This window comes from Wolbachia endosymbiont of Dipetalonema caudispina (assembly GCF_013365495.1).
In the GTDB taxonomy this organism is placed as follows: domain Bacteria; phylum Pseudomonadota; class Alphaproteobacteria; order Rickettsiales; family Anaplasmataceae; genus Wolbachia.
Genome location: NZ_CP046580.1, coordinates 173,015 through 288,357, shown reverse-complemented (window position 1 = coordinate 288,357; position 115,343 = coordinate 173,015). Strand labels below are relative to the sequence as shown.

At 28.5% G+C, this 115,343-nt stretch carries 81 protein-coding genes and 3 tRNA genes (2 of these 84 running past the window's edge); 45 read left to right on the top strand and 39 right to left on the bottom strand.

Features of this window, described 5'->3' with window-relative positions; translation table 11 throughout:
- The 3 genes from mnmG to GOY14_RS01055 all read left to right on the top strand — a co-directional run.
- Positions 1-1,657, top strand: the 3' portion of a protein-coding gene (gene mnmG / locus GOY14_RS01065; RefSeq protein ID WP_175809442.1) for a tRNA uridine-5-carboxymethylaminomethyl(34) synthesis enzyme MnmG. The gene continues 266 nt to the left of window position 1, outside the view; 1,657 of the gene's 1,923 nt are visible here — the last part of the coding sequence; the start codon falls outside the window, past its left edge; it ends in the stop codon at positions 1,655-1,657.
- Positions 1,658-1,669: 12 nt separating this feature from the next.
- Positions 1,670-3,433, top strand: a complete 1,764-nt coding sequence (locus GOY14_RS01060) for an aminopeptidase P family protein (RefSeq protein ID WP_175809441.1) — start codon at positions 1,670-1,672, stop codon at positions 3,431-3,433.
- Between the two features lie 120 nt (positions 3,434-3,553).
- Positions 3,554-3,922, top strand: coding sequence for a hypothetical protein (locus GOY14_RS01055; RefSeq protein ID WP_175809439.1), 369 nt, complete (start codon positions 3,554-3,556; stop codon positions 3,920-3,922).
- A 12-nt stretch (positions 3,923-3,934) separates the two neighbouring features.
- Here GOY14_RS01055 and GOY14_RS01050 read toward each other — a convergent pair whose 3' ends face one another.
- The 13 genes from GOY14_RS01050 to ccmC all read right to left on the bottom strand — a co-directional run bounded on the left by GOY14_RS01050 (position 3,935) and on the right by ccmC (position 19,723).
- The gene (locus tag GOY14_RS01050) at positions 3,935-4,912 is read right to left on the bottom strand and encodes a beta-ketoacyl-ACP synthase III (protein WP_175809859.1); all 978 of its coding nucleotides are present in this window, start codon (positions 4,910-4,912) and stop codon (positions 3,935-3,937) included.
- Entirely contained in the window at positions 4,905-5,933 is a 1,029-nt protein-coding gene (gene plsX / locus GOY14_RS01045; RefSeq protein ID WP_175809437.1) for a phosphate acyltransferase PlsX, read from the bottom strand. Before plsX ends, GOY14_RS01050 begins: the two co-directional genes overlap by 8 nt.
- Positions 5,934-5,948: 15 nt before the next feature.
- Positions 5,949-6,131: a 50S ribosomal protein L32 gene (gene rpmF / locus GOY14_RS01040; RefSeq protein ID WP_175809858.1), complete on the bottom strand. Its 183-nt coding sequence runs from the start codon at positions 6,129-6,131 to the stop codon at positions 5,949-5,951.
- A 1,711-nt stretch (positions 6,132-7,842) separates the two neighbouring features.
- Positions 7,843-8,229 (bottom strand): cytochrome c maturation protein CcmE, encoded by a 387-nt coding sequence (ccmE, locus tag GOY14_RS01035; RefSeq protein ID WP_175809435.1) that lies wholly within the window; start codon positions 8,227-8,229, stop codon positions 7,843-7,845.
- Positions 8,222-8,350 carry a CcmD-like small membrane protein gene (locus tag GOY14_RS03375; protein ID WP_458694623.1) on the bottom strand — a complete coding sequence of 43 codons (129 nt, stop codon included), beginning with the start codon at positions 8,348-8,350 and terminating at the stop codon, positions 8,222-8,224. The genes ccmE and GOY14_RS03375 overlap by 8 nt, the downstream gene beginning before the upstream one ends.
- A complete protein-coding gene (locus GOY14_RS01030; RefSeq protein WP_175809433.1) occupies positions 8,347-9,138 on the bottom strand; it encodes a biotin--[acetyl-CoA-carboxylase] ligase in 792 nt (263 codons plus the stop codon). Before GOY14_RS01030 ends, GOY14_RS03375 begins: the two co-directional genes overlap by 4 nt.
- A 1-nt stretch (position 9,139) precedes the next feature.
- On the bottom strand, positions 9,140-10,534 hold the full coding sequence (locus tag GOY14_RS01025; RefSeq protein ID WP_175809432.1) for an NADH-quinone oxidoreductase subunit N: 1,395 nt from the start codon (positions 10,532-10,534) through the stop codon (positions 9,140-9,142).
- Entirely contained in the window at positions 10,531-11,982 is a 1,452-nt protein-coding gene (locus GOY14_RS01020; protein WP_175809431.1) for a complex I subunit 4 family protein, read from the bottom strand. The genes GOY14_RS01025 and GOY14_RS01020 overlap by 4 nt, the downstream gene beginning before the upstream one ends.
- A 2-nt stretch (positions 11,983-11,984) precedes the next feature.
- Entirely contained in the window at positions 11,985-13,847 is a 1,863-nt protein-coding gene (gene nuoL / locus GOY14_RS01015) for an NADH-quinone oxidoreductase subunit L (protein ID WP_175809430.1), read from the bottom strand.
- 3 nt (positions 13,848-13,850) lie between these two features.
- Positions 13,851-14,159: an NADH-quinone oxidoreductase subunit NuoK gene (gene nuoK, locus GOY14_RS01010; RefSeq protein WP_175809429.1), complete on the bottom strand. Its 309-nt coding sequence runs from the start codon at positions 14,157-14,159 to the stop codon at positions 13,851-13,853.
- Positions 14,150-14,737, bottom strand: a complete 588-nt coding sequence (locus tag GOY14_RS01005) for an NADH-quinone oxidoreductase subunit J (RefSeq protein ID WP_175809428.1) — start codon at positions 14,735-14,737, stop codon at positions 14,150-14,152. Before GOY14_RS01005 ends, nuoK begins: the two co-directional genes overlap by 10 nt.
- Positions 14,738-15,300: 563 nt before the next feature.
- Entirely contained in the window at positions 15,301-17,169 is a 1,869-nt protein-coding gene (locus tag GOY14_RS01000; RefSeq protein ID WP_175809427.1) for a WD0745 family porin, read from the bottom strand.
- A gap of 1,840 nt (positions 17,170-19,009) precedes the next feature.
- Positions 19,010-19,723, bottom strand: coding sequence for a heme ABC transporter permease CcmC (gene ccmC, locus GOY14_RS00995; protein ID WP_175809426.1), 714 nt, complete (start codon positions 19,721-19,723; stop codon positions 19,010-19,012).
- A 174-nt stretch (positions 19,724-19,897) separates the two neighbouring features.
- Here ccmC and GOY14_RS00990 point away from each other — a divergent pair, with 174 nt between their 5' ends.
- The 4 genes from GOY14_RS00990 to GOY14_RS00975 all read left to right on the top strand — a co-directional run bounded on the left by GOY14_RS00990 (position 19,898) and on the right by GOY14_RS00975 (position 23,571).
- Positions 19,898-20,734, top strand: a complete 837-nt coding sequence (locus tag GOY14_RS00990; protein ID WP_175809425.1) for a pyruvate, water dikinase regulatory protein — start codon at positions 19,898-19,900, stop codon at positions 20,732-20,734.
- A gap of 47 nt (positions 20,735-20,781) precedes the next feature.
- Positions 20,782-20,910, top strand: a complete 129-nt coding sequence (locus GOY14_RS00985) for a ribosomal protein bL36 (protein WP_175809424.1) — start codon at positions 20,782-20,784, stop codon at positions 20,908-20,910.
- A 474-nt stretch (positions 20,911-21,384) separates the two neighbouring features.
- On the top strand, positions 21,385-22,038 hold the full coding sequence (locus GOY14_RS00980) for a protocatechuate 3,4-dioxygenase (RefSeq protein WP_175809423.1): 654 nt from the start codon (positions 21,385-21,387) through the stop codon (positions 22,036-22,038).
- A gap of 69 nt (positions 22,039-22,107) precedes the next feature.
- The gene (locus tag GOY14_RS00975) at positions 22,108-23,571 is read left to right on the top strand and encodes a leucyl aminopeptidase (protein ID WP_175809422.1); all 1,464 of its coding nucleotides are present in this window, start codon (positions 22,108-22,110) and stop codon (positions 23,569-23,571) included.
- Positions 23,572-23,731: 160 nt separating this feature from the next.
- Here GOY14_RS00975 and rho read toward each other — a convergent pair whose 3' ends face one another.
- Together rho and GOY14_RS00965 are read right to left on the bottom strand one after the other, a co-directional pair.
- Positions 23,732-25,147, bottom strand: coding sequence for a transcription termination factor Rho (rho, locus tag GOY14_RS00970; RefSeq protein WP_175809420.1), 1,416 nt, complete (start codon positions 25,145-25,147; stop codon positions 23,732-23,734).
- Between the two features lie 185 nt (positions 25,148-25,332).
- On the bottom strand, positions 25,333-25,950 hold the full coding sequence (locus GOY14_RS00965; RefSeq protein WP_175809857.1) for a cell cycle transcriptional regulator TrcR: 618 nt from the start codon (positions 25,948-25,950) through the stop codon (positions 25,333-25,335).
- 249 nt (positions 25,951-26,199) lie between these two features.
- Between GOY14_RS00965 and GOY14_RS00960 the strand changes: the two genes are divergently transcribed.
- Entirely contained in the window at positions 26,200-28,008 is a 1,809-nt protein-coding gene (locus tag GOY14_RS00960; RefSeq protein WP_175809418.1) for a peptidylprolyl isomerase, read from the top strand.
- A gap of 782 nt (positions 28,009-28,790) precedes the next feature.
- Here the strand turns inward: GOY14_RS00960 and ubiA are convergent.
- From ubiA to acnA, 5 genes are all read right to left on the bottom strand, one after another.
- A complete protein-coding gene (gene ubiA, locus GOY14_RS00955) occupies positions 28,791-29,648 on the bottom strand; it encodes a 4-hydroxybenzoate octaprenyltransferase (RefSeq protein ID WP_175809417.1) in 858 nt (285 codons plus the stop codon).
- A gap of 3 nt (positions 29,649-29,651) precedes the next feature.
- Positions 29,652-30,005, bottom strand: coding sequence for a 30S ribosome-binding factor RbfA (rbfA, locus tag GOY14_RS00950; protein WP_175809415.1), 354 nt, complete (start codon positions 30,003-30,005; stop codon positions 29,652-29,654).
- Between the two features lie 2 nt (positions 30,006-30,007).
- A complete protein-coding gene (gene infB, locus GOY14_RS00945) occupies positions 30,008-32,347 on the bottom strand; it encodes a translation initiation factor IF-2 (protein WP_175809414.1) in 2,340 nt (779 codons plus the stop codon).
- A gap of 9 nt (positions 32,348-32,356) precedes the next feature.
- A complete protein-coding gene (gene nusA, locus GOY14_RS00940; RefSeq protein WP_175809412.1) occupies positions 32,357-33,925 on the bottom strand; it encodes a transcription termination factor NusA in 1,569 nt (522 codons plus the stop codon).
- Between the two features lie 1,918 nt (positions 33,926-35,843).
- Positions 35,844-38,453 carry an aconitate hydratase AcnA gene (acnA, locus tag GOY14_RS00935; protein WP_175809411.1) on the bottom strand — a complete coding sequence of 870 codons (2,610 nt, stop codon included), beginning with the start codon at positions 38,451-38,453 and terminating at the stop codon, positions 35,844-35,846.
- Positions 38,454-39,045: 592 nt separating this feature from the next.
- On the opposite strand from acnA, the gene GOY14_RS00930 reads away from it, so the two are divergent.
- Together GOY14_RS00930 and hemB are read left to right on the top strand one after the other, a co-directional pair.
- Positions 39,046-40,293: an IscS subfamily cysteine desulfurase gene (locus GOY14_RS00930; protein WP_175809409.1), complete on the top strand. Its 1,248-nt coding sequence runs from the start codon at positions 39,046-39,048 to the stop codon at positions 40,291-40,293.
- Positions 40,294-41,615: 1,322 nt separating this feature from the next.
- Positions 41,616-42,620, top strand: a complete 1,005-nt coding sequence (gene hemB, locus GOY14_RS00925) for a porphobilinogen synthase (RefSeq protein WP_175809856.1) — start codon at positions 41,616-41,618, stop codon at positions 42,618-42,620.
- Between the two features lie 653 nt (positions 42,621-43,273).
- Here the strand turns inward: hemB and dapA are convergent.
- The 3 genes from dapA to GOY14_RS00910 all read right to left on the bottom strand — a co-directional run bounded on the left by dapA (position 43,274) and on the right by GOY14_RS00910 (position 44,858).
- Positions 43,274-44,224, bottom strand: coding sequence for a 4-hydroxy-tetrahydrodipicolinate synthase (dapA, locus tag GOY14_RS00920; protein WP_175809855.1), 951 nt, complete (start codon positions 44,222-44,224; stop codon positions 43,274-43,276).
- A 15-nt stretch (positions 44,225-44,239) separates the two neighbouring features.
- A complete protein-coding gene (ssb, locus tag GOY14_RS00915) occupies positions 44,240-44,713 on the bottom strand; it encodes a single-stranded DNA-binding protein (RefSeq protein ID WP_175809408.1) in 474 nt (157 codons plus the stop codon).
- Positions 44,714-44,784: 71 nt separating this feature from the next.
- Positions 44,785-44,858 (bottom strand) — tRNA-Arg (locus GOY14_RS00910).
- Between the two features lie 1,696 nt (positions 44,859-46,554).
- Between GOY14_RS00910 and GOY14_RS00905 the strand changes: the two genes are divergently transcribed.
- A complete protein-coding gene (locus tag GOY14_RS00905; protein ID WP_175809406.1) occupies positions 46,555-47,283 on the top strand; it encodes a hypothetical protein in 729 nt (242 codons plus the stop codon).
- A gap of 391 nt (positions 47,284-47,674) precedes the next feature.
- On the opposite strand, the gene GOY14_RS00900 is transcribed toward GOY14_RS00905, so the two are convergent.
- Together GOY14_RS00900 and tsaD are read right to left on the bottom strand one after the other, a co-directional pair.
- Entirely contained in the window at positions 47,675-49,426 is a 1,752-nt protein-coding gene (locus tag GOY14_RS00900) for a type I secretion system permease/ATPase (RefSeq protein ID WP_175809404.1), read from the bottom strand.
- Between the two features lie 163 nt (positions 49,427-49,589).
- Positions 49,590-50,597 carry a tRNA (adenosine(37)-N6)-threonylcarbamoyltransferase complex transferase subunit TsaD gene (tsaD, locus tag GOY14_RS00895; protein ID WP_175809402.1) on the bottom strand — a complete coding sequence of 336 codons (1,008 nt, stop codon included), beginning with the start codon at positions 50,595-50,597 and terminating at the stop codon, positions 49,590-49,592.
- Positions 50,598-51,666: 1,069 nt separating this feature from the next.
- On the opposite strand from tsaD, the gene GOY14_RS00890 reads away from it, so the two are divergent.
- From GOY14_RS00890 to map, 14 genes are all read left to right on the top strand, one after another.
- The gene (locus tag GOY14_RS00890) at positions 51,667-52,575 is read left to right on the top strand and encodes a D-alanine--D-alanine ligase (RefSeq protein ID WP_175809400.1); all 909 of its coding nucleotides are present in this window, start codon (positions 51,667-51,669) and stop codon (positions 52,573-52,575) included.
- 1,042 nt (positions 52,576-53,617) lie between these two features.
- Positions 53,618-53,992: a 30S ribosomal protein S12 gene (rpsL, locus tag GOY14_RS00880; RefSeq protein WP_175809399.1), complete on the top strand. Its 375-nt coding sequence runs from the start codon at positions 53,618-53,620 to the stop codon at positions 53,990-53,992.
- Positions 53,993-53,998: 6 nt separating this feature from the next.
- Positions 53,999-54,478, top strand: a complete 480-nt coding sequence (gene rpsG, locus GOY14_RS00875) for a 30S ribosomal protein S7 (RefSeq protein WP_175809397.1) — start codon at positions 53,999-54,001, stop codon at positions 54,476-54,478.
- Between the two features lie 18 nt (positions 54,479-54,496).
- The gene (fusA, locus tag GOY14_RS00870) at positions 54,497-56,563 is read left to right on the top strand and encodes an elongation factor G (protein WP_175809396.1); all 2,067 of its coding nucleotides are present in this window, start codon (positions 54,497-54,499) and stop codon (positions 56,561-56,563) included.
- Between the two features lie 11 nt (positions 56,564-56,574).
- Positions 56,575-57,747 (top strand): elongation factor Tu, encoded by a 1,173-nt coding sequence (gene tuf / locus GOY14_RS00865; RefSeq protein WP_175809394.1) that lies wholly within the window; start codon positions 56,575-56,577, stop codon positions 57,745-57,747.
- Between the two features lie 19 nt (positions 57,748-57,766).
- Positions 57,767-57,839, top strand: a tRNA-Trp gene (locus tag GOY14_RS00860).
- Positions 57,840-57,861: 22 nt separating this feature from the next.
- A complete protein-coding gene (gene secE, locus GOY14_RS00855; protein WP_255419700.1) occupies positions 57,862-58,062 on the top strand; it encodes a preprotein translocase subunit SecE in 201 nt (66 codons plus the stop codon).
- Entirely contained in the window at positions 58,046-58,885 is an 840-nt protein-coding gene (gene nusG, locus GOY14_RS00850; protein ID WP_175809853.1) for a transcription termination/antitermination protein NusG, read from the top strand. The genes secE and nusG overlap by 17 nt, the downstream gene beginning before the upstream one ends.
- A gap of 2 nt (positions 58,886-58,887) precedes the next feature.
- The gene (locus GOY14_RS00845) at positions 58,888-59,328 is read left to right on the top strand and encodes an uL11 family ribosomal protein (RefSeq protein ID WP_175809392.1); all 441 of its coding nucleotides are present in this window, start codon (positions 58,888-58,890) and stop codon (positions 59,326-59,328) included.
- Between the two features lie 4 nt (positions 59,329-59,332).
- Entirely contained in the window at positions 59,333-59,995 is a 663-nt protein-coding gene (gene rplA / locus GOY14_RS00840) for a 50S ribosomal protein L1 (RefSeq protein WP_175809391.1), read from the top strand.
- Positions 59,996-60,002: 7 nt separating this feature from the next.
- Positions 60,003-60,524: a 50S ribosomal protein L10 gene (gene rplJ, locus GOY14_RS00835; protein ID WP_175809389.1), complete on the top strand. Its 522-nt coding sequence runs from the start codon at positions 60,003-60,005 to the stop codon at positions 60,522-60,524.
- Positions 60,525-60,548: 24 nt separating this feature from the next.
- Complete coding sequence (rplL, locus tag GOY14_RS00830; protein WP_175809387.1) at positions 60,549-60,950, top strand: 50S ribosomal protein L7/L12; 402 nt, start codon at positions 60,549-60,551, stop codon at positions 60,948-60,950.
- A gap of 64 nt (positions 60,951-61,014) precedes the next feature.
- Complete coding sequence (locus GOY14_RS00825) at positions 61,015-69,534, top strand: DNA-directed RNA polymerase subunit beta/beta' (protein WP_175809385.1); 8,520 nt, start codon at positions 61,015-61,017, stop codon at positions 69,532-69,534.
- A gap of 555 nt (positions 69,535-70,089) precedes the next feature.
- Positions 70,090-70,872, top strand: a complete 783-nt coding sequence (map, locus tag GOY14_RS00820) for a type I methionyl aminopeptidase (protein ID WP_175809383.1) — start codon at positions 70,090-70,092, stop codon at positions 70,870-70,872.
- Between the two features lie 1,942 nt (positions 70,873-72,814).
- Here map and GOY14_RS00815 read toward each other — a convergent pair.
- The 5 genes from GOY14_RS00815 to purE all read right to left on the bottom strand — a co-directional run bounded on the left by GOY14_RS00815 (position 72,815) and on the right by purE (position 78,461).
- Entirely contained in the window at positions 72,815-73,069 is a 255-nt protein-coding gene (locus GOY14_RS00815) for a cold-shock protein (RefSeq protein ID WP_175809381.1), read from the bottom strand.
- Positions 73,070-73,244: 175 nt separating this feature from the next.
- The gene (locus GOY14_RS00810) at positions 73,245-74,582 is read right to left on the bottom strand and encodes a TldD/PmbA family protein (RefSeq protein ID WP_175809379.1); all 1,338 of its coding nucleotides are present in this window, start codon (positions 74,580-74,582) and stop codon (positions 73,245-73,247) included.
- Positions 74,583-74,601: 19 nt separating this feature from the next.
- Complete coding sequence (atpG, locus tag GOY14_RS00805; protein ID WP_175809377.1) at positions 74,602-75,480, bottom strand: ATP synthase F1 subunit gamma; 879 nt, start codon at positions 75,478-75,480, stop codon at positions 74,602-74,604.
- 604 nt (positions 75,481-76,084) lie between these two features.
- Positions 76,085-77,962, bottom strand: a complete 1,878-nt coding sequence (mutL, locus tag GOY14_RS00800) for a DNA mismatch repair endonuclease MutL (RefSeq protein ID WP_175809375.1) — start codon at positions 77,960-77,962, stop codon at positions 76,085-76,087.
- A gap of 4 nt (positions 77,963-77,966) precedes the next feature.
- On the bottom strand, positions 77,967-78,461 hold the full coding sequence (purE, locus tag GOY14_RS00795) for a 5-(carboxyamino)imidazole ribonucleotide mutase (RefSeq protein WP_175809374.1): 495 nt from the start codon (positions 78,459-78,461) through the stop codon (positions 77,967-77,969).
- Between the two features lie 401 nt (positions 78,462-78,862).
- Here purE and GOY14_RS00790 point away from each other — a divergent pair, with 401 nt between their 5' ends.
- The 8 genes from GOY14_RS00790 (at position 78,863) to rpoD (ending at position 83,467) form a co-directional block, all read left to right on the top strand.
- Positions 78,863-79,144, top strand: a complete 282-nt coding sequence (locus tag GOY14_RS00790; protein WP_175809372.1) for a helix-turn-helix domain-containing protein — start codon at positions 78,863-78,865, stop codon at positions 79,142-79,144.
- Between the two features lie 62 nt (positions 79,145-79,206).
- Positions 79,207-79,584: a DNA-directed RNA polymerase subunit omega gene (rpoZ, locus tag GOY14_RS00785; RefSeq protein WP_175809370.1), complete on the top strand. Its 378-nt coding sequence runs from the start codon at positions 79,207-79,209 to the stop codon at positions 79,582-79,584.
- A gap of 37 nt (positions 79,585-79,621) precedes the next feature.
- Complete coding sequence (locus GOY14_RS00780) at positions 79,622-79,876, top strand: monovalent cation/H+ antiporter complex subunit F (RefSeq protein ID WP_175809368.1); 255 nt, start codon at positions 79,622-79,624, stop codon at positions 79,874-79,876.
- Complete coding sequence (gene mnhG / locus GOY14_RS00775; protein ID WP_175809366.1) at positions 79,873-80,160, top strand: monovalent cation/H(+) antiporter subunit G; 288 nt, start codon at positions 79,873-79,875, stop codon at positions 80,158-80,160. Before GOY14_RS00780 ends, mnhG begins: the two co-directional genes overlap by 4 nt.
- A gap of 1 nt (position 80,161) precedes the next feature.
- Positions 80,162-80,692, top strand: coding sequence for a DUF4040 domain-containing protein (locus GOY14_RS00770; protein WP_175809364.1), 531 nt, complete (start codon positions 80,162-80,164; stop codon positions 80,690-80,692).
- On the top strand, positions 80,685-81,113 hold the full coding sequence (locus GOY14_RS00765; protein WP_175809362.1) for a Na(+)/H(+) antiporter subunit B: 429 nt from the start codon (positions 80,685-80,687) through the stop codon (positions 81,111-81,113). The genes GOY14_RS00770 and GOY14_RS00765 overlap by 8 nt, the downstream gene beginning before the upstream one ends.
- A complete protein-coding gene (locus tag GOY14_RS00760; protein ID WP_175809361.1) occupies positions 81,100-81,429 on the top strand; it encodes a cation:proton antiporter subunit C in 330 nt (109 codons plus the stop codon). Before GOY14_RS00765 ends, GOY14_RS00760 begins: the two co-directional genes overlap by 14 nt.
- 115 nt (positions 81,430-81,544) lie before the next feature.
- Positions 81,545-83,467, top strand: coding sequence for an RNA polymerase sigma factor RpoD (rpoD, locus tag GOY14_RS00755; RefSeq protein ID WP_175809851.1), 1,923 nt, complete (start codon positions 81,545-81,547; stop codon positions 83,465-83,467).
- 1,218 nt (positions 83,468-84,685) lie between these two features.
- On the opposite strand, the gene GOY14_RS00750 is transcribed toward rpoD, so the two are convergent.
- Complete coding sequence (locus GOY14_RS00750; RefSeq protein WP_175809359.1) at positions 84,686-87,232, bottom strand: AsmA family protein; 2,547 nt, start codon at positions 87,230-87,232, stop codon at positions 84,686-84,688.
- A 2,241-nt stretch (positions 87,233-89,473) separates the two neighbouring features.
- Here GOY14_RS00750 and GOY14_RS00745 point away from each other — a divergent pair.
- Positions 89,474-89,546: transfer RNA gene (locus GOY14_RS00745), tRNA-His, on the top strand.
- A 126-nt stretch (positions 89,547-89,672) separates the two neighbouring features.
- Here the strand turns inward: GOY14_RS00745 and pth are convergent.
- The 4 genes from pth to pheS form a co-directional block, all read right to left on the bottom strand.
- Positions 89,673-90,260: an aminoacyl-tRNA hydrolase gene (gene pth, locus GOY14_RS00740; RefSeq protein ID WP_255419697.1), complete on the bottom strand. Its 588-nt coding sequence runs from the start codon at positions 90,258-90,260 to the stop codon at positions 89,673-89,675.
- A complete protein-coding gene (locus GOY14_RS00735; protein WP_175809355.1) occupies positions 90,223-90,834 on the bottom strand; it encodes a 50S ribosomal protein L25/general stress protein Ctc in 612 nt (203 codons plus the stop codon). Before GOY14_RS00735 ends, pth begins: the two co-directional genes overlap by 38 nt.
- 1,226 nt (positions 90,835-92,060) lie before the next feature.
- Positions 92,061-93,317, bottom strand: a complete 1,257-nt coding sequence (locus GOY14_RS00730; protein WP_175809353.1) for an NTP transferase domain-containing protein — start codon at positions 93,315-93,317, stop codon at positions 92,061-92,063.
- A gap of 1 nt (position 93,318) precedes the next feature.
- Positions 93,319-94,362 (bottom strand): phenylalanine--tRNA ligase subunit alpha, encoded by a 1,044-nt coding sequence (gene pheS, locus GOY14_RS00725; RefSeq protein ID WP_175809351.1) that lies wholly within the window; start codon positions 94,360-94,362, stop codon positions 93,319-93,321.
- Positions 94,363-95,511: 1,149 nt separating this feature from the next.
- Between pheS and GOY14_RS00720 the strand changes: the two genes are divergently transcribed.
- The 5 genes from GOY14_RS00720 to GOY14_RS00700 all read left to right on the top strand — a co-directional run bounded on the left by GOY14_RS00720 (position 95,512) and on the right by GOY14_RS00700 (position 100,176).
- Positions 95,512-96,111: a riboflavin synthase gene (locus GOY14_RS00720; RefSeq protein WP_175809349.1), complete on the top strand. Its 600-nt coding sequence runs from the start codon at positions 95,512-95,514 to the stop codon at positions 96,109-96,111.
- 53 nt (positions 96,112-96,164) lie between these two features.
- The gene (locus tag GOY14_RS00715) at positions 96,165-96,722 is read left to right on the top strand and encodes a CvpA family protein (RefSeq protein WP_175809347.1); all 558 of its coding nucleotides are present in this window, start codon (positions 96,165-96,167) and stop codon (positions 96,720-96,722) included.
- A gap of 171 nt (positions 96,723-96,893) precedes the next feature.
- Positions 96,894-97,361: an SsrA-binding protein SmpB gene (smpB, locus tag GOY14_RS00710; RefSeq protein ID WP_175809345.1), complete on the top strand. Its 468-nt coding sequence runs from the start codon at positions 96,894-96,896 to the stop codon at positions 97,359-97,361.
- Positions 97,352-98,146 (top strand): prolipoprotein diacylglyceryl transferase, encoded by a 795-nt coding sequence (gene lgt, locus GOY14_RS00705; RefSeq protein WP_175809343.1) that lies wholly within the window; start codon positions 97,352-97,354, stop codon positions 98,144-98,146. Before smpB ends, lgt begins: the two co-directional genes overlap by 10 nt.
- Before the next feature lie 1,241 nt (positions 98,147-99,387).
- The gene (locus tag GOY14_RS00700; protein ID WP_175809341.1) at positions 99,388-100,176 is read left to right on the top strand and encodes a TrbG/VirB9 family P-type conjugative transfer protein; all 789 of its coding nucleotides are present in this window, start codon (positions 99,388-99,390) and stop codon (positions 100,174-100,176) included.
- Positions 100,177-100,328: 152 nt separating this feature from the next.
- On the opposite strand, the gene GOY14_RS00695 is transcribed toward GOY14_RS00700, so the two are convergent.
- Positions 100,329-101,501, bottom strand: a complete 1,173-nt coding sequence (locus GOY14_RS00695; RefSeq protein WP_175809339.1) for an NADH-quinone oxidoreductase subunit D — start codon at positions 101,499-101,501, stop codon at positions 100,329-100,331.
- 1,435 nt (positions 101,502-102,936) lie between these two features.
- On the opposite strand from GOY14_RS00695, the gene icd reads away from it, so the two are divergent.
- A complete protein-coding gene (icd, locus tag GOY14_RS00690) occupies positions 102,937-104,367 on the top strand; it encodes an isocitrate dehydrogenase (protein WP_175809337.1) in 1,431 nt (476 codons plus the stop codon).
- A gap of 1,297 nt (positions 104,368-105,664) precedes the next feature.
- Positions 105,665-106,303: an endonuclease III gene (gene nth, locus GOY14_RS00685; protein WP_175809335.1), complete on the top strand. Its 639-nt coding sequence runs from the start codon at positions 105,665-105,667 to the stop codon at positions 106,301-106,303.
- Between the two features lie 318 nt (positions 106,304-106,621).
- Here the strand turns inward: nth and nuoF are convergent, their stop codons facing one another.
- Complete coding sequence (gene nuoF / locus GOY14_RS00680; protein WP_175809334.1) at positions 106,622-107,896, bottom strand: NADH-quinone oxidoreductase subunit NuoF; 1,275 nt, start codon at positions 107,894-107,896, stop codon at positions 106,622-106,624.
- 1,304 nt (positions 107,897-109,200) lie between these two features.
- On the bottom strand, positions 109,201-110,835 hold the full coding sequence (locus GOY14_RS00675) for a ribonuclease J (protein WP_175809332.1): 1,635 nt from the start codon (positions 110,833-110,835) through the stop codon (positions 109,201-109,203).
- Positions 110,836-111,069: 234 nt separating this feature from the next.
- On the opposite strand from GOY14_RS00675, the gene GOY14_RS00670 reads away from it, so the two are divergent.
- The 4 genes from GOY14_RS00670 to infC all read left to right on the top strand — a co-directional run bounded on the left by GOY14_RS00670 (position 111,070) and on the right by infC (position 114,853).
- Positions 111,070-111,867: an enoyl-ACP reductase FabI gene (locus GOY14_RS00670; RefSeq protein ID WP_175809330.1), complete on the top strand. Its 798-nt coding sequence runs from the start codon at positions 111,070-111,072 to the stop codon at positions 111,865-111,867.
- 75 nt (positions 111,868-111,942) lie between these two features.
- Entirely contained in the window at positions 111,943-112,425 is a 483-nt protein-coding gene (gene nuoI / locus GOY14_RS00665; protein WP_175809328.1) for an NADH-quinone oxidoreductase subunit NuoI, read from the top strand.
- Positions 112,426-112,430: 5 nt separating this feature from the next.
- Positions 112,431-114,332: a threonine--tRNA ligase gene (thrS, locus tag GOY14_RS00660; RefSeq protein ID WP_175809326.1), complete on the top strand. Its 1,902-nt coding sequence runs from the start codon at positions 112,431-112,433 to the stop codon at positions 114,330-114,332.
- 11 nt (positions 114,333-114,343) lie between these two features.
- A complete protein-coding gene (gene infC / locus GOY14_RS00655) occupies positions 114,344-114,853 on the top strand; it encodes a translation initiation factor IF-3 (protein ID WP_175809324.1) in 510 nt (169 codons plus the stop codon).
- Positions 114,854-114,991: 138 nt separating this feature from the next.
- On the opposite strand, the gene GOY14_RS00650 is transcribed toward infC, so the two are convergent.
- Positions 114,992-115,343 carry the 3' portion of an MFS transporter gene (locus tag GOY14_RS00650; protein ID WP_175809322.1) on the bottom strand. 905 nt of this gene lie beyond the right edge of the window, so the window shows 352 of its 1,257 coding nt (coding positions 906-1,257); its start codon lies beyond the right edge, outside the window; its stop codon occupies positions 114,992-114,994.

The window sequence follows — 115,343 nt, the reverse complement described above, 5'->3', positions numbered from 1 at the left end:
GTGGGGACCACGTGCGCAAGCAGACCGAAAATTATACAAAAGAGCAATACAGGAAATGATTTTAAGTTATAATAATTTAACAGTAAAAGAAGAGTCAGTTGACGACTTTCTTATTGAAAAGAAGAACAATAATAAAGAGCTATATATCAAAGCTGTTGTAACGAGCTCAGGAGAGTCTATATTTACAAGTAAAGTCATTTTAACTACAGGAACTTTCCTACAAGGCATAATTCATATAGGTAAACAAACAATTTCTTCAGGAAGAATGGGAGATAAATCTGCAATAGAACTCACAAACACATTGAAAAAATATAATTTTAAATTAGGCAGGTTACGTACAGGAACCCCACCAAGACTTGATCGTAATACTATAAACTGTTCAACTCTACAAGAACAAATAGGTGATAACCCACCTACACCTTTTTCTTATCTTACACAAAAAACTAAGCAACCTCAAATTTCATGTTTCATCACTTATACTAATCAAAATACACATAAAATAATTCAAGAAAATCTTCATAGATCAGCTTCTTCATATTTGAATGATATCGTTGCACCAAGATATTGTCCATCAATCGAAACAAAAGTTAAAAAATTTGCAAAAAAAAATAGTCACCAAATATTTCTAGAACCAGAAGGACTTGATGATAATACTATATATCCAAACGGTATTTCAAATTCATTACCTATTGAAGTACAATACGAAATGATAAAAAGTATCAAAGGACTTGAAAACGCAAAGATATTAAGACCTGGATATACAGTCGAGTATAATTACATAGATCCACGAGAATTATTTCATACCCTTGAAACCAAAAAAATTAAAGGGCTATATTTTGCTGGCCAAATTAATGGAACAACTGGATATGAAGAAGCAGCAGGACAAGGAATTATTGCTGGAATTAACGCAGCACTTTCTGCAGGGGGAAAAAAAGAAAATTTTATTCTCCATCGTACAGACTCGTACATTGGTGTAATGATAGATGATCTCGTTACTAAAGGGGTAATAGAACCTTATAGACTATTCACTTCACGTTCAGAATACAGATTATCAATCAGATCAGACAATGCAGATAGAAGATTAACACAAAAAGGTTATGATATTTCCCTTATATCACACAAGAGATACTCTGTTTTACAAAGTAAACTTCAATTTATTAAGCAGCTCAAAAAAAGTCTAGAAAATTTGATAATTACTCCTGAGCAACTTAAGTTTTATGGTATCAAAATATCCTATGATGGAATAAAAAAAACAGCACTAGATTTACTTAGTTATCCCAATATTAACTGGGATAAATTACAAAAAGTATGGCCAGAGTTAAATAATATCATGTACTGGAATGATAATACAATAAATGATATAACCAAAAAAGAAATACATGAGGCAGTTGCAATTGAAGCAAAGTACAAACCATACCTAATAAGACAAGAGGCAGACATGAAATTTTTACAAGAAGAAATAAATACTAAAATTCCAATCGACCTAAATTATTCACAAATCCAAGGCCTATCAAATGAAATAATAGAAAAATTGCAGGCAATAAAACCAATAACAATTGGTCTTGCAAAAGAAATACAAGGTATCACTCCAGCAGCAATAGTTAATATATTGGTATATTTAAAAAATAAGAAAATGAAAGTAGCTAATCAACTTTAATGAGTCAGTCATATGTCAAAAATTAAAGAATTTCGTTTTTTCATGCGTAAAATAAATGTAGATGTATTTATGTTACATACTAAAGATGAATATCAAAATGAATATCCAAATGAACTAACTGAGTTATGTGGCTTTACAGGAACAAATGGCCTACTAATTATTACAAAAAACAATAAATGCCCATTTTTTACAGATGGACGTTATATCACACAAGTTTACAATCAGCTGGATCAAGACACTTTTGAGGTATATAACATACAAGAAAAAAAGCCACAAGAATGGATAAAAGCAAACTTAACATCAACTACTTCATTAGGTTACTATTTACAGCATTTTACTGTAAAAGAAATAAAAAAATATGAGAATATTTGTAAATTAGTACCTTATTTAATTCAAAAAGAAAGCAATTATAAAAAACAAATAATAGTTTCATACTCAACTCAGTACTCCGGTGAAAGTAGTAAGAATAAATGTGAAAAAATAACTAAAAGTATAACAAATCAAAAAATTGAAGCCATACTCCTAACTAATCCAAATTCAATCTCATGGTTATTAAATTTAAGAAATGAAAATGCTAAGTATACTCCATGTATACTAGGCTGTGCTATCTTATATAAGAATAACAATGTTGATTTATTTATTCAAGACAAAGAATACTCGACTATACAAAAAAATTTAGATAACCATATAAAGATTTTTGATATTAACAAATTAGAAAATTCACTAGATAAACTAAATTCAGTAATGATAGATCCAAACACAACTCCAATGAATATTATGACTATAATACAAAGCAAACAGGTAGTTGAAAAAGAAGATCCTTGTCTTATTCATAAAGCAGTGAAAAATCAAACTGAAATACTTGGCACTATAAATGCACACATTCGAGATGGAATAGCAGTAACAAATTTTCTATATTGGCTTGAAAACAATATTAATAAGCCACCCTCTATATATCTACATAACACCCAAGTAATAAACACTGATAATTTATCACTTAAACAATTATTATACAATAAATTCAATAAAATCACCGAACTTAATGCTGAAGAGAAACTTTTAGAATATAGAAAAAAGCAAGCCTTATTTAAACAACCAAGCTTTCCAACAATCTCTGCATTTAATGAAAATGGAGCAATAATTCATTACCGTTCAAGCAGCAAAACAAATAAAGTAATTCAGAAAAACGGACTATACCTAATTGATTCCGGTGGCCAATACCTTGACGGTACAACCGATGTTACAAGAACTATAGCAATTGGCAAGCCAACTAATGAGCAAATAACTCACTATACAATAGTATTAAAAGCTCATATTGCTATAGCAAACGCAGTTTTCCCTTCCAGCACTACTGGTGAAGAGCTAGATATATTAGCACGCATTAATCTATGGAAACTGGGAATAGACTATACACACAGCACAGGACATGGAGTAGGAAGCTATTTATCAGTGCATGAAGGACCACAATCAATATCAAAAGGAAATAAAATAAAGCTTATTCCAGGAATGATACTTTCTAACGAACCAGGTTATTACATTCCAGGAAGGTATGGAATAAGAATTGAAAATTTGATGTATGTTGACAAGAAAGAAAATGGTTTTTTAAACTTCAAACAATTAACTTCTATTCCATACGATAAAAAATTAATAAATACAGAAATGCTTACTAAAGATGAAATTAAGTGGGTAAATAATTACCATCAGTTTGTATATGAAAACCTAAAAAACAATATTAAAGATAAGAAATGGTTGAAAAAAATATGTGCCCTTTTATAAACTAAAAAAATATTTTCTACTTAATTAAAATCAGTATTTATAGTGATAGCAGGCATTATATATTGTTTTTAATTAAAAAAAAATACATAATAGAAAATAAGTATTTCCAGTAGGTAAATTATGACAGATAAAGTACAAGAAGATGAATTTATGAAACAGTACATGAATACTTGTAAAGAACAAATAGAAAAATTAGCTAGAGACCCTGAGTTACTTAACCAAACCTTAAAGCCATTTATGCAAATGTCCCAACAACTCATGGCTGGAACTATGTTAAATGGTTCTATGACTGATATAGTATCAAATTTGAGTAGTATGGACATTAACAAAGTAATTGCTCAAATGAAAGAAATGATCGACTACATAAAAAGTAACTATAAAGAGCTCATGAAAAAAGAGGGTTCTCAAATCCAAGAACTTGATCAATATAGTAAAAAACTAAGAGGACTAGTTAGAAAATTAATAGAAAAAATTGAAAACAATAAATAGTAAAGTGAGCTATTAATAGCGTAGCAGCACAGTACCCCAAGTCAGGCCTGCACCTATTGCAATCAACAATCCTAGACTTCCTGGCTTTATTTTCGCTTTTCGTATTGCATAATCAAGTGCTAGTGGAATTGACGCCGCTGAGGTATTTGCATGTTGACCAACTGTGTTGACTACTTTTTCTATAGATAAATTTAATTTTTTTACTACTGCTTCAACGATACGGATATTAGCTTGGTGAGGAGTTAACCAGTCAATATCAGTAATCTTTAAATTATTAAACCTTAGTGCTTCCTTTACTGAAGCTGTTAATTTTTCCACTGCATGTTCAAACATTTTCCTCCCGTTCATGCATATTTTTCCAGAATTACCAGTTGAAGATATTCCCCCATTTGTATACAACACACCTATATTACCATCAGAATATAAATTAGTTGATACTATGCCACTTGTAAATTCTCCCATCCTCCCACTATGTACTGCAGACTTTATCACTATTGCACCAGCACCATCCCCAAATAGCACACAAGTTGATCTATCTCTCCAATCAATAATTCTAGACATTATTTCAGCACCTATAATTAGTGCATACTTAATGCTACTATTAGTTTTAATAAGTGAGTCAGCAATCGTAATTGCATATATAAAACCAGAACATGCAGCCTGCACATCAAAAGCAAAAGCATTTTTACATTTTAGCCTGCCCTGCACAATAGTTGCACAACTAGGAAAAGTCTTATCAGGCGTTGTTGTTGCTACTATAATGAGATTAATTTCATTCACAGAAATTTGAGCTTTTTTTATGGCATGCTTCGCTGCATTTACAGCCAAATCTGACGTTAATTCCTTTTTATCTGCTATATGCCTTTGAGTTATTCCTGTTCTCTGTCTAATCCACTCATCACTTGTCTTAACTATTGATGAAACTTCATCATTACTTAATGTTTTTTTTGGTAAATAAGATCCAGTACTCAATATAAAACTTTTATTCAATATGACTAACCTCACTGACTATCTTCTGATTTAAATTTTCACTAACAGCACTCACTGCAAATTTTATAGCATGGGCAAAAGAGACAGCATTAGAATTTCCATGACTTTTAATAACTATACCATTTAATCCTAAAAACATAGCTCCACTCCTAACTTGAGGATCAAAACGTGTGAGTGCTTTACTAAGTTTAGACCTTAACAATATACCTACAACTACTTTAGCTATCCATGAGCCGAATACCTCCTGTTTTATCAAACCAATAAAAGTACTAGCTGTTGCCTCAGCAGTTTTAAGCATTACATTACCAACAAAACCATCAGTAACAATCACATCAATACTACCTTCTAAAAATTCACTTGCTTCTATATATCCCTTAAAATTAATGCTTGGAGCATTTTTAAGCAATTCAAAAGCTCCTCGTACTGAATCAGTACCTTTAATTTCTTCTGTACCAATATTCAATAAAGCAACTTCAGGATTATCAACCTTCAATGCTATTCTTGCAAATATACTTCCCATTAGGGCAAACTGAAATAATGAATCAGCATTACAATCAACATTTGCACCAAGATCAAGTAATACAAAGCTTTTCGTCTTAGTTGGACAGACAGACACAATAGCAGGACGATAAATATTTGGTAATATTCCTAAAATAAATCTGGAAATTGCCATTAATGCACCAGTATTACCTGAAGATACTACTCCAGAAGCCTTACCTTTTCTTACTGCCTCAATGGCTGCTTTCATGCTAGAATCTTTACGATGCCTTAGTGCAAAAGACGGCTTATCATTTGCAAGAACACTGTCAGAACAATGAATTAACTCAGAATTGTTACTTACCTTTTTATACTTTAAAAGTAAAGGGGAGACTTCATTTTGATCTCCATAAATATGAAAAAAAACTTTAATACCTGAATTAACAAGATTATCTAAAAAAAAACTAGCACCTTGAATCACTGAAAGAGGTGCAAAATCACCTCCCATAGCATCAAGTGCAATAACTATATTATTGTGAACCATGGAACATTATAATAACTATTCTTTCTGCTGTTTAATAAAAACCCGTTTTCCTTTGTAACTACCATCAACTGCTACATTATGAGGTAACATAAATTCTCCGGTTATTGGACACATCATGATATTTTTAGGCTTAATGCCATGATGAGAACGATGCATATTACGTTTTGATTTCGATTTTTTTTTCTTTGGTACTGCCAATTTTACCCCTATTTTACTATAAAAATTCATTTACTAGTAACACGTTTTTCACAAGAAGTAAACAGTAAATAAAATAACCAAGATTTAATGTATACAATCGATCTCTATAAGCTTAAAACTAAAACATTTTAAAAATATTATTGAATTAAAATATACTTTTACTACACTATATATCAGTTAATAAAGATTAAACTAAAATTAGCAAAATTAACTTCATTTTAGATCAGTATAAAATAACCACTTTAACATGAATGATACTAATATACAAATTAATAAACACTCGCTTACCCTCTTATCCTCACAACAATTCCTTCTTCTTAAATACCTTATAATAGCAGTACATAATGTCCTTTGCAGTCTTTTTAACTTTGTATACCACTATTCATATCATACATATTATTTTTTCACAATTACACAAAGCAAATCATAAAGTAGTCTTTTTTCTACAATTATTGTCACAAAAAGTTTTGTAATAAATAATAAATAGTTATAAAACAATTATAAATGAGTCATTAATCAATTCAGAATAAAAAAACTAACCTATCATAGTCATCATCTATTAAATAACTAAATTATTTAAATTAATTTAATAAATTAAAAAATGATTTAAATTACTAATTACAACAAAAAATTGACACAATGTACATTGCTAAACAAATTAATGTATTCTTCTTTTCAAATCATACCCTTTAAAATACTTTTTTTACTAAGAACTTTAGTATTAATTAAAATGTTATCTACATTTACAAAACACAAATTTAATAAAAATATTTAAAAAATATACCTTAATCTCAACATAATCAGCTATATTAATATAATGTACAACTCAGTTTTCAATTTATCCAACTTATCAATTAATTATACTTTTAATATTAATAATTTCGCTTTAAATTGCTACTATAACTAATATTGATAAAAATAATATAAAAAATAAGCACTTTTATTATAAAATAAACCGTTATCTACTACTCTATGTCTATAATATATCAACTATTGAGAAATTACTCAGCTCTCGATATATATAATTCTATTCTGTTTAATAATTAAGCCATTTCTAATAAAAAATAATATTAACAGGTCTAAATTTAGAATTAGTAAAAATCATTAATCATAATGGATAACCAGAAAATAATAAATCTATACCAATAAAACAACCATTGATCTCTTAATAATACTCTTAAGATTTACTAAATAAAACGCAAAAGCAGAATAAATTTTGAATCTTACTCAAAATCTTGTTTTACTTAACTCTATATTGTAAGTAAAAAAATAACCTTTAACTATCAAAACTTTTTAATATAAAAAAAAGAAGCAAAATAATTAACAAACAAAAATTTAAATAATATCAAATTCAGAAAACTACAATAGATATACCTTAATAAAAACATTAAAATGAAAAAAAAAGTAAAATTGATGAGTAATCATACATAATTTAAAAATTAAACATCATTAAATGAACTAAATTTTTAGAGCTATATTCAATTTTATATTAAGTAAAATAAGTAAGATATATAAATTAGCAAAAGGTCCAATTTTTATAATAGAGCATGTATAACATTCATATTACATCAAAGTACTGATAAAATAAATAGCTATACTATAAAAAATATCACTTCGTTAAACTGCCCAAGGAATAAAAAGTACTAAGATTAATATGTAAAAAAGATTTATCTACTACATTTTAAAATAAAAAAATTCTCTACTTTATCACTTACTTCCTAGGCATATAATTCTCATCATGCTTTGCAAATACCATATCTGCTAAAAAAGTTTCATTATCAAACATCTTACCTTGAACAACAACACCACTTTTTTCTGAAAACATTGGCGGAAGTACTCCTTGATATTTTATTACAACACTTTTATTAAAATCTGTTACTTGAAAAACCACTTCATCTTCATTATATATTACACTATCCTCAACAACCATTCCACCAATACGAATTAACTTTTGATTATTTGGCAAAACTACCGCTTCACTTACCGTGTAAAAAAATGAGATATTTTCTTTGAGTGCCATTAGAATAAAAAAAACCACACAATTCAAAACACACAAAAAACTTGAAATCATTAATAACCGTTTATATTTCTTACTCATTCTTCTTTCTAAGATCCTCCAAAGTTTCTTTACTCTTAACGTAGCAAAAAATAGTAAAAACTAGTTTTCCAATAATTAACATAAAACTAATAAGATAAGCAAAAACCACATACATACTCATAACACATTATTAACAAATAACTCGCCTGCATCAAAATAAATTAAGCTTCCTTTTTTTTGCTGAAGCACCAATTTACCACCTTTATCTATATCAACAAAAATTCCTTCATGCAACTTGTCAGCTAACTTTATACTAATCTGTTCATTCATTTTAAACGCTTTTTTCAACCACATTTCTCTTATGAAAGAAAACCCATTAAATATCCATTGCCTTCTTAATTTATTAAAATTTAATATTATTTTTCTTAATAAATCCATATTAGATAAAGACCTACCATAACTATTAACACATGTTGCCCATGAAAACGGTGCATGATCAGTATTAATTCCAATCCCTATAATTAACCAATTTGAATCAGATTTTTTTTCAAGCAATATTCCACTTATTTTCCTACCATCTACTAAAATATCATTCGGCCATTTATATTGAATGCTACCATTATCTATGACTGACAACAATGTACTGCCAACAGCAAGAGTAGTAACAAAAGTCAATTCCGTTAACTTATTTACATTCATTTTATTATCCAAATATTCAACGTCAGAACTCGCCATAGGAATAATATGAGTACTATTATATGAAATATCTATGATTAAACTGACATAAAAATTACCTTCTGGAGAGAGCCATCTTTTTCCAGCACGCCCTCTACCATTTGTTTGTTTATTGGCGATAATGATAGTTTCATTTAATATCCCCTTATCAATTAAATCTGATGCTTTTTTATTAGTACTAGAAACTTCCTTGTAAGAATAAAAATGAAAACCCTCAAATATTTTATAGACCATTTTATAACCCTTTAGTTACTAAATGAATTAACGAATATAAATTTTCCGCACATATAAAAAAAACTATATTGATTAAGGAGGCAATTGAAGTAATAATAAATAAACCATTAGAATAAGCAATCCTATCATTAACCTGATTATCAAAATACATAACTTTTATGATGTTTAAGTAATAGTAACATGATATAATACTTGCTATTATAAGGACAAAAGATAAACTAACAAAACCTGAAGTTATCAAACTTTTAAACACAAAAAGCTTAGCTAAAAAACCTGCAAGCGGTGGTATTCCCGCCATTGAAAATAACAATATAGAAAGATGAAAAGCCAAAATTGGATATTTCCTTCCAATACCAGCTAAATTAGCAACATTACAATCATCATCATCCATTTGTATAAAACATGCGAATAATCCTATACTTGTAACAATATATATTATTAAATATATCAAAGAACTATCTATACCCATACGTGTAAAAACAGAAAGCGAGGCAAGCATGAAACCAACATGGCCAATTGAACTATAAGCAAACAATCTTTTTAAATTTCTTTGTCGCAAAGCTCCAAATGCAGAAATAAGTACAGACAATGCTGAAAAATATAAAAAAATATATTGAATATAATTTTTTATATTTATTAATTCTTCATTCATTAATCGAATTAAAAATGTTATAAGTGCAGCCTTAGGAGCGGTAGAAAAAAACATAGTGACTATAGTAGGAGCACCCTGATATACATCTGGAACCCATACATGAAAAGGAACAATAGCAAGTTTAAAACATAAACCAATAAGAATAAAAATTATTCCTAAAATTGCTCCATAAGTTACCTGATAGTTCTGTATAAATAAGCTTAATTGGGAAAAATCAATTTTCCCTGTATATCCATAAAGCAGCGAAATCCCATATAGCATTACACAAGAGAACAACACACTAAGCGTAAAATATTTTATCCCTGCCTCACATGAATATATCGAATTTTTATTAAAGCTTGCAAGGATATATAAAGATATACTCATTAATTCAAAGGCCAAATAAAAAGAAATCAAACTATTTGTTGAAACTAAAGTTATCATACTAAATAGAGCAAAAAGAACCAGTATTGAAAATTCATACTCATAGTTATATTTTGATAAATCCAGCATTAAAAATGCTAACATTCCTATGATAAGAATTAACCCTTGAGCCGACCTAATATATAAATTAAGTTTTAATAATGCATTAAAGAAAAAAACTTCACTGCTTTCCGCTGAAAAAATTAAAATCGCCAAAGTTATCACTGTACAACTAAGTGCTAACAAATTAATAATACGACGGCTAAATACAATTCCGAGCAACAATAATACTAATGAAGAGATAACAGAAAAAATCTCCGGCAATATCTGTACATACTTCATAAAGTATTATATTTGACTAATAAATTTGTCATACATGGTTTTAAATAACTTAGTGCAAAAGTTGGATAAAATCCAAGCAAAATAACAAATATTGCAAGCAAAATTAGAACAAAAAATTCTATGACATCTAAACGATTATTTAATAACTTAAAATAGCCATTACCCTCCCCTCCCCATATTATTTGTTTGCATAAATTTAGCATATAAACTGCACTTAAAATAGTACCAAGTGTAATAAATCCTGTAAAAAGACCTATACTCTTAAACACTCCAATCATAGTTAAAAACTCACCTATAAATCCAGCAGTTCCAGGAAGTCCTATTGAAGCCATTGAAAATAAAATGAACATAAAACTAAATTTTGGCATAGTATTAGCTATGCCAAAATGCTTCACAATCTCTAATGTTCGAGTTCTAGTATAGAGCATTCCTACACATAAAAATAAAGCAGCAGAAATAAGACCATGACTAATCATATGAAATATAGCACCTAGTACACCTTCTTCACAAAATGAAAAAAGACCAGCAGTAACAACCCCCATATGCGCTACTGAGGAATAGGCTATCAACTTTTTTATATTATCTTGGGCAAACGCAACTAGTGAAGTATAAATTCCTGTAATAATGCTAAGTATAATAACAAAATTTGAAAAATATGAACTTGCCTGAGGAAGCATTGGAATAGAAAACCTTAAAAATCCATATCCTCCCATTTTTATAAGCAAACCAGCTAAAATTACGGAGCCAGAAGTTGGTGACTCTACATGTGCATCAGGAAGCCAAGTATGAAATGGAAATATTGGAACTTTTATTGCAAAAGAAATAAAAAATATAATCCATAACAAAGATTGTACTCTAAAGTTAAGACTTGGCATTAATGTAGCAAGATCCTGTATATCTAACGTTTTAAAAATACTATAAACATACACTAACCCAAGCAAAAATAATAATGAACCAGTAAGAGTATAAAGAAATAACTTGAACGTTGCATATATTCTATACTTTCCTCCCCAAATACCAATAATAAAAAACATGGGAACTAAGACAGCTTCAAAGAATACATAAAAACTCATAGCATTTAATGAAATAAAGAAACCAATTACAAAACTTTCAAGCAATAAAAATAATGCCATATATTGCTTCAAAGACTTATAACGCATCTTACAATTGTAAAGTATACAAACACCAAATAAAAAAGTTGTAAGCAAAAGAAAAAGTAATGATATACCATCTACCCCTATTCCAACATTTTTAATTGGGTAACTAATAAACTGAAAACCTGTATTATCATAATTAAACTTTATACAAGTTAGAATACTAAGCAACAATGGAAGTACAACAAAAAATAAAGCAAGAAATTTTAAGTATATAGATTCATAATTAACCTTAATTAAAGATAAGATTAATGCTCCTATTAATGGAAGCAAGAATATAGCAAACAGTAACACTTTTATTTAATTCCAATAACACACAAAACACTGACTATTAAAGCAATCAACATAATAAAGGCATAATCAAATATATAGCCAGTTTGTAATTTTATAGAATTTTCTGAACATCCATTAACCAATTTTATGATACTGTTTATCCCGAATGAATCAATAGCCTTAATATCAAATTTGTATAGAAGCTTAGATATAAATCTAATTGGCACAACTATACAAAATTCATATACCTCATCAAAATACCATTTATTTTTCATAAATTTAAGTAAAAATTCACTTTTAATCTGTTTAATTATTTGACAATAATAAATTAAGCATGCAAGTGCTATTCCACTTAAACTTGTTAAAGTTGGCAGCAATTTTACAAAAAAATAAAAATCATGCACTCCATACTTATTAACAACTACTAAGCTTGACTTCCAAAATATATCACTAGTGATGTCTAAAACATTTGTTCCCCATATTCCAGAAAACAATGACCCAAAAGCAAGTATTAATAGCGGCATAAGCATAATTATTGGTGCTTCATGTATATTAACTTGACTTTTTTTTTGACTATGAAAAACAAGAAGCAATACTCTCCAAGAGTAAAATGCTGTAAAAAATGTAATAATCAAACTCATTATAAAAACAAGACTATTTGTATCATAAGCATGCTCAATCAGCAAATCTTTTGAGTAAAAACCTGCAAATGGAAATATTCCAGAAAGAGCAAGAGACCCAATCCACATAGAAGCACAGGTATAAGGAATCCTCCTCCAGCAATTTCCCATTTTTTGAATATTTTGTTCACAGTGCATTACATGAATTACGTTGCCTGCACTAAGAAATAGCAAAGCTTTTGAAAAGGCATGCGTCATCAAATGAAAAATAGCAACATTATAAGCAGAAAGGCCACATGCTACGAACATATAACCGAGTTGGCTGCAAGTAGAATAAGCAATTATTTTTTTTATATCATTCTGAGTAATTGCAACAGTGGCTGCAAAAAAAGCAGTAAGTACACCAACAATAACTATTAATTCTCGTGCTACATTCGATAGTTCAAACAGTGGAGAACATTTTGCTACTAAGAACACACCTGCTGTCACCATCGTTGCTGCATGAATGAGAGCAGAAACAGGAGTTGGCCCTTCCATTGCATCTGGCAACCAAATATGTAAGCCCAGTTGAGCAGATTTTCCCATACAACCAATAAAAAGCAATATACATATTATATGAATAACTTCAAATTTAATGTAGAACATCCTAACACTTTTTGTAGTAAAAAAATCAACCACATCAAAAATTTCAGTGAAATTTAACGAATAAAATGTATAATAAATAAGAAAAATTCCAATTAATAGTGCAAAATCTCCTACTCTATTTGTAATAAATGCTTTAAGTGCTGCATTATTTGCAGAACATTTTTGAAACCAAAACCCTATAAGTAAATAAGAGCATAAACCAACCCCTTCCCAACCAAAAAAAAGCTGTACAAAATTATCACTCACAACTAGAACAATCATACAAAATGTAAATAGCGACAAATAAGAGAAGAATCTTAATTTTCCTTTATCATGTTCCATATAACCAATAGAGTAAAGATGAACTACTAATGAAACAGTAGTAACAATAACTAACATTAAAGACGAAAGAGCATCTATACTAATTGCCCAATTTACTCTTAACCTACTTAATGAAAGCAAAGGAAATAAATTTAAGTGATAATTTTCAGAAAAAGTAAAAAAAATATACCAAGATAAAACCATAGATATCCCAACTCCTATAGTCGTAATCAACTGACCAAAAATACCTTTTCTCAAAAAGGCTGAAAATAACGAACCAAAAAGTGGCAAAAATACTATCAATTTCAGTATATTCATCATATTTTATTCCTTCATTAAGTTTACACGCTCAATATCTATATTGCCTCGATTTCTATAATACATAACTAATATTGCAAGCCCTATTCCTGACTTAGCTGCTGCAACAGTTAACACAAATATGACAAAAATTTGTCCGATTATATCATTCATAAAAGCAGAAAAAGCAACTAAATTGATATTAATTGCCAATAACAATATTTCTATTGATAGCAGTACATTGATTATACTCTTGCGATTGAAAAGAATACCACACACCCCAATAGTGAATAAAACAGCCGCAACTACTAAAAAATGATCTAATCTTATTTCCATTTCACTCCTTTTCCAAACTTAGCCTTAACTAATTTTATAGATGAGGACTTAGTTAACTGTTTTAACATGTTTTGCTTTTTAACTCCTTTTTTTTTGTCTTGTAAAGTAAGAACAACTGCACCAATAATTGCCACAAGCAATAAAATACCAGAAAGATGAAAGGCATACATGTAATCAGTATACAACAAATCACCAATGGCTTTTACATTACTTATATTATAGTTTATAATATTATTTATACTCAGTGCTGAACTACGAATTATAAAATTAATAACTAAAAAAAATATAACAGATAATATAACACTGAGAACTAAATGTTTTGTAAAACCATAACGTAGCCTTATATAGTCAACATCAAGCATCATAACTACAAAGAGGAATAACACTGCAACTGCACCTATATATACCACTAACATTACCATAGCAATAAACTCAGCTCCAAGAAGAATAAAAAGAACTACAGAGTTAACAAAAGTAATAATTAAAGATAACACTGCATACACAGGATTTTTTACACTGATCACATAAACAGCAGATAAGATGCTAAGAAATGCAAAAAAATAAAAGAAAAAAGTCATCCATTAATACTTTGATTGTAACAATAGCTACTAATTTAAGGCAATTATCACTAAAGTCAATAAAGTTCCTAATAGCAAGGCATACCAGATTCAATAAAAAGTTACTTGATAAATTTTGCTCATTCTCTTTAACCTAATAAAAATAACTTTATTTAACTTTCAAGTTATTTAAAAAAGTATAAACAACCTACTCGATATAGTAATTATCTATTTTTTACACTATATATATTAATTTTAAAATTCTAATGTTTATTTAATAAATAAAAACATACTCCAGTTCTTAAATATATCTATAGAAAATAAATAAACAATTAACTTTAGAAGTAGTCTTTTTTAAATTTTTTTTCATTTTATAAATTTCTAAGCATTACAACAAAGTACACAATAATCTTCATTTAATTATTTATTAGTGTTGTAACAACATACAAAAAAATTTACTCAAAATAATCTTAGTAACACAAAATTAAAATTCTTCATTAAATTTATTATTATATTAATAATACTATACTAATACCTAGAAAGCACCATCACATTTAAAGTAGTATGTGCTTTAACACTAATATTTAAAAAGAAAATTTCACACCAGTAAGAAATAACACTCCTTTATTAGATACAGCAGTGCGCTTTTCTTCATATACCTTATCATCAGTTACAAAATAATGAAAAACTGCATAAGGAATAAATTTACCTCTTTCACACGTAGAAGAAAGATTATATTGAACACCAAACGCAATATCATGAAGTTTATTTCCATTACCTGTTTTGCTGCCAAAATAAACTAAACTTGTATAGAGGTTATCATATTGATAACTAGCACCTGTAGTCCAATACATAGTGCTTCCATCATTATCTTTAAATTTAACTACTTCTAACTTTTTTATTTCTTCTCCATTGTGATCAATAATACCAGTTCCAAACTCTTGATAATTACCATTTATTAACTTCTTAATACTCTTTGGGTAATCAGATTTTCCTAAATACGCAAATGATGCAGCAAGTTTGATATCTTCATTCTCATTAACCTTATAGTCAGCACTTATACCCAAATTAACGCCCATTAAGTTATTGTATTCTATGTACTCATTATAAAAAAGTTGATTTTCATTTAGTTGTTTAGGCAAACCATACTCACCAACCATAGAAGTTTTAACTTTTATACCATGCTTCTTCAAGTCGTACTCATATAATATACCAGCACTTACTATATGCTCATAATCAGAACCAACATGTCTTTTATTCTCTACAACAAATAAACTACTGTCATAGCGAGGTGAATAACCAATACCAAACTTTATACCCATATAATTTGGTGAGTAGTAAACAACTCTAAATGGCAATGTAGTCATAACATCTTTATGATATTTCTCCGCCATATAAAAAGAAAAAGTTTCACTCCCACTTGAAAAACTTTCACTATAAAGACGTGGTGTTACATAAAACGGAAAATTCTTATTAATTCCCTCCAAGTTTACTCTTTTAAACCAATTACTGTCTGCAGCCCCATCAACAGTAGCAATTCTAGTTGCATCAAGCCTCATTAAAGCTTCAGGACCAAATTGATAACCAAGTTTTAAGTCACCATACTTTGAATTCAAAAACAAATGTGCACTCCTACTTTTTATCACATTTATACCCTGTGAAGCTCCTTTACCCTCAGTAACCGGAACCTGAAGTTGCACATCCGCACCATACAAAAATCCTAAATCCTCATTTTTATTTTCTACTTTTAAATGCAACATTGCATCTGTAATCATACCCGTATTATTGCTATAATTACCAACACTTTCTATCTGCTTGAATACTTGACCTAAACTTGTTACTTGATTATCAGAATTAATATAACAACCTATCATGCTATTATAACATTTATAATCTTTACCACTTGGTCCTATTTTAGCATAACCTTGAGCATCGACAACTCCACCAAAAATTATTTTTAAACTACCTTTTCCTTGATTAGTATCAATAACATCAACATCTCCATCTGAAACAATAAGACTCGTTTTATCTTCTTCTCCTATATGCTGATTCATAACTTTTACATTATCTTTATCTTTTATAACTTCAACTTTAGTATCATCATTATTAACCTTAAAACTCTCTAAACTAGAACCATTAACGATTAAAGCTTCTGTTTTTTTCTCATCTACTAATTTTCCCTCTTCTTTCCCTTCCTTAGCCGCTAGCTTTAACTCCTCTTTTTTCTTAAGCCCATCACCTTCTTCTATCAAATGGACATTACATATTCTATCCATTTTCTCCTTTAGTTTTTTGTTTAATGTTTTCATAACTTCCATTCTTCCAGAAGTTGTTATTACCTCTTGCTTTTTCACTTCCTCCATATTTTCATTAGAAAAATTATCAGCAAAACTGCTAAAACATAAAGTAAATAAAAAAGCTAAAATAGCCCTAACACAGGTAGATTTTTTCATGAAGTGCCCCCAAAAAAATTCAAAATCATTACTCAAATATAAAATAATATATTTTTTAAAGTGTAAACTCAACTTAAAGCAACCTTATAGCTGAAACAAAAACAAAATGCAATATCCTAAACACACTTTAATTAAAAAAAAACACTTTACTATGCAAATTTATTTAAAACTTACATACTTTTAACTAATTATCTATATCACAAATACTATAACTTACTCGATAAAATACATAAATACAAAATAAAAACATTAAAATTTAAATCATCAAAAACTATCAATTTATAAATCTTTACAACCCTATAAAATTATCTTTCACTATTCAAAATAATCTATAACAAAAATAATTTATCTATCTTCAAACAGAAAATAAAACTTAAAATCAAGTTTATGTAAAGAATATAACTCATTTTATCATAAGTAATGTATAAATACTGTTTCATTTTATAGCTACAGCTTATCCACATCTTCAAATGCTTTAATATTAAAATAATTAATATAAACATATTCTTTAAATCTATCTTTAAAAATTTTATCCAAACCAAAATAAAATAAAGGATTTATTGTAATTTTTATAACTCATTTACAAATTCATAGCTATTTATATATTTTAAAACCAATACTCAAAATTAAAATCTTAAATTTAGTCTAATATTTAGTCTAATATTTAAAGAAGTTTTATCAAAACAACTACTTTATCTTCAGTAATTAATGAAAAATTAAAAAATATTTATACACAACTTCACCAACCCGATAATTTCAACTAAAAATTTTAATAAAAATCTCCTTTAAATTAAGAAATAAACAGAGTAAAGATAAACTTTAAAGTCATATCTAAACTTAGCAAGTAGAGATTAATCATTAATACAAACCTACACACACTGGTTTAGATATTACTATATTAGAAACGTACAATAATTTTCTAAAATAATAATGCAAGGAAAGTAAATCTTCATATCACTTGAAAGTGAAGTTTATTGTTTATTTCATATAAATATGTATATATTTATCAACATTAAAAAAATTAACTATCAATCATACAAATTTTAATATACAATTTCTTTCTGGAAGTTTATGACCTATTTAAAAAAATAACTTAATTAAAATTTTATAAAAAACATAAAATGATTACCAATATAAAACAAAATATTGTCTATATTATTCCCTCCTTACTAACTTAAATGTCTAAGATAATTTATATTAAATTTTTCCGCTATTAAAAAATATATTACAATACTATTTTCTAAGTAAACCCTAGCTACTCATAATTTTCCAGTATCCTTAACTTTACTCAACTTACAAACTAAAAATTTTAGCTATGCAACATAAAATTAAAAAAACAACCATAAATAAAAACATCTCTCATACATATCCCAACAATTTTTTATCATTTAAGAGCAGCATGAATTTTTCTAAACCTCTATACATATACAAGTAATACTACTTACCTTAAAAATTCTATTATTAAGATAATTCAATTAATTTGAATTACAGATTTCTCCATAATCTAACAAATTAGCTATTATTTCCTTCAAAATTATTAGCTAAATAGTATACATACTACATTCCCTGTTCAAAATTATAAAAATATCACAGTAACTTCTACTAATATTTCTCAGCAATCAGCAATAATCAACTTCTTAAGAATTTAACCTATACTTTTTTAATACCTAAACTTTTCCTATATACAATTATAAAAAACTTAACATTAAAATCACACTCATACCTTAAATTCCGTAGAGTTAGTGTATTTTAGCTTACATTCAAACACATAGTATTTAAAAACAATCAAAAGCATTTACTACTTTAATACATTTTCTACATGCATGATCATTAAAAGTTTTTAGTACTGTAAATTAATTTCTTTCTTTATTTCACATAAATTAATTAAATAAAGCGAATACAACATCCACACAACTAAAAAAAATGTTGTATAAAACATAAACATAGCAATTAACGGTAACAGCAATGAACGCTCTATTGCTATCCCACCACTTCTAAAAATGCTTGTTGATTGATGCAAAGTAGTCCACAAATTCACAGAAAATTTCACTATAGGAATATTTACAGCACTAAAGATAGCAAACACTGCTGCTGATTTTTTAGCTCTTTCATCGTTATCAATAATACTCCATAATGAAAGGTAACCAATATATAAAAAAAACAAAACTAACATTGAAGTAAGTCTTGCATCCCACACCCACCAAGCACCCCAAGTACCTTTTCCCCAAATACTACCTGTAATTAAACATATTGCAGAAAATATCATTCCTACAGGAGCGGCGGCATGCGCCAAGACGCTGACAATACTATTATTATTCCATACCAAAAAGATAAAACTGAGCAATGTAATAAGCCCATATATTCCTAAAGAAAGCCATGCAGAAGGCACGTGAAGATACATAATTCGTACAATCTCTCCTTGTTTATAATCTTCTGGAGAAAAGACTAAAGCCAAGAATACTCCAATTAAAAAACATACAAAACATATAACCTCAAACCAAGGTAAAACTTTCTTTAAAAAACAAGAGAAACTTATAGACTTAAACAAAAACATCTGCTTAACAATAACTAAATTAAAAATTTATCCATTAGTTCAGATTTTATCAATAATAAAAGTTCTATCATATTTCAAGTAATTGAATAAATCAGTTATGATTGTAGTAGCAAGTTGCTTTAATTCATACTAATAAATTATAGTACTATTTATATATGGCACTATTTATAGAACATGACCTCTAAAAAAAAACTTAATCTATATTTAGTATCAGATTCAAGTGGTGAAACCGTTATATCAGTTGCAAAATCAGCTCTAAAACACTTTCGCTCTGTAGAAACAGTTGAATATGTCTGGTCTTTTGTGAAAAAAGAAGAACAAATTGATAAAATTTTAGAGGGAGTCAATAAAAAAAAAGATGAATGCCACTTTGTCATATGCACTATCACTGATGACAAGCTAAGAAAATATTTAAAAAACTATTGTATAAAATTGGCAATTCCTTATAGGGCAATATTATCACATATTATTAAAGAAATTTCCTCTTATCTTGAAATTGAAAAAGATGTAAAACTTGACTTACATACTGAGATAAATAACGAATATTTTCAGCGCATTGAAATAATAAACTATACTATTAATCATGATGATGGACAAAATATTCAAGATATTGATAAAGCAGATATAATATTAATAGGAGTTTCACGTACATCAAAATCTCCCACTAGCATGTACTTAGCTTATCGAGGTTACAGAGTTGCAAATATTCCTTTTATCAGTGAAGTACCCTTTCATGCCGACTTAACAAAATTAAAAAACAAGCTCACAGTGGGATTAACAATAAATGTAAATAGATTAGTAGAAATACGTAAAAATAGGCTCACTTCAATCAATAACGAAAATAATAATATATATGCTAACCCCCAAAAAGTAGAGAAAGAAATAAAAAAAGCAGAAGAACTTTTTAAACAAAATAATTGGCCAATTATTGATGTTACACAAAAGTCAATCGAAGAAGTATCAGCAACAATCATACAACACTTACATAAGTATAAAAAATTTATTAATTGACTAAGATAAATATTATCATTAAAATTATTTTAGTTTTTGCTATAGATATGAAAGTCAAAGGTTCACTAAAATCTCATCGCAATAGAGACAAGAACTGTAAAGTGGTAAGAAGAGGCAGCAAAGTTTACATTATAAATAAAGTCAAGCCAAGATGTAAAGCTCGCCAAGGCTCTTAAAAATTAAGTATATATAACTTACTCTAAAAAAAATAGTTAAGTAATATAGGCTCATTACTATAGTAATAGTTGTAGAGAGTATCTATAAATTTAAAGAAAGTTTTTTCATAATTTTTGAAAAACTAGCTGTAAGGTATGTCGTTTCTTTATTCGTTTCTTTAAAAGATTTATTCATATACATTTTTTAGTATCAATATAATTATGGATAAATGAGCCCATTAAGCATAAAACAAAATATAAACTTCTATTTAAAACATTATTCTTTGAATAACCTTAAAGAAAAGTGGACATCAAGTGCCAATTTATATAAAAAAAAGTTAAATTTACATTTATCATGCATGATAAATAAACAAAATGCTTTTTAGACTCTTTTTAAACAAGCTAATAATTGATTAATCTGAATTTTAAAGAAGTGTTCTACATCTAATATCAAAAAAACTGCTATAATTTAAATATTTAGAAACTATATTTTTAATGACAAAGGTGAAAGTTATCCTATTAGCGTTTTTAATACAAAACATATTAGGATTATCATCACTTGCAACTGACCCTATCTTACTCAATTGCATCAAAACACCAGAAATCTATAACCTTGATCCACAACCAAAACACTTTCACTTTTCAAATAACCTAAGGAGAAAACCAGGATCTCCAGTTAGTGCAATTGGAGAATTAATAAATATAGTAGGTAGAATTACTGATATAAACTGTCTACCAATACAAAATGCTGTGGTTTTTATATGGCACGTGAATTCACATGGTATGAATAACTATGATGAAAATATAAAAAAAGATAAATTTGATCCAAATTTTATCGGATCAGGGAGATTTATAACAAATAACCTTGGCTATTACAGTTTCATCACAATAGCACCTGGTAAAATTAAAAATATGGCTCCACATATCAATTTTTTAGTTCAGCATCCAGATTTTCCAAACTTTAAAACACAAATGTTTTTTATTGACCATAATTATACTAACTGTGTTGATCCTAATCTTAGCAATTTAATTGATAATGGACTTGCAAGCCTCTTAATAGCACCGTTTATCTATAATAACCGAGCTACTAAAACCTATATATTTAACATTACTCTAAATAGCCATAACAAGTTTTCTAGCAAAAAATAAAACTTGTATTTTTAAACTGTTCAAGTAAATATTACTTTAACCTTGAATTAAATAAAAAACTACAAAACAATGAAAATAATAATCTCTAAAATTTTACCTGATTCAAAAACAATAGTCACAGGTTTATTTGAAGATGACAAAACTATAAATAATCACAAAATCTTACAAGAAGAAAAGTTAGTTATAAATAGTATAAAACAACTTAATAACTTTAATGGAAGCTTTGGTGAATTTTTCTCTATTACTTTTCCAGAAGGAAAAACCATCATAGTTGTTGGACTAGGCAAAAAAAATGAGTGGAATGAAAACAAAGAATTAAATATTGGTGGTAAAATATATTGTAAATTAAGCAAATTAAAGATTAAACAAGCAGTGATTTTTATTGAAGGAAATGCAGCAAATATTGCATACGGAACATTTTTACGTAGTTTCAAATTTGATAAGTATAAAAGTAAAAAAGATAAAAGAATTATAGAAATAGAAAAAATTACAGTACTAGTAAAAGATGAACAACTAAGCAACGTTGAAAAATCATTTGAACTTCTAAGACAAGAAGGTGAAGGTATATTTCTTGCTCGTTCTTTAATTACTGAACCACCCAACATCTTATATCCAGAATCATATGCCAACCGTATAAAAACCGAACTTACTCAACTAGATCTTGAGGTTGAAATACTTGATAAAAAACAAATAGAAGAGAAAAAAATGAAAGCATTACTTGGAGTAGCACAAGGAAGTAGTAAAGAGCCAAAACTAGTAGTAATAAAATGGAATGGAGCTGTTTTAAAACAAAAACCTATAGCTTTTGTGGGTAAAGGTATAACGTTCGATACTGGAGGAATATCACTAAAACCCTCACGTAATATGGAGTTAATGAAATATGATATGGCAGGTTCTGCCGCTGTAATTGGAGTAATGCGTGCTCTAGCAGGAAGAAAAGCAAAAATAAATGCAATTGGTGTAGTTGCACTAGCAGAAAATGCAGTAGGTAGCAACGCCCAAAGGCCAAGCGATATAATCACTTCAATGTCCGGTCAGACAATAGAAGTATTAAACACTGATGCAGAAGGAAGGCTTATACTCGCAGATGCTTTATGGTATACCCAAGATAGGTTTTCACCAAAGTTCATGATTGACATTGCAACTTTAACTGGTGCTATAATAATCGCACTTGGAAAGAACGAGTATGCTGGTCTTTTCTCCAATAATGATGAATTAGCAAATCAACTTATTAATGTAGGAAATGAAGTAAATGAAAAACTATGGCGTCTTCCAATAAGTGAGACTTACAATAAAAGTATTGATTCATCAATTGCAGATATGCAAAACATAGCTCCTGTAGGTTTTGGTGGAGATAGCATAATAGCTGCACAATTTTTACAGCGTTTTATAAATAATACCTGCTGGGCACATCTAGATATTGCAGGAACTGCTTGGCATGAAAAAGGCACTGATATCTCTCCAAAAGGAGCAGTAGGCTTTGGTGTAAGGTTGCTCAATAAACTGGTTGAGAAATACTATGAAAATAAGTAATCATACTTACTTTAAAGTACAAAAAAATTTAGCTTCTTAAAATCTAGTACTGTTTATCAGTCTAATATCTAGCATAGTGATAAATAAAATTAGATAAAATAACCTAAAAAAGCTAATTATAGACTAGTTATCATAGTCAACCTTTAAAATTTCTCTACAACTAGTTATTCATAGAGTTAAAAAAATCAGCATTACTTTTTGTTAAAAGTAGTTTATCACGTAAAAATTCCATTGCTTCTATAGATCCCATAGGATTAAGTATTCTACGCAAGACCCATATTTTATTTAATATAGCTTTATTAATCAATAATTCCTCCTTTCTAGTTCCAGATTTTGTAATATCAATAGCTGGAAATATTCGCTTATCGGCAAGTTTTCTATCAAGCAAAATTTCAGCATTACCTGTGCCTTTAAACTCTTCAAAAATAACTTCATCCATTTTTGAGCCAGTTTCTATAAGAGCAGTAGCAATAATTGTTAAAGAACCACCATTTTCAATATTACGAGCTGCTCCAAAAAATCGTTTCGGTCTTTGTAAAGCATTTGAATCTACACCACCAGTTAAAACTTTACCAGATGAAGGAATAACTGCATTATAAGCACGTGCAAGACGAGTTATAGAGTCAAGCAAAATTACAACATCCTTTTTATGTTCAACCATTCTTTTAGCTTTCTCTATCACTATTTCAGCAAGTTGTACATGTCGATAGGCAGGTTCATCAAATGTAGAACTCACCACCTCACCCTTCACAGAACGCATCATATCTGTCACTTCCTCAGGCCTTTCATCTATAAGTAATACCATCAATTCTATTTCAGGATAATTCATAGCTATAGAATGAGCCATCTGTTGAAGTAATATCGTTTTTCCTGTACGAGGAGGGGCAACTACTAATGCCCTTTGACCTTTTCCAAGAGGGGCAACTATATCCACAGCACGCATACTTATATCCTTTTTATCATTTTTACTTGTGCTCTTTTCAAGAATTAAACTTTCCTCAGGATAAAGGGGAAGTAAATTATCAAAATGGACGTACTTCCTCAATTCACTTATTTCAGTAGAGTTTATACTTTGAACTTTAGTTAAAGTAAAATACCTTTCTTTATCACCAGGTGGCCTGATCTCCCCACATACCATATCTCCAGTACGCAAGTTAAATTTTTTTATTTGCCCATTAGAAATATAAACATCATCAGTGCTAGTAGCATAATTTGCACTTGCTGAACGTAAAAAGCCGAAACCATCAGGTAATATTTCTACTACCCCACTTCCTGTAGTAACTCCCCCTTCTTCACTCATTTTTTTCATTAAGCTGAATATCATTTCTTGCTTCAGCATTCTGCCATTACTTTTACCATTAGTTGAGATTTTCCTTTCTTCGGCTAGACCTAATAATTCTTCTGCTGTTTTTTTTCTCAATTCACTCAAATCCAACGCTTTCCTACTTTCTTTTACACTCTCATTTGTCATTTGCTTTACCATATCATTATTAAGAATTAGCTCACTTTTTTTTACTGATTCTTGTTCAGTTACAATTTTTTCCTTCGCTAAAACATCTTCATTGACTGTTATCATAACCCTCCAAAATTTTAATTGATGTTTACTAACTTAAGATATGCATAAGATAATAAATTAGGCTTAGTTACCTTTAGGAAATATTCAATTACTATTAAGCTACATACTTTATTAGTATAGTACTAATAAAACTAATTAAGTCAAGCGAATTTAATACCGATAAAACATAAAAATAAATAAGCAATTTAAAGAATTTCATATTTTTTTTTTATATTCTTTAACCTCTCTCTTCTCTCTTCTTTTATTTTTGCTTTTTCTATCTCTGCTTCTAAATCCTCTTGCTTACATAAGCCAAGCAACACAGGATCTTGAGGTTTTATATTTTGCATATTATAATGAGATCCATTTTTTACCTGCTCTACAGTATGACTTGTTGTGCTGATTAATTTAGCTATAACATTATTATCCAAAATAGGAAATTTTTTTATTAAATAATAAATTGCATCAGGTTTATCCCTACGCCTAACTACAGAAGTAATGCCCAAAATACTACTACCGATCTTATTCCTCCCCTTAAAACCTTTTGCAATCAAATTTGGAATACGATCTAGATCTTTTTTACAATCATCAATCTCTTTTTCAGTTATTATTCCAGAAACAATAGGATTAAATCCTTTAGCATCTACTTTTTCATCCGCTATATCCTGAACTTCTTCAAGAGTTAATTCACAACATTGAGCTATTTGGTTAAAAGTTAAAGCAGTATTATCCACTAACCAAACAGCAATTTGCATAAGAAATTGTTTACTTTTATCATTATTACCTTTAAAAAGTTCTGACGACATCAGGAAAACATCTACTATTTACAATACTCTTTAGCTATGACGCAAAACTAAAATATTAAGCTATTAAAATTAAAAAAGCATTAATTTATCATTCTAATATAACTCCTACATCTTTAATTCTTAATTTGATAATCAACTTAAATACACATTCCTATTCAAGAAAAAAATAAGCCTTAAATAATTAATATATTATAGTTATATATACTCACTATATAGATTTACAAAAAACTAAATTCCAGTTATAATAACTATTCATCACTCAAATTTATGAACATTAAAAATTCCTTCACTCAAGTCACTATTATCATTTTAATCTGCTTACTAATCTTCATGGGAATTGGCAATTTTCTATTAGAAAATAATGAAAAAGAAAAGGTAGCTAGAGTTGGAAAAGAAATCATAACATTAAATGAATATAAGTCATTATATAAAAATTATGAAAAACAAATTTCTGAACCTAACATCAGTAAAGAACAAATAAAAAAGTTAAAACATAATTTACTTAATATTCTTATAGAAGAAAAACTATTATTTAACTTAGTCAACGACCTAAAATTAACAATTGGAGAAGAATCTATAAAAGACTATATCGGAAATATTAAGTACTTTCAAAATGATAAAGGAGAATTTGATAAAAAAAAATTTTACGAAACACTAAATAACTTGCACATAACAGAAAAAGAATATGTAACAAATCTTAAGAAAATTTTGCCTACAATAATGTTTATAACCTCTTTATTTAAGAATAATTACCCAGTAACCTTTGGTGAAAAAATCGATGAGAAAATATATAAAAGTCGCTACCAAACTAGAATAGTCGATATTATAAAAATAACTAAAGATGCAGTTATAAATATCCCTAAACCAGATGACAAAATTTTACTTGACTTATACAAAAAAAACAAATCTCATTTTTACGATCCTGAATATCGAACTGCACAATATATTTCCTTAGATCTAAAATATTTTAAAGATCAAATTCACATTTCAAATGAAGAAATTAATTCTATAATAGAAGAACAGGAACTGAAAAATCAAAGAGATATATTTAATATAGTATTTCCTAGTGAAGAAAAGGTAAAAGCAGCAAAAAAAGCATTTGAAAAAGGTGAAATAAGCTTTGAACAGATAGCAGAAAAATTTGGTAAAACAAAACTTGAGGAAACTAGAATAAATAATATAACTAAGAATCTTTTACCAGAGAATATGAGAGAAAAAGTGTTTGCTCTTAAAGCAGGTGAAGTGAGCGAAATTTTAGTAAGTAATTTCGGTTGGCACATAATAAAGGTAGAAAACATACATCAAATTTCTGATGAAAACTTAATCAACCTGAAGAAGAATATAGAATCAATTCTAGCCAACCAAAAATCCTTCGAAAAGGTTAACGATTTTATAAATCAAGTGAATTACAAAATATATAATGGTGCAACAATTGAAGAAATCTCTAATGAATACAATCTACCTATACAAATTATAGGACCAATAGACACCAACGGAAAAGGACAAAACATTAATAGTATCAAAAATTCCAACGATTTAATCTCCTTAATCTTTTCACAAAAAAAAGATCAAAAAAGTTATTTTAAAAGTATTGGAGATACTGTTTTCAGCGTAAAAATTATCGACATTACCCCACCAAAAATGCAAAGTTTTGAAAAAAGCAAAGAATCTGTAATAGATTTTTGGCGTAATGAGTTTACAAAAGAACAAATGTTTAAAATTGGACAAAAAATTATAACTCAATTAAAAGAAAAAGCAGATTTTAAGAAAACTCAAGGCATAAAACTGATCAAAAATAAGCAGATACATAGAAATGAGACTGAGCAACAAAATTACCCTCCTTCTTTTATAGAAGAAATTTTTAATATGAAAATAATTAGCTCAGTAACAAAACCTGTTCAACATGATAATAATATTATAATAGGCATTCTAAAAAAAATACACTCATCAAATGGTACATTAAACACATTAGATACCGGAAAACGTGTAATGATATCACTAAAAGAGCAATTAATTAGCTACTTAAAATCAAAATATAAAATAGAAGTCAACCATGCTATTTTTGATGAAGTATAAGAAATTTTTCCTTCTTTATTTAAAGACATAATATAATTCTATACCAACTATTTAAATCACAAAATAAAAAAGTAGCTAAACATAAAAGATAATTTTATAATGCTTCCACATATTCACCTCCATAACCACATGTAAATGAAGCAAACTGCATAAAAATACACTATAAACCTAAAACATCATATAGTATTTTCAAATACACACTATGTACAGTTCCTAATCTAATAAAATTAAAATTGCTAACTACTATTCTTCATTTTTACTAAAGTGAAATATAATTTATTTCCTGCACACTTCACCATAATAACATGATATCAACAAAGACAAAAAAACCATTATCAGCTCAACTCTCTTTTTAATTAGTACGGATAACTCTTTGAGTAATTTTATTTTACCACAATCCTATTAAATGCTGAAAACTTAAAAACATATACAATATAATTTCTGCAATTCATAAAAATGTTCTAGTATTTTGTACTAAATTTCAAAGTTGAATTCTATAAATCAAAAATAAATTCTAAGCAAAAAACACCAGCTACCTAAATAATAAAACTATCAAAGCTACAAAATATAATTTATATACTGTTTTCACACAGAGAATACACAGTTGTAGCAAAACCCAAACAAACTAAACACACACAATTTTTCAACTTTGAAAGAGGCAAGCCACCTTAACAACCACAACTACTATTTTTCATACTTTTACCTTTAAAATTTTCGAATAGCTAATAAGAAAAACTTATCATATATAACTTAAATAGTCTTTGAAAATTTTTCCTATTAATTCAGCTTAAAATTCTATCCAAAAGAATACTAAAAAAAAGCAATAACCCTACATAAAAATGATTTTTAAACATGGACATACATTGACCAAGGTTATCAAAATCAAAATCTTTATATTGACGGTAAAATATAAACCCTACAACAAGTAGAGCAATATAAAAAATATTGTTTAATGACGATAAAACACCAGAATATAACCACATAATACAAGACATGAAGTAAAATTTTTTCAACCAAGACTTTATTGCATTACCAAAATATAATGCAGTTGACTTTATTCCTAATTTTTCATCATCTCTTCTATCTTGATGAGCATATATTGTATCGTAACTTAACGTCCAAAAAATGCATCCTACATAAAAAAGTACAGGTTCGATACTAATCTTATTCCTTACCACTGCCCAACCCATAAGTGATCCCATATTAAAAGTAAATCCTAAAAATAACTGAGGCCACCAAATATAACGCTTTAATAAAGGATAAATAATTATCATACATATAGAAACTATTCCAAGTATAAGTGTAGTCTTATTAGTAAGAAGTAAAATCACCAGTGCAATAGATAGTAATAAAAAAAGTAAAACTAAAGCCTGCTTGATATTTAGTAGACCACTTGCAAGTGGTCTATACTTTGTACGTTCAACATATGCATCTATTTCTTTATCAAAAATATCATTAATTATACAACCTGCAGACCTCATTAAAAATGCACCTAAAGTAAACAAAATAAGAAAAAAAAAAGTCTGCCATGATAAAGAAGTCGAAGCTAAAATAATACCACTTAAACTTGGAAATAATACAAGCCATAAACCTGTTAAACTATGCAATCTCATCAACAAAAAATAACGATTAAAATTCACCGATTAAGTATGATGACTTAATATTTTGCTTATATTAATAAAGTTATTAAATGCTAAATCAGACTTAAAAACTAACTTAGGTACAAATCGTAAATTAACATAACACAATATAGATCTATGTATCAACCATGCAGATTGGTTGATCTCATTGATAATAGTATCAATATTACAATCTTTTTCATTTAACGAAGGTGATACAAGATATACATCAGCTTTTTTTAAATCTTTACTTAACTTTACATCAGACACTGTCACATTTCTACTACCGTATATCTTGCCTTCCATTAAGACCCTAGATATTGCCCTATGCAATACAGACGCTATTTTCAAGCTTCTAATTTCTTTTCTTAACCTCATCACTACAATAATATCCTTTCTTCATGTATTAATTGATAAACTTCTAAAACATCTCCAACTTTAACATCAACATTATTATCAAAAGATATTCCACATTCAAAGCCTGTACCTACTTCTTTAACATCATCTTTAAATCTACGCAAAGCTTTTAATTTTCCCTTGCATATCAATTTATTATTACGTATTACCTTGATTAAAGAATCTTTCTTTGTTACTCCATCACTTATATAACATCCAGCAATATTACCAGCTTTAGAAGTATTAAATATCTGCATCACAGATGCAGAACCGATATGAACTTCTCGTATTATAGGCTTTAACATTTTAGTCAAATAAATTTTCATATTATCAATAAGCCCATATATTATATTATGAATGAGTATTTCTACACCCTTTTGCTTTGCTAAATCCCTTATTTTTGAATCTGCTTTAACATTAAATGCTAAAATTACTGCATTCGATGCTTGCGCAAGTAACACATCTGAATCTGTTATTCCTCCCACTGCTTTATACAGAATATTCAATTTTACTTGATTTGTACCGAGTTTAGCAATTGAATTTGATATTGCTTCAATAGAACCAGTAACATCACACTTTAAAAGCACAGATATCTCTTCCCTCTTATTATCACTATAACTAAATATATCTAGATTATTTTTACTCAAATTCCTTTCCTTTTCCCTGATTAACTCCAACCTATACTCAATAATCTCACGGGCCTTCTTCTCCGAATTTACAACAATAAATTTATCTCCAGCATTTGGTATCCCATCGAGACCAGTAATCTCAACCGGAGTAGAAGGTAAAGCTACTTTCTCTTTTTGACCAAGATGATTAACTATACTACGTACCTTACCATATGTTGTACCTAACACTAACATATCACCAATTCTTAAAGTTCCCTCTTCAACTATTAATGTAGCCGATATTCCTTTAATTTTATCCATTCTAGATTCCACCACCCAACCAAGAGCTCGACAATCTTCTATTGCCTCAAGTCTCATCAAATCAGCAATTAACAAAATTGCCTCCTCTAACTTATCTAAGTTAATTTTCTTCTTTGCTGACACTGGCACAACTATAATATCTCCACCAAGTTCCTCAGGAATTAAACCATATTGAGGCAAACTACTAATTATCTTTTCTATATCCCTAGGCTTCGATTTATCAATTTTATTAATAGCAACCACAATAGAAACATTTGCCTCTTTTGCATGACTTATAGCCTCAATCGTTTGCTTCATTACTCCATCATCAACTGCAATTACTATTACAACTATATCAGTAATACTAGCACCATGTGCACGCATAGTAGCAAATGCTTCATGTCCTGGCGTATCAATAAAAGTAATTTTATGTTTATCTTTTGTCACTATCTGATAAGCACCTATATGTTGAGTTATTCCACCTGATTCTTCCTCTACAAGATTAGATTTACGAAACGCGTCAAGCAATGAAGTTTTACCATGATCAACATGTCCCATAAACGTCACAATCGGAGGCTTTAATTTTTTAGGTAAGACCTTCTTATTTTCTATAAAAAATAAATCCCTTTCCTTACTAGCATTACTTATTCGTTTAACTATATGATTGAATCTTTCGACTACTTTACATGCTATATCCGGATCCACCAAATCATCCACTTCATAACCTTCACCTAATTCTTCTTTTAATATTTTTAGTACATTTCTATTGTCTTCTGCCATACGAATAGACAACTCCCTAATCGTAATCTTATCTGGTACAATAACTTCCCTCGATATATTCTTACCTTTGATCAATTTTGACTTTTTATTTCTTATACCAAACCTTTGCCTTAAAATTAAAGCTTGTTCAACTTTATCATCTATTGACTGTGCAATCATTAACTTAGAATACTTAGAATACTTAGAATATACATCTTTACTAGATTTTAAAGATTTTTTACTAAAATCCTCGTCATCAACTCTCTCTCCAATCAACTTAATTGAGTTAATACTATTTAATTCTCTCTCTTTAGTTTCTTTTAATGAAGTATTTAAAATGCTTTTTTTAACAGAAATTTTCTTATTACTTTCCTCTGCTACTACTTCCTTCTCTCTTTTCTCTAAACTTATTTTTTCCTTCAATAAAGCAGCATTTTGTACAGCATTAATACGAGAAATTTGCTCTTTTTTTGTCAAGGAACTTAATTTACTTCCGTATTGTTCCTCCAACTCACGAATTTCTTTTCTCTTTCTTTTTTTTATCACTGTAGCACCTACATTTGAAATTACTGGATAACTCAAGTCAAAACCAAATTTAAGTTTATTAAAACCTTGAAGTGTTAATTTCTTGCCACTAATATCTTTTTCGTTATTCATATTCATTTGTTATATTACACCCAGCTTCTTACGTGCTTCCATAATTATTAAATCCGCTGTATTTTTTAAATCATCCTTACTACTCGCTGAATCAGAAAGTATACTACAAAATTCATAACTCGATAAATCTGCTATACCCTCTAAAGTCTTAATACCATGTTTACTAAGAGCAATTTTATTATCTATTGATAAAGGCAAGTTGATTACATCATCTTCCATACCTAAAATTCTTAACTCTTCTATTTTTTCATCATTCTTTATTCTTAAATACCTATTTGCTCTGCTACGTAGTTCATTTGCAATATCCTCGTTAAAACCTTCGATTGAAGCAAGCTCTTTAACTGAAGCATCAGATATATCTTCTACGCTCGAAAAACCTTCTGTAACTAATAGTTGACCCATAATCTCTTCTAAATTCAAAGCTTCAGCAAACAAAGCTGAACATTGACTAAGCTCTTTACTTCGTCTTTCTGACTCTTGCTGAGTACTGAGTATCTCAATCTTCCATCCAATAAGTTCTGAAGCTAATCTCACATTTTGACCTTTTTTCCCTATAGCTAAGCTCAACTGATCCTCCGGAACTATTAATTCTACACAATTTTCATTCTCATCAATAATAACCTTCGATACTTCTGCAGGAGTAATAGCTTTAATAACGAACTGACCCAAATTTGAAGAGTAATGTATAACATCAATTTTTTCTCCATTCAATTCATGTATTATAGTTTTTATCCTTTCCCCTTTAATTCCAACACAAGCACCTACTGGATCAATATTTTTATCAGGAGAAAAAACAGCAACTTTAGATCTTGAACCAGCATCCCTAGCTATACCTTTAATTATCACCAACCCATCAGCAATTTCTGGTATTTCTTGATTTAATAATGCCTCTAAAAAACCTTCATGTGCCCTAGAAAGAATAACTTGACGTCCATCGTCAGAACGCTTGACAGTTTGTATATATGCTTTAACTTTCTCACCTTCACGAAAAGATTCACCACCGATTAAATTCCGCAATGGAAGATATGCCTTAGTACCATTTATATCTATAATTAAATCTGAATATTCCACTTGCTTAACAACACCATACCTTATTTCTCCCACTTTATCTTTAAATTCTCCATATTGTTTTTTCAATTCTTCGTACTTAATTACTTGAGCAATTCTTTGCTGAGCAATTCTTGCTGAAGCAAGATCAGTATTAAGAGAAAGCAACTGATTAATAGTATCTCCAACTTTAGCATCTTCCTTCATTAGCTTAGCCTCTGTAAGAGTAATCGATCCTACACACCCACTGCTATTTCCTTCTTCATTTAACCCATTATCAATAACTTTTAACTCCCTGTATGAAATAACTTTTCCTGTATTTCTATCTATATGAACTACAATCTTACTCTTATTACCATATTTTTGATAAGCAACTGCTTCTATTGCACTTTCTAATGCTTTTATAATCACTTCAAAATCTAAACCTTTCTGAAGCGAAAGCTCCGCTGCTGTTTTTACTATATCAATACTCCCAACTAATTCACCTCCATCATTCTTCTGTTTTACACTACTTTTACGATTAACAATCATATAAATAAACCCTGTATCATTAGCTATAATTTATAAGCTTGAATTAAAAAATACTATTCTCAGTATTAAATAATTACTAATCCAAGTCAAGTTTTTTCATATTTCATGTACAAACAATACAGAACAAAAAAACAAGAGTAAAATATTATAACTAATATTTTACATACCCTATAGTATGAAAATATTACACTCATCCGATTCAATGATGCACTAATACATAATTTATAATAAAAAATTTCTATATTTTATTTAACTGACAAGGCTGACAAACATTGATGTTTAATTCAAACTACAGCCATAACAATAAGCAATATTAACATTTCATAAAAATAAAAATACTTACTACAACGTTTAACATAAGCTATATATCATTCTAATTTTTAGCGACAAAAATACTATTTAATGACAGCATATTACTCCTATAACTCAATTTAAAGTAATAACTCCTACTCACACAAAAAATTATAATTCTATTAATAAAAAACATGTATGTAATCAAAAAAAAATGACTTCATTAACAATGAAATACATAATTACATTATTATTTTTAATATTTAAAGTATATTATTAATATCAATAATAATATTGTAATTACAGTATAGACCTTCTTTATAATTTTGTTGATCTTTAAATTACAACTTTAAAATTAATTTATATCTTATTATGTTAATTTAAGTAAAAATCAAGCCTTGAATAAACTTAAAATTATCATTCAAGTTAAAAGTAACATAGTTTTAAGAATATAGCATTAATCACTAAATACTATTATTAATGAATGGCTATAAACTTTTTCGAAGAAAATTGTTTAAAAAATAAGCCTATTTTATTAATACCATATTACTTATAACTCCTTAATAAAAATTTATCAAAATAATTATAAACAGAAAACTGAATCAAACATTTCTTATTTTAATTAAGAAATTTTCATACCTAATAAACACATAAAAATAAAAAAATAATCACTATAAGAAATCAATCTGAAATACACTCAACACCCAATCCAAGATTTAATTCTTTATTTCTTAATACCTTTTTGTATATATTAGTCACAATACCAATAAACACTATTTCAATAAATAGAACCAATATTGGCCAAGCCAATAATTATAATATTAAACTATATCAACCCATTTTTTAACTCTCTATAAGCTCATCACATACAACCTTTATCTATTTTTTGCTGTATTGTCATCTATAAATAAATAGTTCTAGTAAAAAAAACAATACTACTACTGCTATAAATACCAAAAAAGCACAATATCTAAAAAAATTACCTTCTAGAAAACTAAACTACCAACAACCACAATTACCAATTAGTATAAGGTAGTTAACTAATGCTCTATCAACAAGTATTAAACTCATTACCAAGCAGTTTAATTGAATAGTAAAAGCTATACTAGAATGATATTATCTTAAAATATAAACATCTTATTTTAAATATTATTTATCCTAAAATAAGCTAATTTATAATAATCATTAGCAACATTTTGAAAGCCTCATAAGCAACAAATAACTACTATTTATTATTTTATCATCCTCTTTTGCAAAGCTCATTACCTATTCTGTAGTACAACTAAAACCTATCATCAATTTCAAGGTAATAAGTAAAAATTTTATAGTAACTATCTAATTTATTAACTTTTTAATTTAAAATAACTTATTTTATAATATTGCAAATTATATGTCTCAAATCAGCACAAGTTTTACTTCAATGATCAAAAGAATACATATAATTTCTATTCATAAGGTAAATTCCTATAAACATTCTCGTGCTTACTAAAATTCTTACATAAAACTATAACAACCACTATAAAACCTTTTATATAAACAAAACTATATCACAACCTATATATAACCAATCTGCAATATAACAAGCTAGAACTAAATAAAAAAAATCTGGTACTTACTTCAAATTTCACTAAATCAAAAAAGAGTGTGCAAGTATATAATTTAGTACTCCACCACTCATTAAATACTTCACTTCAGTTGCAGTTTGCACACAACATTTAAGCCGAATTGATTGCTCTGAACTATTGTTTTGTTTAAAAATACATTCTAAATCTCCATTTGGCACTATTTCACCTTTTATATTTATTATCCCACTACTATCAAATACTCTTCTAGTTACTCCATTCTGAAACAGAAGTGGCAGAACACCCATACTGATTAAATTAGATCTATGTATACATTCAAAGCTTTCTGCAATTACAGCTTTAATTCCCAATAATGCAGTACCCTTAGCTGCCCAATCTCTACTTGAACCTATACCATATTCTTTTCCTGCAATAATCACTAATGGAACAGCTTCTTTCTTATAACGCATTGCTACATCAAAAATTGGCATAGTTTCTTGAGAAGGAATGTGTTTTGTATAACCACCCTCAGTATTCACCATCTCATTTTTTATCCTAACATTAGCAAAAGCTCCACGTATCATAACATTATGATTACCACGACGAGATCCATATGAATTAAAATTTTGCGGTTCAATTCCAAGATCCCTCAAATATATGCCAGCAGGACTACTCAAAGCAATACTACCAGCAGGAGAAATATGGTCAGTGGTTATACCATCACCAAACACCGCTAATATACGCGCATCCTTTATACTAACTACATTAGTTTCATCATTCTTTGCCAATAAATCAAAAAAGTAAGGAGGATTTTGTATATAAGTACTTTTCTCATCCCAGTTATAGACTTCACTTTTTTCACATTCCACTTTTTGCCAATGTTCATTGCCAGAAAAAATACCACCATACTTTTGCACGAACATTTCACGCGTTATAACACTTTCAACACAACTTTCAATTTCACTGTTTGTTGGCCATAAATCTTTTAAATATATGTTATTTCCATACTTATTTTGACATATAGGATCTTTTGTTAAATCAATTAGTATAGTACCTGCAAGTGCATATATAACAACGAGTAGCGGAGATGCCAAATAACTAGCTTTAACTAAAGGGTGAATTCTTCCTTCAAAATTACGATTACCAGATAAAACTGCAACAACAGTTAAATTTTTTCTTTTTATATCATTTTCTATATTTTTATCAAGTGGGCCAGAATTTCCAATACAAGTTGTACAACCATACCCAACTAAATTAAAACCTAAAGCATTTAAATCTTCTTGTAATCCTAATTTTTTCAAATATTCCATTACAACCTGTGATCCTGGAGCAAGAGAAGTTTTAACCCAAGGCTTTGATTTTATTCCAAGTTTAACTGCATTACGCGCTATAAGGCCAGCAGCAACCATCACACTTGGGTTTGAAGTATTAGCACAGCTAGTTATTGCAGCAATAACCACACTTCCATCTTGAAGATTATCACTTTCTTTAAACCTATTAACTAAAAATAACTTTAAAAAAGATTCTGAGACTTGTGAAAGAGGAATTTTATCTTGTGGCCTTTTAGGACCGGCCATTACTGGCTCCACACTTGATAAATCAAGCTCCAACATATCAAAAAACGCTAACTCATTACTGCTTCGCAACAAGCCTTGCGCCTTTGCATAAGTTTCAACTAACTGAATCAACTCTTTTGGCCTTCCAGTCAAGTTTAAATAGTCTAGTGTTTTTTGATCAACTGGAAAAAATCCACAAGTTGCACCATATTCTGGAGCCAGATTAGCTATGGTTGCCCTATCTGCCACAGATAAATAATCCAATCCACTACCATAAAACTCTACAAACTTACCAACAACACCTTTTGTTCTTAAAATATTTGTAATAGTTAGTACTAGATCAGTTGTAGTTACCCCTTCTGAAAGCCTTCCAGTCAATTTAAATCCAACTACCTCTGGAATCACCATACTCACTGATCGATCAAGCATCACAGATTCTGCTTCTATTCCTCCAACACCCCAACCAAGAATAGATAAACTATTAACCATAGTAGTATGGCTATCCGTGCCAACCACAGTATCAGGATAAACAACCCCATCTTTATTACACACAACCTGTGCCAAATATTCAATGTTCACTTGGTGGCAAATTCCTACACCAGGTGGCACTACTCTAAAATTTTTAAAAGATGATTCTCCCCATTTTAAAAATTGATATCTTTCCAAATTTCTTCTTAGCTCTAATTCAACGTTTTTATCAAACGCAGAAATATTCCCATAACTATCTACTTGAATAGAATGGTCGATTATAAGATCAACAGGCACAGATGGATTTACTTTGCTTGGATCCCCGCCATTCTTTTTTATATAACTACGCATTGAAGCTAAGTCAACAATAGCAGGAACTCCAGTAAAATCTTGCATCAATACCCTAGCCGGTTTGTAACTAATTTCATGATTCACATATTTCTCAATACAACCAGCTAATATTTTTATATCATGAAGTTTTACATTCACTCCATCTTCGTTACGCAATAAATTCTCAAGCAAAATCTTTAATGAACAAGGTAATTTACTTAAATCTATTCCCAAAAATTTACCAGCAGCACTAAGACTAAAATAGCTGTAAAATTTCCCATTAACGTTTAAAACTGCCTTTGATCCTAAAGAATTATTCACTTTAAATATATTATTTTGAAAATAAAGATATGATCTTATCAAATACCATCAAACTCTAAAAAAAGCTAATTGTAGTAAAACAAGCTTAACTATAAATTCTTAACAATTACTATATTAACATCTCTGCAAAAATCCTCAAAATAAACATTATTACTTTAACAATACAGTAAATTAACAACTGTCTATATTAATCCATTTTCATAAAGTTGATAAAAAAATTTATGTAATAAACTAACATACTAAACACAAAACCACTTAAATAAATTTAACTACTACAAAGTTATAAGCTACAATCTAAAATGTAAAACAGTAAAAACAGTTAATAAAAACTCAATAAACTAAAGTACTTTCGCTGTTTTAAATTTTTATATTTCTACTTAAATAAGTAGAAAAAATCTATAAACAAATGTCCATTTCATTAAATTATAATAGAAAACTTTATCGCAAAATATTATACTATCTATAAAAATAGTAATAGTAAAATTTTATACCTCAAATCAAAATTATATCTTGAAAAAGCAAAGTTTTAATGTTATTATTACAATGTTATTATTATAATATAACTTCCCAACAAACTTTATGTATTTAAATTATGAATATAAAAAATGAGAAAATATATAATACTAAGGTAAAATTACCAATATTTCTCGATTATCAGTCTACTACTAAAGTAGATCCTCGTGTTTTAAAAGTCATGATACCTTATTTCAATCAGTTCAGTAATGCACACTCTCGCAGCCATTCATTTGGTTGGATTGCTGAAAAAGCAGTGGAAAAAGCAAGAAAGCATATTGCAGATTTAATAAATGCAGATAGTAAAGAAGTCATCTTTACCTCAGGTGCAACTGAGTCAAACAATATGGCAATTAAAGGTATTGCTCACTTTTATAAAAATAAAGGAAACCATATAATAACTATTTGTACAGAGCATAAGTGTGTTCTAGATTCTTGTCGACATTTGGAAAATGAAGGCTTCAAGGTCACATATTTACCTGTTAAGCAAAATGGAATTATTGACTTACCAAAACTTAAAGAAGCAATCACTAACAAAACAATTTTAATTTCAGTAATGATGGCTAATAATGAAATTGGAGTGGTGCAACCTATAAAAAAAATCGGCTCAATATGCAGAAAACATGGTATATTTTTTCACACAGACGCTGCTCAAAGCTTCGGTAAAGTGCCTATTAATGTCAATGAAATGAATATTGACCTTATGAGTCTTTCCAGCCATAAAATTTATGGGCCTATGGGAATAGGTGCATTATATGTACGTAGAAAAAATCCTCGCGTTAGGCTTACACCATTAATTAGTGGTGGAGGCCAGGAAAGAGGTATGCGTTCTGGAACAGTTCCAACTCCTCTTTCAGTTGGTTTTGGTGAAGCGGCACGCATTGCTAAAGAAGAAATGGAAACAGAAGCAACTAAATTGAAAGAACTAAGAGATATTCTATATAGCAAAATAAAAAAAGCATTTCCTGATGTTGTTTTAAATGGCGATTATAAAAACAGAATCCCTGGTAACTTAAATTTAAGTTTTCCTTATGTCGAAGGCGAATCTCTTATCATGGCAATTAAAAATTTAGCAGTAAGTTCTGGCTCTGCATGCACATCTGCATCTCTTGAACCTTCCTATGTCATAAGATCACTAAATAATGGTCATGATCTTGAGCATTCATCAATTAGATTTGGCCTGGGTAGATTTACAACTAAAAATGAAATTTTATACGCGGCAGATCTTATTGCTAAAAATGTTGGACGATTAAGAGAGATGAGTCCACTTTGGGAAATGGTACAAGAAGGAGTAGATTTAAGCACTGTAAAATGGGACTTTCATTAAAATCTCCTCTATGAGTTCGCATTAAAGTAAAAAATAAAAAACTAAATAGTAAAAGAATTTAATTTTTAAAAAGAGAATAAATTTTAAAAACTTACTTCAGAACACATAAAGAGTAGTTTTTACAAAACTCCACTCAAGTAATATAAATATATAAAAATTAAATTATTAAGATAATACAAAAACTTAAATAAAACAGATAGTTTTTAAAAAGTATTAAAATATATTAATCACTATAAACCACTATCTTAAGTATAAATTCAGTATCTCCAAAAGAAGATTTCAAAAGTTTTGCCAGATAATCATTAATAATTATATAATATTACTAATCATTTTAAGTCAATTCATAACCTCTTCTAAGCTTACTAATTCAAAGTTAAGTCTGAAAAAAATCTTAGTATAAAAAAGATTCAGAATATTCTTAAATGTATCTTTAAATTCAATAACATCAAAACTTCACTTAGTGAAGTTAAGTCCTTTCCTCTTTTTTCATCACACTATCCAAATCCTAAGATCTTTCTTAATGATAAACAAAATATTATATTAATATTCTACACAACAAATTAAATTATAAGTTTCATAATGAATACATTCATAGAGCCTCATTCACTATGATATAAAGCAAAAAATATGTTTAACTTTTTTTAAACATACTAAAACTATTCAAAACAGTAACAGTTAATAATCCTAAACAACTTTCATTATTTAATTTTCTCAAAATTGATTAATTTTTTTTAAATATAAAATATCAAAATCAATGAAGAACAATACTTTAAATTAATCTCTATTAAATTTCTAAATATACAAATAATGGGTAAAATAACTAGAAAATATACATATAGAAAAATATTCTACTTACATCACAAGAGAAATAATTCTAAAGATTTAGAAAAATAACAAGAAAATTCAATAATAAAGCTCTTGCATTAATGAGTTGAAAAGTTTCATTTTGAAAAAAAAAGAAAATCTAAGTATATAAAAAATGAATTTACTAAATGAATAAAACTATCTTTGTTAAAAGAAGAACCGATATTAGAAATAAAAACACTATCAAAAAAAAATTGTAAAGAATAAAAAAATAAGCTAAAGTAGTGGTAGCTAAAGACTTATTTAGGTAATATATTTGTAGATATTTTATTAAAGTTACTAGGATTTTAGTAAATGAAATAAAAATATATAAAATGAAAAATAGGTTAATTAATTCAATGTAATGAACAAACACATACCCCTCTACTATAATAAAGAAGATTTGATAGAGAGACTAAAGATACTATAGAAATACTATAAATGTTTACTTTATATAAAACAGTTTCAAGGAAATTATGATGCTTAATTTTCCAACTACACGTTTAAGACGTAGACGCTCAAGTAAATGGATTCGCAATCTAACAAGTGAATGCATCTTATCAATAAATGATTTGATTTTTCCTCTTTTTGTTCATGATAAAAAAGAAACAACTGAATCAATTCCTGGTTTACCAGACATAAAATGCTATTCAATAAATAAATTAGTTTCTATAGTTCAAGAAGCCAAGGATTATGGAATAAATGCTATCGCGATTTTTCCAGTAGTGAATAATAAATTAAAATCTAAAAATGCCGAGGAGGCATATAATCCTGATAATTTAATTTGCAAAGCAATCTATGCTATAAAATTAAAAGTACCTGATATTGGTATTATTGCAGATGTTGCACTAGATCCATACACTACTCATGGTCATGATGGTCTTCTAAAAGAAAATTTGACAGATGTAGAAAATGACGAAACTATATCAGCATTATGTAAACAAGCACTAACTTTAGCAAAAGCAGGATGTAACATAGTTGCTCCTTCCGATATGATGGATGGCAGGATAGGAAAAATAAGAAAAACATTAGATGACAATAACTTTCAAAATACATTAATACTATCTTATGCAGTAAAATATTGCTCTAATTTCTATGCACCATTCAGAAAAATTGTTGGTTCATGTGTACCATCAAATTCTATCGATAAAAGCAGTTATCAAATGGACTATAGAAATGCAAGAGAGACAATTTGTGAAATTGAAATGGATATAAATGAAGGTGCAGACTTTATTATGATAAAACCAGGCATGCCATGTTTAGATATAATTAAAACAGCAAGAGACAAGTTTGATTTTCCAATTTTTGCCTATCAAGTAAGCGGTGAATATGCAATGATAAAAGCCGCAACTAACAATGGCTGGTTAAACTACGATAAAGTAATCTATGAATCTTTAATTAGCTTTAAACGTGCTGGTGCAAGTGCAATATTTACATATGCAGCACTTGATGTTGTAAAAAATTTAATAGCACGAACATCATAATACTTCCATTGTAATAAATTAAGTAAATCTATCTTTCTTAGATTTTTGTAATATAGAATTATTTTAAACAAAAATAAAAATTACCCATAAATTCTGGGCTATTTTTTTACTAAATCATAAGTACCCAGTTATTTCAATTTATAAACTAACAATACTATACAAAGATGAAAATAATATTTAATTCATTAATACTATAGTTCCATATCTTTAAATAAACAGTTTTACCTAAAATTCTTTAAGTTTTACTCTACAGCAAAGCCCACCTTAAAAAAATACTAAATACTCACATTTTCTTAAATAAATTTCTCAGCACCTAAGCAAAACAATTAAAAGCTCGTTTTAATTTAGCTAAATTATAATACAACAAAAAAAAGTAATTATACCGTAACAAAAGAGTTATATGTAACAATTTCATAAAATCGATTATTGAAAACTTTAGCTACTTTTATACTGATTTGCTACTTTCTATAACAAAAACCTTTTAAGGATTTTAAAACTAAATTGAGTATAATTTAAATAACTAAACCCACATAAATATTATAACTCTTTCACTACAATATCATGAAAATTATTATATATCCATCTTTTACTGACTACTATATACACTAATTATAGTAAAAAATTGACAAAATTTAAGAGACATTATTCTTACTTTAATTATTAGTTAACCCTTCTTCCCATTTAAGAATCATTTTATTAACTTGCCTTAATATTTCAATAGAAGGTAAGTCCTCTATGCTAAGTGGTAAGCGAACAGTTTCATGTTCTATAAGCCCAATATCATGCAAAAGTACTTTAGTAGGTATCGGGTTACTAGCAATATATAGAGCTTTACAGGCTTGTTGCCAAATATCTAGTGAATTTTTTTTTACTCTATTTTCTACGACTTGAGTAGTTGTTTTCTTCCAAGATCCTAATGCATAATGCTGAAATGACAGTAAACATCGCTTAACATATTTATGTACTGCATATGGCCAAAGATTAGAAGCAACAGAAACCAAGCCAACTGCACCACAAGCAGCCATATCAAGTATCATATTATCATCACCACAAAAAACTTCAATATCTGGTGCAACTTTTTTATAATTAACTAAAGTATCAATATCCCCACTTGAATCTTTAATAGCCCAAAACCTTTCGTGACTGGACAAATTACATACAGTTTCTACATAAAGATTCACTCCTGCTCTTGATGGAATATTATAAAGCATAACCGGCACATGTGCCTTTTCAAGTAACTTTTCAAACCATAAAGTCTGCCCTATAATTCCAGGCTTAGTATAAATTGGAGTAGTCATTAAATAACCATAAATAGGCATACCTTGACAAAAATCAAGCCATTCAAGAGCTTGATATAAATTCACTCCTGGTACACCAACTATAATTTTAATACTCCTTAACTTTAGCTTACATACAAAATCAACTAGTGTACGTCTTTCATGATCAGTAAGTGATAAATTTTCACCAGTACTACCTAGTAAAACTACACCATTTCCAGCCTCAGCTTGTATTGTAAGTAAACGCTGTAAACCATTATAATCTATACTATCTCCTTTATAACTAAAAGGAGTAACACAAGCAGTCCATAAAAACGGAGATAACAATCTCATTAAAAATCATTAAAACGGTATTTCATCATCAATTAACTCTCCCTTTATTTCATCGTCAAAATTTTCATATTGCTTTTTTTGCTCTGCTCCATGTTGCTCATATTCATTCAATGAATAATCAGAACTTGACCGCGAATCTAAAAGAGTAAGAGTACTATTAAAATTTTGCAGCACTATTTCTGTAGTATATCTTTCATTTCCACTTTGATCAGTATACTTCCTAGTTCTTAAAGAACCTTCAACATAAATTTTACTACCTTTACGTACAAGATCTTTAATAATTTTCACTAATCCTTTGTTAAATACTACAACATTATGCCATTCCGTTTTTTCAGAACGCATACCAGAAAATTTATCAATCCAACTTTCAGAAGTAGCTAGCGAAAAATTTGCCATCTCTTTTCCATTCTGCATAGTTCTAACTTCAGGATCTCTTCCTAAATTACCAACTAATATAACTTTGTTTACTGTACCAGTAGACATAACTATATTTTTATAATCAATCTTCTTCTATATTATCTTATGTTGCAATATCATGTCAAATCTGATTAAAATGCGCTTGGAGGGATTCGAACCCCCTAACCTTTGCCTTCGGAGGGCAACGCTCTATCCACTGAACTACAAGCGCCAATAATTAAATTATCTATATAGCCAAGCTATCTAATTAATTTTAGCTCGAATAAAACATAAACATAATACCTAAACCAAAGCCTAATCTTACTATTTAGTTATCTCTTATCATTCCCAAATCTACAACTCACATAAAAATTATATAATTTCCAGTTATAAATCTACTTAAAATCTTAATATTCTTAAAAAATCTTTATCTACCACTTCAAATATATACTAGATTTAAATATATACTAGAAATTATAAAATAATACTTACTCACAATTAAAATGATTTCACATAATACTATCCTTTAATTTTACAGCTCTTAAGAATATATGTAATAAAATCCTTCTTAATCTACCAATTGAACTTCTATATTTTCTGTAATTCCTTCATATCTACAATCATGTATCAACCTGAATACAGGTAAAAAAATGTTATATCATTATCATTAATTAAACTAAGACTTAGTTAAACCCACTATTCATCACTTTTATTGTTTATTTTCTACATATACATCCAATCTCTCCTGGAAAGCGGCAAATAAAAATCTCATTCAACAAACATTATGTAGCAAAAAAACCTCATATAGCTTACCAAGCTCAAAGGCTAAAATTAAAATGCATTTCCTAATGTATAAACCTAAAAAAAATTTTTCTATAAATCTAAGCTTTACTTTAAATTACAACTTCCTTTTAAAAACTTAAATGATCTCTAAATTGAAAATTTAACCATCAACTAAGATTCCACCATCCAATATACTCCACTCTATAAACAACAAATAAACTAAAAAATTTACCAATCTAAAAACTAATAATAGCATTTTCAATCTTTAATTGAACACTAACTCTCATTAGAGATAAAATATTCTATACTTAGATAAAATTTACTCATAAAATAAAACTTGATTATATTCAAGAGTTTCTAAGCAAAATATAAAAAACTTGCAGAAAACTAACTAAAATAATTCAACAATTAAAATTTCAACTTTTTTTTTATTGAAAGTGCACTAATTGAGCCTTAAAATTGAATATAATATAAATACTTTAAAATTGACCTTTCATTACTCATAATTTTTCCTTATCAAACTATTCATCTTGTAGCACTTATAATTCTAATTATAACACCATAACTAATATTTCCCCCTCTAAAAAAATCCTTTTACTATATCACTTTACTCTATACTAATAAAGATCACACTAAAATTAAAATCTTAATCTTTAGCTTTAAATACTAATAATAAATCCCCCCCCATTCAAGCTTACATATAAACTATAGCAAATTTTGATCATATAATTAACTATCCCAGATAAAAATCTGATCTTAAAAACCTAAACCTAAACCAGACATTATACTAATCATTATCTATTCCTAACAAGTAACATTTAATATTTTAATAAACTACTAAAATACTAATATTTATTACATATATTTTCTTAATTACTAAAGAAAAAAACATAAGCCTACTTTTCTTCAACTCAATATATTAACAAAATATACATTTTCACAATTTAAAAAGCAATTCATTAAAATTTATTAAAATCGTAAAAATATCATTATAAATTCTTAATATAATACTACTTATTTATAAATTTTTAATAGATTAATATTATACTAATTATTATTTATAAAATTTATTCAATAATTTTCATTGACATAAAACATTAGCCCAGTTAATGCTAATATGGTATTAATATACAATGTGAGGAAAAATGAACACTTTTAGAATATCATCTTCATTAAAATATTCAATTGCTACCTTCTTACTATGTACATCTGTCCTCACAACTGGAGTATCTATTTATCCTATAAGCTTAGCGATGTGTGGCACCACTACTACTACAGCACCATCTTCTTTCTATATAACAATTGCTTCTATTTCTATAATAGCCGCATTAAGTTTAATAATATACCTTTCTAAATTAACTCTTCCTATAATAAACAATAAAAAGCAAGAAGTTACATATAACATTTTTGAAAAAAGATCAGATAGTAATGATATTAGCACACAAATACCAGAAACAACGGCTATGTTAACATCTTCATCCACTCCAAATTTTAAAAAACCTACCACAATTAATGCATCAATTTCTTCTTCTAATGCATCAATTTCTTCTTCGTTACCATCTACAGCTACATCACTCACTCAACCTTCTCAGTTAGCATTACTTACACCTCCACTTTCTCCTTCCTTTATTACAAACCAAAATACAAATGTAATACTTACATCTCCGCCTTCTTCTTTACTAAGTCAAAGCTTGAACATACCACCACCTCCACCCCTTCCACCAAATGAAAAATTTCTTAGCAGTACTATAATAAAAAATCCCTCTATTACTAGGCTTAAAAGTCACAATAAAAATTTTCAAGAGGAATTAAAAGAAAAGCTACAGAAGATAAAAGAAAAAATAGCTAAAGTGAGCAGACATGAAATCTTGTAAAAAAACTAATGTCAAAGTAAAAAGATAGTAATATTAATATATTTTTATAAGAGCAAAAGTGAGAGATCAAATTATTATTGATCTATATGTTCATTCAGAAATTCTTTTCTTAAAGAAAATATTATAAAAAGAAAAAACATAAAGAATATTTCATGATCATAGTTCCTCCAATTTAGTAAGAAAAAAATCAGTATGCTTAACCTTAGATAATAAAAAAATTCACAACTTCCACAACATCACTATAAAACACCTCTTCAATAAAAACAAAATGAATAGAGTAGCAAAGTAAAAAGCTTCTAAAAAGAAAATTAAAGAAACAAGAAACATTTGAGCATGTTAATAAATTATAGAATAATAAAGTAAAAAAAAGTATCCAATACCCTCCCCCTTTCTAACTACCACTTACTGAAAACTGCTCATCCTCTCCCCTTATATTTGGTAATGTAGTAACTACTAATTTACCTAAAATTTCATCTTTTGGTCCTATAGCACAAATAGTACCCTCCGATATAAAAATAACTTTATCAACCAAGGATACTAACAGTAGTTTATGAGTTATAATCACAGTAGTAATATTCTGCTTCTTTGCATTATCTATCGCTTTAATCAGGCATGCTTCTCCATTACTATCTAAGTTAGCATTTGGTTCATCAAGCACTAAAAGTTTAATATTACCATAAAAAGCTCTTGCAAGACCAAGTAACTGTTTTTGCCCACCAGAAAGCGTTACTCCAAAGCTCCCTATTACTGTATCATATCCATTTGGTAAACCGAGTATTAATTCATGTATCCCTGCAATTTTTGCTGCTTTAATTACTTCTTCAAAATCTGGATTTGGTCTCATACGCGCAATATTCGCTTTGATACTAGTGTTAAATAATTCAACATCTTGAGGTAAGTAGCCAACATAATTACCAAAATCTCTTCGGTTCCAAGTATATACATCAGCACCGTCTAGCCTCACTACACCAGATATAGGTTTCCATACACCAACAATTAATTTTGCAATAGTTGATTTACCAGAAGCACTTGCACCAACAACACCAACTATATCACCTGACTCTATTACAAATGACATACCCTTTATTGTTGGTTTATTACCTCTATAAGGAGTAAAAAATACTCTATCAAATTCTAACTTTCCTTTAGGTTCCGGCATAATCAAAGTCTGCTCCCTTTTTGGTGACGTTAATATAAGTCTTTGCAGCCTACCATACGACATCATAGCTTGATTTAAAAATTTCCAAGTATGAACTGCTGCATCAAATGGAGCTAATACTCTACCCATTAAAATAGAAGCAGCAATAATATTACCAGCAGTTTTATGAGCTGTAATTGCAAGTAGCGCCCCCATCCCAATTACTGATATTTGAAGAGTTGAACGTAAAAATTTAGTAATTCCAGTAATTATACTAGAACGATTCTGTGCTTTAATTTGCATCATACGAGTTTGATCATTTTGTTTACACCAATCAGAAACTATGAATTCTGACATACCCATAGCTTCTACTACTTCTGCATTTCTTGTTGCAATATCTATAGCATTGATATTTCGTAAACTCTCTTCGTTAATTTCTTGCAATATGCGTTTAGTAGCAAATTCATTCCATGTTGCCATAGAAATTAACATAATAATCCCAATAACAGCTATAAACCCTGTAGAAGTATGTATTATAAAAATTACAATAAGATAAATTAACGACCATGGAGTATCAAATAGTGAAAATATACCATTCCCCATAATAAAACTTTTTATCACCCCAAGATCTCGTATTGCTTCACCACTAGAAGTTGAACTTTGCACTGACGTGAGTCTGATTGATCTCACTATTAAATCTGGCGCTACAGTTCTATCAATCCAGTCACCAATTTTTGTCATAGCTAAGTATCTACAAGTTTCAAGCACCGCAGAACATGCAAATGCAGATAAAGTAATGATAGTCAACATAATCAAAGTTGATATACTTCCACTTGATATTACCCTATCAAGTACTTGAGAAGTATAAAGTGGCAAAAATAACATTAATAAGTTAATTCCTGAACTAAACCAAAAAATAAACCAAAATGCACTTGTGCACTTTTCCAGGCAAATATACAGCGTACTTTGCTTTAATTCTTTTTTTGTTGATGTAGTAACTTCCATAATCTTCTTTCAATTTAACCAGATACTATATATAAATATAACCTCATATTACCAATATTAATATACTCTGGTTAACCTTAAATTAATAAAACATTAAATATACATGCACAACGATAATTAAATAAAAATCATTCCTATCATCTAAATTTAGAGCTGAAAACTTTCAATAATTCTCTAATTCCCACTTTGGTTTTGGCATAAAGTTGAGTGAATCTATATAATTTTTCTTTAATCTTTCAATCCCTGTCCACCCAACCATTATTGCGTTATCTGTACATAGATTACTTGGAGGAAAAAATATGTTTAAAACTATATATTTTTTTAACTTCTTTCTTAAAAAATTATTTGCTGCAACCCCACCAGCAATTACAAAATTGCTGATTTTAATATTTAAAGATTCAGCCATAACAATCGCATTTTTCACCCTATCAAGTAGTATATCACTAACACATTCTTGAAAAGAAGCACATATATCACATATATCTTGCTCATTCATATCAAGTTTTTGTACCAAATTTTTTACTGCTGTTTTAATTCCAGAAAAAGAAAAATTACACCCAGAATATTTCACCATTGCCCTTGGAAGTTTAAATCTCTTACAATCACCTCTTTGCGCTAATTTTTCTATTAATGGCCCCCCTGGATAGTCTAAACCCAACACTTTAGCAATTTTATCGAATGCTTCACCTAATGAATCATCTAATGTTCCCCCAAGTTTAATATATTTACCTACATCCCGTACAATTAAAAATTGACAGTGACCACCAGATATTAATAATACTAAAAACGGAAATTTAACTTCATAAAGTAACCTAATAACCAATGCATGTGCTTCTAAATGATTAACGGCAATAAAAGGCTTCTGTATTACATGTGCAATTGCTTTAGCCATCATTGTACCAACTATTAACCCACCTATAAGTCCTGGTCCCGATGTTGCCGCAATTGCATCTAAATCATAAAAACTGAGGTTAGATTTATTTATAGCGCTTTTTATTAGATCACTCAAATGCTCCATATGAAGACGCGATGCTACTTCTGGTATTACTCCACCATATCCTTTATGCTCTGTTTGAGAAAAAATTTCATGAGCAAGAACTTGCCTAGCACTGTTTATAATTACTGCTGCAGTTTCATCACAGCTTGTTTCAATAGCTAAAACAGTCTTCATCTATCAATTTAATTATTATATTAATTTAAGTTTACTTTGAAACAGTATAAAAGTTAGTTACATTCTAAAATAAATCAATCATCATTTAAATATCAAAATAACTTTTTTCATCTTCAGAAAGAAATTATCAATCTAACTACTTTACATTTTAGCTATATCTTTAAGCGATATTTCACACTATACTCACTTAATTTCCCTACTCCACCTATCCTATTTATCATTCAGAGACTCATAAAGAGAAGAGACTATTTAAAGAGAGATTAAAAGTTTTTTTCACATAGTCAGCAATCTTAAAAGAACATTTTAATCAAATCTTACACCTAAAATAAATAACCATTCATTGTTTTTAAGGTAAATCCTTCCCTTCCGTATCCAACTATCACTCTAATATATTTACAAAAATAGCATATATACAACCCTTCAGTTCAATAAATTTTAAATTTCCTAAACAAACTTGACTGATAATTGTTTTTACATTTCAAAGAACAAAATTTACTCTTTAACATATTTTAACTAAAATCTAACAAATTTCATGAAAACCCCTCTAAGAATCAAGTCTGAACTCATTCTCAAGCATATAAAAATTTATATAAATAAAATATACAGATTTTAATCTTCTCCCACTAAAATTAGATAAATATACCTAACTTACACTAAAAAAACTAACCTTATATACATATTCTCCTAATATTTATATAATTCTTTCCGATATAGTAGAGATATATTTGAAATAATAGCTTATTTATCTTTAAAAAAACAAAAATAAAATTTATAGCTTTCTTCTAAAATTTCCCCCTAAAAATCGATTCAAGATACTTAATTACATATACTATAATTTTATCATTCTATAAATACTTTAAACTTATTTACACAAAAATTAATTCACCCTTAAAAAGCTTCTAAAAGTTTATTTAGAAATAAAACATACAATTATGACTATACTATAAATAGTATAGACCATAAAATTAAAGATGGTAACAAAAAAAATTATAAACTTTTAAGTAACTTACCCTATTTACAAAATTTATAAATTTAATTATTCTAAAACTAAGCCTTTCTTAAAAAAACGATGCTTTCGACCATAGCAATTTTAATTGGTGGATTTTCCCATGAGAGAGCAGTATCATTAATGACCGGAAAAGCAGTAAAAAAAGCACTTAACAGTCTTTCATACAAGACAATAGAAGTAAACGTCGATAGAAATATTGCTGAAAAGCTAAAAAAAATTAATCCTTGCCTTGCTTTTATTGCTCTACATGGGCCCTATGGTGAAGACGGATGCATTCAAGGTCTATTAGAAATCTTAGGTATAAAATATACACATTCCGGAGTCACAGCTTCAGCTATCGCTATGAATAAAGAAATGTCTAAACACATATTCAATTACCTCGATATTGATACCCCAAAAGGAAAGATAATTAGTAGAGAAAATATATTACAAAACAATATTAAAGTTAATTACCCATATGTTTTAAAACCAATTAATGAAGGTTCAAGTATAGGAGTGCATATAATTTTTTCGTATGAGGATTATTTAAATCTAAAAAATAATAATTCTATTATTATGGAAAAGATGATCATAGAAGAATATATTCCAGGCATAGAACTACAAACCGCTGTATTATTAGACGAAGCAATTGGTACTATTGAAATACGACCAAAAAATAAATTTTATAATTATGAAGCAAAATATACAAATGGGCTCGCAGAATACATATTTCCCGCTGAAATTCCTGACAATATATATAAAATGACCTTAAAATATGCATTAAAAATTCATCATTTTTTAAAATGTAGAACCATCTCCCGCTCAGATTTTCGCTATAACCCTAAAAATGGATCTTTAAAAATGCTTGAGATTAACACACATCCCGGCTTCACTGAATTATCACTAGTGCCCAAAATTGCAAAATTAACAAAAGGAATCGACTTTAATGAATTAGTTCAAATTATCGTTGAAGCAGCTCAAAAATATTAGAACTTAATAGGTATTGAGCAATATGATTAAAAGTCAACAATTTTTCACGCAAGTGTACTTCAAATTTATCACAATAATACTCTTTATTTCTTACTATTATTATTTTATAATTCACTTAATAAAATTAAAAAACAACTTTATTATCTACTAGTACAATAACCTCTTATCTAAGTTATTACTAAATAATGGATTTTCAATTAACAAAGTAGTTATCACTGCAGTAAATTTACAAATAGAAAGATATTTTAAAAGTATGATAAATAAAACACAACCAATTATATATTATATGTATCAATTTCAAAGCTTGCTGATAGTATACAGTCTATAAGCAAATGGATAAAATTCGTAAGAATTTATAGAACTTTACCTAATACTTTATCCATAATATGGATGAACATAAACCTTTTGCTCTCTGAAAAAAAAGATAATAAAGCTTTAGTAATTAATTTTGAAGGTAAAGTGATTGCAGAAATTATCAATAGATAACCTAGTTATAATTGACAAAACTCATTATCAAATTTAAAATACATCAAAAGATATTTAAAAAAACTCAATAGAGAATATGTTTCTTCTTGTATTTATGTAAAAAATATAAAGATAGAACATCATAACTAAATCAATGATACATAGTAAAATTACCTCAAAATAACCCTTACAAAGCATAAAATTATTTAAAACAACAACTGATTCATCACTAACAACTGGAGCATAATTGATATACGTATTATAAATAAAATTCTCGTAAAAAATAATTACATTTATCTAAATACCTTAAATTTTAAGATTATAAAATAGAAAAATTATATCTCAAATTATTAAAAAATATTCCAAGAAGTTTTTAACCCTAAAATTCAAGAGTTATTTTCCTCTTCACAGTCCCCCCCCTAAAGTAATCTATCTTGAATTTTAATTCAATATTCGGATGTAATTTGCAATAATCAAGCTCTAATCAGAATAATAATGTTTATTTTATTATTGACCACTGAGATTTATTATTTTATAATTAAAACTTGAGTATTTAAATAAACTTAAGCTTTAGCATATGCCTACAATAAATCAATTAGTACGTAAAGGTAGATTGAAGTTACTCTGCAAGAAAAAAGTACCTGCTTTAGGAAAAGGTAATCCTCAGAGAAGAGGTGTTTGTACTAGAGTATATACTACAACCCCTAGAAAACCTAACTCAGCACTACGTAAAGTGGCTAGAGTAAGAATCAGTGGGTATGGCGAAGTAACAGCTTATATACCTGGTGAAGGTCATAATTTACAGGAGCATTCCGTTGTCTTGATACGAGGGGGAAGAGTTAAGGACTTACCAGGTGTACGCTACCATATAATAAGAGGTACTCTTGATCTACGTGGTGTACAAAATCGGAAAAAAGCTCGTTCAAAATATGGTGTAAAAAAATCTAATTAAAATCTTATGGGTCGTAGAAATAAAACAAGAAAAAGAACAGTAAGTCCTGATTCGCGTTATGGTAGTGTTCTACTAATGCGTTTTATCAATATAATTATGAAATGTGGCAAAAAGTCCATAGCGGAAAAAATTGTTTATAAAGCTTTATCTCTAGCTGAAAAAAAAATAAAAGAGAGTGGGATATCAATTTTCAAAACAGCAGTAGAGAACGTTACTCCTTCTATAGAAGTACGTCCACGTCGTATCGGTGGGGCAACTTACCAAGTTCCTGTTGAAGTTAGAAAAGACAGAGCAGTTTCTTTGGCATTAAGGTGGATTGCTGGAGCTGTTTCTACAGCTAGAAAAAAAAGTGGAAAAACTTCTACTGATTGTTTACAAGCTGAAATAATAGATGCTTATAATAAACGAGGAGGGGCATTTAAGATATATGAAGAAAAATATAAAATGGCTGAAGCTAATAAAGCTTTTTCCCATCTTAGTTTTTAATGCTAGTTAATTAATAATATGGAAATTAATATATCTGAATACAGAAATATAGGTATAATGGCTCACATCGATGCTGGTAAAACCACTACAACAGAGCGTATTCTATTTTACACTGGCAAACAAAATAGAATTGGCGAAGTACATGATGGTGCAGCCTCTATGGATTGGATGGAACAAGAAAAGGAACGGGGTATTACAATTACATCTGCTGCTACAACTTGTTTTTGGAATGGTCATAAAGTTAATATAATCGATACTCCTGGACATGTTGATTTTACTATTGAAGTTGAAAGATCTTTAAGAATTTTAGACGGAGCAGTTGTTGTATTTGATGGAGTTGCAGGAGTTGAACCTCAATCTGAAACTGTTTGGCGACAAGCTAACAAATATAACGTTCCTCGTATCTGTTTTATTAATAAAATGGATAGAATAGGAGCAAATTTTTATCGATGTGTTGATATGGTTAAAAACAAGCTAGGAACACTACCTTTAGTAATTCAACTTCCACTAGGAAATGAAAAAGATTTCAAGGGTATAATAGATCTCATCTCTATGAAAGCCATTATATGGGAAGAAGAAACATTAGGTGCTAAATTTTTCTATGAAGATATTCCTTTTAATTTACTTGATAAAGCCCAAAAGTATCGAGATCTTTTACTGGACACTGCAGCTGGAATGGACGACGAAGCAATGAATATTTACTTTGAATCTAACGATTTACCAACAAAGTTACTGAAGAAATGTGTAAGAAAAGGAACTATAAAAGGAGCATTTGTTCCAGTACTATGCGGATCAGCTTTTAAAAATAAAGGAGTACAACCACTTTTAAATAGTATAGTTGATTTTTTACCCTCTCCTATTGATGTTGACAAAATTATTGGAACTGATCCTAAAGATCCAGAAAAAAAAATCACAATTAAGCCTTCAGAAAAAGAAAAATTTGTTGCTCTTGCATTTAAAGTGATGACAGATAAGTTTGTGGGTAGCTTAACATTTATTCGTATTTATTCTGGCAAATTAAAATCTAAATCTACCGTATTAAATGCAGTAAAAAACGAAAGTGAAGGAATTGGAAGAATGTTACTTATGCATGCAAACAACAGAGAAGATATAAGCGAAGCTAAAGTAGGAGATATAATTGCTTTAGTCGGATTAAAAAAAACAATTACTGGTGACACTTTATGTTTACATGATTTTCCTATATTATTAGAGCGTATAGAATTTCCTGAACCCGTTATTGAAGTTGCTGTAGAACCTAAAACTACTGCAGACCAGGAAAAATTAGGTATTGCTTTAAATAGATTAATTTCAGAAGATCCTTCTTTAAGGATGTCAATAAACACAGAAAGTGGTCAAACCATATTAAAAGGCATGGGAGAATTACATCTTGAAATCATTACTGACAGAGTAAAACGTGAATTTAACGTTGATGTTAATATTGGTGCACCTCAAGTTGCATATCGTGAAACCATAACCAAATCTGTTGAGATCGATTACACTCATAAAAAACAATCAGGTGGTGCTGGCCAATTTGCCAGAGTAAAAATCTTATTTGAACCACTTCAGCCAGGTTCTGGGTTTCAATTTGAAAGTAAAATTGTAGGTGGTGTAATTCCAAAAGAATATATTCCTGGTGTACAAAATGGTCTAGAATTAATAAAAGAAGGAGGTATAATTTCTAGTTTTCCAGTTATTGATTTTAAAGCCACTCTCATTGATGGTACTTTTCATGAAGTTGACTCAAGTCCTTTGGCCTTTGAATTAGCTGCCAAGGGTGCTTTTAGAGAAATGGCAAATAAAGCTGGTCCAAAAATATTAGAGCCTATAATGAGAGTTGAAATTATTACACCTGAAGAATATATGGGTGATATTATAGGCAATGTAAATAGAAGAAGAGGGCAAATTTCAAGCATGGAAACATATAACAATAATGCTATAATTCTTGCTTTAATACCTCTTGCAAGTATGTTTGGTTATATAAATGTTTTACGTTCTATATCTCAAGGAAGAGCTCAATACAGTATGCATTTTTCTTATTATGAACAAGTGCCACAATATGTTGTTAATGAGTTAAAATATAATTAGGAGTAACAATTATGACACAGATAGTAGAAGCATTTGGTAAGCCACATGTAAATGTAGGAACAATAGGGCATGTAGATCATGGAAAAACTACGTTGACAGCGGCAATAACCAAGTACTATGGGCGTTTTGTAGCATATGATCAAATAGACAAAGCACCTGAAGAAAGAAAAAGGGGAATAACAATAGCAACAGCACACGTAGAATATGAAACAGATAAGAGACATTATGCACATGTTGACTGTCCTGGGCATGCTGATTATGTAAAAAATATGATAGTAGGTGCAGCACAGATGGATGCAGCAATATTAGTAGTGTCTGGAGTTGATGGACCAATGCCGCAAACAAGAGAACATATATTACTTGCAAAGCAAGTTGATGTTAAGTATATCATTGTATATATAAATAAGGCTGATGTTGCTGATTACGATATGATTGGCTTAGTAGAAATGGAAATTAGGGAATTACTAAATAAATATGAGTTTCCAGGTGATGAAGTTCCCATGGTTATTGGATCTGCATTGAAAGCATTAGAAGATAAAGATAATGAATATGGGAAAAAATCAATAGAAAAGTTAATGGAAAAATTAGACGAATATGTAGCAATTCCACCAAGGCCTGTGGATTTGCCATTTCTAATGCCGATTGAGGATGTATTTTCAATACCTGGGCGTGGAACGGTGGTTACTGGAAGAATAGAAAAAGGAGAAATAAAAATAGGCGAAGAGATAGAGATAGTAGGTTTGAAGGCGACACGAAAGACAATATGTACAGGAATAGAAATGTTTAAAAAATGTCTTGATAAAGGATGTGCTGGATTAAATGTAGGAATATTGGTAAGAGGAATAAAAAGAGAGGAGGTAGAGAGAGGGCAAGTATTAGCAAAGCCAAATGTAATAACACCACATAAAAAATTTAAGGCCGAGATATATGTATTAAAAAAGGAGGAAGGAGGAAGACATACACCATTTTTTGAAAATTATCAACCACAATTTTATATAAGAACTACAGATGTGACAGGAAACATAAAATTGCTAAAAGGGAAAGAAATGGTAATGCCAGGAGATAATGTAAGTATAGAAGTAGAATTACAGGCACCAGTAGCAATAGATAAGGGGTTACGTTTTGCAATAAGAGAAGGTGGTAAAACTGTCGGTTCTGGTATTGTCTCTGAAATCTTGGAATAGAGGAAGTTTTAATAACTATAGGAGTGTAGCTCAATTGGTAGAGCGCTGGTCTCCAAAACCAGAGGTTATAGGTTCAATTCCTATCTCTCCTGCAATTAATATTGTATTAAAGAAATGTTAAAAAGTTTAAGTAATTTTTTTTACTATACAAAACAAGAAATAAAAAAAGTTGCCTGGGCAAAAAAGCAAGAGGTGCTATCATCTTTATTTGTTATAGTAAGTGTTATATTATGCTTTTCGATTTTTTTCTGTTTAGTAGATTTTATATCTCTCTACACAATTAAAGCTTTATTTGAAATTGTTTATGGAATATAAATGGCACGTCATTAAAGTTAAGTACGGATATGAAAAACATATACGTGAGTTAGTAAGTAATAATGCTCTTTACTTTAAAGAAGTATTTATTCCTTACCAAACAACATGTAGTTCAAAATCTAGTATACAAAAACTATGTGAAATATATATATATATGCATCTATGTAATGAGAGTAGAGATATGCTTAATCAAACATTAAAATTCTGTAGTAGTACACCTGACAATTTTAAAGAAATTTCAGATAATGAAGTAAGTTCAAGGCGAAAAGAATTCAATCAATACAAATGGTATATTTTAAGAGTTATTTCAAATTATGAAGAAAAAGTATGTCAACATATATTAGAAAATTCTATAAGATTGGGAGTTAATAATTATTTTAAGGAAATTTTTATCCCATATGAAGAGTTAAATGAAGCAGAATTGCGATCTAAAAAAACTACTACACGCAGAAAATGCTTTCCCGGTTATGTTTTTTTATACGTAAATTTGTGTGACGAAGTGTTAAATTTTATTAAAAATATACCAAAATCTCTTAAAGTTTATGGTTTTTTAAAAAATGGTAATGTTCCCAAGATAATTTCTAATGATGAGATTTACTTAATGTGTAATGCACTTTATAATGCCCAAGAGAAGAAAAAATTAAGTTATGGCTATGAAAAAGGAGAAAAAGTAAAAATTAATGATGGTCTTTTTCAAAATTTTACTGGTAAAGTAGATATGATTAACGATGAAAAAAAAATTATTAATGTGGAAGTATCAATCTTAGGTAAGCCAACAATAATAGAATTAGATTTAGCTCAAGTAGAAAAAGTAGAAAACTAAATATGAGTGTCATAATTGCTACAATTAATTTAATAATGGAAGCAGGAAGAGCAGTTCCTGGTCCAAAAATTGCTTCAGTACTTGGCCCACGAGGCATATCAATTCCTAAATTCTGCGAGACATTCAATAAAATGACTAGTATAACTAATGCTAATTATAAGATAGGGGACTTAGTAACAGCACGAATTTTCATAAAGGATGATCGTTCCCATGATTTTACTATTAGTGGTCCACCTGTCACTTACCTCCTTAAGCAAGAAGCTAAATTAAACAAAGGTTCTCGTGAACCAAGCAAAGAATTAATGGCTAAATTGACTATGTCAGCTATAATTAAGATAGCGAGATACAAAATGGTTGACATGAAAGTAAATAATGAAAGTTCAGCAGTGAAAATGGTCATTGGTACTGCTAAATCTATGGGTATAGAAGTTATAGAAGGTTAAAAATATGAAAACACATTATGACAATTCTAGACAATGCTTAGAAAAAATCATTGAATCTGCTTCAGCAAAGTTTAATGAATCAGTTGATATTACAGTTAATTTAGGTATAGATCTACATAAATCTGAAGAGCAAATACGTGGCACAGTAATTTTGCCTAAAGGTATTGGAAAAGATATTAAAGTAGCTGTTTTTGCTCAAGGTAATCATTTATCAGAAGCTAAAAAAGTTAATGCTGATATCATAGGAGGAGAAGATTTAATTACAGAAATAAAAAAAGGTAATAAAAAGCTAAATGTTGACTGGTGTATCACAACTCCTGATTTTATAGCAAAAATTACTCCCATCGCAAAAATGTTAAGTGCTAAAGGATTAATGCCTAATCCTAAATTTGGCACTGTAACTTCTAACATTGCAGAAGCTATTAAAGCTATCAAGTCTGGTCAAGTAAAATTTAAAACAGATAAAAATGGGATCATTCACGGTAAATTAGGAAATATTAAGTTTAGCGTCGATGACTTGCTAGAAAATTTACAAGCTTTTCTTAAAGAAATCAAAAATAATAAACCTGTTTCTACAAAAGGAGTGTATTTTAAAAAAGTTTTTTTAAGTTCAACTATGGGTAAAGCGTACAAAATAAGCAAAATAGAGGATATAATTAGGGAGTAATATAGTAGTGAAGCGTGAAAGCAAAAATGAGTTAATACAAAACATAATAAACGTATTTATAAATAATAATTTCTTAATATTAGTGAATTTTAAATCTATAAATGCTAATGATTTATTAACTTTGAGAAATAAAGTAAAATCTGCAGCAAGTGGAATGCTAGTAGTTAAAAACACTTTAGTTCGTTTAGCTTTAGAAAAGGTTAATAAGTTTTCTTATCTATCAGATAGATTTTCTGGTCCAGTTGCTGTTATATACTCTAGTGATATAGTAGTAAAAACTGCAAAGCTAATAGCTAATTTTACTGATGCCAATAAAGAAAAAATGTCTATAATCTGTGCAACTTATTTAAATCAAATATTTACAGTTGAAGATTTCTATAAGTTAGCTAAGCTACCTTCTCTAGATGAATTATATATTAAAATTATGCATTTAATATCCTATAATATTTCTGCTCGATTAATGTCATCCATTAACTCACCTTTTATAAGACTTATAAGAGCATTGAGTTATTATAGTTCTAAAAAATAAGTTATTAATAATTTGGGTAATAATATGAATAATATAACAAATAATTTAGCTGATAAAATATTATCTTTAAATCTCTTAGAAGCGGCTGAACTTGTAAAAGTTCTAGAAGAGAAAATAGGACTACCAGTTACTGCTGTTGTTAGTGGAGTTGCTAATTCTAATATATCTACTAGTAATAATACTGCTAATCCTGTCACACAAGAAAAAACTGAGTGCAAAGTTGTGATTAAAGAAATCGATATAAATAAAAAGATGGAGATCATTAGAACAGTCAGAAAGATTAATTCTACATTAGGATTAAAAGAAGCAAAGGATCTAGTCGAATCTTTGCCCCAAGACTTAACTGCTAATATCTCAAGAGAAGAAGCAGAAAAAATAAAACAACAACTTATCGAAGCAGGAGCAACCAAAGTGGAGCTTGAATAAATGCTTATTTTAATATATTAATTCTATATTGATTAGCATTTTTTAGTTAGTTTGAGGTATTTTAATGATTGATCCTTTTTATATGTATATTTCTGGTACTTTTGTCCCTAGGATTTCTTATTCTAGATCGATTGATTTAAAAGATTCTTTATTAGACCCAGTTAAAGTTCAAAAAGAGTCATATAAATCATTTTCTCCTGGAAACCAGGGTAATGAAAGACTTGAATCAATCTTTAACTCAGTCTTTCCAGTAGATGACCCGTTACATAGAGCTACCATCGAGTTTATAAGCTGTAGAATAGACAATCCTAAGTATGATGAATCTGAATGTATAAAACGCTGCATAACTTTTTCTGCTCGAGTTATTGCTTCTATACGCCTCATTATTATGCAGGATGGTATTTCCATCGATGAATATAAACTAATTAAAAAAAGTGATGATTACTCAAAGCTTACAACTATTATAAAATCTATAGAAGAGCAAGAAGTATATTTTTGCGAATTACCGATGATGACTGATAAGGGAACTTTTATTATTAATGGTGTGGAAAAAGTTATAGTATCGCAAATGCACAGGTCTCCTGGCGTATTTTTTGATAGCGATAAGGGAAAAACCTACAACTCGGGTAAGCTAATTTACTCTGCTAGAGTTATTCCTTATAGAGGCTCTTGGCTTGATATTGAGTTTGACGTTAAAGATCTTCTATATTTTCGCATTGACAGAAAAAAAAAATTACCCATCTCTGTTCCATTAAAGGCATTGGGTCTCTCAAACAAGAGTATACTTAATAAAATTTATGAGAAGGTGAAGTATGTAAAACACAGAAATAGTTGGAAAGTACCTTTTATACTCGATAAGTTTAAAAGAATTAGGCTACCTTTTAACTTAATGAATGTTGAAAGTAATGTGTTGCTAAAGGATAATGTTCGCATTACTTCGAGGCTAGCTAAAAAGCTATATGACAATGGTTTAAAAGAATATCTAGTACCTTTTAATTCTATATGTGGTTTATTTCTTGCAGAAGATTTAATAGATAGTACTAGCACTGAAAAAATTTTGTCTGCCGGTGAGCCTATAAAGGCAGAAGATATAAAAAAACTAGAGTTATTATCTATAAATGAAATATCAGTATTAAACATCGATAACCTATATGTTGGACCTTATATATTAAACACACTTCTTCTAGATGAAAATATGTCTTATCAAGACGCATTATATGAAATATATAGAGTCTTACGTCCTGGAGAAGTTCCTATCTTAGAAATAGTAGAAGAATTTTTTCATAATCTTTTCTTTAACCCTGAATACTACGACTTATCTAACATTGGCAGATTAAAACTGAATTCTTGTCTAGGACTAAACTACAATGAAAACTTAACTATTTTAACACACGAAGACATAATTGAAATTATAAAAAAAATAGTACTATTACGTGATGGTCAAGGATCTGCAGATGACATTGACCACTTAGGAAACAGAAGAGTAAGGTCAGTTGGAGAATTTATAGAAAACCAATTTAGAGCTGGATTACTAAAATTGGAACGTGTAATAATTGATTCCATGTCTACTTCTAGCTTAGATAAAGTCTCTCCATCCGACTTTATTAACCCAAAAGTATTAACTAATACTATAAAAGATTTCTTCAATTCTTCCCAACTATCCCAATTTATGGATCAAACTAATCCATTATCTGAAATAACCCATAAAAGAAGATTATCAGCACTAGGCCCAGGAGGTTTAACAAGAGATCGTGCAGGATTTGAAGTACGTGATGTTCATCCAACTCATTATGGAAGAATTTGCCCAATTGAAACTCCTGAAGGACAAAATATAGGATTAATTAATAGTTTAGCTATATATGCACGCGTTAATAAATATGGTTTCATCGAAAGTCCATATAGAAAAGTAATTAACAGGACAGTTACTAATCAAATCGAGTATCTATCTGCAATAGACGAGGGTTCATATTATATAGCTGACACTAGTGCAAAACTTGATCAAAACAATTGTTTCATTGATGACATGCTATATTGCAGGCATGCAGGAAGTTTCGTCATGGTCAGCAGTGACCAAGTGAGTTACATTGATGTATCTCCAAAACAAGTTATATCAGTAGCAGCTTCTTTAATTCCATTCTTAGAAAATGATGATGCTAATAGAGCATTAATGGGCTCAAATATGCAACGCCAAGCTGTACCTTTATTAAAACCAACTGCTCCTTTAGTAGCTACCGGCATGGAATCTTTTGTAGCTTCTGGCTCTGGTGCTGTAGTTTTGGCAAAACGTGATGGCATAGTCGATAGCTCTGATAGCAATTCTATAGTTATACGTGCTTTTGATCAAAAAAGAATTAACTACCTTGGTGTAGATATCTATCACCTAAAAAAATTTCAACGTTCTAACCATAATACCTGTATCAACCAAAGACCATTAGTACAAGTAGGTGAGTATGTTAAAGAAGGTGATGTAATAGCTGATGGCCCTGCAATTAGCAGTGGTGAGTTAGCACTTGGTAAAAATTTACTAGTTGCTTTTATGTCTTGGCAAGGCTATAATTTTGAAGATTCTATTATTATCTCTAGCAAAGTTGTTGAAAAAGATCTATTTACTTCTATTCATATAGAAGAACTTGAATGTGTTGTACATGATACTCCTTTAGGATCAGAAAAAATAACTCGTGCTATACCTGGCGTTAATGAAGAAAATCTATATCACTTGGACGATAGCGGTATAGTAAAAGTTGGTACAAGAGTAGGACCAGGATATATTCTGGTAGGTAAAGTTACACCTAAGCCTTCTTTTTCACTGCCACCTGAAACAAAGTTATTAATGACAATTTTTGGTGAAAAGTCATTCGATTGTGCAGATTCATCCTTATCTACACCCCCAGACGTTGAAGGAATAGTGATTGATGTACGAGTCTTTACACGTAGGGGAGTAGAAGAAAATGAAAGGGCACTACTCATTAAACAAAAAGAAATGGAAAATTTAAAAAAAGAACGAGACTACATAACCAATGTTACTAGTAAATATTTTTATGATGAACTAAAAAAGCTTCTCGTCCATTCTCACCCTCACAATCAAAAAAAACTTGATACCATTGAACGTGAACAATGGTGGAATATAGGATTAAAAGATCGTTCTATCTCTGAGCAAGTTAAAATTTTAAAACAAGACTTTGATGATAAGCTTTTAAAAGCAACAATACAATTTAAACAAAAAGTAGAAAAATTAGATGAAGGTTATGACCTACCTCAAGGTGTGTCAATGTCAGTAAAAGTTTTTATTGCTGTAAAGCATAGCTTACAACCAGGAGATAAAATGGCTGGTAGACATGGAAATAAAGGAGTAATCTCTAGAGTTGTACCAGTGGAGGACATGCCTTATTTAGAAGACGGTACTCCCATTGACATCATCCTTAATCCTCTTGGTGTCCCATCAAGAATGAATGTAGGACAAATATTGGAAGCCCACGTAGGTTGGGCTTGCAAAAAGCTAGGAAAAAAAGTTAATGACATTCTTGATAAAATCAAGAAAATTAAAAGCACTTTCTGTAAGGAAGTTAGATCTCTCGATAATGACAACTTTACAAAATTTACAGCAGCATATCTTAATAACAAAAAAGTTGAAGAAGTCAACGATAATGAAATAGCATCTTCCATTTTTAACGTATCTACTAAAAAAGTATTAAATGATAAGTTAAATGCATTAGTAGAAAATTATTTAAACTCCTGTAAAAGCACATATGATAATTTACGTAATTTTCTTATTGAAGTTTATAGCTGTGGTAGTAACACATCTATTTGTAACAATATTTATAAAATTAGTAATAATAATTTGATTGAGTTTGCATATAAGTTACGTAATGGTATTCCTGTAGCTGCACCTGTATTTGAAGGCCCCAAAGATGAAAAAATAACAAAATTATTTAAACTTGCTGATCTAGATAACTCTGGGCAAACTATATTATATGATGGTTGTACTGGAAAAAAATTCGATCGCAAAGTTACAGTTGGTTATATGTACATGCTTAAGTTACATCACCTAGTTGATGATAAAATTCATGCACGTTCAGTGGGTCCTTATAGTTTAGTTACTCAGCAACCTCTTGGGGGTAAATCGCATTTCGGTGGCCAACGTCTTGGCGAAATGGAATGTTGGGCATTGCAAGCCTATGGCGCTGCTTACACTTTACAAGAAATGTTAACTGTAAAATCCGATGATATTAATGGCAGAATTAAAATTTATGAGTCAATAATCAAAGGTGATAGTAATTTTGAATGTGGAACTCCAGAATCTTTTAATGTAATGGTAAAAGAACTACGTTCTCTATGTCTAAATGTAGCTTTAAAGCAAAATAACATGGTTATTGAGGACATATCTCATACCAATATTGCACAATCTTTTGATAAGATTAGTATATCAATTGCTAGCCCTGAAAGTATTAAATCTATGTCTTATGGAGAGATAAAAGACGTCTCAACTGCAAACTATAGAACATTTAAGGTTGAGAAAGGTGGGTTATTTTGTCCTAAAGTTTTCGGTCCTGTTAATGATGATGAATGTTTATGTGGAAAATATAAAAAAAGAAGACATAGAGGTCGCATATGTGAAAAATGCGGAGTAGAAGTCACATCCTCTAAAGTAAGAAGAGAGAGAATGGGCCACATAGAACTAGCATCTCCTGTTGCTCACATATGGTTTTTAAAATCACTTCCTTCAAGAATCGGAGCACTGCTAGATATGTCTCTAAAAGACATTGAAAACATTTTATATAGCGATAACTATGTTATAATAGATCCACTTGTTTCTCCCTTTGAAAAAGGTGAAATCATTAGCGAAAAAGCTTACAATGAGGCTAAAGATAACTATGGAACCGACAGCTTTGTGGCTATGCAAGGCGTTGAAGCTATAAGAGGGCTACTAACCCGTCTTGATTTATATGAGATTAGAAAGAACCTAAGACAGGAATTAGAATCTGTTACTTCCGAAATAAAAAGAAAAAAAATTATAAAAAGGTTACGTATTATTGAAAATTTTATTAAGTCAGGAAATAAACCAGAATGGATGATACTTACAACTATACCTATCCTACCACCTGATTTACGTCCTTTAGTATCACTTGAAAGTGGACGCCCTGCAGTTTCTGATCTAAATCACCATTACAGAACTATTATTAATAGAAACAACAGGTTAAGAAAACTATTAAGCTTAAATCCTCCTGAAATTATGATTCGTAATGAAAAAAGAATGCTACAAGAAGCAGTTGACTCCCTTTTTGATAATAGCCGCCGTAACGCTCTAACAAACAAAGTTGGTACTGTTGGATATAAAAAATCCATTAGCGACATGCTCAAAGGTAAACAAGGTCGTTTCCGTCAGAATTTATTAGGAAAAAGAGTAGACTACTCTGGACGCTCTGTAATAGTTGTTGGTCCAACTTTAAAGTTAAATCAGTGTGGATTACCAAAAAGAATGGCTCTTGAGCTATTCAAACCTTTTGTTTATTCAAAACTTAAAATGTATGGCATGGCTCCGACTATTAAATTCGCTAGTAAATTAATAAGAGCAGAAAAACCTGAAGTTTGGGATACCTTAGAAGAAGTAATAAAAGAGCACCCTGTTTTATTAAATAGAGCACCTACTTTACATAGACTTGGTATTCAAGCCTTTGAACCGATTCTTATTGAAGGTAAAGCAATACAACTTCATCCACTTGTTTGTACAGCATTCAATGCTGATTTTGACGGTGACCAAATGGCAGTACATGTACCAATTTCATTAGAAGCTCAACTTGAAGCCAAAGTATTGATGATGTCAACCAATAACGTTTTAAGTCCTTCCAATGGTAGGCCAATCATAGTTCCTAGTAAAGATATAATACTTGGAATATATTACTTAACTTTGCAAGAACAACTGAACAAAGAAAATAATCCACCACTCTTAGGTACCTTTGGTGAAGTTGAACATTCTTTAAATAATGGCAGTCTACATATCCATTCCAATATAAAATATAGGATAGAAATTAACAGCAACAACAAAACCTACTATAAAACTATTTGTACAACTCCTGGCCGTTTAACGTTATGGCAAATCTTTCCTAAACATAAGAATTTAAGTTTTGACCTTATAAATCAGTTATTAACGGTTAAAGAAGTAACTAATATAGTTGATCTAGTATATCGTAATTGTGGCCAAAGTGCTACAGTGGAATTTTGCGATAAGTTAATGGCACTAGGCTTTGAATACGCTACACTCTCTGGTACTTCCTTTGGCCGTTGTGATTTAGTTATACCAGAAACTAAAGCTAGACATGTTAATCACGCAAGAAATGAAATTAAAAAATTCTCTATGCAATATCAAGACGGATTAATTACTAAAAGTGAAAGATATAATAAAGTTATAGACGAATGGTCTAAGTGTACAGACATGATAGCCAACGACATGTTAAAAGCAATATCCGTATATAACCAAAATAATAAATACAACTCAGTATATATGATGGTTAACTCCGGTGCAAGAGGTTCCACTTCACAAATGAAACAGTTAGCTGGAATGAGAGGACTAATGACCAAACCTTCTGGTGAAATTATAGAAACACCTATAGTCTCTAACTTTCGCGAAGGATTAAACGTATTTGAATATTTTAATTCCACTCATGGCGCGCGTAAAGGTCTTGCTGACACTGCTCTCAAAACTGCAAACTCTGGATACCTAACTCGTCGTTTAGTTGATGTATCACAAAACTGTATAGTTACAAAATATGACTGTAAAACTAAAAATGGCCTTGTTGTGAGAGCTACAGTTGAGAGAGGTACCATAGTTGCATCTTTAGAGAGTGTAGTACTAGGAAGAACAGCCGTAAATGACATATATAATCCAGTAACAAAAGAATTATTGGTAAAAACTGGAGAGCTAATTGATGAAAATAAAGTAAAACAAATCAATATTGCAGGTCTTGACGCTGTAAAGATTAGATCACCACTGACTTGTGAAGCGATTTCAGGCATATGTGCACTGTGCTATGGAAGAGATCTTGCAACCGGTAGAATTGTATCAATAGGTGAAGCAGTTGGTGTAATCGCTGCTCAATCTGTAGGAGAACCAGGTACTCAGTTAACAATGCGTACATTTCACATAGGCGGAGTAATGACTAGAGGTATTGAATCTTCGAACATTACAGCTTCTATTAATGCTAAAATAAAATTAAATAATAGTAACATAATTGTAGACAAAAACGGGAATAAAATTGTAGTTAGTCGTTCTTGCGAAGTTATATTGATTGATAGTCTAGGTAGCGAAAAATTAAGATATAGTGTACCTTATGGCTCCAAGCTTTATGTAGATGAAAGCCAATCAGTAAAAATTGGTGATAAAGTTGCAGAATGGGACCCTTATACATTACCTATTATCACAGAAAAAACAGGTACAGTATCTTATCAAGATCTAAAAGATGGAGTATCAATCACAGAAGTTATGGATGAATCTACAGGAATATCGAGCAAAGTAGTAAAAGACTGGAAATTACACTCTAGTAGCACTAGTTTACGTCCTCGCATAGTATTACTTGACGATAACGGTGAAGTAATGATACTCTCAAGTGGTGTTGAGGCATGTTACTTTATACCAATAGGTGCAGTACTCAATGTACAAGACGGCCAAAAAGTTCAAGCAGGTGATATCATCACAAGAATGCCAAGAGAGTCTGTTAAAACCCGTGATATTACCGGTGGATTACCAAGAGTTATAGAACTATTTGAAGCACGGAGGCCTAGAGAACATGCTATTGTCAGTGAAATAGACGGCTATGTAGCATTTTCTGAAAAAGATAGAAGAGGAAAACGCAGCATATCAGTTAAACCTATTAATGAACAAACCTCTCCAATTGAGTACCTAATTCCAAGAAGCAAGCATGTAATAGTTAATGAAGGTGATTTTGTGCACAAAGGTGATCTATTAATGGATGGTGATCCTGATCTTCATGATATTTTACGTGTACTTGGGCTAGAGGCCTTAGCACACTATATGATTTCTGAAATACAGCAAGTTTATAGACTACAAGGTGTCCGTATAGATAACAAGCATTTAGAAGTAATACTAAAACAAATGTTACAAAAAGTAGAAATTACTGATCCTGGTGATACTACCTACTTAATAGGAGAAAATATTGACAAACTGGAAGTTGATAGAGAAAATGATACTATGAATAACTCTGGTAAACGTCCTGCCAAATATCTTTCTATTTTACAAGGAATCACAAGAGCAAGTCTTGAAACCAATTCCTTTATTTCTGCTGCTTCATTTCAAGAAACAACAAAAGTACTGACAGAAGCAGCATTCTGTGGAAAAGAAGATTCTTTAAGTGGATTAAAAGAGAACGTTATAGTAGGAAGACTAATTCCTGCCGGTACAGGTTTAATTATGAGTAAAATTAAAGCACTCTCTCTTTGTGAAAGTATAGATAAATATCAAAAATATTTTAATATTGAAACTCATGACGAAAAATCACTAGAGAATGACTATCATTTATATGACAACGGAAAAGAAAACATAGTAACAACCACGCATGATCAGCCCAGTTGAATAGACATACTCTGCCCACCAAAATAATATTTCAATTATACTATCTATAGGATATAAAATTATTACTATGCAGTTTTTATACATCCCCTGTTAATAAATTGAAGTAACAAGTTTATAAAACTATTAAATAAACTACAAAAAAAACCTTTTTAAAAAGTAAATCTAATCTACTTACTCTAAATAGTAGTTTACTGTACATGCTTAATGCACTAAATCATTTATACTATATATTTTACTAAATTGATAAATATATAATTTTTTCATATTTACTATTAAATTGAAACGCATATTAACCTTTCTATCACAGGAGTGAGTACTAATTAAAATCAGCATGCTCTTTTTTTCTTTTATCCATATTTTTTAATTATCATTTCAAATGGTTATCTCAACTTAATACATACAACTTATATCACAACACTAGGTTTCAGGTATAAATATACCAAATATTCAAAATTTATACTCTTGACAGTAAACTTTATGACACTTTACTCTGGTAGACTATAAGTAAAACTATTAATTTTATATAAAATATTATGATAATTAACAATGGAAAATATGAATATAACTATACATTCACAAAAAGATTTTAATTTTATGCGCAAAGCTGGCAGATTAGCAGCTGAAACTCTTGATTTCACCACACCATACGTAAAAGCAGGAATAACAACCAATGAACTAAATGACTTATGTCATGGCTTTATCACTAAAGCAGGTGCAATTCCAGCCCCACTCAATTATAAAGGATACCCAAAATCAATCTGTACATCAAAAAATGCTGTAGTTTGTCATGGCATTCCAGATGATAAACCACTTAAGAACGGAGATATTTTAAATATAGATGTCACAGTAATTTTGGATGGGTGGCATGGTGATACAAGCCGAATGTTTTGGGTTGGTAAACCATCAATAAAAGCAAGACGCTTATGCAATGCTACTTATGGAGCATTAATGGAAGCAATCAAACAAGTTAAACCTGGTAATAAATTGAATAAAATAGGACTTGCTATAGAAAAATATATTGAAAATTTTAGATATTCTATAGTACGTAACTATTGTGGACATGGTATAGGAAAAGTTTTTCATGCCCTACCAAATATACTACATTTTTATGATAAAAATGATAATCTCATCTTAAAAGAAGGCATGTTTTTTACAATAGAACCTATGATAAATGCTGGAAGACACGAAACCCTACTTAATGAACTTGATGGTTGGACAGTAACAACATGCGACCTTTCACTTTCTGCACAATTCGAACACACACTTGGAGTAACAAAAGACGGTGTAGAAATCTTCACATTATCACCTAAGAACTGGCATTTTCCTCCTTATAACTAGCCTCTAGCTAATTCCCATTTATCCAAGCAAAAAACACACTACCAAAAACTACTTTTTTTAAAAAAAGTAAACAAAAACAACTCTTCTTAAGAATTTCTACCAGAAAAATAAAAAAAAGTAATAAGAATCTGTATCATCTTGCCATAAAAAAGATCTTTTATCTTTAAAGAGATAGTGTAGCCTCATTATCTGAATTAGCAAGTATTTTCAAAATACAAAAAAGAAATCTATTTTTTTATTATGACTATTTAAATAAGTAATTTCTGAATGTAAGTAGCTCTTCAGCTTAAAGGCAACATTTATTTTTTAACAAAAACATATAAAAAACAAAATTAATTAACTAAATTAGTAAACTATTCATTTAAAGTATGTATAATCCCCAATACAAAGAAAATTCATACCATAATACATAATAAAAAGGCTACTCTAAGTAAGATAAATAAAAAAAGTTAATTTATATTTATCCACTACAAAATATAATATATACGATAATTAAAATTATTAATCTAAGTAAAAAAATTGGCAGCAAGATACATATAAAACAAGTATATATAAAGGTTGCATTTACCCACTCTTGTATTATTTGATTTAGATATAAAATTTTATTTTATCAAATGAAATAAAATAGAAATCACTGATAAAGAGAAATTGCGTTTCTAATGATAATTTTTACATAATATTTTGTCTTACAATGGTTTTTCAAACTAGGTTATAAATATAAATTTTAATAGTAAAAAATAATCCCCGTACTAATTCTTAGTATAAAAATATATTTAATTATATACTTTCTTCAAACAATATAAATAAAACCTTATAAGTATGACTTTACTATTACTAAACATTACAGAATACTTTTTAGATAGATAATCTTTCTTATCTAGGAAAATATTATCTCACTTCCTTAATAAATTATACAAAAAACTTCTTTAAATATAAAATTATTAAAGAGATACAATATCCTTAAAAAGATAACTTAGGTATTTTACATAAAATAGCCTAAATTAAATAAATTGATAGCATACTCATTAATTCTCTTCTTGTATTATCTATCAAGTACCATAAGTATATCAACCTTTTTTTATCCTTATATATTTCAGTTCTTAAACAAGAAAAAACAACCTTACATTACTCTTTACAAGAGTAAATAATCTTCTCTCACTTTTAAAACATATACATCATATCTTATTCTTATATAGATATAATTAGCTTATCACTTATAGTACAATATAATAATTATCACACGTTAAACGCAAAAATTATTAAGACCTAAAAGTGCACCAATTGCAAGGCATAATTTAATTATCATCATGCAAAGAAATAATAACTGTTCATACCTATGATCTAAAAGTATCATAGGTTATTTAAACACTATAATTATCTTTAAATATTAAATTAGCAACTAATCCACTGTTTTTGCTTTATTTTTACAAAAATAATTATCACCTTTACACTAACATAATTGTACAATAAGTTTATATATTTTTTAGCTCAAACATAAATAATTTCTATCTAACTCCTATAAAAATTTATTACTCATCTCTAATAAAAATATTCCAAGTGATCAAGATACTGGTAACAAATAGACTATGTCATCAGGATAACTCAAAATAAGAACTTGCTATATTTTTAAAAAGTACTTTTTAATCTTTAAAACTTTAATCCTAAACTTATACTCAATATATAATCTATTTCATTAATATAAAAATATTGACACTATAAAGCATTAAAGTTTTACATTATATATTAACCCAAAATACCTATCCAACACCTGGCTTGTTCTAAAGTTGATTGAGCACTAAAAATAAGCAGCCATCTCCAATTAGTTAGGTAATTCTTACATAAAAATGCAATAAACACTAAAGCCCCTCATTTCGTTAAAAAAACCAAAGATTAACTCACATAAATATTATACCTTATTAAAAATCATTATCATAAAACTAAGCTAATCTTCTAACAATTTTAAATTTATTGCAGACTTTTTCTCTTCTCCATTTCTACCTCGCTCCTCCCTAAGCTCATAACTCACTCTTTCCCCCTTTATTCCCTTTTCCTTATTTTCTCCTCTAAGCGAATCAGGCTTTATTCCTGAACGCTCTAATGTACTAATATGCACAAAAACATCACTGCCTTTAGTTTCTGGCTTAATAAAACCATAACCTTTTTCAGCATTAAACCACTTTATATTACCAAATTCCATTAAAATAACCCCTAAAAAAACTACCAACTAGAATTGCTTAATGTGATGAAAAACTTTGAAATTATAATAAGAATATCTGAAACTAATTACTAGAACTCAATTCCCATACTCCATAGTCTATCCTAACATTATATAATCATAGTATACAAATATTATATTGAACGCAACTAAATTTTTAATTACTGAGTGAACCTGCAACTGTCATTTTACCAACTTTAATTGTTGGCGAATTAAATTGTCCACAAAAAGTTAAATCATTTGCAACAACCAAATTAGCAAACATATCTTTTAGATTGCTAGCAACAGTAATTTCATGTATTGGATATGTTATCCTTCCATTTTCTACAAAGAAACCCGATGCACCTTGACTATAATCACCATTAATTAAATTAACACCAAAACCAAATAACTCAGTTATATATACTCCGCTTTTCACTTCCCTAATCAATTCTTCAAATAAAAAATCACCATTTTCAATATAAAAATTACTGGCTGCAGGAAGAATTGCAGCATTGCTTGCACGCATCGCATTTCCAGTTGTTTTTAAGCTTAGTTTTTTAGCTGAATACAAATCCAAAATCCAATTTTGTAGCACCCCATTTTTTACAAATATATTTTTTCTACTAATTATCCCCTCTCCATCAAAAGGTCTTGATTCTATACCCTTTGGTAACAATGGATCATCAATGATATTAATTTTATTATTAAAAACTTGAGCATTTAAACTACTCCTTAAAAAAGAGCTACTACCCACTATATTGTTACCATTTATAGCAGAAGCAAAAATCTTTACTAATTCTTTTGCTGCCTTTTTTCCAAAAATAACTGGAAAAACTCCAGTTTTAATTGAACGTGAATTCAATTGATTAATTGCTCTCTTTGCTGCCTCTTTTCCTATTAATCTTGGCGACTTCAAATCAACAAAATTACAAACTATATCATAATCACAACCAACCTTCATTTCACTTCCTTCTCTAGCAACAACAGAAACCCAATTAGTAAAGATTGATTTACTAAATAAACCAACAAAACCAGAAACAGTAGATAACACTGTATTCACTAAAGAATACGAAGTAGAAGCTCCTTCAGAATTAACGACCTTTTTACTATATGTAAAAGCTGCATTTTCTGCAGCTTCAGCAAGTTCTTTCAAATTATCAATAGTCACAACCGTATTATCTAAAATACCTAAATCTGTAGAAGAAATATAATTATCCTTATCTACAGCAAAATTAATATAAGGATCCTTTGGTGCATTCTTTGCCATTTCTACTACTTGATTTACTGTATTATCAAGATTATTTAAATCATTTGTAGAAATATATGCAGCTTTAGTCTTACCTACTATAGCCCTTATTCCTATAGTACAATTTTTAGACTGTGATATTTGTTCAATTTTTGATAAACGTTGAGAAACTAAAATCTTACTAGTCTCATATACCAAAACTTCCGCATCCTGGTTTTGCTTCTTTATTAATTTTATAATATCTGCTACAATATTTAGTATATCCATCTTTATCCTTCTTCAAATTTTATAAAGACTCCGCACCACTTATCACCTCAATTAAGTCTGTCGTAATTGCTGCTTGACGAGAACGATTATAAAACAGAGCTAATTTATTTAATATTTCTTTAGTATTTCTATTTGCTGATTCCATCGCAACCATCCTAGCACTATTCTCACTTACTACACTTTCAAGCAAAGCAGAATAAAGAGCGGCTACAACATAATCTCGAATCAAAAAGCGCAAAACAAACTCAGTATTTTTTTGTGGCTCAAATTCATAGCTATAATCTATCATGGTGGGAGTAATCAAAGAATTATCAATCAAGGATGAATCTTTATTCCATGGCTTTATTGTTTCCAATACAGGCCTTTGTGTAAAAGTATTATAAAATTTATTATAAAAAACTTTCACTTTATTATATTTACTAAGATCAATACTATCAACTAAAGATTCTACACGCTTTAATGTAATTTCTCTACTATTTTCAACCTTCAAAATACTTTTATAAATAAATTTATTTTGACCTACTTCAAAAGCTTTCTTACCCCAAAGTATAACATCTACTTTTCTACCATCCGTAATTAATGTATTAATATACTTTTGACTATATTTCACAATAGAAAAATTAAAATTGCCACATAAGCCATGATCAGAAGCAATAATAAATACTAAATAAGGACCACTACCATCAATATTTAAAATTTTTACTAGTAATTCTTGATCAACTAATACCAATAATGAAAAAATAATACTATGCAGTTTAGATATGTACAATTTTGAATTTGATAACTTTTTTTGACTCTGTAACAATTTTGCTGCAGAAACCATCTGCATTATTTTTGTAATCTTCTTTACAGATTTAATATTTTTCACTCTTAAAGACAATTCCTTCAAACTCTTCATTCTATAATGTGCCCCTAATTTATTGAAAATTACAATCTCTCATTAAAAAAACAAGTATTCTCAATATAAAAAAACATGAACTTATACTCTTAATTAGCATTCACGATATTATTCAAATTTAATATATAATAAAAAAAATAGTCAATCTACATGTTAAATAATACTATTTGTTATACAAAATAAATACGCATTTACAACGATAACTTATTATAAATACTTTACAAAAAGTATTAACAAAAAAAAAGATAAAAACTTAAATAGCCAGTTCTTTACTCTCTAAACTCTCAAACTAGTATTTTAGTTATCCCAAATAAATTCATAAATATATTTCTCTAATCTAAAAATTTTTAAAGCACTTAAAAAATTAAAATAACATAAAGTATAAATTATATAGAAAAATTAAATATACCACTATTTATAATACTCTTATTATGTAACTTGTATAGTTATAAGAATAACTAACACCCCATTTCTATAAAAGAACATTAGAAAATTTTTAAGTAGTTCTATAGCTAACTTAAATTCTTTAGACAAATATTTTTACATTAAAGTTAAAGTAATCAGAAAGAAACACTCAAGCCTATCTCAACATAACTTCTCACTCTTACCTCCGCCCAAACAATTTTTCAATATCACTCAGCTTAATCTCTATATAAGTCGGTCTTCCATGGTTACATTGTCCAGAATACGGTGTTTCTTCCATTTGCCTAAGCAACATATTCATCTCTTCTAACTTCATCTCCCTACCAGACCTAATAGACTTATAACAAGCAATCGTAGCTAATATTCTGTTTACCTTTTCTTCTATCGGCAAAGTATCCTCCATTTCTATTAATCTATCAATTATATTTATTAGCATTTCCTTTACATCTATTTTTCCTAAAATTGCAGGAATTTCTCTTACTACAATTTCATTTTTTGATCTAATCTCAATACAAAAACCCATTTCAAAAAGCTTATCGTTATAAGCCTCAATCATTTCCATTCCAACCTGATTCTTAATTTCAATCGTTTCAGGAAAAAGCAGTTCCTGTCTCTTTATTCTTGATCTTTGTTTTAAGCACTCATAAATTAACCTCTCATGAGCTGCATGCTGATCAACTATAATCAATTTATCTTGAGCCTCAGCAATAATATAAATATTATAAACTTGACAGCGTGCAAATCCTAGAGGATAATACCCAATTAAATTAATTTGCTCACCTTCGAGAACCACATTTTTTGTTTGTAACAAAGATTTTTGTACACTAGCACAATCAAATGATTCAGACCGTTCCCGTTGTTCCGACAAGCTTTTCTTTTCCCTATTTGATAAATTGAATACTTCTACTAAACAATTTCCGAAACGTTTTGGCTTTTTTCCATAAAGTCCTTTACGAACATCAGATGCAGCACTAGGCAATATATTTCTCACAAAACCATTGGTTATTGAAGCAACTGAATGCTGAAATCTAGTATAAATCTCTGTATCATAGCCTGAAATAATATTAGAAACACCTATTCTCGTTGATAATGCCTTTACCAACTCTTTCGTTACTATTTCATATATTACTCTCTTATTCTGAAACCTCACCTCTAATTTATTTGGATGTACATTCACATCCACTTGGTCATACGGTACCCCTAAATTCAATACTACAAAAGGATACCTATCGTTTGGAATAAAATCATGATATGCATATCGAATTGCAGCGATAAGTAAATTATCTTTAATTGGCCTTCCATTAACAAATGTATAAATCATAGTCGACTTGCCATAATTAATAGTCGGCTTACACACATATCCTGTAAGTCTGATACCATCTCTTTCTTCATCAATTTCCAAAGTATTACCTCGAAATTTTTCTTCTATTTCACACAATCTATTAAACAATGAAGCTTGCTTCACGTATTTTAAAAGTTTTTTATTGTCTGAGCTAAGATGAAATCCAATATGATAATTAATCATAGCTAAATTATTTACAATATCAATAATACTTTGAATTTCTGCTCTCTCAGTTTTAAGAAACTTCAATCTATTTGGAGTAGAAAAAAATAAATCACGAACTTCAACTTGTGTTCCCTGCGGCAAAGAACAAGGAGTAATTTCTATTATCTCTCCTCCACCTTCATAACTTATAGACCATGCTTCATTTCTTCCTCTCGCTCTAGATAATAATCTCACTCTACTTACCGCTGCTATCGATGGCAACGCTTCTCCTCTAAAACCAAGATATCTAATTTCTACTAATTCACTATCATTCAGTTTCGAAGTAGCATAGCGCATAAATGCAAGCTTCAAATCACTCTTCTCTATTCCATCTCCATCATCTGTAACAATAATAAGATTACGCCCCCCACTTTCTACTTTAATCTCTATTTTTGAACTTCCAGCATCTATTGCATTTTCTACTAACTCCTTAACTATATTTGCTGGACCATTAATTACTTCCCCCGCTGCTATACGATTTACAGTTCTTGTATCTAAAAGAACTATTACCATAAGTTTACCATAATATTGGTTTTTCCTTCACTGAATCGGTCTGTTTCTTCCTCCATTTCCTTAATTTATCCGCAATCTCGCCATTAGAAATTGACAATATAGATGCAGCAGTAATAGCAGCATTATATGCTCCACTTGCTCCTATAGACATAGTTGAAACCGGAACACCCTTCGGCATCTGTACTATAGATAACAAACTATCCAATCCATTCAATTCTTTACTACACACAGGAACACCAATAACAGGTAAATAAGTCAGTGACGCCACCATGCCAGGTAAATGAGCTGCTCCTCCCGCACCAGCTATAATAATTCTATAACCCTTCTCTTGTGCAGACTTAGCAAAATTAAAAAGTCTTTCTGGCGTTCTATGCGCAGATATTATAAATACATCATATGAAATCTCTAATATTTTTAATATATCAACAGCATAAACCATAGTATAATAATCTGATTGACTTCCCATAATTATAGCAACATCTTTTTCCATTTTCGTCATATTAACAATGAAATCTACTAACTAGATAATATTCAAATTAAAAAACAATAAACTTACATATCACGAATAATAAAATACAGCACATTTATATAAAATAGAAATTTTAAATAAACATCTATATCAAAATACAAGAAAATAAACCTTCCCAATACATATTTTAAGATAAAAAAATCATCCCAAGCATAATAGTTAATAATTATTTATTTCTATATTAATAATTCTTTTAAATTAAATAGCAGTTTAAAATTAAAAGAAATTTGATCAAAAATAATAATTATTAACTTAAAGTTCTACACATTAATATCATAATAATTATTTAGCACAAATTATATGATATTAATACTTTGAGATACTAAATTTATGTTATAATGTTTTTACAGAGCTATTATAGGTAAGTTCATATGGAAATAATATCGTTAAATAACAACTCATGCAACGTAGAAGTAAAAAAGAAATTACTCAATATAATTAGTAAAGTCATAGAAAAAAATGCTTGGACTCAAGCTCATGCAGCTGAAAGGTTAGGTGTTGATCAACCCAAAATATCACAAATCAAAAACGGTAAAACAGATGGTTTCTCTCTAGAACGACTACTAAGTTTTCTCAAAAAATTTGAACATGAGATAACAATCACAATTACAGAAAACCAAACAATAAGATCTGAACATAAAACTAGGCCCTAATAAAATACACAGTTGACATTTCATTTTTTGTGATATAGTGTAGATTCACTTAAGTAATTTTTATGGCTGAATCCATTATAGAAAAATGTACAAGTCAAGTAAGCAATCGCTTTAAATTAGTTCTATTAGCAAGTCAGAGAACACATGATTTAAATACAGGAGCAAGTACTCCAATTCAAGCTGTCAAGTTTAATAATCATAAAAACACTATCATTTCCTTATATGAAATAGCAGAAAAACAGATAGATATCCATGAACTGTTTAACCTTTTAGTTCACAGATGCAAAGGATATATGAAAGGAAATATAAGTAATATAAACAAACTAGAAAAATTACTACATTCCTCTGATAGGCAGTTTAACACAAATTTCTACACAAATCAAAAAAATATTAACATTCATAACAATGAAATAAAAAGTAAAATAGATAATAAAGAATAAATAAAATAAAAAATTACTAAAATTACGTCATCTATAAATGATTTATGTGACTATTTATATACTATTGCTTTGCATTATCGCAATGTTATACCATATAATGTCTAAATTCAGTAATATCTATGATAAAGTATTAGCATTTAATAATTTTTCAACACAAGTAATTTTACTTATATCAGCAATATCAATCATTTTAAACAGTTTCTTTTTGCTTGACATAGCATTATTATATGCTAGCATCAGTTTCATATCAACTATAGCATTAATGAAATTAATGTTACTCAATAAACTATGATAGGGTCTATTTTCATATTTTTAGGCACATTTTTAATAATCATTTCAACTATAGGAATAATTAGATTTCCAAATTTTTATACTAGATTACACGCAACAAGTATCACAGATTCTAGTGGCGCAATGTTATTATTAATTGGATTTGCTTTACAAAATAAATTCTCAATTAACACTATCAAAATAATATTGTTAATTTTTATAATATGGGTAACTAACTCAACTAACAGTTACATTTTAGCACGCACTTATTATAAAAGTAACAAAAAAAACATCAAAGAAAATTGAAATGTTAGAAATAATAAATATAACATTACTTTTATTATTACTTACAGTTACAGTTTTTATAGTACTTTCAAAACACTTAGTTATTAGTAGTATTCTAACATGTACATTCAGCTCACTCATTGCATTGATATACTTAATAATGAATGCACCTGATGTTGCAATTACTGAAGCTTCAGTTGGAGCAGGGCTCACTACAGTCTTTACATTTGCTGCACTTTCTTTAATAAAGAACCATAAAATAAATCTATCTCATAGCCCTATAATGCTTTTTTTTATATTATTTTTAGCTATATATTTATCATGCTTTATAATTCAATTACCAGACTTCGGCAGCCATGATGCTCCAATCCACCTACACGTTGCTCCTTATTATATAGAAAACACTAAAAAAATTGCTGATATCTCTAACATAGTAACAATTATCTTAGCAAGCTTCCGTGGTTATGATACATTTGGAGAAACTATAGTGGTTTTTACCGCAGCACTTTGTATAATATTGATATTAAAAGAAGAAAAAAATAAGAATGATTAAAGACCCAGTATTAAATACAGTAACATTTTTGACGGTACCATTTATTATTCTATTTGCTTTGTACATATTATTCCATGGTGACTACACTCCAGGAGGAGGGTTTCAAGCAGGAATAATTATTGCTTCTGGAATAATATTATATTCAATGTCATTTGGTATACATACCACTTTAAAAGCAATACCCTATTCTGTAATCAAATTTACTAATACGTTAGGCATCCTAATTTATGGGGGAATAGGCATTACAACAATTTTACTTGGCCAAAATTTTTTATCTTATAATATATTGTCAACTAATAACATTACTGGTCAAAAATTAGGAATTTTCGTAGTAGAACTAAGTGTAGCATTTACTGTCTGCTCCTCCATGCTTATTATATACATAAATTTTGTCCGTAAAAAAAATAATGACTTCATATAATTACATAATTATTATTATATTAATGATACTAGGTTTGTATATTACCATAAATGATAAAAATTTAATTAAGAAAATGATAGGAGTAAATATTTTTCAAGCATCCGTTTTATTATTTTATATATCCTTAGGGTATGTAAAAAATTCTTTACCTCCTCTAGTAGTAGAACCAAGCTTCCACTTATATAGTAATCCTATACCGCACGTTTTAATGCTTACTGCCATAGTAGTTGGAATTGCAACATTCTCAGTAGGGTTATCTATAATAATAAAAATAGAAGAAAAATATGGAACAATTAACCAAAATAAGTATATGTGAATTAACAATATCTTAAACTATATATAAAATAAGCAAGTGATCAAAGTTAAACCATAAACTTATTTACTGTAGGTTTATTTGCTAACAGTAAAAATTTTAAATTATAAAAGTAATGATATCAACTATTAACAACGAAGAAGATAAGAAAAAAATCATTAGAGATCTCATAACCAAAAGCATAAGAAAAGGTGGTTTTATTACTTTCGACGACATAAATGAAAAATTATCAGACGAAAACTTTTCATCTGATTTTATAGATGACACCATATCTCTATTACAAGATTCAGGAATTAACATACTTGAAAACAGCGAAGATGAAGAAGAATCTCTCTCTAATAATGATGACAACAAACTCGATGAGGACGACACATTATCAAATGTTACTACAACCTTAATACAAAATGACGACCCGGTAAGAGTTTATCTACAAGACATGAGCTCTGTGAAACTCCTATCAAGAACAGATGAAATCACAATAGCAAAGAAAATTGAATCTGAAAAACATAATATGTTGCGTGCAATAATTGAAACATCAATAACATTAAAAATGATAAAGGCATGGCGTGATGATTTAAGTAATGGAACTCTTTCACTGAGAGAAATCATAGATTTAGACGCAATTTATAACTCTGATTTCAATACAATGCCTAAAGAAGATATCAAAGAAAATGTTGAAGATATTGAAGATTCTAATAATATTTCTGAAGTTGATAATACAGATAATAAAAAAGATGATGATGAGCAAGAAAATAGCAATGAAGACATAAGTTCAACGAATTTAAATGTTTCTATTCTCGAAATGGAAAATGATTTATTACCTAAAGTAATAGGTGCATTAAATGAAATAATTACTTTAGCAAATGAAGCATTAGTACTAAAAAAAAATTCCTCCAATGAATTAGCATATAAAAATTTATATAATCAAATATGGTCTACAGCACTACAAATTAAACTCAGTGATGCCGCTGCCGCTAAAATTACACAAAAACTTTATAATATAAATAAATCCATTTTACTTGAAGAAGCCAATCTTATTTCTAAAGCTAAAACATATGAGATCAATAGAGAAAATTTTTATAAAGTTTACGATAACATACTATTAAAGTATGGCTTAAAAAATGTAAACCTTTCAAAAATCAATAAAAATTTATCTTCTCTTGAAGATGAACTAAAAAACAAATTTACAAAATTTATAGACGATAATTCTGAGCATATAACTAACACTTTAAATAATATAAAGCAGTACATACAAGAAGATAATGTACAAGAATTTAAGAAACTAATCAAAAAAATACAAAAGCATGAACGAGAAGTCTCTGAAGCAAAACAAGAAATGATCAAAGCTAACTTAAGACTAGTAGTTTCCATAGCTAAAAAATATTCAAACAGAGGTCTTGCTTTACTTGATTTAATACAAGAAGGCAATATTGGGCTTATGAAAGCTGTAGATAAATTTGATTACAAACGCGGATATAAATTTTCAACTTATGGAACTTGGTGGGTAAGACAATCAATTACTAGAGCCATACCTGAACAATCCAAAGTGGTCAGAATACCGGTTCATATGGTTGAAATTATTAGTAAAATCAACAGAACATTAAGAAAATTAACTCATGAAATGGAAAGAGAACCTACACTAGAAGAATTGAGTACAGAACTAGGAATGCCTATGGAAAGAATACGTAAAGTCATGAAAATAGCAAGAGATCCGGTAAGTCTTGAAGCCCCAACAGGAAAAGATGATAGTAGCACTTTCGGTGATTGCATAGAAGATAAACGAGTTTCAAAACCAGAAGACGCTGCAATACTTGCTGACTTACGAGGTATTACAACTAATATCCTTGCAACTTTAACACCAAAGGAAGAGAGAATCTTAAGAATGCGTTTTGGCCTCGGTAAAGATGGAAAAGAACACACATTAGAAGAAGTAGGAAAAATTTTCAATGTAACACGTGAAAGAATTAGGCAAATAGAAGCAAAAGCCCTACGTAAATTAAAACATCCAAGTCGTGCTAGAAAACTTAGAGGATTCTTTTAAAGAAAAATTTAAATTACTATACTGTCAATTATAACTAAATATTTAAGTATATTTTTTTATCCACTAATCAACAACCATAAATAGATCTATTAATATAATTTATATACAAACAGCCTAAGCAATAAAAAAAAGCAAAAATAAATCACTATTACTTTACTTAGAAATAACAGAAGTATTGTATACTAAATTACTAAACTTTTGAAAAGTGCATAATATTTATTGTTTAATTTTTAACTATTTTATAATCTTCAAATTACCACAATTTAATGATAAACTTATTTAAAATAAGAAAATCAAACCTTCTATACAATTAAAGATATCTAACAAATTTATCACATAAAACTCTAGATTAAGTATACTCTAAAAATGAGAAGAAACTTCTAAAGAATTAAAGAAAAAAACAAAGGTGTTTTACATGACTTTAAAAGAAGCACAAAAGTATTAATTAATAATTAATTTATTATATCAATATCAACTATAATAAACTTCTAAACAAATTATCAAAATCTTTACTTTTTTAAAAATTTAATACTACTAAACAATTAATACTCCTAAATTTTCTGAATTAACAAATATAATTCTTTTAAAGACCTACTCTACTCTTAAGTAAATAACATATTTTAGCTTAAGCTTAATAGCAAAGTAGCTTACAAAGAAATTTCTAGTTACTAAATATTTTTATAAAATAAATTTAGTACAAATCCATTACTTTTCCTAGAATATAATGGCAAATTTCACCAATCTTTTTATTTATAAATAATGCTTTAAACACAAAGCTTTTACCATAGTCACATACAACACATAAAAATATATATAATAATAACCCTATATAAAACTTATCAACGCTAAAAAAAACAATAATAATTATATCCTCTGTATTCTTTCAATTTTGTTTTTTTTACATAACTCCTTAAGCATCTTTAATGTGCTAAAAACATAAGCACTTTAATTTTAAATTAATTAATATAATAAACACTCAATATAATTAGCTGTACTGAACCCTTATTACTATACTTCCTCAATAAAATCACATCTCAAAATATAAGAAACAGTTCTATCTTATTTAGAATCAATACATAAATTTAATGCTATAGCCCTTCTTGTAATATATATTCTTTACATTTAAAAAACTCTTTTCTCATTTTCTTAAATACTAATTTTTAAAATTAATTCAATGTGACAAATACTAAACATATACTATTTTAATAGCTAGTTAAGTCAATATTTCTCACCAACTATAGTATTGAATATTAAATCCTCATCAAAACTCATCCTAGGATACCAAATAGGACCATCTAAATGGATATCAATATAAACTGGACTACGACCTGGGGGAATAAAGAAGAACCTCAATAAAGAAATTAAAGTAAAGTTAGATAAATTCAAATTTGAAGAGACAGATCCTGATGCCTGATCAATTTCAAATTGTATACTAATTGAACATATACCATTTTTAATGCCTATTTTCCCAATCATATTTCCAAAAAATGTACTACCATTATATATACCAACATGAGTAAGTGTAGAAATCCCAGATTTATTTTTACTAGTGAATAAATTAATTATAAAAGAATTAAAGTCCACATTAGTAAACTTTACTCCCTGTGTCTGTAAGTTGACATCTCCTGACAAAGTATTAGCCCAATCATGAAAGCTTTTTCCCCGCGCTCTAATTTCCCCACTCAAATTCATCCTACCACTTAAATTGTAAATCTCCATAATTTGGCCAACCCTTTGAGTATCTAAACCTATAATAAAAAATTTCATATATATTGAACCTGACCTTAAATAACCTTGAAAAGAAACTTTCCCATACTTCAATGCATAATTTACTTCTTTAATAATTAAAGTATTATTTATAATTACCGCATCTAAATTAAAGTCCTTTAAAATATCTTGCCCAGTTTTAAATTCTGTAATATTAATCCTTACATTTGCATCAAAATTTTCTTTACTTTTTAAGTAATTAAACTGTTCCGTTGACCATTGAATTTTATTTATCCTATTTTTTGAATCCCTTTTTACTTCTAGTAAATTTGGTAATTTTAAAATACCACCATCAAATTTATTACCAGAAAAGCTTATATCTAACAAAGGTTTAACATATGCTTGATCCACTGACATCTTGATATCACCTATAACATTAAAATTTTTTCCAGACAATTTCATCCTACTCGTAACAAATTTACTATTTTCTATCTTCAGCAAAAAACCTAAATTTTCAATTTTTGTATTATTTAATATAAAATCATTAACATTGACTTTTATATTTACATTATACTTTAAGTTTTTTAACCATTGTACTTTTAATAAATCACTCACCAGTAAACAATTATATTTATCTATATTGAAATTATGCACATTAAATATACCATCAATCACATTATGCTTTTTTGTATATCTTATTTTAACTGACCCCTGCAAAAATTCTCTATCATTCAATAATTTAATATCTAAAATAGACAATATCCTAGGTGCAAAATGTAACCTTGAATTTATTGTAAATTGACTGCTCTCATTTCCCCTTATTTTTACAAAAGGGAAAAAACACGAAACGAACAATTTAAAATTGTCTCCTTTCACCAATAAATCACCGTCAAATTCAGATAAAACAAAATTACTTCTTGAAACTACTTTTCCTAATAAATGAGCTACATTATTCGTTCCAAAAAACTGAAGAAGCGCATCAATTTCTATTTCACCATCAATAAATTTAAGCATAGCATAAAATTTATCTAACGTTCTGTTTTGATATTGAATGTTTGAAGCTTCGATATTTAAGTCTAGATCTAAATTTTTCGGCACAGTTTTTCTAAAACATTCTAAAAGATCTTTTATGTTCACCGTTCTTTGTGAGTTATCTTGTATAGAATCTAAATTAACTTTACTAAAATTAATACTAACATTAATATGATTATTTTTTCTATTATTTTGTATTACACCACTAGCCTTCATACTTTTAGAATCAATCTCTAAATCAGTTGCTGTGAACTCACTATCATTAAGATTAATATTAGACAATACCTTAATGTTTTCACTAGGAATAACATAAGTAAGAAAACTAAGATTGATAACCTTTGCTAAAGCATCCATAAAATCAGAATTATTACTAATCAATAGAACTAACTTCCCTTGGAGCTTTTCTCGGTTTCTATCGCCAACAAACAGAAATTTTATAAAATTTGACTTAACATTAATATATACACTATTTTGTGTGATATTAATTTTTCCCGAAAAATCATAATTACCATTATCTATCTTTACTTCCCCAGTAAACTGGCCATTCTTTTTAAGAGCAACTTTTTTTATATTAACAAAACCTCTATATTTATCATAGTCACTGCTGAAATTTATCTGGCTATTTTTTATTAGCAAATCAACCTTATTAGCTCTTTTATTTACAACATAAATAAGTTTCTTTATACTACTCTTTACTCCAAATAATGTAATAGATTTTGGCTGCAATGAAAATAAAAACAATGATAAAAAAGAAGGTTTTACTTCAATTCTATTTATACTAATTAAATCTGATAACTTTTGCTTTTCATTACTATTATACTGCACATACACATTATAAATAGTCAACTTTGGAGTAATTAATGTAACCTCGACTTTCCCTCCAATATATATCTTAGCATCATATATATTTTCCAATTTTTGTACGATAAATTCCTTATAGTTATTCCAATCTTTAAAAGCCGTAGCAACGCATAGAAGAATTAATACTAAAAAAATTGATAATACTATATATATGAAAAATCTCATAATTTCATATACTAAAATTAGTCATAAATATCAAAGTACTAAAATAATAACAACACTTAAAACTACCAAAATTATAAAATAAACAATATAATAAATATCTATCAAAAGTAATCTACTAATTAAGAAACTGAAAATGTAAAGAGCTATCAACATAATTAAAGTTGAATAGCAATATTTATACTATTTAATAATAGTACTCTATTAATTTTATACATCCATTTTATTATTAAATAATTAATATTAAAAAAAATTACTAAGTGAAATAGAAGCATGATAACACTTTTTTATAAGTGGCATTTTATCATTACCTTAATAAAGGACTAAGCACTGTAGCAATTTTCAAGATACATTAGTAAAATACATACAGAATTTTTAGATTACCTTAATAATAATTTAAAGATAAAGAAGTAAAGATACCTATTTATAGTAAACACAAGAAAGAAAAAAAAGCGCAGTAATGTAAAACAACTCACTCATTATATAAAAATTAACTATAAATTAACTGTATAAAAAAACATACATTAAATCCCATAAAAAATAATGATAAAACAACATACTACTTTTTTAATTAGCATAAAAAGGTCTTGCATTCTGATTATATATTTTTATACTATTTACTTGTTTTAGGACAAAAGTATTTACTAACTATAACAATCAACCTTTAATACTACTAATTTACTCAACAGATAATATATACATAAAATATTGTATTAAAAAAATTAACTATAAAATATTAATTTTGCTTATCAAGTTACATTTTGTTACAATTAGTGATATCACATTTAAAAATATCTTTGCTTTATTCTCAATTCCCGCCAAAAAATAATTTTAAATTTATATTATAATAATAACATAAATTCCCACTAAAACGACTATAGAAAAGTCATAAATAGTATTCTTATATAGGAAAGCATCTATCTTAAAAATTAATATTAGATAGACTAAAATTTAAAATTATCGATGTAATACAGCTATTGTTGAAGCAAAATAATATGTTTTTTATTCAAAATACATTTCCAATAAATAATACAATTGAAATAAATAACTACATAAGAACTTTTTATAAAATTTGTTTATTAAAAGTAAACTTTTTAATCTTCATCAGGAATAAATATTCAAACCATATAAAAAGAAAAGCTTATATCAGTAGAAATTACTAAAATAATAAACATAAGAAATATTACACTTAAAAATTTTAATGCTTTTTTATTACACATAATTCTTCTAAGATATGACATAAAATAGACAATAATATCATCCAGCAAAAAAAATACCCGAAATAATAGTAAAACGAAATAAAAAAAACATACTTGCAAAATCGTTATACTGATAACAAGCAACCAATATCTTAAAGTTCTTGAAATAGTTATAAAAAAAGCAAAAGTAAGATACTCAAATATTATTTTAATATATTCAAATTGTATTGAGTACAATTAACTAAGACAACAAATATAAAAAAACCATCCTTGATCTTTGAACTTTAGAAAATGACTTTCATCTGGCTCTTATAAAATAAGCCAAGCAACAAGCTGAATAAAAAAAATAGGCGAATATAATAATAAACTATTATACTTATCAAAAGTCATGTCCATATACTAAATGTAAAATTTAAAAGCTCTCAATAAGCAAGAGCAACCATTTTATTTTAATCTGAGTCAATTTCAAAAGTAACGACAAAAAATTAAGTAAAGATACAAAAAAAAGTACAGAGCATCTTAAATATTGTTATTAACTCATGAAGCTTTAGTAGAACTAAAGTATATTAAAAATAAAGAAATAATTAAACATAAAAGTAAAAAAAACTTATAGAAGTATAAGTAATCGTAACCAAGTAAAAATATAATCTGCAATAAACACTATATATAATCTATTTAATACATAAAAAAAATACAAGATTTTATATAAAGAACCTCACCACTAATAACCGATATTAAACAATACTAATAAACACATAAATTAATTTTCTCAAAACAAAAAAGTTTAAGCCATTTAATTTTACTTAAATAAGCTATCAAAACCACTAATTAATAATACTTGTCTTTTACAAAAATACAAGAAAAGTTAATCATAACACCAATAAACATGAATACTAAATTTAGTAAAAAATTACAATTTTAATATAACAAATATTATAATACAGTTCAAAATATTAAAGAGCCTATTTAAATAGCAATTGACTTTTTTTTACTAATGTCTTAGAGTTTTTAAGACTTTTGTACTATTACTATAAGTAAAAATATGGCGAGTGTAGCTCAGTTGGTAGAGTGTCAGTTTGTGGTACTGAATGTCGCCAGTTCGATCCTGGTCGCTCGCCCAATAAAATTTCTTTCTTAATTAAGAAAATATTCGTATCCTTTTAATATATTTTTTTAAATTATTTACAAATTAATTTCAATTTTCTTATTAATTTTTAAATTATATAGCACAATTTTACAAAATATTATTGAGTAATTAAGCTAATAAAAGCTGTATTATCTCTCCGCAGTATTAAGTATATATTTCTTGCTATTTTCTCTACTATCAAAGTAATCTCATCAAGATTCGAAAATTTAGACAATACATAATTTGCTAAACCTTTTTTATCATTAGGTCTACCTATTCCAAACCTCAAACGCCAATAATTATTACTAATAAGACTATCAACTGATTTCAGGCCATTATGTCCAGAAGAACTGCCACCTTTCTTTATTTTTACTTGCCCAAATTTTAAGTCAGCATCATCATGTATAACAATAATATTATCTAATGATAACCTATAAAAATTTTGTATCCTTGCAACAGGAATGCCTGAATTATTCATAAATGAGTAAGGTTTTAGCAAAATAATTTTATTTTCATTAATTACTCCGGAAGTTACTAAATAATCAGCTTCCCTAAAAAATGGATAGAAATTCCAATACCTACAAATTGCGTCAGCAACAAGAAAACCAACATTATGGTAAGTCAGTTTGTACTGATTACCTGGATTACCAAGTCCAACTACTAAATAACTATCCCTCTGTTTCTGTTTTTGATTCTTCAATACCACTATCGACAGCAGAAATTGTGACAATAGCAAAATTTTCCTCTTCATGGGCTGCAAGCCTCACACCCTCAGGTAACTTTACATCACTTATATGTATAGACTGACCAATCATTTTATCAGACAAATCAACTTCTATAGCTCGAGGTATTTTATCTAAAGAACTTTTAATAGTAATAGAACGACATAAAATATTAAGCACTCCACCTAATTTAATTCCCGGAGATTTACTTTCATTTATAAATAATAATGGTACATCTATTTTGACTTCACCACCTTTATCAACAAACTGAAAATCAACATGTTGCACAGTATCCTTCACCACATGCCATTGAATATCACGAATGAGAGCATACTCTTCTTTACCTGAAATATTTAATTTTATCACGTGTGCAGAAAAAGACCTCAATTTATATTGTTTAGTAAACTCCTTCATAGATAATACTAAATTTATAGTAGCATGCCCTTTACCATATATAACTGCAGGTATATATCCCTTCTTTCTTAAAGAATGCATCGCCTTTGTTTTTGTTACATCACGTAGTTCTGCATTAACTGTTACCATTTTTTGATGGACCACACCCACCTTATTACTCCTTAAGTCAATTCTTTTAAATACAATACAATTTAATGATAATATAACATAAAATAGTCATTTTAAATCTCCTATTCTCAACCATAAAAAGTTTACAAAATATACTTTATCATCATATATGATATATATCATTAACTATCGCATCAAGAAAATATAAAGATAAAGATATTTAACTCTATTCTCATAGTACTTTTGATACTTATCACTATATGAAAGATTCATAAATATAGGAAAAAATAAAATCTTAATCACAGCACTATTATTATAATTATGAATTAAAAAAAATATTAAAAAATTTAAAAAAGCATCTTCATAAATTATATAAATAATTTAAGAAAAACACTTTTATCAAAAGATAGTACTACTTACTTATCTAAACTTATTGATACAATACGAATAAAAAAAATTTTTCACTGATATGAATTTAATACTATAAGAGCAATTCGTCGAAAAATGACAAAATTTTATAAAGAACACCATGACTAAGTATAAACAAGTAAAATAATACTTGATAAACTTTAATAAATAAAATGAAACAACAACTATTATCATAAATTAGCTCATCTTAAAAAGATCTCTAGGGTAAGTAACAAAAAGAAAATATATTTCTAAAATAAAAGCAAGATTTAAAAAAAGCTAAATTAATTAAAGAGAATACATTATTAATTAAGAGTAAAAAAATGCCAACAAATCGACTTCATGTCTATTATTTGAGAATGAGAATCTAATGAATCAAAATATAAGCACTAGAAAAAGCTAAAAAGCCCCTTAATGCTGAGCAATTTGAAAAGGTATTTAGTAGTACGCTTAGATAAAAGCAATATAGAACCAACTAAACTTATGCAAGATTATAACAGTCTACAAAAAAAAGTGAAAATACTTACAAAAACAGCAGTAAACCAAAAAGAGATAATGCTAATTTGCTGTATATTACATTGCTACTTTAATATTAATAGAGCATAAGCTTCATGAGCTTCTGTATTTACAGGGAATCAAGAGCAAAAAATGGAAACAAAGCAGCTCATCCAAAATGTATTAATTGTAAAATGATTGATTTCATAAACCGGATCCGAAAACAAAACTTAATATGGATATCAGCAGTATTGAAAAACTACTGAAAAGTCGAGACTTAATATAATAATAAATACATGACATTTCTCTTAAGTAAAGTGTTACACGCTGTTAACAGCTTGTACCTTAACAAAAAATCTTCAATTAAGATTACTTTTTTTTATTTTCTTAACCATTTGTCTTCTTCTTGTTATCACAAGTCTTTTTTTTGGCACATCTTTAACTATAATACTACCTGCTGCAATCACAGATTCATCATGAATATTAAGCGGCGCAATTAATGAACTATTTGCACCAACAAAACAATTGTTTCCGATACTTGTTTTATATTTTTTCCTTCCATCATAGTTACAAACAACAGCACCAGCACCTATATTACTTTTCATACCTATTTTAGTATCTCCTATATAACTTAAGTGCTTTATCCTAGTACTTGAACCTATATCACTTGCCTTTGTCTCGACAAAGTTTCCTATGATTACATTATCACCAATCGATGTATATCCACATTTGGTAAATGGACCTATTTTAGCACCAGAGCCTATTTTCACACCAGGACCAAAAAAAACATATGGATAAATAATTGAATTAACACCAATTTGTGTGTCAAAAGAGAAAAAAACAGTCTCTGGAGCAACAAGAGTTATTCCTGAATTAGTAAAAAATTTTCTTTGACTTTCCTGAAAGTAAAACTCAGCTTTTGTGAGGTCATTTCTATCATTTATACCAGTCGCCTCTTCTTCATCAGTAATAACATAACCAACGTTTAAATTACTCTTTACTGCAATAGAAACTATATCTGTCAAATAATATTCATGGGTTAATCGATCACATTCGATTCTTTCTACTAAATTACGCAAATCTTTTGCCTGTGCAACCATTATTCCAGAATTTGCAAGAAATTCTTCACTACTACTTCTGCTATTTTGTGCTTCTGCAATCCTTTTTAAGAAGCCATTCTCAATAACCAACTTACCATATCCCTTACAGCTAGTTTTAAAACCAAGACAAACCAAAGCTTTACCTTCTAATAAACAACTAACCATTTTAGTTATTGTGCTACTCTTTATAAGTGGAGTATCTCCATACTGTACAATAACTATACCTGAGTCAGGTAACTCTCTTAAATTTCTCATTGCAGTTTTAACTGCATCTCCTGTCCCTAGTGTCAATTCTTGTATAATTAACTTTACATTCTCAAAATGTTCCAATTTTTCAATCAAAGGCAAATCAACCACAATAGCTATATTTATAGGACTTAATTGTTTTGCGTTATAAACTATATGCTTGAGCATGGAAAAATTACCTATCTTATGTAATACCTTAGGTAAATTTGAATTCATTCGCTTACCATGCCCAGCAGCAAGTATAACAAATGTATAAGCTCTATTCTTCACTTTACCTTAAGGATAAAAAATGAAAACCATAATGGTTAAGCCAATGAATTTTATTAGTATAAAAGCTTCTTAAGTCACCAATTTGATATTTTAGCATCGCAAGCCTCTCTATACCAATGCCAAACGCAAAACCACTATATTGAGTATGGTTTATTCCAACATTTTGAAAAACGTTTGGATGTACCATACCACACCCAAGCACTTCAATCCATTTACTATCCTTATAACTTACATCCACTTCTGCAGAAGGCTCAGTAAAAGGAAAAAAACTATTACGAAAACGTATCTTTAGCTCTTTATCCCCAAAAAATTTATTGAGAAAGTAATGAATAGTAAATTTTAGCTGTCCCATATTGATATTTTCATTCACATATAGCCCTTCAATCTGATGAAACATTGGAGTATGAGTTGCATCCAAGTCATTCCTATATACCCTACCTGCAGCAACTATTTTAATTGGAAAAGTTTTCGCTTTTTCCATAACTCTAACCTGCACAGATGAAGTATGAGTACGTAATAGCATCCTTTTATTATCTATTTTACTTTTTAAGTAAAAAGTATCTTGCTCCTCACGTGCAGGATGATAGCTCGGAGTGTTCAACGCATCAAATACATAAAACTCATCCTCAATTTCTGGACCATTTACTGCCTTAAAACCCATATGTGCAAAAATGAACTTTGCTTCATTTATAATCTTACTGATTGGATGAACTTTACCAATCCTTTCCGGCCTAATGGGTAATGTAATATCAACTACTTCACTCTGCAGTTTAAAGTTAACTCCCTCAGTTTTTAGCATATTTTCCTTATTTATTATAAGCTGATCTAGCTTATCCCGCAAAACGTTGATAATCTTACCTAAATTACGCTTTTTTCTTATATCCTCCACCTTTTTTAAACTATTAAAATACGCTCGAACTATACCCCTCTTTCCTAAATATAATAACCTAACTTTCTCTAAATTCTCTAAAGAAGAAGCACTTTCAATCTCTAACATAGCTTTATTTTGAAATGAAAGTATCTCATTTATTAGCCCTTTATACATTATAGAAACACTAGTTTGAACTTAATTATAACAAAATCACAAATAACATCAATAACCTCTACCCCAACCTCCAAATTACTAATCTGCAACTAATTATAGCTTATTTATCTCATCCTAACACACTGACCACATTAACTATACATAAATATAAACTCAAGAAGAATATATAAAGCAAGGTACTTACCAAAATCCCTTCAAAGAAGGATATAAATATAATAAAATATTCCCTAACGAAAAAGAGAATCAATATATACTATTAACTAAAAAAATCTTACAAAAAAGAGATATTGCTTCCATTTCATCATAGCAAAAATACTAGTAATAGAAATGTAAATGTATCTTAGTATAAGACTATCTTGAATAACTCTCTAACTAACTTTTTTAAAATCTATCTATTAAAAAAAAAGTTTACAATAATACAAATAAATTAACAAAAAATTAGCAATTTATATTAAAAGCATTAAAACTATAATTAAGGAGTTATTAATAATACTTTACTTCCTATCTCATTTTCAATAGAAGGATATTAATTACACCCATATACAAAACATTGAAAAACCTAACCCTTCACAATTTATAGTAATTAAGTGTCCCTAAATTAAAAACAAAAATATTACAATAAATAAAAAACAACGAATATAATGTAACTCAAAAAAAAGACTCCATAAATAAACAAGTTACATTATCCATATTAATTTTTTCTTTTATTTAATCAAATATAAAAATAAGCTATACATATATCCAAAATTATTATAGTAATATGCAAAAAAAAACTAAATAATTTTAGACTCACTAAAAATTGCTTAAGTAAAAAATATTCATGCTACTCTTTCAATACCACTAGTCAACTAAAGACTATATTCTCCTTAAAAAGACTTATTATTTTACCCAATCTTACACATCCTCTCTAATCAATATTAGAAAACATGAAAAATACCTCACTAACTATAGAAGGGAAAAATATCATTTTAACAGTGTAATCAATCTAATTACACTACATGAAGAGTCTTAACTTAACTCATTTATACCTAATATAAATTAGAATTTACTAAACAGCTAATAAGTAAAATAAACTTCTTTCCCCAGAAGATAAGAAACAGGTTGTTTTAAAAAATTTTATATAATAAAATAATTTTGTTTTACTAATATATGTTTACAGGAGTCATTACAAGCATTGGAACTATAATTGATACTATTGTCTATTCCAACTCTGATCAAATCTTCTACATTAAAACACAAAATTTACCCTCTATTATACATGCAGGAGATTCAATATCCTGCTCTGGTATATGTTTTACTGCTATCAATATCATTGATGATACATTCACAATTCGAGCATCTCAAGAAACCATAAAAATTTCTAATTTAAATACATGGAAAGTAGGAAAAAAAATAAATCTAGAGCAAGCAATGAGATTAAGTGATAGAATTGATGGCCACTTAGTTCAAGGTCATGTGGATAAAACAGCACAAATTTTAGCAATTAATAAAAACTTAGACTCTCACGAAATCAAATTATCATGTCCAAAAGAATTAATTAAATTCATTGCAAAAAAAGGATCCATAACCCTAGATGGAGTTTCTCTTACAGTAAATTCAATTATTAACCAGGAATTTACAGTAAACATCATCCTCTATACATGGCAAAATACAACTTTCCAGTTTAATAAAGTAAATGATCATTTAAATTTAGAAATTGACATAATTGCCAGATATTTGGATCAACTGATACAGTATAAATATAATTAATTTTACAATTTTATTATTACAATTATTCTATTCTAGTATTAATAAATACATATATGCTTTTTGATTGCCTAATTATCTTTATCATTACTTTATGTGTCACAATCTCAATAATCAGAGGCTTTATCAAAGAATTATGTGCATTAATATTTTTGTTTTTATCAATTTTTTTAACAACCAATTATCATGACTTTTTTGCTATAAACTATAGTAAATACTTTAACTCTAAAACCATACAAAACATACTTTCTACAATTTCTGTATTTACTATACTTAATTTCATATTCATGATAGTAAATAATTGGCTAATGTATATATTATTACCTATAAGATTGGGTTTAATTGATAGAATTACTGGAATTTGTATTGGAACTCTTAAAGGAATATTACTTTCTCATATATTATTCTCCGCAATATATTTATATTGTTATATAATATCTGATAAAAAAGAGGAACAATCTAAAACAGAAATAGAAGAAGTATTACCTAATTGGATAATAAATTCACACTCTTATCAAACCTTGTTTATAACAATAGAAAATATAGTTGATATGTATACATCAGAGTCGTTGATACTAAAAATCAAAGAAATTGGAAAAAAAATGACAGATTAATAAAGTCATATGACAATAAAAAAGAGAAAAGCATAATTTTACCATAAAATAATAATCTAATCTTCTTTTCTCTTTTAGCAGCATATTAACTTTCTATTCATTAAGAACTGTTCCATTATGAGTTAAATTAAAAATTTTGTAGAATATTAATGTGAAAGATATCTTTAAAAGATGGAAATTATTATAGAAAATAGCAAAACAAAATTTGAATACTTTATTTTAGAAGAACTTGAAGCAGGTATAGTCTTACTAAGTAGTGAAGTTAAATCATTAAGAAAAAAAAAAGTCAACATTTCTAACGCTTATGTTATTGGAAAAAATGACGAAATATGGCTACACAATATGTATATTGCGGAATATAATAAAGCCATAAACCAAAAAAATCATGAACCAAAAAGAGAACGTAAACTGCTTCTACATAAAAAAGAGGTAAAAAAATTAATTAAGCAAATTAAAACCACCGGAACAACTATTGTGCCACTTTCAATTTATTTCAATAACAAAGGATTAATAAAAACTAAAATTGCTATTGTAAAAGGAAAAAAACTTTACGACAAAAGAGCAATAATAAAACAGAGAGAGTGGAATCGTGAAAAAAGTAGATTATTTTTAAGTAAATTAAAACAAATATGTCCTTAAATCCAGTAATTTTTAAAATTGGTTCTGTTGCTATATATTGGTATTCTCTAGCATATATTTTTGGTATCATGTTTACATACTGGTACTTATATAAGTTAGACAAGCACAAGATATTTATCAAAAATTTTTATGACTCATTATTAACAGCTACCATTATAGGTATCATTTTTGGAGGTAGGCTTGGCTACGTATTGATATATGATCTAAGTTACTATACAAACAACCCTATTGAAATATTTAAAACCTGGAAAGGAGGTATGTCCTTTCATGGTGGTGCCGTAGGAGTTTTTTTTGCAGTAATCATTTCATGTAAAAAATATAAAATTCCAATACTCTATACACTAGATCTAATCTCCTGTGGAGTTCCCATAGGTTTACTTTTAGGTCGCATAGGTAATCTTATAAATGGAGAGTTATTTGGTAGAGTCACAACCACACCGTGGGGTATAGTATTTTCAAAAGATAGCGATAATCTACCACGTCACCCAAGTCAACTTTATGAAGCCCTCCTTGAAGGACTACTGCTTTTTATAGTTATAAACCTATTATTTTTTCTAACTAAAATAAGATTATATCAGGGTGTATTAACCAGCATTGCAGTTATATGGTACGGAATAGCACGTTTCATAGTTGAATTTTTCCGCGAACCAGATTATCAAATAGGCTATTTATGGCTTGGTTTAACTATGGGACAACTACTTTCAGCACCCATGATTTTGTTAGGAACAATAATGCTTTGGAGTACACTAAATCTCAAAATAAATGTAACTAAAGGAAAAAAATAGATTTGATTTAAAAGTTCTGTCTACATTAAGATAAAGCTGAAGCTCAATTATTCTTAAAATAATATATTATTAAATAATAAAAAGATTTTTTATCAAAACTATCAATGTTACTTTACTAAAAAACTAAAAACAGCTTGAAAAATAGCAGTAAATTTCTTCTAAGAAATTATTGATTTACAAAAATATAGCTATATTAATTACATTACCTATCAATCCTATAAAAAAACAATCATACTAATACTAATATTTTCAACATTACTCTTCCTAGATGAAGATAATTCAATATATTACCATACTTTCTCATAAAGAAAATATTCTTAAAATGAAATATTCATAAATTAATATTTCATCCTAGCTTATGAATTCTGGCTTTAATTCTTTTAAACTTAAGTTATTGAATAAAATAAACTATTACAATCTGGCCCTGGCTTTAAAATTACAAACATTTTTTAATTCATGTTTGCTTTATTTTTAATAGAGTGGTTTATTGTTTTTTTTCTTAAAAATATGATAAAATAAGTAAAGAAATAAAAAAGAGAAGTTAAAAAATGATCCTAGTTTAAAGCAAAGATTTAAAGTAAATAGAAAATAAGAAGATCACGAAATAATTAAATAAAAATTTAACGTCTCTCTAGAAACTAGCTTTTAAAGTAATATTGTTTATAGTCTTGATCAACACTATTAATTAATAATAATTCTCTAAAATAGAAAACTCATAGTTTTTTTTAGAGTACTATTAATCATCAGTAAAAGAAGAAACATTTTTAGTGATTTAAGATGTTTTTTTAATTATTTTTATAGCAATGAACACCGTTTTCAAACAAGTAATCAAAAAAAATTATTTATGTATAATAAGATTGGTAGTTATCATTATTTAGTATAGAAAACTTAAAGATAAAAAGTCAATCAGATTTAGAAATAGATAAAATACACTAAATGCAAGCACAACCAATAGTAATTTTATTTTATTAGTGATTATATTTCAAATAAAATAGTAATAAAAATATAAAACTGCAAAAAAAAATCTAACTTTATTTATGCTTTAGACAGTATTCATATATGATATGTACCTAAAAGATAAAATATCATAAATTAAATCTAATTTATAAAGATATGAAACTCCAATCAAAAATTTTAAGAAAAATAAATAATACTATCCTTGATATATATTATTATAATACCTAACAATTGCAACGAACCTTTTCAATGATAAAATATAATCGGTATACAATTTAAATATCATGAGCAGTTTTTTATTTATAGTACTAATATTCTTTTACAGCGGTAATACTTTTGCAAAACAAGAACCACGTTCAATAGCTGCAGACAATCATATAAAAGTAATAAATTATAATCCACAAGCTATACATAAGTATACAGGTTTCTATGGTTATCAGTCGAGCATATTATTTGAACCAGGTGAAACAATACAAAACCTTTCTATGGGTGATCCAACTGGTTGGCAACTTATTGCTCAAGATAATAGGCTATTCATTAAGCCTGTAGACGATATTGCTGATACTAATGCAACAATTATTACTAATAAAAGAGTCTATTATTTTGAATTTCATGCTGAGGAAGCAACTGGATTAGATGATCCAAGATTGGCATATGAAGTAAGATTCCTTTACCCATTATTTAACAGTGATGAAATTTATACAACCTATGATGGTAATATACTCGAGCAAATTAGCCCCATCACTATTCCTGATATAAATGATATTGAAGTTGTCAAAAAAGGTTTAAACTTTGATTATTCCATCTCTCATATTAAAGGAAGTGAATCAATAGTACCAACCAAGGTCTTTGATGACGGGAAATTTACGTATTTGCAGTTTGATAAAAATAATTCTGATTTTCCAGCAGTTTTTATAGTTGATCTTGCAGGACATGAGTCTTTAATAAATTTTCGTACAGTGAATGATTACCTTATACTTGAAAAAGTAGGCTCTGTATTTACCTTAAGAAACGGGTCAAGCACAGTTTGCTTATTTAATGAAAATATGCCCCTTAAAAAGAGAAATGATTAGTATAACCTAATTAAAAATAAATGATGATCTCATCCATCTTCTGATTGATAGCATAAGTGTTTACATTGCAATTAAATAATAAAAAATAACCGTAAACTATATAATGTAAAATAAAAATAATTTATATCTATAACTGTTATATCCTAAAGGCACTACCTATCAATCTCACCAAAAACTATATCGAGTGAACCAATAATCGCTGTAATATCAGAGAGCATATGACCTTTTGCCATAAAATTTAAAGCTTGTAAATGTGCAAAACCAGGTGCTCTTATTCTACATCTATATGGTTGGTTAGTGCCATCTGAAACTATGTATACTCCAAATTCACCTTTTGGTGCTTCAACAGCTACATAAGCTTCACCTTCTGGTACATGGTATCCTTCCGAATAAAGCTTAAAATGGTGAATTAGCGCTTCCATAGATTTTTTCATTTCTGCTCTTGGTGGTGGAGAAATTTTTTTATCTTCAGTTTTTACCGGTCCTTCAGGCATTCTTTCTATACATTGCTTCACTAAGCTAATGGATTGCCTAATTTCTTCCATTCTTACTAAATAACGATCATAACAGTCACCACTTTGACCAATAGGTATATCAAAATCTAATTGGTCATATATCTCATATGGTTGACTTTTTCGTAAATCCCAAGCAAGCCCAGCTGCACGTAACATTGGACCACTAAAACCCCAATCAAGAACTTGCTTTATTGACATCTCACTAATTCCCACAGTACGTTGTTTCCATATCCTATTTTCTGTTAAAAGCTCATCAATATCATCTATATATTTTGGAAATTGCTCTATAAACTCTGCAATATCTTCAATTAAACCTTCTGGAATATCTGCTGCAACTCCCCCTGGTCTGATATAAGCTGCATGAAACCTTGCTCCTGAAGCTCTTTCATAAAACTCTAGTATCTTTTCTCTCTCTTCAAAAAGCCACAAAAGAGGAGTCATTGCCCCAACATCAAGTGCTTGAGAAGAAATATTAAGTAAATGATTAAGTATCCGTGTCAATTCACAAAATAGAACACGCAAATATTTTGCCCTAACTGGAATTTCACACTGCAGTAATTTCTCTACACACAAAGAATATGCATGCTCTTGTGACATTGGTGACACATAATCAAGACGATCAAAATAAGGTAAGGCTTGAAGATAAGTTTTATGTTCTATTAATTTTTCAGTACCACGATGTAAGAGACCAATATGAGGATCAGCTCTTTCAATCACTTCGCCACTCATTTCTAAAACAAGACGTAATACTCCATGTGCAGCTGGGTGCTGAGGTCCAAAATTTAACATCATTGTTTTTAAATTAGGCATGTCTAGTAATTCAAAATATTAAAATTATATAGGCAAAAGTGTACTAAAAGTCAATAAACCTTATATACAACAATTTTGCACATATTAAACATGTAGAACAAAAAAATTACTTAATAGATTTATTATTTTCTTATCAAAAGACTAAGACAATCAATATTTTCAATCTTTATAAATTAAATAATGAAAGTACCATGTAGATAGTATCTTATTGTTCAATTTTTATACTATATATACCATTTTTATAAATTTTATTACCTTTCTGTCTTTAATTACTTATATGGATAAAAATATATTTATAAAATACTTAAAACATTATTAAGACACTGACCTTTTAAATAGAGGTATTATTCCTTTTTTTATTACTGTTAAATATAATGCACATATTATACATTCACCAAGATTTAAAGTACTTTTTTAATATTCTTATAAAGAATCTCTGACTTATATTGATATTTTTTTTACCTGTAATAAATGTTCTTTTACAATCAGAAAATTATACCTAATACTATATCAATAAACACGTTAACACTAAGTAAATACTATTCAGCACCATCAAAATTATTCATATATATTTCCAAAACAAGATTTAAAACTTGATTAATATTTATATCAAATAGTTATTTTTTAAAAAACTCATTTCTTATACATTTAAAGACCCTTTTTACAATTTCTTACCCATTTCTCCCTTCAAGTTAAAGAGATCAAAACAGAACTATCAACTCTATATTTTTTAAACAAAATAATTTCTGCTTCATACTTAAAACTTAATGTTAATCACTTACTATTATCTTTATATAAGATAGTTCTTATCAAAGAATTTGTTACACTTTACTTCTAATTATATTTTTTACTATAAGTTAATTATATATAGGAACTGCTTTAATGAATACTTTTTATATCTGAAGTTACTGTAATATCCTTATTATCTATAACTTTCCTTTGAACTATAGTACACAAACTAGTAATGCTTCATTTCTATAACTAAAGAAGTAAAATTTTCTAATACGAAAACAAATTAACTTTTATTACTTAAGAATATAGTTATGTGTTTATTCATTTTTCAAAATACTTTCTAATTATCCATATTAAATATCTTTACTGAGATATTAACTAATATATCTTCTATCTTATACTTTCAAAGTATTTTAGAATACGCTCTAATCACCTATTTCATAATTGAAGTCGCATTACCTAAATAATAATGATTTTAACTCATAATCATCTTTTGATTTATATGTTCAAAATTCACTACTCACCGTCAAAGAACCTAATCCTAATCAATATTATTCATCTTAATACTCTATCTTAATACATAATTATGGTATATAAATATATGATTAGGTAACTATGAAAATACACTATTGAAAGTAGCATTGCTACTTGTACTATTCTAGCATTTAGATTAACATTAAGTTTTTTATAGTAGAAGAAAATGATGTCAACACCAATAACTGTTGCATATGGCGATGGTATCGGACCAGAGATTATGAAAGCAGTACTGTCTATATTATATGAAGCGCAAGCAAAAATCTCAATAAATACTATTGAAATAGGAAATCTTGTCCATAATAAAAAATGGTCTCATGGAATTTCTCCAAGTGGATGGGAATCTATTAAAAAGACAAAGATGTTGCTTAAGTCTCCAACAACGACTCCCCAGGGTAAAGGACATAAAAGTTTAAATGTTATACTAAGAAAAAATCTTGGACTATACGCAAATATTAGACCGTGTACTTCGTATCACCCTATTATAGAAAACAAATTTAATAAATTTAATATTATTATAATACGTGAAAATGAAGAAGACGTTTATACAGGGATTGAACACAGATTCACTGATGACTCTTACCAATGTACTAAAATTATTACCAGATCAGGCTCAGAAAAAATATGTAAGTATGCTTTTGAATATGCAAAAAAACACAACAGAAAAAAAGTAACTTGCCTAACTAAAAATAACATCATGAAAATGACCGACGGCACTTTTTATGCAGAATTTAATCGTATTGCAAAAAAGTACCAAGATATAGAGGCGGAACATTATATAGTTGACATAGGAATGGCACGTATTATCACAGAACCTGAAAACTTTGATATTATAGTAACTGGAAACTTATATGGCGATATATTATCAGATATAATGGCACAAATTTCAGGTTCTGTAGGATTAGCTGGAAGCAGTAATATAGGTAGTAAATACGCAATGTTTGAAGCAGTTCACGGATCAGCTCCTGATATTGCAGGAAAAAATATTGCTAATCCTTCTGGACTGCTCAATGCTGCAGTGCATATGCTGGTTTATATAAACCAAGTAGATACTGCAAAATTAATTTATAATGCATGGACAAAAACTTTAGAAGATGGAATACACACTGCCGATTTATACAAGGAAGAAAAAAGTAAACAGAAAGTTGGCACAAAAGAATTTGCAGAAGCCGTTATAAGTAATTTAGGAAAAAAGCCTAAAATATTGTCTGAATTTATGATCGGCAATTATTCAAATAATAGCAAAGTAAAGGAGACATGGAATGATTATGGAAAGAGCTATGACATAAAAAAGTTAGTTGGTAGTGATGTAACACTTGCCTGGAATAAATCAGTAGATTTTAATCAATTAGTAAAATTATTTAAATCAAGCAATTTAAAGATTAAAGCAATATACTCAAAAGGACTTGTAGTTTGGCCAGGAAATTTAAAATCTTCTTCAAGCGATCAAGTGATTTGTAGATTTATTGCAAATAATAAAAAAACTACTACAAATAGTGATGTAAATAACTTACTCATTACACTTGAAGAAAACAGCTTTGACGTAGTAAGAATGGATAAGTTATATTTATATGATGGAAAAGAAGGTTTTTTTATTTAATCAAAAATTATTCACATGTCTATGTTCAGCATATGCTATTCAATATAGATAGTATAAATTCATATCAAAGTAATTAATTAGAGAGTGAAAATAGTACTGTTTTATTTAATGTATTGAAAATGATAATTAGATAAGTTATAAGTAATGTTTATTAAGTTTTTGATAGTTTCTATAGAGTAATATAGAAAGTTAGTTCTTATAAAATTTTTTGATAAAAGTTGAACAGGAATAAATTTGATCGAGCTTATAAAGCTTATTATGGGTAAAAAAAAAGCATGTGTAGACTTTTATGGTTATAAGTCTGTTTAAAAGTAAGTGTTGATATTGAATATGATGGTATTCAATAGTATATAAATTTTATTATAGAAAGAGTTTTAAGAAAATTAATTTAAAAAAAGTAATCAAAAGATATTACATCAATTAATATCTATATTATAAGTAAAGACTTTTTATTTAAGTGACTTGAGCAGTATAAAGGTTTACATCAAATAAAAAAAGGCTTTTACAGAATTCAAGTTCAAATCCTAAAAAGGCAATAAAAAATTAAAATGTTAACATAAGTCAAACTCAGTTTATGATGATTTAGCTATACTACTCCTAAAGAAAATTAAAAAATTTAATCAAGAAAAGAATTATTACTAAACTTTATAAAGTAAGAATATTTTTACTCTTTATTCAACTTTAGCTTTTCTATTTAAGCTTTATCAACCACTATTGTATAGATATTGATTGCTATTTTTCATAGTAGAATAATAGCATTAATATTTTTATTGTAAATAATTTCTAGTCTGTTTATAAAAAAGTATAGAAATAGCAAAAATTTTACCGATATTTTCAGTAAAATGAGCTAGTTTTATCTAATTAAAAGGCAAAGTCTTTTTCATATATTCCTTAATTATTTTTCTATTTATTTGCTACAGTAAATTTTACTACTGCGATTAATTCTAGACTACAAGTTTGTTTGGCTCTTTAATATTTTAGCAATGTTAATTAAAGTTACGCTCTCTATTTTTTTAAAGATCTAAGAAATATACATTAAAAAATGTAAAGAAAATTTAAGAATTAAGAAACAGAATCGAGAGAAAAGTGATTTATGATGATATGATTTATAAAAACTATATGTGATTAATACTTCTTATTTATTGAAGGACTTTACGAGTAAAAGTAAATTAGTTGAGAGAAAAACTTTAAAAATATAAATATCTATCTATTTAATATCACTATTTAATAATAGCTTAAACTCTAAGAATTAAGTTTATACTATAAATAGTAGAATATAAAAATTTTAGTTCTATAAATGGATTTAAAAAAAATAGAATTAGTATTTAAAAAATTTAGACAATCAAATCCAATACCTAAAATAGAATTAAATTATACCAATCATTTTACTTTGCTAACTGCGATAGTTTTATCAGCACGAACAACTGATGCAAGTGTTAATAAAGTCACAAAAAAATTATTTAGTATCGCTGATACACCAGAAAAAATGCTAAATCTTGGACAAAATAAAGTAAAAAAATATATAAGCAGTATCGGTTTATATAATTCCAAAGCAAAAAATATAGTTAATCTTAGTAAAAAATTGATTGAACAGTATCATAGTAAAGTTCCTGCAAATTTTAACGACTTGTTATCTTTACCTGGAGTAGGAAGGAAGAGTGCTAATGTATTCTTAAATACTGGGCTTGGTATTCCAACATTAGCAGTTGATACTCACGTGTTCAGAGTAAGCAATAGAATTGGTCTTGTAAAAGAACAAGATTTATTTAAAACAGAGCAATCTCTTTTAAATAAAGTGCCAAAAAAGTACCTATTATATGCTCATCACTGGCTAGTTTTACATGGTAGATATACTTGCAAAGCACAAAACCCTTTGTGCAAAACATGCATAATTTATAATTTATGTGAATTTCATAATAAAAAACGTAGGATCTAGTATTTTTATATTTTACTATTTACAAAATTGTTTTATATTTTAAAATATATCAAGCAAAAAGAGCATTATTTTTTTGTGAAGAAATTAATTTTTGAATCAGAATTGGTATTTTTACTGCTTGAAATGACTATAACTGCTTACCTAAAAGTAAGAAGTTTTTTTATTAAAAACATAATCTTCTAGTAAACACGAAATTAAGTATTAATATAATCCTTTTGCTTACATATATTAAATATAACCAGTGCTTTTACTGTTAAAGTAAGTTCCTAACAAATTTATCAGCAATTTTAATCTAGTTTATTAATATATAAATTTTTTTTATATACTTCTATTAAACTGAGCCCTTTCTTCAATTAAATGACGAAAATGTCTTATTAATCCTTGAATTGGCCAAGCTGCAGCATCACCAAGTGCGCAAATTGTATGTCCTTCTATTTGAGTTGTAAGATTAAGCAACTTATCTATTTCATTAAGACTAATTTTTCCTGTTACCATTCGTTTCATAATTCTCCATATCCACCCAGTACCCTCACGACATGGCGTGCACTGTCCACATGATTCATGCATATAAAAATGTGATAATCTTTCTATTGCAGCTATTACATCAGTTGATTTGTTCATTACTATTACAGCAGCAGTACCAAGTCCTGACCGTACAGCTCTTAATGAGTCAAAATCCATTTCAATAGTGTCACATATAAATTTTGGAATTAATGATACTGAAGATCCACCAGGTATTACAGCAAGTAAATTATCCCAACCCCCTTGAACTCCACCTGCATATTTTTCAATTAATTCACGTAGTGGAATGCCAAGTTCTTCTTCAACATTACAGGGATTATTTACATGCCCTGAAATACTAAAGATCTTAGTACCAGTATTATTTACTTTACCGAGAGATGCAAACCATTCTCCTCCACGACGCAAAATATCTGGAATCATAGCTATGGTTTCAACGTTATTTATTGTAGTTGGACAACCAAAAAGCCCAACTTCTGCAGGAAATGGAGGCTTTATGCGAGGAAATCCTCTTTTTCCTTCGATTGACTCAAGTTGAGCTGTTTCTTCTCCACATATATAAGCTCCCGCACCTCTATGGATAAATACATCAAGATTATAGTCCGATCTACATGCATTTTTTCCGATCAGTCCTTCCTTATAAGCTTCCTTAAGTGATTTTTTTAAAACTAGATATTCATTATAAAACTCACCTCTTATGTAAATATATGCAGTTGATGCATTAATTGCTTTACCAGCCAAGAGAATTCCCTCAAGCAATTTATGTGGTTCATATCTTAATATGTCTCTATCTTTGCATGTACCAGGCTCTGACTCATCTGCATTCACTACTAGATATATCGGTTGTTTTTTTAAAGAATTTTTGAGCATAAAACTCCACTTAAGACCAGTTAAAAAACCTGCACCTCCTCGACCTCTTAAGCCAGATTTTTTTACCTCATCAATAATCTTTTCGGAACCTAAATCTAATAGCTCTTTTGTTTTCTGCCAACTTCCACGCTTTTTCGCATCTTTAAGCAGTGAATTTTCTCTACCATTCAAGTTTGTGAATATTTTGTCCTCTTCCTTTAACATAACTATTTAAAATCTAAAATAAATTAACAAATACTAAAAATTCAACTCTTCATACTCACTATACCTTAAACTTGACAAAATTAGTTATCTTATATTGATTGTTACTGATTATTTAATAATATATTATGTCTATTAAAATTTACAACAAAAATTAACTAGATTTATAAAATTTAATTTAGTTATAAAAATTTTCTTCATTTTTTTAACTTTAGTTAAGTTTGAAAATTTTACAATTTACTGTTTCAGTTTCATACTTAATTAATAAATCTTAATAAAAGAAAAAAGCATCACAAAAAACTCAAAGCAAGCAAAAAATATTACTTCTTCAAAAAAATTACTATACACTAAAAGTAAGTTTTTAGAAAAAAATAAAAGACCTTAGAAAAGATTTCTAGTAGAAACGCTTTTAAAATAGTAAACTCTAATGTATATAGGTAATAATACCTCTATTTAAGAAGTTTAGATAAAAACATATATCTTATTTAGTGTACTGAGAAAAAGGAAACCTTAAAGTATCTTAAAAGTATCTTACTACTTTTATAATTATTTTGCATACTTCACATTATAAGTTAGTTAATATTTCATATTAGTAGTTTAATAGATAAAATAGTTAATATTAAATTTATTATTTGTCATTTTAATGCTATATAACTTAATTTAAAAAATAAAATTACGTTAAGTTGATAATTATAAAAGCACTTTTTAAGTGTTAAAATGATTGATTCGCCTAAATGAACAGAGCGTTATGGTTACTGCATATGAAAAAAATATACTTCAAGACTACTGTCCTAACTTTATTTTAAATTCCTTAGCATATTAACCTGCTTTAAAATTTTTTAACCAATTGCATAATTCGAGAAGTTAAGCCACACACTATAAATACATAATTATTATGAACATCGATACAAGTTTATATATCTTCTAAAATTAATTAAACAAAGAGAAAGATTCATGCTTGTCATGTATTCATTTATTCATTCACAATAAAAATAAATAAGAGCTGATATATAACACACTAATTATCCTTGCTCACTTCATTAAAGAGTAAATTAACTAACGAGTAATTCAAAATTAAGATCAGTCTAATCAATAGATATTTGTTATATAAAAATATTTTATGATCGCTTTTATTATTTTTGCAAAATCTTACTCAAAACCTATTTCTCAGTCACATTTTATATATACGACACCTACAACTTCTGATAATTACTATGTTGTTTTTTTATCTAATAGAAAATAATCTTCCGTAAAATTAAGCTAAAATAATACAAAAAATAATATTAATTAATAAATAAAATTTTATTTTATACCTGTTCTATTTGGACTTTAATTATAGGCCTCTTCAGTAAATATTCATTTAAAATATTAAATATCGAATTCTCAATTTTACTTTTTATCTTTTTTGTCGATTGTAAACTAAATGCTAACTCAACAGATTTTATAATTTTCTGTATAATAGCTGCATCCTCAGTTACTCCAAAAATACCTGGTGTAAATACTTTTGGCTTAGTAAGCAATTTATTCTTTTTGTCAACAATCGCTGTCACTATAATAGCACCTGCATCCCTCATCCTTTTACGCATTTTTATAACACTACTATCTGGATAACGTAGCAACATACCATCAATACCAAAATAATTAACACTGATTGAATCAACCCTTTCTCCGTTCTCTAAGTTGACAATATCGCCTGGTGTGATCATTATTGCTTTTTCCACACCACACTCCTTAGCAAATTTTACATGTGCATGGATGTGAATATACTCACCATGAACAGGAATAGATATTTTCGGTTTTATCAAAGAGTACATCTTTCTTAGCTCTTCTTTTGTTGGATGCCCAGAAGCATGAATATTTTCTGTTTTCTCAGTAATAACTTCCACTCCCATTTCAATGAAAGCATTAAGCATATTATGTGTACGAGTTTCATTTCCAGGAATAATTTTTGATGAAAGAATCATTATATCTCCTTTTTGCATTTTGAATGCATGATGCTTTTTATAAGCAAGTTTTGAAGTTGCTGCTGTTGGTTCACCTTGACAGCCAGTACATATTAATAATAACTTTTCTCTTGGCAAATTTGCTACAGCTTTTGCTTCAAAAAACTGAACAGAATTAATTAAATGCCCACTATCTTGAGCAATTCTGATTATTTTCCATAAGGATCTACCAAGCAAAACTACTTTTCTATTCAATACCTTTGCAGCTTGACTTATTGTTTCAATTCGCGCTACATTGGAAGCAAAAAGCGATACTGCTACTAACTTCTCCGATTGTTTCACTATGTTATAAATATTGTTATAAATTTCACCTTCTGACTCGGGATTATGTTGACTCAATATATTCGTTGAATCACAAATTACTGCAAGTAAATTACCCTTATTACCAATTTCTTTTAAACGATTTACATTAGAAGTTAGTCCAATGACAGGTTTTGGATCAAATTTCCAATCTCCAGTATGGAGTGCACTTCCTATATTAGTGCTAATTAATATTGAATGCGCTTCAGGAATTGAATGAGTCATATTTATAAACTCAACAGTGAAAGGACCTAAATTTATACTACCATTTATATCTACCTTTTTTACTGGTACTATACTTTCCAAGCAAAATTCTTTTAGTTTTTCCCTAAGAAAATTAACTGTAAAACTTGTTGCATATACAGGACATTGTAACTCTTTCCATAAATAAGGCACTGCACCGCAGTGGTCTTCATGTGCATGTGTGATTATTATTCCAAGTAGATCCTTTTTTCTTTGAGCAATAAAACTTACATCAACAACAAGTAACTCAATACCTGGCATAGTTTCGTCAGCAAAACCAATACCAAGATCAATCATAATCCACTTACCTTGGCAATGGTATAGATTAACGTTCATTCCAATTTTGCCCACTCCTCCAAGTGGAAGAAATAGAAATTTATTTTTGTTTACATCCATTAATTTTAAATTATTAAAATGTAAAGATAGCAAAACTTTAATTCTAAATAAAGGAGTTTATTACTCTTGCGTCACTATTATGGCCTTAAGATCTTTTCAATTTTTTAATTTTATTAAAAACTTGTATTCATTTGCAAAATTGATAATATACCTACTAATTTTAAAGGTTATTTCAGTATAGTTAATACCTAACTTTGCTGAGTAGTATTCCAAATAATAAAAACAAATGGTTATATGACAACAACTTTATTAAAAAATAAAAAGGGATTAATAATTGGAATAATAAATAGAAGATCAATAGCTTATGGTATAGCAAAAATCCTTTCAGAGCATGGAGCAGAACTTGCAATTACCTACAAAAACGAAATAGCAAAAAAGAGGCTATCATCGATAGCAGCTGAACTAAATATAAAGTTAGTACTGAGTTGTGATGTGGCAAATGAAGAAACTATAGATGATATTTTTAGAGTAATAAAAAGAAAATGGAGTACCCTTGATTTTTTAGTACATGCGGTTGCCTTTTCTGATAAAAATGAATTAAGTAGCAGATATATCAATACCTCACTAAAGAATTTTCTCAATGCAATGCATATATCATGCTATTCTTTTACTGCTTTAGCTCAAAGAGCCGAAAAAATAATGCCAAACGTTGGTAATCTACTTACTTTGTCCTATTACGGTGCTGAAAAGGTTATACCTAATTACAATGTTATGGGTTTATGTAAAGCAGCACTTGAGGCAAGTGTAAAATATTTAGCATGTGACTTAGGACCACAAAATATTAGAGTCAATGCTATTTCTGCTGGTCCAATCAGAACTTTAGCATCTTCTGGAATAAGTAATTTTTATTTTATATCAAAATGGAATAAAAATAATTCTCCACTAAGACGTAACACTACAATAGAGGACATTGGAAAAGCAGCACTATATTTACTGAGTGATTTAAGTAGCGGCACCACTGGAGAAATTTTACATGTTGATTCGGGGTATAATATAGTAGGAATAAAGTTGACTGATTCACATATAATTTAAATTGAAGCAAGAAAAAAGACCTTTTGAAAACCAGCAATTTAATCTATAATTACCTGTGTAAGTTTTTAAGTCTTTATGCTCAAAAAAATAGCTTGGTATTGCTTTTTTATAGAATTAATCAGAGGTTTTGCCATTACATTAAAATACATGTTTAAGCCAAAGGTTACACTCAGGTATCCCATGGAGAAAGGCCGTCTAAGTCCAAGATTTCGTGGTGAACATGCATTACGTAGGTATTCAAATGGTAAAGAGAGATGTATAGCTTGTAAATTATGTGAAGTAATTTGCCCAGCTCAGGCAATAATTATTGAAGCAGAAGAAAGGGAAGACGGAAGTCGTTGCACCACCCGTTATGATATTGATATGACAAAATGTATATATTGTGGACTTTGTCAAGAAGCATGTCCAGTTGATGCGATTGTTGAAGGACCAAATTTTGAATTTGCAACAGAAACAAGAAAAGAATTAATATATGATAAAGAAAAATTATTACGTAACGGTGAAATTTGGGAAGAAGCAATTAAACTTAGGTTTAAAAAAAATAGATCCTATTTCTAAAATTTATGATAAAAGTCACCCTTTCAGCTAAACAAAAAGTAGAAGAGTATAACAATAAAGTTACTGGTTTTCATACATTAAAACTAGATTCTTTAAAAGAAGCTATTGCTTTAAAGATTAATGGTAAGTTATATGATCTTTCACACAAAATTGAATCTAACACAGAAGTAGAGGTAATACAATTCAGTGATGAAATTGCTTTAGATATCATAAGGCATGATGCTGCTCATATAATGGCTCAAGCAGTAAAAGAGCTTTTTCCTAGTATTCAAGTTATTATTGATTCAACAACCGAAGATGGTTTCTATTATGATTTTGCTACAGATTACACTTTTACTACGAGTGATCTCTTCTTAATAGAAAAAAAAATGAAAAAAATTATAAAAGATAACTATAAATTTATTCGAAAGGTTTGGAGCCGTAAACAAGCAATTGATTTTTTTAACAGTATAGGTGAAAAGTACAAAATTGATATTATTTCTTACATATCAACAAATGAAGATCTCACTATTTATAAACAAGGTAATTTTGTTGACTTATGTCGCGGTCCACACTCTCCCTCAACTGGTAAAGTTAAAGCATTTAAATTGATGAAAGTTGCAGGAGTATATTGGCGTGGTGACTCCAATGGCCCAATGTTACAACGAATATATGGCACCGCATGGAGAAGTCAGAATGAATTAAATACTTATCTTAAACGTTTAGAAGAAGCAGAAAAACGCGACCACCGTAAAATTGCTAGAGACATGGATTTATTTCATATTCAAGAAGAAGCTATTGGACAAGTTTTTTGGCATGAACAGGGATATATTTTATATAATATTCTTGAGTCTTATATGAGAAAAAAATTAGTAGATAATGGTTATTTTGAAGTAAGAACCCCTATTTTGGTAAATAAGGAACTATGGGAAAAATCCGGACATTGGGATAAGTTCCAAGAAAATATGTTTTTTGTTAATAAATTTAAGAATGAAGAGCTAGCAATAAAACCTATGAATTGTCCTTGTCATGTACAGATCTTTAATTCTAGTATTAGAAGTTATCGTGACTTACCTATACGTATGGCAGAGTTTGGTGTATGTCATAGAAATGAAAGCTCAGGTTCATTACATGGACTGATGCGAGTACGTGGCTTTACTCAAGATGATGCACACATTTTTTGTATGGAAGAACAAATCAATTTTGAAACTGTAAAATTTTGTGATCTCCTAAAAGGAGTATACTCAGAACTTGGGTTTAATGAAATCTTTGTAAAATTTTCAGATCGTCCAAACATTAGAGCAGGAGACGATGAAGTATGGAATAAAGCTGAAAAAGCATTGCTAGAGGCTGTTAAAAAAACAGGAATAAATTATAAACTTAACCCCGGTGAAGGTGCATTTTATGGTCCAAAGTTAGAATTTATTCTAAAAGATGCAATAGGTAGAAGCTGGCAGTGTGGAACACTACAAGTCGATTTTATTTTACCAAAACGTCTCGGAGCTTTTTATATAGGAGCGGATGGACAGAAGCACCATCCTGTAATGCTACACAGAGCAATTCTTGGAACTTTTGAGCGTTTTATTGGAGTTTTAATAGAACATTATGCAGGACAATTTCCATTGTGGCTTGCTCCAACACAGCTTGCTATTCTAACAGTTACAAATGAGGCTGATAACTATGCTAAAGAAATTAATGAAGTTTTAAGAAAGCAAGGCGTTAGGGTTAAAATGAATTTAACCAATGAAAAAATTAGTTATAAAATACGCTTGCATAGTACAAATAAGGTTCCTATATTATGGATAATAGGTAAAAATGAAATTGCAAGTAAAACAGTATCAGTGAGGAATTTAGGGTCGAAAAGACAAGAGTCTTTTTCTTATGAAAAGGCTATTGAACTTCTATTAAAAAATATTAATTTAAGCTAAAGGAGTTAGGTTTGCAAATTAAAAAAAATAGAATTAATGAACTTATCACAGCTAAGGAAGTACGCCTAGTTGACCACCATGGCCACATGGTTGGAATTGTAACAATAGAACAAGCCTTAGAAGCTGCACAAAATGTAAGTTTAGATTTAGTGGAAATTGTATCTGATTCAACCCCTCCAGTATGCAAAATTTTAAATTATAGTAAACAAAAGTATAATGCAAAAAAAAAAGCAAGTGAAGCAAAAAAGAAACAAAAAGCATTCACTATAAAAGAAATTAAACTAGGTCCCAATATTAGCAATCATGATTATGAAACAAAATTACGTCAAGTAAGAGATTTTCTCATACATGGACATAAAATCAAAGTGACAATGAAATTTAGAGGTAGAGAACTAATAAATACTGAAATGGGACTAGAAAAGTTAGAACGGTTGATCAAAGATACTGAAGATATCTCAAAAGTAGAATTAGCACCTAAACAAGAAGGTAATCAGTATTTTTTAGCTCTCATTACTAAGTAATAAAATTATCTTCATAAATAAAGAACCGTTTACTATTTTTTTCTTAATTACTAAATATTTTTATTCCATAAAAAACATGGAAACTAGTTAATAAAGATATTAAATATAATTAAAATATAAAGATTATCATTAAAGATTTTACCAGTCAATTTTTTTATCTCTATTTTTAATTTGAAGTATAGATATTAGACTGATTAATGCACACGTAATAAGATAAATACCTGCTGCAAGCTTTGTTTCAGCCTTTTCTATAAGCCACATACATATGGATGGAGAAATACCACCAAAAATTCCTGCAGATATGTTATGAGCTAAACTAAAACCAGTACACCTAATTCTTGTTGGAAATAATTCACAAACAAGAGAATTATATACTCCAAAAGACCCACCTATTGGTATACTTACTGACAAAAAAGTAAGCACTACAACATAATGACTATTACATGATAATAATGGAAGAACTGGCAAACTGATACAAGCTAACGTTATT

Bases quoted from the DNA above. Each gene is read 5' to 3' on its own strand.
- smpB (WP_175809345.1), top strand. From the start codon at position 96,894: ATGGAAATTATTATAGAAAATAGCAAAACAAAATTTGAATACTTTATT.
- secE (WP_255419700.1), top strand. From the start codon at position 57,862: ATGTTAAAAAGTTTAAGTAATTTTTTTTACTATACAAAACAAGAAATA.
- GOY14_RS00760 (WP_175809361.1), top strand. From the start codon at position 81,100: ATGACTTCATATAATTACATAATTATTATTATATTAATGATACTAGGT.
- GOY14_RS00670 (WP_175809330.1), top strand. From the start codon at position 111,070: ATGACAACAACTTTATTAAAAAATAAAAAGGGATTAATAATTGGAATA.
- mutL (WP_175809375.1), bottom strand. From the start codon at position 77,962: ATGGTAATAGTTCTTTTAGATACAAGAACTGTAAATCGTATAGCAGCG.
- nusA (WP_175809412.1), bottom strand. From the start codon at position 33,925: ATGATTGTTAATCGTAAAAGTAGTGTAAAACAGAAGAATGATGGAGGT.
- GOY14_RS01055 (WP_175809439.1), top strand. From the start codon at position 3,554: ATGACAGATAAAGTACAAGAAGATGAATTTATGAAACAGTACATGAAT.
- rpoZ (WP_175809370.1), top strand. From the start codon at position 79,207: ATGGCTGAATCCATTATAGAAAAATGTACAAGTCAAGTAAGCAATCGC.
- GOY14_RS00695 (WP_175809339.1), bottom strand. From the start codon at position 101,501: ATGCCTAATTTAAAAACAATGATGTTAAATTTTGGACCTCAGCACCCA.
- GOY14_RS00930 (WP_175809409.1), top strand. From the start codon at position 39,046: ATGAATATAAAAAATGAGAAAATATATAATACTAAGGTAAAATTACCA.
- GOY14_RS01025 (WP_175809432.1), bottom strand. From the start codon at position 10,534: ATGAAGTATGTACAGATATTGCCGGAGATTTTTTCTGTTATCTCTTCA.
- GOY14_RS00845 (WP_175809392.1), top strand. From the start codon at position 58,888: ATGAGTGTCATAATTGCTACAATTAATTTAATAATGGAAGCAGGAAGA.
- plsX (WP_175809437.1), bottom strand. From the start codon at position 5,933: ATGGTTCACAATAATATAGTTATTGCACTTGATGCTATGGGAGGTGAT.
- GOY14_RS00975 (WP_175809422.1), top strand. From the start codon at position 22,108: ATGAAAATAATAATCTCTAAAATTTTACCTGATTCAAAAACAATAGTC.
- ssb (WP_175809408.1), bottom strand. From the start codon at position 44,713: ATGTCTACTGGTACAGTAAACAAAGTTATATTAGTTGGTAATTTAGGA.
- purE (WP_175809374.1), bottom strand. From the start codon at position 78,461: ATGACGAAAATGGAAAAAGATGTTGCTATAATTATGGGAAGTCAATCA.
- nuoI (WP_175809328.1), top strand. From the start codon at position 111,943: ATGCTCAAAAAAATAGCTTGGTATTGCTTTTTTATAGAATTAATCAGA.
- GOY14_RS03375 (WP_458694623.1), bottom strand. From the start codon at position 8,350: ATGAGTATGTATGTGGTTTTTGCTTATCTTATTAGTTTTATGTTAATT.
- GOY14_RS00810 (WP_175809379.1), bottom strand. From the start codon at position 74,582: ATGGATATACTAAATATTGTAGCAGATATTATAAAATTAATAAAGAAG.
- nth (WP_175809335.1), top strand. From the start codon at position 105,665: ATGGATTTAAAAAAAATAGAATTAGTATTTAAAAAATTTAGACAATCA.
- thrS (WP_175809326.1), top strand. From the start codon at position 112,431: ATGATAAAAGTCACCCTTTCAGCTAAACAAAAAGTAGAAGAGTATAAC.
- ccmE (WP_175809435.1), bottom strand. From the start codon at position 8,229: ATGAGTAAGAAATATAAACGGTTATTAATGATTTCAAGTTTTTTGTGT.
- rpsL (WP_175809399.1), top strand. From the start codon at position 53,618: ATGCCTACAATAAATCAATTAGTACGTAAAGGTAGATTGAAGTTACTC.
- GOY14_RS01000 (WP_175809427.1), bottom strand. From the start codon at position 17,169: ATGAAAAAATCTACCTGTGTTAGGGCTATTTTAGCTTTTTTATTTACT.
- rho (WP_175809420.1), bottom strand. From the start codon at position 25,147: ATGATAACAGTCAATGAAGATGTTTTAGCGAAGGAAAAAATTGTAACT.
- nuoL (WP_175809430.1), bottom strand. From the start codon at position 13,847: ATGATGAATATACTGAAATTGATAGTATTTTTGCCACTTTTTGGTTCG.
- fusA (WP_175809396.1), top strand. From the start codon at position 54,497: ATGGAAATTAATATATCTGAATACAGAAATATAGGTATAATGGCTCAC.
- GOY14_RS00905 (WP_175809406.1), top strand. From the start codon at position 46,555: ATGAACACTTTTAGAATATCATCTTCATTAAAATATTCAATTGCTACC.
- tsaD (WP_175809402.1), bottom strand. From the start codon at position 50,597: ATGAAGACTGTTTTAGCTATTGAAACAAGCTGTGATGAAACTGCAGCA.
- nuoF (WP_175809334.1), bottom strand. From the start codon at position 107,896: ATGTTAAAGGAAGAGGACAAAATATTCACAAACTTGAATGGTAGAGAA.
- GOY14_RS00675 (WP_175809332.1), bottom strand. From the start codon at position 110,835: ATGGATGTAAACAAAAATAAATTTCTATTTCTTCCACTTGGAGGAGTG.
- GOY14_RS00985 (WP_175809424.1), top strand. From the start codon at position 20,782: ATGAAAGTCAAAGGTTCACTAAAATCTCATCGCAATAGAGACAAGAAC.
- rbfA (WP_175809415.1), bottom strand. From the start codon at position 30,005: ATGAGGTTAAGAAAAGAAATTAGAAGCTTGAAAATAGCGTCTGTATTG.
- GOY14_RS00790 (WP_175809372.1), top strand. From the start codon at position 78,863: ATGGAAATAATATCGTTAAATAACAACTCATGCAACGTAGAAGTAAAA.
- infB (WP_175809414.1), bottom strand. From the start codon at position 32,347: ATGAATAACGAAAAAGATATTAGTGGCAAGAAATTAACACTTCAAGGT.
- GOY14_RS01030 (WP_175809433.1), bottom strand. From the start codon at position 9,138: ATGGTCTATAAAATATTTGAGGGTTTTCATTTTTATTCTTACAAGGAA.
- GOY14_RS00990 (WP_175809425.1), top strand. From the start codon at position 19,898: ATGACCTCTAAAAAAAAACTTAATCTATATTTAGTATCAGATTCAAGT.
- rplA (WP_175809391.1), top strand. From the start codon at position 59,333: ATGAAAACACATTATGACAATTCTAGACAATGCTTAGAAAAAATCATT.
- GOY14_RS00960 (WP_175809418.1), top strand. From the start codon at position 26,200: ATGAACATTAAAAATTCCTTCACTCAAGTCACTATTATCATTTTAATC.
- hemB (WP_175809856.1), top strand. From the start codon at position 41,616: ATGCTTAATTTTCCAACTACACGTTTAAGACGTAGACGCTCAAGTAAA.
- GOY14_RS00900 (WP_175809404.1), bottom strand. From the start codon at position 49,426: ATGGAAGTTACTACATCAACAAAAAAAGAATTAAAGCAAAGTACGCTG.
- atpG (WP_175809377.1), bottom strand. From the start codon at position 75,480: ATGAAGAGTTTGAAGGAATTGTCTTTAAGAGTGAAAAATATTAAATCT.
- ccmC (WP_175809426.1), bottom strand. From the start codon at position 19,723: ATGTTTTTGTTTAAGTCTATAAGTTTCTCTTGTTTTTTAAAGAAAGTT.
- GOY14_RS01060 (WP_175809441.1), top strand. From the start codon at position 1,670: ATGTCAAAAATTAAAGAATTTCGTTTTTTCATGCGTAAAATAAATGTA.
- tuf (WP_175809394.1), top strand. From the start codon at position 56,575: ATGACACAGATAGTAGAAGCATTTGGTAAGCCACATGTAAATGTAGGA.
- lgt (WP_175809343.1), top strand. From the start codon at position 97,352: ATGTCCTTAAATCCAGTAATTTTTAAAATTGGTTCTGTTGCTATATAT.
- GOY14_RS00890 (WP_175809400.1), top strand. From the start codon at position 51,667: ATGCTTTCGACCATAGCAATTTTAATTGGTGGATTTTCCCATGAGAGA.
- GOY14_RS00750 (WP_175809359.1), bottom strand. From the start codon at position 87,232: ATGAGATTTTTCATATATATAGTATTATCAATTTTTTTAGTATTAATT.
- GOY14_RS00980 (WP_175809423.1), top strand. From the start codon at position 21,385: ATGACAAAGGTGAAAGTTATCCTATTAGCGTTTTTAATACAAAACATA.
- GOY14_RS00825 (WP_175809385.1), top strand. From the start codon at position 61,015: ATGATTGATCCTTTTTATATGTATATTTCTGGTACTTTTGTCCCTAGG.
- GOY14_RS00780 (WP_175809368.1), top strand. From the start codon at position 79,622: ATGATTTATGTGACTATTTATATACTATTGCTTTGCATTATCGCAATG.
- rplL (WP_175809387.1), top strand. From the start codon at position 60,549: ATGAATAATATAACAAATAATTTAGCTGATAAAATATTATCTTTAAAT.
- GOY14_RS00700 (WP_175809341.1), top strand. From the start codon at position 99,388: ATGAGCAGTTTTTTATTTATAGTACTAATATTCTTTTACAGCGGTAAT.
- icd (WP_175809337.1), top strand. From the start codon at position 102,937: ATGTCAACACCAATAACTGTTGCATATGGCGATGGTATCGGACCAGAG.
- map (WP_175809383.1), top strand. From the start codon at position 70,090: ATGAATATAACTATACATTCACAAAAAGATTTTAATTTTATGCGCAAA.
- pheS (WP_175809351.1), bottom strand. From the start codon at position 94,362: ATGTATAAAGGGCTAATAAATGAGATACTTTCATTTCAAAATAAAGCT.
- GOY14_RS00815 (WP_175809381.1), bottom strand. From the start codon at position 73,069: ATGGAATTTGGTAATATAAAGTGGTTTAATGCTGAAAAAGGTTATGGT.
- GOY14_RS00720 (WP_175809349.1), top strand. From the start codon at position 95,512: ATGTTTACAGGAGTCATTACAAGCATTGGAACTATAATTGATACTATT.
- GOY14_RS00715 (WP_175809347.1), top strand. From the start codon at position 96,165: ATGCTTTTTGATTGCCTAATTATCTTTATCATTACTTTATGTGTCACA.
- mnhG (WP_175809366.1), top strand. From the start codon at position 79,873: ATGATAGGGTCTATTTTCATATTTTTAGGCACATTTTTAATAATCATT.
- rpsG (WP_175809397.1), top strand. From the start codon at position 53,999: ATGGGTCGTAGAAATAAAACAAGAAAAAGAACAGTAAGTCCTGATTCG.
- nuoK (WP_175809429.1), bottom strand. From the start codon at position 14,159: ATGGAAATAAGATTAGATCATTTTTTAGTAGTTGCGGCTGTTTTATTC.
- GOY14_RS00770 (WP_175809364.1), top strand. From the start codon at position 80,162: ATGTTAGAAATAATAAATATAACATTACTTTTATTATTACTTACAGTT.
- GOY14_RS01005 (WP_175809428.1), bottom strand. From the start codon at position 14,737: ATGACTTTTTTCTTTTATTTTTTTGCATTTCTTAGCATCTTATCTGCT.
- GOY14_RS00765 (WP_175809362.1), top strand. From the start codon at position 80,685: ATGATTAAAGACCCAGTATTAAATACAGTAACATTTTTGACGGTACCA.